The organism is Phycisphaerae bacterium (assembly GCA_019636475.1).
GTDB lineage: Bacteria > Planctomycetota > Phycisphaerae > UBA1845 > UTPLA1 > JADJRI01.
The window spans coordinates 346029-461371 of record JAHBXN010000004.1 but is presented as its reverse complement, the minus strand read 5'-3'; the positions used below and the strand labels follow the sequence as shown (position 1 = coordinate 461371).

Here is a 115343-nt window from a genome sequence, read left to right as displayed (position 1 = left end):
CAGGACAAATACTGTAAGAAATCGCACCGCTCCGGCCGGGCCGAGTCCGAGTTGCGCCTGCGACGATTTCCCAAGGTCGCCGTGCTGTCTGGCCGGATCCGCGGGGGACGGCGCCAGCATTCGAGCGCGAGGCTGTTTTCTGCGAAATGGCATGCGGATGGATCCGGGAATTTTCAACGATTTCTTTAGAATCGGCCGACATTGTAGAGCATCTTGTCGCGGGATGTACCGCCCGCCGGCAATCGATGTGAAACGGTTTGCAGGCCAATCGAGAGTGCCTCTATAATCCGCCCGGCATCGGAAAAAACGCAATCGCTTGGAGCTTTCGCCACATGGGTTCAAACGCAACGGCGCACGGCAAGGAATCGCACGATCACGGTCATGGACACGGCCGCCATCGCGTGGGTGACAAAGTTCATTTTCGAATCGCACGCCAGGACAAGCCCGGCGGCCAGCGATATTACGAGTCGTTCGCCGTGGAATACGTTCCGGGTATGAACGTCATTTCCGCATTGCAGGCGATCGCGAAAAATCCCCAGCCGATCGGAAGCGACAAGACCGTGAAGCCCGTCGTCTGGGATTGCAATTGCCTCGAGGAGGTCTGTGGCGCCTGTACGATGGTGATCAACGGCACCGTCCGGCAGGCCTGCTCGGCACTGGTCGATAAATTGGAGTGCAACAGCGGAGGCGAGATCGAGCTGGAGCCCATGAGCAAGTTTCCGGTCGTGCGTGACCTCATGGTCGATCGAAAGCGCATGTTCCGAGGCTTGCAACGGGTCAAGGCATGGATTCCTGTCGATGGATATCACGACGAAGGGCCGGGGCCGCTCCAGGGTCCTGAGGCTCAGGAGGAAGCCTATCCGCTCTCGGAGTGCATGACCTGTGGCTGCTGTATGGAAGTCTGCCCGCAGTATTCAAAAATCGAATTGGTCCAGCAGGCCGGTGAGACCGATCAGGAATTCAAACGAAGGCAATACACGGCAATGGACGCCGATTTTGTCGGCCCCGCGGTCATCTCCCAGGCGGTGCTGTTTAACACCCATCCGACCGGCCAGATCACCAAGGGCGTTCGGCTTGACGCATTGATGGGGCCCGGCGGAATCACCGACTGCGGAAACGCGCAGAATTGCGTGAAAGTGTGTCCGAAGAACATCCCGCTGACCCGGTCGATCGCCAAGGCCGGCCGCGACACATCCATCTACGCCATCAAGCGTTGGCTGTCAAAGTAGTCTTCCATCGTCCGGGGAAGTACAGAGTTGATTATGCAGAACAACGCGCGGCACGATCCTGTCAGCTACGTGTCGACTGATCCGCTTTCCCGTGATGATTCACAGGATTCGCCTGCCGGCGCCGCTGGCGTCTCCGGTGTTGCCGATGGCGAATCCGCCGATCGTTCGCCAACCCGCCTCGTGGTGATTCTCGTCCCGATTCTGATTGTCGCGCTTTACTTCGGGTATCTCTGGTTTGTAAGCGGCGTGCTGCCCGTGGTTGAGCGCTTTCCCAACGGCAAGCCGCAGACCACGGGGTATGTGAAGCGGCACGGTGTCAGGTACGAGCGAACCGGACGCTGGACGATCTATCACCCGAACGGCGGGAGAGCGGCCGAGGGCATGTACGAGCAAGGCAGAAAACTGCCGGAATCCTGGCACTACTGGGATGAATCAGGCCGGGAGATTCCTGAACCTCAGGCCACCCAGCCTTAGCGCGTGATGCGGCTCGCACGACCGTCGCGCTTTTCGTTATCGCATTTTGTTGGAAATGTGTTGCAGCCGTCCCACGGAGATGCCACCCCGATACAGCCTATCGGGTCACAACAGGTAGCGGCAGGCTCCCGTCCGCCCTTGGTAGCGGATCCGGCGGCTTGATGGTCACGCCGCCATGGCGGAGCTGCGCCTCCCCGCGCTGCACGCGCTCCGCGAACGCCAGCGACTCCTCGTACAGCGCCTGCATCATCTCGCTTTCGCTGACCGTCCGTACCTGCTCCCCTTGGACATAGATGATGCCCTTGCCCTTACCCGCAAAGACGGCCACATCAGCGCCCTCGGCCTCGCCGGGACCATTCACGACGCAGCCCATCACCGCCACCTTCACCGGGACTTTGATATCAGCCAGCTTCCGACGGACGTCCTGCACAAGCGTGATCAGATCAACCTCGATTCGTCCGCACGTCGGACACGCGATCAACTCAGGCTCGACTCGAGGACGCAGGCCCAGACAGTTGAGCATCTCCTTGGCGTCCTCGACTTCGAACACCGGATCGCTCGCGTAGCTGATGCGGACCGTGTCGCCGATGCCGTTGGCCAGCAGGGTCCCCAGCGCAGTGACACTGCGGATGCACCCGGTTTCCTTCGGCCCCGCGTGCGTGACACCCAGATGCAATGGAAAATCAAATCGGTCGCTGATCGCCGTGTAGGCTTTGATGACAATTCTCGGATCAATGCTCTTGGCGCTGATGACGACGTCCTGAAAGTCGTTCTCGTCAAAAATCCGGAGATACTCTTCCAGCTTGTCGATCATGATGCCGACGAGTTCATCCTCATAGTTCTGCTCAAGCCTGGCCTTCTCCTCCGCACGCTTGGATTTGTCCTTGCGCTCCACGATGCCGCCTTCGTTCACGCCGACGCGGATTGGAATCCCCCGTTCTCGACAGGCCCGGATCACGCGGTCAACCTGCTTGCGATCCTGGATATTGCCCGGATTCAGCCGAATCTTGTGTACCCCCGCCTCGATCGACTCCATCGCCCGCTGAAAATGGAAATGAACGTCCGCCACGATCGGCACCGGACACTGCGGCAAAATGTGCCTCAATGCCTCCGTATCCCGCGGTTCAGGGACGGCCACCCGCACGATATCGCAGCCGGCGCGAGCCAGTGCCTGAATCTGCGCGACGGTCTTGTCGATTTCGTATGTATAGGTACTCGTCATTGACTGAATCGAAACAGGCGCGTCGCCGCCGATCAAAACGGGACCGACCTTGACCTGGCGGGTTTTTCGGCGAGGGTACATGCAGTGCGTCCTCGATTCTCCCGGTGAGCCGGGCATTGAGCGTTCCGGTATTGTAGAAAGAAAACCGCAGGACGATAACCCGCCCTCACCGGCCTGAAGCGAATCGTTCCCTTGAACTTGACGGAACCGGCTGCGTATGGAAGATGCTCGGGTCGATCTTCGGTAGAGTGGAGTTTGAGACTTCGAAGCCCCAATGCCCGAAAAGCATGTCGAAATTGCTGACGCTTTCGCCCCGCCGCTGATCGGGCTGGTCACCTTGTCCCTGCTTGGCATCGGGCTGACCTCCGCATGTATTCCTCCGGATCAGCGACAAACCGTTCGTCGCGACGCGCGGACCGTCGCACCTGTCCGCGGTCTCATCGGTCGTTCCGTGCAGGGCCGGCCGATTGAATACCACGCGTTCGGCTGTGGCCGGGATGTGGTCCTCATCATGGCGACCATCCACGGAGACGAAGATGCCGGCACCCCGCTGACCCGGCATTTGATCGACCACCTCGAAGGCCAGCCCGATCTCGTCGACGGCAGGCGGATCATCATCATCACTGATATGAACCCTGATGGCCGACACCACCAGACGCGATACAACGCACGGGGCGTCGATCTGAATCGGAACTTCCCCGCGACGAATTTCAATGAGCAAGGCCATCACGGTCCACGCCCGCTCTCTGAACCGGAGAGCATCGCCCTTCATGCGCTCATTGACCGCGAGAGTCCCCGCCGCATCGTAAGCATCCACCAGCCGCTGAACTACGGCAGCGAGTGCATTGACTACGATGGCCCAGCCGAGTCCCTTGCACAGGCCATGGCGGAACATACGGATATTCCGGTCAGACGTATCGGCAGCCGGCCGGGGTCGCTCGGATCGTACGCCGGCGAGACACTCGGCATCCCGATTATCACGCTGGAACTTCCCAAGGACGCAAAAGGCGTCGCTGGACGCGAACTGTGGAACCAATACGGCCGAATGATGCTCGCGGCGATCTCCTATCCCGAAAAGCTCTGACCCAGCCTGCGTGAGGACAAGTGACCCATCTCGTTTATCCCATCGCGGTTGCCCGGAATTGCCTGCTCGGTCCGGTTCGACCCGATTGACGCTTCGTGGGCTTTTTAGGTAAATCGTGCAAAAAACGTCCGAACCGGAACCTCGCGTGAGGTAAGCCGATCAATTCATGAGAATCGGCGACTATGTGCAAATATTGGCAAGGCGGCAATCAATTCATCGTCGACGGAACGAATTCCGACGCGATTGAATGATTCGACGGTGCTGCCTGTAGGTGAGTGGAGAAACAGGACATGATTAAGAAACTTCGAAGTTTTCTCATCATCGCGGTCGCGGCGGCGGCGATTCCGGTCGCCTCCGTGGCCCGCGCGGCAGACGGCGACATCATTGCCATGTTCAATTTGAAGGGCCCATTGCCGGAACAGCCGGATTCAAGCGGACTGGCGGCCCTGCTCGGTGAGCGGGCGCCGAACACCATGTTCGATCTGCTCGAGAAGCTTCGCAAGGCTCGAATGGACAAGGCGGTCAAGGCCTTGATCTTCCATCTGGACGACGCCGCCCTTGGGTTCGCCCAGATTCAGGAGCTTCGCTCCCAGTTCGAGGCGCTGCGGGCTGCCGACAAGGATGTCTGGGTCTTCAGCGAGGGCCTGGGTAACGGCACCCTGATGCTCGCCTCCGCGGCCAGTAAGGTCGTGCTGGTCCCCGCAGGCGAAGTGGTCATTCCAGGCTTCTATGCCGAATCGCTCTACTTCAAGAACATGCTCACGAAGATTGGCGTCGAGGCTGACATTCTGCATTGCGGCGACTACAAGTCCGCCGGCGAAATGTTCTATCGAACCGGCCCGAGCAAGGAGGATGAAGCGCAGACCAACAAACTGCTCGACTCGATCTTCAGCACCTGGATTGAGGAACTCGCCAAGAGCCGCCAGATCAGCCCCGAGAAAGTCAGAGCCCTGGTTGACAAGGGCATCCTCAGCTCCGAGGAGGCGCTCGAGGCAAAGCTTGTTGACAAACTCATGTACCGTGAGGACTTCGTCGAGGCGATCAAGAGCCGCTACGGCGACGATACCAAGGTGGTCACCAACTATGGCGGCGCCAAGACGCCGGAAATCGACCTTAACAACCCCTTCGCGATCTTCAAGCTGTTCGGCGATCTCATGAAACTGCCGACGAAGTCGACCAAGCCCGCGATCGCCGTCGTCTACGTCGAAAATGCCATCACCAGCGGCAAATCGGAAGAGAGTCTCTTTGGCGGCGCATCTAACGCCGGCTCCGACACGGTTCGCAAAGCGATTGCCGAAGCTTGTGACGATGACACCGTCAAAGCACTCGTTCTTCGGGTGGACTCGCCCGGAGGCTCAGCGCTCGCCAGCGACATCATGTGTGAGGCTGCCGCGAGATTCAAAAAGACCGGTCGCCCCTTCATCGTCTCGATGGGCAATGTCGCCGCAAGCGGCGGATACTACGTGTCCACGCTCGCAGACAAGATTTTCGCCGAGCCCGCCACGATCACCGGCTCCATCGGAGTGGTTGGCGGCAAGATGGTCACAAAGGGCCTCTGGGACTGGGTCGGTGTCACCGGCCACGAATACAAGCGCGGCGCGCACAGCGACATCATGAACTCCAACCGGACCTGGGACGATCAGGAACGCGCCGTCATGATGAACATGATGAATCGAGTCTATGGCGACTTCAAGAATCGGGTTCTGGCAGGCCGCAAGGACCGCCTTAAAGGGGAAATCGAAGGTCTTGCCGGCGGCCGGGTTTACACCGGCGCTCAGGCGCTTGAACTCGGACTGGTCGATCAGCTGGGCGGCATGGTGGACGCCATTCGTTACGCTGCGGACGCAGCCGACGTGAGCGATTACGAGCTTCGTGTGTTTCCACGACCCAAGTCGTTCATGGATGTCTTCAGCGCGATCTTCGGAGGGGAAAGCAAGGACGACGAGTTCATGATGAGGACCCGGGCCGGTGGTTTGAAACTGCAGCATCAGCCGTCTGTCGCGACCATGCTGGATGCGGTCCGGGCAATTGATCCTCAGAAAGCCCAGGTCATGGAGAAGTTCATGACCCAGGTGGAGTTGCTCTCAAATGAGGGCGTCCTGCTGATCGGCCCCCACTGCAATTTGATAATTCGCTGATTGCATTGCAGGCGTCGTAAGGCACGGCCGACGCACGCCTGTGATTTACGAAACCCCACTCCACCCTCTGGCCCGGTTTCCGAGGCGCAACGTCTCGGAAATCGGGCCAACCTGTTTGCGCCATGCTCCGATCAACGCAAACGCTGATTTTCGACTAGAATTCCGGCATGGAGTTCGACCCGGCAGCACTTCCAATTCCCGATCTTGGACTGAATTGCATCGGCTGCGGCTATTCGCTTAAAGGCCTGCCATCACACCGATGCCCCGAATGCGGACGCGAAATAGATCTGGAACAGCATATACCGCGCGGAGATTTCCCCGCCGTCATTCTTGATGGCCGCGAAGTGCCGCTCTCGGCCCGGACGAATGAAATCATGCGCCGCGCCGGCATCCTGTTCATGGCGGCTCAGAATCCCGCCGAATCAATCTTCGGGATGAGCCGAACTCAGAGCATCAATGGAAAGCTTGCCGTCGAACGCAACCGCTATTTCGACGCGATACGATGGCTGAAACACTTCGCCGCGACCGGCGAAATGCCGCCCGAGCCGGACACATCAGGCTCCGATTGGAAATGCACCGCCTGCGGCGAGGAAAACCCACCGACCTTTGAAGTCTGTTGGAACTGCGACACCGTCCACAATGTCGATTTCTGATTTCGCAAATTCGCACCAAGTCGATCTCCGGGAGTTCGAATATAGTCAGGCGTGATCAATGCTCCGTTTGACCGTCTCGCACGACAAGCGTAGGCGGCCGCATGATTTCTCACGGTGCGGTCTGCCGCAGTTGCCGAAACGGCGCGCCGCCCAGCGCGCGATCCACAGGAGGTTCCATCATGTCCCAAAACGCCGGCGACACAGAGCAGCGGCGCCCGAACAGGCTGAATCACGCTACAAGCCCGTACCTGCTCCAGCATGCGCACAACCCGGTGGATTGGTACGAATGGGACCCCGAGGCGCTCGAGCGCGCCCGCGAAGAGGACAAACCGATATTCCTTTCGATCGGCTACTCCGCCTGCCATTGGTGCCACGTCATGGAGCGCGAATGCTTCGAGAACCAGCAGATCGCCGCCGTGATGAATGAGTTTTTCGTCTGCATAAAAGTGGATCGCGAAGAACGACCTGACCTCGACGAAATCTACATGATGGCCACGCAGGTCTTTACCCGTTCCGGCGGCTGGCCCATGTCGGTCTGGCTCACGCCCGACCAGCGACCGTTCTTTGCGGGGACGTACTTCCCGCCCCGGAGCAGCCACGGCCGCCCCGGATTCGAAGACGTACTGCGCTACCTTGCACGAGTCTGGCGAGAGGAACGCGACAAAGTCATCCAGCAGGCCGACGCGCTGACCGATGCGGTCAAGTCGCTCACCGTCGTCGAGCCGGGAGATGAATTGCCCCCCTACTCGCTCATTCCCTCCACAGCGGAAGTCTTTGCCCGCGCGTTCGACACAGTACAGGGCGGCATTAGCGGCGGAGGGACCAACAAATTCCCCCCATCCATGTCAATGGATCTCATGCTCCGAGCCTACCATGCATCAACCCACCAAGGCGAGCCGAAGGCCGGATTGCTCCGAATGGTTGAATTGACACTCGACAAGATGGCCCACGGCGGAATCTACGATCAGATCGGCGGCGGCATATGCCGCTATTCGACCGACGTCGACTGGCTCGTGCCCCACTTTGAAAAGATGCTCTACGATCAGGCGCTCGTCTCGGACATCTACCAGAAAGCGTACCAGCTCACCAGGAAGCCGCTATACGCGCGGATCGCCCGCGAAATACACGATTACGTCATTGCCGATCTCCAGGGGCCCGAGGGCGGTTTTTATTCCTCCCGCGATGCCGACAGCGAGGGTGTCGAAGGGAAATTCTATATCTGGACATTCGACGAGGTGCGGAGCGCGCTGGGAGAAAATGAATCCGCGCTCTTCTGCGACTACTACGACATCACACCGTCAGGCAATTGGGAAGGGCACAACATCCCAAACGTGCCGCGGCCGATCGAGGTGGTCGCAAAGGCCCACGGGTTGGAACCCTCACAGCTTGAAACACGTCTGACGGCATCCCGCAAAAAGCTCTTCGACCTGCGCGAGACGCGCGTCAAGCCCCATCTCGATGACAAGATTCTGGCATCTTGGAATGGTTTGATGATCGCCTCCATGGCGAAAGCCGCTCGAATCCTCGAAGACACGCGATATCAAGATGCGGCCGCCCGGGCCGCTGATTTCGTCCTGACAAGGATGCGCGACCCAAACGGTCGTTTGCTCCGCAACTATCGCAACGGACGAACCCACACCCTCGGCTACCTCGATGACTATGCATTCATGATCGAGGCATCCCTGAACCTCTATGAAACCACCCTCGATATCCGCTGGCTCGACGAAGCGGAGCGATTGAACCGGCATGTCATGGAACACTACCGCGACGCTGACGGCGGGGGCTTCTTCTTCACGGCCGACGACGCCGAGAAAACTTTGATTCGATCGAGGAGCGCAATCGACAACGCAGTTCCATCGGGAAGTTCCGTTCAGTTTCTGAACCTTCAGCGTCTCTCGATTCTGCTTGGCCGAAGCGACCTTGACGAAGAAGCGCGCAGGACGGCTCAAACATTCGGGCGAAAGCTCGTCAACTCGCCCTTTAGCTCCGAGCGGATGCTCAGCGGCATGGATTTTCTCCATCGCCGCCCGAAGGAAGTCGCCATCGTGGCGCCCGCGCGCGACACCGCCGCAAATCGGATGCTTGACGCGGTCTGGCGCATCTACTTGCCGAATCTGGTGGTCGCCGGCAGATTCGAAGCCGATCCGGCCGCCGCAACCGCGGGGATCCACATCCCCCTGCTGGACCGCAGAACCGCCCTGCACGGTAGACCGACGGCGTTTGTTTGCCGCGATTACATCTGCGCATCGCCAATATCCGACGAGGCAGCGCTGATCAACGAATTGGCCGGATGACGGCCGAACAACCCCTACCCGCATCAACCTGTTGCGTCGCGGCCAAAGAACGCAAATACTGTTGCAAGCGATAGCAAGGAGGAACTCGCCATGAGCATCCATGCGAATAGACCGTTTTCCACGTCGAGCAGACTGGGCCCCGTCCTGATCGCCGCGCTCCTGTTCGCCGCCTCGGCGATCATGATCGATCGCGCTCTTGCCGATGACCCGCAGGACCAGCCGAGCAGCGCTCCCGCATCCGAAACCGGTTCCAGCGCCAAGAAACCTCCCACCACGAAACCCGCATCAGGTGCCGATCCCGAACCGCGCCGCGAACCGTCGGCCACGGAAATTCTGCGCCAACTCCAGGAGGCCTCGCGTCGAGACGCAAAGGCAGTCGTCAGGCCCGGCGTCGAGGGGGAGCGCCCAAGACCGATCGACACACCTCCGGGAAATGCGATCTCCCCGCCCGAATCGAAACTGCTGCCGGACGGTACGCGACTCGTCGATCGGCCCGGAAGAATGTCCCGCGAAGGCGAGCAATGGGTCTATTCATTTGAAAGCCGCGGGCAGGGCGCGCCGGAGCGACCGATCAGACTGCTGCCGAATCGATTGCTCGAAGACATGGAAATGTACTCGGAGAATGGTACAAAGCCGGTCGTCTTTATCGTCAGCGGTGAGATAACGGAATATCGCGGAGTGAATTTCCTGCTCGTCCAGAAACTGCTGGTCCGCCCGGAAACCGGCAATTTGAAGTGAAAAGGCCGTCGCACTCCCGGTCGTTCGGCCTTGCGATCGGCATTCGCCGCTTCCCGCACCCGGGACACGCCCAAAACATCCGCCGCAGGATGCCTTACTCAGGCGGCAGCGCGCCCTGCTTGATCAGTTCCTGCTCGATCGTATCGACGATGAGCGGATAATAGACGTCCAGTGCGCAATCAAGATCGATTCGACACGGACAGTTCCCGTGCCCGTCTTCGTAGTGGCACGCCGCACAGACTTGCTCTCGAAGCACCGTGGCGTAAGGCTCAATCTGTCGCGCGTGCGTACTCCGCACAATCGTGACCAGGTCCCCGATATTCTTGAAGACCGAACACATCCGATCCTTCGGCAGACTGCATCCATGATTGCGGGTAAATCGGACGCACTTGGGACACAGCGAATTTCTCAAGCGGGACTCAATGGCAAGCAAATCGATTGTCATCGTCAATCTCCCATACAGACCGCCGCACTCATGGACCCCGGGCGTCAGCCCGGCACGCGATCAGATTTCACGCCCGACGCCATTGATTCAAATGTGTAAGAATTCGCAAACGTGCGGGGGTGTTCGCTGCACGCCTGCAAAACCTCCAGCAGCTTCTTGAGCAGGTGGCGAGCCGTGATCATGCCCACGACGTGCTCCCCGACAACCACGGGCAACGCACCGAACCGCGCCTGACAAAGAATCTCGACTGCATCCTCGAGCGGAGTCGAAGGCGTAACGGTCACCGGCGACGGCGTCATGATATCCGCCACCAGTAGCGTCATTGCTTCGTCCGAATCGCGAGCCATCGCCGCGCAGACATCCCGATCCGATATGATTCCCACCAGCCGATTCGATTGATCTGTCACGGGAATCTGAAAAACTCCGTGACCGCAGAACGACTCGATAATTCGGCGAAGCGGCTCACTCTCGTGAACGACGAACGGTTCCGGCGTCATAAATTCGGCGACGATCAAGATCCACGCTCACTTTCAATTCATGGGCTGCAAATCCTTCAAATTACGCCTTCGCGGCCGATACCGACGATCCCACCGTCCGGTCGAACATGAATGAGTAACTGCGCGCCGAACGGCGACCGACTCTCTTCTGATTTATAGCACGGGCAATGTCGGTGCCAGCGGGGATGTCAGCCCAGGTTGACTTCCTTCTGACGGCAGGTTTCCGCGGCAGAAAGCCAGCGCGGTCACACAGGGCTTCGGGGGTCCGTTGGCACAGCCGGGCCCTCGGTTCGCTTGAGGCTCAGGCTCGTTCAGAATCCAGGTCGTTCGATTCAGGCATTCAACTTGCTCAATCTCGCCGGAATTCCGGTGCGCAATGTCCCGAGGCGGTGCCGATGCCGACCCTGCCGCTCGCATGGAAACGCGAGAAAAAACGTGATTGATGTCCCCCGGGTGGTTCCTGAAGGTCGGGGCATCTCTCAGCGCATCGCGAGCTAGCCGCACGGCAAGGTCGACCCTGTACGATCAGAAACCAGCATCAGGCGCTCGCACTTGAAGAACAGTGCCCCTCCGCTCGTGGAGCCCGCGATGGCGATTCATGAATTCGGACTCATCTTGCAAACCCTTCGCGGCTATACTCCAGGCATGCCTGCGGAATTTTTCTCAGAAATGAAGAGGTATGTTGGATTTTCCGACACCGATGCCCAGCTCCTTCACGAACTGCAGGCGCCGATGCGTCCGTTTCTCGCGGAAATTGTCGACCATTTCTACGAGGTGCTGAATCGAGACCCGCGAGCGAAGTCGGTCCTGGACGCGACGGCCAGCCAGACCGCGAATCTGAGAATCTCCCTTAACGACTGGCTCAATGACCTCTTCTGCGGCCAATACGACATGGACTACTTCAACCACCGAACTGCCATCGGCCGCACCCACGTTCGTGTAAAACTGCCGCAGGTTTTCATGTTTACAGCGATGTCCGTGCTGCGACTCGATCTCACGAATCGCTTGTCGCGACTCGATTTGCCGGATCTTGCTGCCCGCATAGCCGCGGTTCATAAGCTGCTCGACCTCGAGCTGGCAATCATGAACGAAACCTACAGCAACCACCTCCTCAGCCTCATGCGCGAGGTGGAGCACCAGGCATACGAGCAGAAACTAAGCGAATCGGAGCATCTCGCCACCATCGGACAACTCGCCGCTTCATTGGCTCACGAAATCAAGAATCCCCTCGCCGGCATCAGCGGGGCGATTCAGGTTCTCGGCTCATCTCTCGACGACGGCCACCCCCACCGCGAGGTCATTCTCGAGGTGCTGAGGCAGATCGATCGACTGGATTCTGCCGTCAAAGACCTGCTGATTTATGCCCGCCCGCGGGCGCCAACCAAGTTGCCGGTCAATCTTGGCAAGCTGGTCGAGCGCGTCATGCTCCTTTTTCGGGAGGAGCCTTCATTCCGCGCCGTGAATTTGATCTGCCACGGGCTGGATTCAGACATTATCGGTGACGTTGATGAAATGCAGATCGATCAGGTCGTCTATAACTTGCTGCTCAACGCGGCCCACGCGTGCGACTCGTCGGGCGGCATCGTGGCCTGCAAATTGCAAAGAACCGCTGACAGAGCCCTGATCGTGGTTGAAGACAACGGTATCGGAATTCCAAAACCGGTATTGGCTCGCGTTTTCGAGCCTTTCTTCACCACCAAGGCCAAAGGGACCGGTCTCGGTCTGCCGATCTGCAAGCGAATTGTCGAACTCCACGGCGGGACGCTCCGGATCGAAAGCGAGGTTGGTCGAGGAACCCGAGTCACCGTCGAATTACCGAGTCGAACATGAGCAAGCCACGCATTCTGATTATCGAAGACGAGAAGCTCATCCGCTGGTCACTCCGTCAGCAGTTCCATGATGAAGGTTTCATCGTCGATGATGCCGAAACCGGGATGGCAGGACTTGAAAAACTCAATCAAGCCCAATTCGACCTGGTCATGCTGGACTACAAGCTCCCGGACATGACCGGTCTGGCCGTCCTGCGAAAGATTCGCGAGCAGGATGAGGACATCGTCGTGCTCATCATGACGGCCTACAGCAACATCGAGGATGCTGTCGAAGCGATGCGACTGGGCGCCTACGATTACGTCAGCAAGCCGTTCAAAATGGACGCGCTGATGATGACCGTCAACAAAGCACTCGAAACCACACGCCTGAAGCGGGAAGTGCGGGATTTCCGCGCCCAGATGCGGGAGAAGTTCGGATTCGACCGCATTCTCGGCAAATGTGCGCCCATGCAGGAGCTGTTTGAACTCGTTCGCGATGTGGCACGCAGCGGGGCAAGCACCATTTTTCTGCGCGGCGAAAGCGGCACCGGAAAAGACTTGATCGCCAAAGCCATCCACTACAATTCCGACCGCGCAAACCGCCCGTTCATGAACATCACCTGCACCGCCATCAGCGAAACCCTTCTCGAAAGCGAGTTGTTCGGCCACGAACGCGGCGCCTTCACGGATGCCAAATCCATGAAGAAAGGCCTGCTCGAACTCGCTGCCGGCGGGACGGTTTTCCTCGATGAAGTTGGCGACATGCCGCCGCAGCTTCAGGCCAAGCTGCTTCGATTCCTTGAGGAAAAGACCTTCCGGCGCGTCGGCGGTGTCCAGGACATTGAAGTGGATGTTCGAATCGTCGCCGCTACCAATCGCGAAATTGAAGTCCTCATCGGAGAGGGAAAGTTCCGCGAGGATCTGTTCTATCGACTGAACATCATTCCGATCTTCCTCCCGCCGCTGCGCGAGCGCGGCGAGGACATCCAGCTGATCGCCGAATACTACGTCGACCTCTTCGCCAGGGAGTTTCGCAAAGGCCACCGGGTATTGTCTCCCACCGCGATTCAGAAGCTGCGCGATTACAGTTGGCCCGGAAACGTTCGGGAACTCCGAAACGCCATGGAACGCGCGATCCTTCTGTCGAAACACGGCTCAATACAGTGTGATGACATCGTGCTCGGCAGCACCGGCAATGGCCAGCCATTGTCGTCGGCCTTCCCGATCGAAATCCCGCCAGATGGCATCGACCTTCACACCATCGAGGAACAATTTGTCCGCAAGGCGCTTTCCGAAACTGGAAACAACCAGACCAAGGCGGCAAAGCTGCTCCACCTCTCCCGCGATCAATTAAGGTATCGCATGGAGCGCTACGGCCTGCTTCCCTGATCGCGATACTGCTTCATGAGCAGCCACTGAAAATCCCGGAGCCCGGGGCTCGGAACGTGCGGCGTAACGCCATTGCGGAACCAACAACTGCGTCCTGGCGGCGACGGACCGGCCGACAAGCACGCTTCCCAACGCCCGCGAGGCCGGCGGCAGCTCCCGGAAATCAAGGCAATTCGGCTCCCCGGCCTCCGCGTACACGCGCCGCCCTTGATGACCTGGCGAACAGGGACAACACGAATTCTTCGGCCCTCGACCATGCGACCGCCATGTGTGCTGCCGCCGAATCGCTCAATGTGCCACTTTCGCGATGGCGGGCGATATTGTTATGCCTTTGAATGCGCATTCGAAGCGACGTATTAGAGCCCGCTGAGAACCGTCCGCTTCCCGACAAAAAAACAAGAATTGCGCGAACTTTCATCTCGCTTCTTGACACAATCAAGGTAGAGAGCACATGGAGCACGCCCCGACGCACCTCGAAGAGCTCTATTACCGCGAAGGGCCGCGACTGCTTCGCTTCCTGAGAAGACGTGTCGCCGATGCCCATGTCGCGGACGAGTTGTTGCAGCAGGTGTTCCTCGTGGCGACGCAGAATCCTGAACCGCTTCTCGCGGCCCGGTCGGCCTCCGCATGGCTCTATGGAATTGCGGCGAATCTGCTGCGTGCCGAACATCGCCGCCGGGCACGTTGGCCAAGTCACGGACTTGACCAGGACTGGCCTGATGTCCGGCCGATGGCGGGAGATCCCCGTCTCGAGACAATTCGCGCAGCAATCAATCGGCTTCCCGACGGACAACGCGACGTCTTGAGAATGCGGCTGACCGAGGGGCTTTCATACGCCGAAACGGCTGCGGCATTACAGCTTCCGATCGGCACAGTGCGGTCGAGGATACACCTCGCGGTCAATCGCCTGAAGTCCGAGTTGGCGGATTTGTCCGCGACACGTTGACGCCGTGATTTTCAGCGACCGGCTCCAGCAGTCCAGCCGGCCTCCGAGGGTTGACGAAATGGCATTGAATCGAGAATCGCTTGAAAGACTCGTGATTGACAACGAACTGGGGGAGTTGAACCAGGACGCATCTGCACTGCTCGATGCGTATCTCGTCGCTGACGCCGATGCCTTTACATTGGCATCCGAAATCTCCAGGACACTTGCGGAAACGCGAATCGTCATGACCGATCAGACCGCAAGCCATGAACAAGGCCTGCCGCCCCCGAAGTTCCTCGGCCGGGTTCACCCGGCGGCGGATCACGATGATTCGCCGCAGGTACCGCGGCTGACCGGGTCTGACCACTCCTGCGGACCGTCGGTCCATCAACCGCGGCAGTGGATCGGCTTTGCGGCGGCCGCAGCAATTGCAATGGCCGCAAGCTTCGGATACTGGCCGACGGTTCGTGACTTGACCGGGACCGGATCGAGCCGCACGCACCTGGTCCGGAGTACGAATCTCGACGTCGGTGGCAACGTGTTCGTCGCGCCGGAATCGAAAAAAGGGTTCTGGCACATCCGCGAATTGCCGCGGACTCCCTCCGCGTCAGGAGGCAAATCAAGCCTGAAGGTCAGGTGGACCGGACCACTCGATCCGCCACAGATTGGAGAATCACTATGAAAGCATCTCGCCTGGTGCTAATCGCGCTTTGTGTTGGGTTTATCGCGGGCTGTGTTCCCGAAAAACGAATTGTATGGACCGCTGACGGAAGGACCGGCGCGGTCGTCTCCGACCGTGGCGTCTTCCTCATCGATGCGAATGGACGCCCGTTGCCCGGCCGAGCCGGAATTCATGCCCTCCGCGCCACCTGGTGCCGCGACGGCAGTGGGCTTCTTATCGTAAGCCAGATCACGGTAAACACGTGGGAAGAGGTCTCCGCCGTACTCACCGACGCCCAGAAACAGCACGTCATCGAAACGGCACAGGTCGTAAAGCCGAGGATTCTGGCTCATGAGGGCGATTGGGATCACTTTGAAATGACGCCGAATCAGGACACTCCCGGCGGACTCCTCGCAGCGGTACTCGTCTATATCCGGGACAAGGACCCCGAGGGAATGCGGGAAAAGCTTGGTGACAAATGGAAGTCACTGACTGAAATTAAACCCAACGTCTGCCGACTCGACCTGTACAAGCGAGACGGCGATCAACTCACCTTCCGCAGAAGGCTTGTCAACTCGCTCGATGAGATTTCCTGCCCGGCGTCCTCGCCTGACGATCAATTCGTCGCATTCAACATGGATTACTGGAGTGGAGCCGAGGAGATGACCGGACGCGCATTGCAGATTGTCGGACTGGAGGCCGGAACGCCCAGACCGGTCGCGATTCAGGTCGCGTCGGGACTCGACTGGAGTCCCGACGGCCGGCATCTCGCGTACGTTCGTTCGTCTGTCAGACGCAAGGAGTCGGAAGCCGTGCTCCAACTCGGCTCCCTGGCAACAATTCGTGTTCGCAACGATCAAGGCGAACTGCTCAAGGAATGGACCGAACAAATAGACCGTGCCGGACTTCTGTACAACCCGATGGCGTGCGTCAAATGGCTGCGCGACGGACGTCTGCTCTTTGTCTCCGTTGAAATGACGCTCCCGGCCACCCAGCATGACATGCCCCGGCAATGGTCGATTTTCGCGGTGGATCCACGGGTTGCCGCAGGACTGTCCCGGGTGCTGGCGAGGGACTTCGACGCGCCCATCAACGCGGCCATCGGCTGGTTTGAAGTCAGCCCTGATGAATCCCGCGTGCTCATTCCCTGCGAGCATGGTCAGGTCGCCATCTACAACATGGCCACCGCTGAAACGCAACTCCTTCTTCCGAGTGTCAATCCCCAGGCCGACGTGAAATCCCTCCCGACATGGCGCGACAACTCGGAAGTGTGGCTCGTCGATCCGGGATCCGCGCCCGCGAATCCCGAAGTCGTCATCTGGAAAGCCGGGAAGATTCGCCCAATCAGCGAAAATTGGCCGAACGAACTGCGCGAGGGCTGGATCGGTCATTCACCGGCCGGCTCCGATGAATCCAAGGCGACCCCGGATCAGCAGAGTACCAAACCGGCGCGGCAGTAGCGGCTCGGCTCGTTCGCCATCGACCCGTCATCGCACAGTTCGACAACAAAAAAAGCCACCGGAGCTTCCTTGCCGCCGGTGGCTTTTATTACGATGGCGACTCCGGAACGCCGTCCGTGACGTCCGAAGTGCCCAAGACGCGTCATGCCGTCGCACCGGCGAAAGGAACAGAAAGCCCGGTGTGTTCGATCGGCCCATCCCGCGACCACACGGCGAGAGTGTCGCGGCTTTCGATGCCGAACCACTCCTCGCCTATGACCTCCGTCCACCAGACCGGAGGCCGAACAACGAGCGGTTCTTTAATCGAAGTATCAATCCATTACACGCGTCCGCTCCGGCTACACCATCCGTGTTCGCCGAAAGCGATTCTAAGAAGTCTGCTGTCAGAAAATTGGCGGGCGGAAGGAGATCCTCAACCGACCTCCTCCCGCGCCGCCAACCGAATCTACCCTGGTCCGCCGGTGCGATGACGCATCGCCCGTTGGTCAGGTTACTTCACCGGCCGACTGGCCGGGCTGCCGCCGCTGTTCTCGATACACCTCGCGAGCTCTCGCCTGCAACTCTTCAAATCGGCTCTCTAGCTCTGCGGTGTGCTTTTCAAACGCATCCTTCGACCAGATTTCCATGTGGTCGCGAACGCCACTCACCACAAGTTCTCGCCCAAGTCCGGCTCCCTTGATGAGCCGGTCGGGAAGCAGGATTCGACCCTGACCGTCCGGTTCGACCACTTCTCCGCGTGCGAAGAAGACCTGGTCGAATCGAACCTGGTCGTCGCCGGCGATCAGTGATCTTTCACCGCCGCCTGCCAGTTCGATGAAGCTCTTTTCCGGGTACACCCAGATCGTGTTCGTCGGGCGCCCTCGCGTGAGCACGAAATTGGTGCCGTGCTTCTCCGGGTCGATGCACCGCCGAAATTTGGCCGGCACAGCCAACCGGTTCTTGGCGTCCAACAGAACTTCGGAATATCCGAGAAAAACCATTCGTTCCGACGCCGAACACCGAGCACCACGGCTCCCCACTTCAATGTATTTCTATGGGCAGAAGCATATCTTTTGCTCCACCAAATACAAGGATATTTCGACTTGTTTTGCGCGAAAATTTTTCGATATCGGGCCACGAATCAGGAACCTTCTGTCAATACATAATTTGCAACTCCAACTTTTTTTTGGAACGGGCCATGCGCCGGCCCATTCCAAAAAAAGAAGCCGGAGCCAGCCGTACGGCTTGAGCTTGCACCTTGTGGTGATCAGGGAAAACGGCCCACCTTACGGTGCCCGTCAGGCCAGCAGGCGGTCATAGATGCGACGCCACGCCGACAGAACAGCCGGCATTGAATGTGAGCGTTTCAGCCGGTCCACGGTGCTCCGCGCTCGTTGCGGCGCCTCAGATGCCGTGTGTGCCCGCTCCGACAGGATCGACAGCGCGGCACGCGCCCATTCCGATGTGTCACCAATTCGGCACGCTCGACCGGTGCCGGCCTCGTCGATGACCGCCGCGCATGCAGGAATGTCACTGACAAGGACAGGACACCCGCAACACAGTGCCTCAAGCACGGCATTCGGAGACCCCTCGGTCATCGAAGGGAACATGAACAGATCAGCGGCATGGAACCAGGCGGCCGTGTCATGACACCATCCAGGCAATCGAATCCACCTCGAAAGACCGTGCTGTTCAATGCGCGATTCGATTCGAGGTCGATCCGCACCATCACCCAGCAACACGCCCTGCACCGGAATCTCGCGCGACACCTCGGCCACGACATCGACCCAGAAAGGCAGATTCTTCACCGGGTCCATGCGACCGGCCCATACAACCAGCGGCATGTCCTCGCGCAGCCCGTGTTGCCGGCGTAAAATCGCCGGGGTTGAACTCAGAAGCTCAAAATTCACGGCGTTCGGCACGGTCACCACCCGATCAGCCGGAAACGAGAGTTCGTCAATAAGATGTCGCGCGACGGCCGTCGAATTCGCCGCATGCAGATCCGACAGGCCGGCGGTGAGGCCCTCCAGAGTGCGATGCCAACGACGCTCAATCTCCACGGTCACCGAGGCCGTGACAATCGGCCGTGAACGATCCCACCGCCCCACCATGCGGGCCGCGAGATTCGCATGAAACAAAGAGGCATGGACCAGGTCTGGATTGAAATACCGGATTGACGCAGCAAGGCGCGCCAGACAGCTTGCATCGAATCGGCCGCGTGCATCACACGAAAATGAAGCAACGCCCGCCGAGTCGAGGTCTTCGTGCAGCGGGCCGCGCGGCGCGAGACAACCAACGATCGGATCGACGCCGACGGAATGAAACTGCTCGGCCAGACGAACCAGCCGAAGCGGCAATCCACCCCGATTCAAATCAGTTGAAAGCAGAAGGACGCGCGTGCTCGACACCACCGATTCACCGACGCCGGACCGATCAGTCCGGCGGATTCGCGTACTGGGGCTGGCCGCGGCCTACATGCCGCCGCCCCGGTCAAACGGACGACGATTCGAATTCGCGAACCGGCCGGGCCGCGAGAAGTATCACAACCATCATCAGCACGGCAACGCCCCCGCCCAGGCCCGACGCCGCGCCGAGCCGTGTCGGATCAAACGAAGCAGCCGCCGGCGCCGGAAGAGATCGATACGTCACCGCAGTTGACATGTTCACCGATGAATTCGATTTCAACTGTTCGACCTGTGCCTGGCTCTCCGCAACATCCCGCTCCAGTTGGGTAATCCGCTCCTGCTGCGTGATGATCTCCGACCGGCGGGCTTCCATCGATTTCATGGCGTCGTCATCGACGTTGAGTGCCGTCTTCATGGCAGCCATCGCCTTTTGTGCCCATTCCCGGTGAGACGCATCAGCCTTTGCGACAAGGTCCGTCAATCGCGATTCCTCAGCCTGCCAGTCGGCCTTCCTGCGTTCCATCAATTGCATCGCAACGGCCTGCCGATGCCGTTCACGGCCCTGCTCGATTCGCGGCGTGAGATTCACAAGCGTGTCCCGCAGTGCCTTCAGTTCGACATTGTTGGCCGGAACGATTTCGCTGGCCGCCACGGTCCATTCATTCCGGCGTTCGTAACAGGCGTTCGAGTGCTTGCTGAGCTGCGCCTGAATGATCCGACGCTGCGTCATCTCCGTGCCGCTCCGGCCGATGTCATCCACGCCGGCGACAGCCGCGCCCAGCGACGCCTTGGACGCAGTATGAAACTCGCGGACGAGCAGCTCCGCCTTCTTCTGATATTCTATCAGTTGATCGGCGTTCTCCATGTCCTTCCAGGCCGCGACTCTTGGCGACAGCGCGTCCCACGACCTCGAAAATTCCTCCGCCTGATCTTTCAAATCAGACAGATCGATGGCAATGCGCTCCAGCTCTTTACGAATATCCGGATCCGACTGCTTCGAAATCTGCTGCTCGACCTCCGCGCTGAATTCCGCCACGCATCGCAGCAGCGTCGTCAGCGGCACAATCGATTTCGACATGGCCTTGACGATGGCATCATGGAACCGAAGCGCCTTCGCGCCGCGTTCATCGATCGCCAGGGACAGATCGGCATCCTTCCCGATGGACTCGGCGATCTGCGCTTCGCTCGGCACGATCGGTGATGTCGGAATCCCGGACGATTGATGACGCTCCAGTGCCGCTTTCGCGACATCCAGCGCCGCCTGCGCCTCGGCAGCCGTGCGATTAAGCGATTCCTGATCCGCCCGCGCCGTCTCCAGTTGCTGTGCCGTCGAATCGGCATCAACATTCTCTCTAAGCCGTGCGAGAACCGCGACCGCCTCATCACGCTCCCGAACGCGCGCGTCCCGGCGGGCCTGAGCCTCTTCCAGCGCGGAACGACGCTGATCCGCCGTGAACTCCATGTGTTCCAGGCGCTTCTGATATGCACGGCCGATCGCCGACAGCCACGCCGACGCCGATTCCGCCTCCGACGGCGAAACCGAAGCGATCATTTCAACCTTTCCCGCTTCTCTTGAGGGTTGAATCCGAATCGCGCCGCTCGAGTACATCTGCCACAGGTCGCGTCCGACTTGCGCCGACGCTGTTTCAAAGAGCGACGGCTGTCCGACGATGCCTGCCACATGCTGCGCGGCGCTCATCGTCCCGCCGAACTCGCTCCCGTTCAGCACCAGCTCACCGCGCACGCGAACCTGATCGGACGGCGACCACATGTAATACGCGCCGGCCATCGCGCCCACCACAATCGAACAAATTGCAGCAACGACCGGACGCATCCGACGGCGGCCAACGGACGAGTCTGTTGCAGTGCGATCATGGATCGGCAGTGACGCCGCCTGCCCGGTCTCGAGCTGTGCGATCTGCGATGCGATGATTCCCGCGGCAGCCGCCGGCTCCTCCGAATTGAGCATCTCATCGATTGCAGCGCCATCCAGCGCGTCCAGGTCCGGTCCATCCAGCCGCTCAAGCCCTTCTTCGTCGTCACGGGCCTGCACGGAATGTCGGGAATCGTCGTCCCGGGTACTCACATTCGCGATCAGCCGCTCGCGCTCTTCATCAAGCTCTGCCCGGCGGCGGCGCAACAGCGTCTCCTCTTCGGCGACGGCCGACTGGCGGCGGCGCAGATCCTCGACCTGCTGATCCAGCCTGGATCGGGCCTCCTTGATTTCGAGTTCCAGCGTGGCGTTCCGCTCACTGAACGATGCTTCCGTCGATTCACGACGACGGCGAATCTCGTCCTCCAGTCGACTGAGGCGCTCATCGATGTCGCGCTCCACTTCCAGCATTCGGGACGCGCACTGCACCTCGACTTCCGCTTCCTTCCGCGCGACTTCCGCGAGCCGGTCGGCCATTTCGCTTTCGATCCGGCGACGCAGTTCGTCCATTGCTTCAAGTTCGCGATCTTCCAGCTCGCGTTCAAGCTGATCGCGATACTTGGCGGTCTCCTCCTGCAGCTCGTATTCACGATTTCGAATGCGTTCACGCTCAAGCTCGTTCGCGCGCTCGGCATCCCGTCGCAGGTTTTCAAGGGTGGCCTGCTCGACAGCCATCACAGACGAAAACTCGGCACGCTCCGCCTCGATCGCTTCCCGCTGGCGCTCCAGTTCGGCGGCACGACTATCCATCTCGCGCAGCCGCCGTTCGATCCTGGACTGCTCCTGTTCCAGCTCGGCCGCACGAGCCTCAACCGCTTCGCTGTGCGCTTCAATTTGGCTCGCCCGTTCCCGAAGCTCATGAGCCTTCGCATCGGTCTCTTCGATCAACGCTTGAAGCCGCTTCGACTCGGGCGACTCGGCGCCTTGCGATTCGAGAAATCTCTGATTCTGCGATTGAAGCTCGGCATACTCCTCTTCAAGCCGATCACGATACGCCTCGAGCTGACTGGCCTTCTCCGTCAGCATCGACTCGCGATCGGCGACATCGCGCTGATCCTCGGCGAGTTTCCGCAGTCCGGCCTCAAAGGTCTTCCGGGACTGCTCCAGTTGGCGGCGTTCCTCTTCGATCCGTTGCCGCTCCGCTTCGATCTCCGACGATTCGGCGTGGATGTCCTCGCGTCGTCCTTCGAGGCCGTCACGCTGGCGACGAAACTCCGCACGTTCAGCCTCAAACGCCTTGCGCCGCGTCTCGAATTCCGCATATTCCGACAGGAGCCGCGCCTTGCGCCGCTGGTGACGATCGGCCTTTTCAGCGAGTTTGCGGCGAATCAGCTTCGTCTCTTCAATTCGAGCCGAAAGGCGGCGACGCGCCTCTTCGGTTTCTCGGCGCTCCGATTCCAGCTTCGAACGAGCATCCTTCAAGGTGCGCTCACGGTCGGCCACCGCCACCGCAGCGCGCTCAGCTCGAATCCGCTCTTCATCCAACGAGGCGCGTTCCTTTTCCAGGCGCTCCCGCGACGCAGTCAGTTCGGCTTCACGCTCGGACAGTGCCGCCTTCTCCGCACTCAGTGCCTCGCGTTCGGCGGCGATGGCCTTGCGATTCTCCTCGAAGGCGGCCGACTCCTCCTGAAACCGGGAGCGCTCGTCCGAGAGCTTTGCGCGGTCGGTTTCAAGCTCGGCTCTGAGTGATTGCAGCGACCGATCAGCCTCGTCCAGCTCAGCCTTGCGGCGCTCAAATTCTGCGGATTCCCTTGCGAAGGCGTCGCGCTGCTGGAACAGTTCCGCCAATCCGCTTGTACGCTCGGCCTGAATTTCTTCCTGAACGCGTTCGCGCTCGATCTCAAGCTGCGCCCGTGCGGCATCGCATTCCATCTCGGTCTTGCGGGCACGATGCTCAATCTCCGCGGCCTGCATCACGCGGTCACTGATCTGACGTTCACGGTCGATGAGTTCGGATTCAATCTCGTCGAGGCGTGCACGTGTGCTTTCCATCTCGCGGCGCGCGGCATTCAATTCGCCGCGTTCCCGCTCAAGCAGGATTTCCCGTTCGCGAAGCGCTTCCTCGCGACGAACCACCTCGGCGGTTCGCATCGACACTTCGCGCTTTTCGCGTTCGAGTTCCTCGGCTCGTCGCCGGAGTTCCTCTGCCTCACGGGAACCGATGGTCACCTGCTCCGCACGGGCTTCCGTCGATCGGGCCAGCCGATCGAGTTCCATGCCTCGCGCGTTCAACGCCTCGCGTTGCGATTCAATCTCCGATTTTGCCGCGTCCAGTTCCGCCCGTGCGGCATCAATCTCGGACCGGGATCGTTCGATCTCGGCGATTTTCTCCTGAAGCTCGCCACGCAGTTTGTCCACCTGCGCCTGCCGGGACTTCAGCGCTTCGGACTCCGCACCCAGTTGCAGCGTGATTCGATTGTTCTTCTGCGCGATCTCGGCGGCTTCGTCTCGGTCGCGTTGAAGAGTGGATCGTTCGTGCTCAAGCGCCGCTTCCGCGCGCTCGATTCGCGCCTGCCACTCCTTCAGCCGCCGCTCGCGAATCTCCAGCGAAGCTGAAAGCTTCGCCAGTTCTCCGTCGCCCGCCGAGATGGCCTGCTCACGCTCGCATATCTCCGCCTCGCGCTCGACCAGCGCCGCCCGCTGCGAGTCGATCGCTGCGGTGCGCTCTTTGATCGACGCCTCCGCACGGGACAACTCCTCCTTCGCGCGATGAACGTCCGATTCGTGCCGCCTGGCCGCGTCTTCCAGCTCGGCGCGAATCGCCGTCGTTTCCTCCGTCAGTTCCTTGCGCTTGTGCGACAATTCGTCTTCAAGTTCGTAACGGCGATCCTCGAACTCCCGCTCGAGCGCCTCCCGCCGCACACGCAACTCCGCTTCGAATTCCTGGCGCTGCATTGCGATGTCGGCATCGAAGGCCGCACGCTTCATGCGAAGCTCGCCCTCAACGCCGGTCTGCTTGGACTCGAGTTCCTTGCGAAGCTCCGCGATCTTCACTTCAAATGAGGATCGCAGGGATGCCAGCTCACGTTCGACACCGGCACGCCGCGACGCAATCTCTTCCGTCAGGGCCGATCGCTTTTCGACGATCTCACGCTCCAGAGCGGACTCGCGTTCGGCCAGCGTACTCTCGGTCGAGCGGCGGTATTCGTCGAACTCCGCGCGTCGGGCGATCAGGTCGCGAGCCAGCTCGGCCTCGCGCGCCTCAAGCGACTGCTCGGTTGTTGATTTGAACTCCGCGAGTTCGGCGCGAATGCCATCCAGTTCTTCGGACCTGCGCGCCAGCAGTTGCTCCCGATGGAGCAATTCCGATTCCTTCGCCCGAAGCTCACCGTCGAACTCTTCACGGCGACGGTCGATTTCCGCTTCCGCATCCGCGATCGCTTTTCGGCGGATTTCAAGTTGCTCGATCTGCTCCTTGATCGATGCAGCCTGCTCGACAATCGAGGCTTCCCGCTTCGTGATCAGGGCGCGCGTCTGATCTAGCCCCTGCTCGCGCTCTCGAATGACCGCGAACAGCTCATCCTTGACCCGTGATGCTTCGGCCTCAAGCTCCTCCCGCCGCGTCGACAATTCGGCATCGAGTTCAGCACGCCGTTCGGCGATCGTCTGCTCGATGGATGCGCGTCTGAATTCGAGTTCGGATTCGCGTTCGAGCCGATTGCGTTCCCATTCGGCCACGCGCGATTGAAATTGCTCCTCGCGCTCGCGCTGGAGCCGCTCAAGATCGAACACTTTCGCGCGGAATTCCTCGTCGCGGCGCTTCTGCAATTCGCTCAGTTCGCTGCCACGGCGCTGCACCTCGGATTCGTGATCAACGCGCAGCTTTTGCAGTTCGGCCGTCGTCTCCGCTCGATCACGCTCAAACGTTTGCCGCGCCTGTTCCAGTTCGCGGACGCGGGCATCGTGTTCGACCTCCTGCTGACGCCGGGAATGCTCCAGTTCGGATTTCAGCGCGGCAAGTTCTGACTCGCGCACGCGCATGGCCTGCTCGGCTTCCATGCGATCCTTCGCGATTGCGGCCTCGCGCTCGCGCAGTGCGGCCTCGCGCTTGTCAAACTCGGTCCGCCGTTTGGCCGATTCTTCGTCCAGTTCGCGCAGACGATTTCGGGTTGCCTCGTCCGATTGCGATGTCAGTTGATCGAGAATTCGCTGCTTTTCATCCTCAAATTCACGCCGAGCATCCTCCAGATTCGCGCGAGCCGCCTCGGCATCCGCCCGGGTTCGACGAAGCTCAAGTTCAGCTTCCTCAAGGCGTTGCGCCTTCAGACGCTCGACCTCCGTCAACGTAGCTTCGCGAATCCGCTGCTTTTCAGCCTCAAATTCCTGTATTTCCGAAACAAGCCGGTTTCGCGAGGCCGCGAACTCCGCCTCGCGCTGGGCGGCTTCATGTTCCAGCTCGCGCATCCGAGCCGTGCGGGCTGTTTCGATCTCGTCCCGCAGCTTCTCGCCGGCGAGCGATCGTTCATTCTCAAGCGCCCGAATTTCCGCTTCGAGCCGACTTCGCGCAGCGGCTGATTCCGCTTCGCGATTCGCCGCCTCCAGTTCCACCTCGCGCATACGAGCCGATCGAGCAGACTCGATTTCCTCGAACAGCTTCTCTCGAGCGCGCGTCTTCTCGCTCTCGAACGCCGCCCGGTCCGCTTCGAACTGAGCAAGCCGTGATTCATACTCGCTCTGCCGGCGGGCTGCTTCCGATTCCAATTCGTGAAATCGCTCCGCGGTCGCTTTGCGTGCCTCGAGCTCTGCCTGTTCGCTCAGTTCCGCGCGCGCCGATTCCAATGCGGATTTTTCTGTTTCCAGAAGTGATTGCGCGGCCTCGAATTCAGCACGAGCCGCCGCCAGATCAGCCGCGGCCCGGTCGATTTCTTCCCGTTGTTCGACGAGTTTCTGCTTCTGTGTCCGGGTCGATTCGAGGAGTTCCTGCGCCTTGGCTTGAAGACGATCGCGATAGGCCTTGAGCCGCTCACGTTCCTGCGCAAGTTCTTCACTTAGTTTTTGCGCCCTCTCATCGAGTGCTCGCTGCGCCAGAGCGACCCGATCACGGATCATCGCGGAGCGCTCGTCCCCGCCCCGAATTCCGGTCGCCCCGCCGACGAGGCCTGCTGATGGACCGCGCTCACGGATTCGCCGCAATTCTTCCTGGGCCTGCCGCTGCTCGGCCGCCAGAAGGAATTGATCTCCTTCGTTTGCGGCAACATCGGTCGACGGTCCGCGGTCGTGCGATTTGGGCTTGTCGAGGGATCTTTCCATATCAAGTACGCCTTCGTCCGAATCCGTGGCCGATTGTTCCTGCGGCACCTCCCCCCGGGCCCCCTCTCGCCCCGGAGATTCTACCGTCGTAACCGCATCGGGGTCATGGCCTAATTGGGGGTTCTGATCCAACTTCGCCGCCTCCGACTGTCGCGCAGAAACAGCCGGCGGCCGGAAACGCGCGCCCGCGATCGGCATGGAACGCGAATCCATTTCGTCTTCATCTGACCCCATGAGATCCTTGAGCACGGAAAAGCCGGACCCTCGCGTCAGGTTTGCCAGGATCGCCGCTTCTTCGGTCGATTGCGAATCCACCCACTGGCGAATTCCTGCGACCATACGCGACGCATCGTTCAATCGTGAGAGGTCTTCCATAATCTCGTCGCCGGAACCGGAAACGGTCTGCGAGGTCGGCGAGATTGGTTCCGACTCTCCCGCGCCGAAGGCCAGACCGCTGCGATCCGCCGACTTCGGCCGGGAAGCCGCGAGATGAGCCGCATCCTGGGGGACGCTGTCGGCGGCGACGGACTCGCCGGATGGAATTGTGAAACGTGGACGAGGTGTCGCTTCCGCGGACGGCAGCGTTGCGCCGCCGGCGGTTTTTCGGCGAGTCTCCTGCTCCATGAAAAACAGCTCCGTGCGTGACCGACGCGATCGACGGAGAAACTTGATCGATCGCGCCGAGTTGCCGCGAATCACTGCTCACGCAAAACAGGGATTCGCCTGCTCTATTCAAGACAAACAGACCCGCGTCTGATCGTCAGTCCCTTGATGGCGTTTCGGCATCCTTATCGTTGTTGGTCGTCTGTCGCTTCGATTCCGCATCGGGCGTGTCATTCGACATCGCCTCATCGAGGACATCCACCGTCGAACAACCGGCCGACTCCGCTTCATTGTCGATCGGCGCAACCGCCGGTTCGTCGTCGCCGACCTCGTCCGCGAGCTTCAGAATCGGTCCGCTCGACGGCCGCACCCTGAGATTGGAATCCGACTGAGCACAGCCGTTCGACATGTCGCTCGATGACGCTTCATCGTTGTCCGATTCGATTGATGTCGTCTTCGCATTCCGCCTGCTGAAGGCGTCAATCTCCGCGGCCAGGGTGTCGAGCGAGCCATGACGGCTATCGACCTCGGCATCCTCTTCCGATGCCTGGTAAATTCCCGTGAATTCCGAAGCGATTCTCCGCAGGGACGCATCGATCGGATCGTTGGCCTCGCGGGCCGCCTTCAGATGCGCATGATTCAGGCCAGCCAGTTCCTGCACCTTGGTGTCGAGATCCATCCGCCGCGACTCCAGTTCGGCCTCTATTTCGGACAGCCTCACACTAAGTACTTGCTCAATGTTTCCGGCGGTTTTTTCCAATTCGCCTCGCGCCGATTCCTCGATCGCCATGCGTTGGGCACGCAATTCGGCCTCGCGAGCCTCCAGATCGGCCTGCTGACGGACCATTTCCTTTTCGATGGCGAGCCGTTTTTCTCGAGCAGCCTTGGCGAGCTGGGCGGCTTTTCGCTTGAGTTGGGTCTGCCGGGCGAGCAATCGCTGGCGTTCCAATTCCAGCTTGTGCAGCAAGGCTCGCTCCCGGGTCTCCAGGCCTTCCTGCAATTCGTCGATCGCCTCGGCCTCCCGAACGAGGTCCTGATGCAGGCGCTCGCTTTCCGAGAGCCGGTCGCGAATGACGGCCTCGTCGGCATCCAGTGCTTTCAACCTCGCGAGAAGCGGCGCGCGCTCCTTGCGGATGGCGTCTCGAGCCTTGGTGAGCGAGCGGAATCGATCTTCGAGCGACTTTTCGCGAGATTGGAGTTTTTCCTGTCGCCGGGTCAGTGTGCGTCGCTGGCGTTCCGTTTCAAATCGGAGCGTCTCGACCAGCGCTTCGCCGCGTTCAATTTCCTTGCGTTCGGACTGGGCAACACGAATCAACTCGGCAACCCGATCCTCCAGCGTTTTGAGCGATTCCTCTTCCGCGTAGGAGCGCGGGTCGTTCAAGATTCGATCCGTTTCCTTTGCATTGAAGTCGGACAGTTCTTCAAGGTCGGCAGCTCCGCTCAACAGCCGCCGGACGCTTGACTCGTTGGCCACATATTCGACGAACGCCCGCTGCGCCGGCTCGTCGTGGACTTCCAGCACGTTTCCTGAATCACTCCGGCCATCCAACGCGACGGACTTGCCGGGCGCATCATCCTCCGATTTCTTCCCGGACCTGGCCGCTTCGACGAGCGCCTTGGCCTGCATCTGAAGCAAGGCTCGCTTCTCGCGGAGTCGATGGCGCTCGCGAAGGATTTCCTCGCGATGCTTCTCCGCCCGTGCGTCGAGCGCTTTCTGTGCGTCCGCGACACGGCGACGCATTTCGGCGGTTTTTCGCTGGAGTTGTTCGGCCTTGCGAAGAATCGCTTCCGGCGTCATGCCGGTCGTCGATTCCGGCACTTCGCCGGCGACCTCGTGTACGTCGTTCGCAGCCTGCTCGTCCGCAGATTCGTCGCGACCCGGCCCACACTCGGCGCGAGCCTCCATTTCGGCCATCTCGGCCAGATCGGCGCCGGCCGTCTCAACGATCCGATTGAAATAATTGGGGCGATTCGTCTTGACCAATCCGGTCTCTCGCGAATGCGTCTGCCCCGGAAGACTTTCGAAATCCCTGTCACTCTCGCCGGGCTGTGCCGTCGATTCCGCCGGCATGTCGCCGTCGCGGGCAGCAAAGCGCGCCGCGATCAACCCGGGGGTGCCCGGCTTCGGAGCGGGTTCCGCCTCCAGGCCATCCGAGAATCGTCCGCCGGCAGCCTGCTCCAAAGTCGGCTCGCTCTCAATTTCGAAAACGAACTCGTACGATCCAGCGCCAACCGTGCAGCCGTCGGCCAGCAGCGCGGTTGCAATCGGCCTGCCGTTAACGAACGAAAGGCGATCGCCGGTAAGATCGCGTGCCAGCGGACCATGATCGCTCCAGACGATCAGGCAATGCCGCGGCATGACGCCGGGATCCTTCAATACAATATCACTACCGCCGTCGCTCCCGATCAGCAGCACGGGATCGATACTGGTTACAAGTCCAATTTCATCGTCTCCGCGCAGTGCGAAGATCGGCTGCGTCATTCCGGAGCGAGCGACCTCTTCGTCGATCTCGACGTGAAACTCAAAGGGGCCGACCTGGACCTTGTCGCCCGAGGTCAGCCTTGCCCATCGCACCAATCTTCCATTAAGCATCGCGCCGCCACGGGCTCCGAGATCACAGAGGTAGCCCGAGCCGGCGTATTTGACGATCGCCGCATGCGCATCGGCGACATCCGGTGCCTCGAGTATGACATCGCACCAATCGCCCGATCCAAGAATCGAGACGGCATGATTCAATTCGCAGGCCTGTCGAGGCCCGCCTCCACCTGAAGCAACCAGACGGAGTCCCCTGCAAAGCGCCGATGTGAATTCCTGAGTTGTGCTCACGGGCCGAATTCCTCATCCATGATGAACCGCGGGTCGAACAATCCGTGCTCGACCGTGGAGCGAACGTCCCTGCCAACGACCAGTTTGCGCATCCGCTCGGCGGAGCTACGCCGGGGCCGGACCTCGCGCCAGAATCACTTATCACAACGGCCGTTTGGCCCGATAAAGGCGAGCGCAAAACGAGAACAGGTCGATCCCGAAGCAAACAACGGCCATTTAAGCATTTATCGGACGAATGCAGCGCCCGCCAATACTCGCGAATCCGGCAAGATTTGCGCGTTCGAGACAAGTTGTTCGGGGTGTGACGGCGGCTGTTTTGACCCCGGCAGGGAGGAATGCTCAGGCTTCGACAAGATTTGATCCGTTTTGACAAGCCTTGACGACCGGCCGGTCCGAGCGTCCCGGCCGACGGCCGGTTCACCGCAATCGGGGGATTTTTTGAAATCGGACCGCTCTTCGGTGGATTTTCAAGCCGGCTTCGAGGGAGCTGGTGTGGCCGGCAGGACCTGGCGAACCGCAGGCCCCACGCCCGGCGTGCGGAACTGCTGCTCCTGATTGAGCAGGTCGAGCAGATAGTACATCGTCAGGCCGACACCGATGAAACCGCCGATGATGGCGGCCAGAACGGCGATCGACACACCTTTCTTCGCGGCCTTAACCCGATGCAACGGGTCTTCAACGGCGCAGGCCTGCAGCGCCGCCGCAAGCTCGTCCGCGTTCTGAAATCGCTGCGCCGGATCCATTGCCAGGCACTTGCGCAACAGTTGGCGTCCGCGCGCAGTGAGCCCCTTGATTTCCTCGAGCTTCGGGTCGGGCGGATTCTGATGCAGCGAGATGACTTCGCTCTTCGACTTGCCGTGGATCAGCGGCCGACCGGTCATCGCGAAAAGCATGACCAGGCCGAAACTATAGATATCACTTTGGGCGGTGGTCGCTTGCCCCTTGGCCGTTTCCGGTGCCACCCATCCCAGTGAGCCGACCGCCTTGCCGCGAAGTCGCTCGCTGACCGCTTCGTTTACGACGTCCGCCAATCCGAAGTCCATCAGCTTCAGATTACCGTGATCGTCGAACATGAGATTGCCGGGCTTGATGTCGCGGTGTATCACGCCGCGACGATGGGCCAGCGCCAGCGCTTTGGCCGGTCCGACCAGCCAGCCGAACAACTTTCGGGGTTCGATGATTCCCTCGCGGTCGACGAACTCCTTGAGGGTGCCGCCTTCCATCAACTCGAGCGAGAGAAATACATACCCGTCGTGCTCTGAGACCTCATAGATCGACACCACCGACGGATGCTGCAACTTGGCGACGGCGCGGGCCTCTTGCATGAAGAGGTCCAGATTCAATCCGCCGCCCTTTGCCTCGTCGCGCTGCCGGGAGAGTATTTTCAGGGCCACGTCCCTCCGGAGCGTGTCATCGTGGGCGCGCCAGACGACCCCCATTCCACCGTAGCCGAGCAGCGAACGCGCCCGATACCGACCGATTCGTTTGCCGGCCCAACTCATGTCGATTGCGACTGTGCCGCCGGCGGTGGGCGGCAGATCAGAGCTGCCGCGGTGCGGCCGGGTATCGGTGATGAACGGGGATCGATCGATATCGGAGAGTTGATCCGAACCCGAGCGCGCGTTCGGCGCAGCGCGAAGGTCCTCCATGGTGGCCCGCTCCGCGCGCCATTCGCGGCGACAATCCTTGCAGACGAGGCGCTTGCCGAGGAGCTTCGGCGCGATCTTGTATCCGCGCCGGCAATGCGGACACATCACCGCCACTCGCCGCTCGGGCTGCTTCTGTTGTTCAGTCTGGGTCTCGGCGTCCATCGTATGCTGTCGGATCCGGATCGTTCGTCGGCCGAAAGAGGCCAGGCCTTGATCGCGGGGCTCAGCGTCCTCGGACGATCTCCCCTTTCGATCATAGTCCCGCTCATTCGGGCCCGGCGCTTCGCACCGTTCAAGTGGAATCGGACGTGCCGGAATCGCGTCAATCGCGAATTCCGGATCACGCGTGCCGGATTAACCGTAATTCACTCGTCGTCCGATAGCCGAACGTGTCAGGTGGGTCGGCACGTCCCTGTGCAAGGCCGGGGCTTACAGTCGACCGCGCAGCTGCTTGAGAAATCCGAGCAGCACCGGACGAGGTAAGGCGGGCATTCCATACCCGGTGAGGTCTTCCGTCAACATCTCGTCGATGAGGATTGCGGCCAACCTTCGCTCGGCCCCCAGCTGGCTGGCGAGTTTTTCGGCTTTTTCGAGGTTTGCCGAACACATTGATTCGACATATGACACGATCAGTCCGGCAAGGTGCTTTTTGGATGAGCCGGTTGAGTACACGCCGCTGTCGCTGGTGGATGCTCGACCTCCCGATGGGGTTGAAGCGGCGGACTCGGTCGGCAATCCATCCGGTCGCTTGAAGGCAGGCTTGCCGGCCATATCGCGATCCCGGGCGCGTTCCTTTAGGAGCTTCATTTGCAGTGCGGCGTCCTCCTGCGCGGACCTTTGCCGCCGCAACTCCTCAGTTTCGTCCAGGGGGGCGAGTGGAATCTCGCCCAGTTCGGCCTCCGCTCGCGGGACATAGTTCCGGCCTTTGCAGTGAGGGCACACGCCCATTCGTCCCGCTTCCGACTCCGTCGCCCGGATCAGGTGGTTGCAATGTTCGCAGTGAAATTCAATTGCCACGGAAGACTCCGTCGATGGAGGAGTGCCGCCCGAATCGACGACCGGATGACCGAATCACTCGTGATGCGATCCGCGACCGGCGGTCTCGTGGGACTGCCTCGCTCTCCAGATCAATCGTACCGGTATCTCCTCGAAGGGTAAAGCTTCGCGGATTCGCCGTTCGACAAACCGGCGATACTGATCGCGCATGAGTGCGGGGTTGTTCACGAACAACACGAGGGTCGGCGGACAGACAGATACCTGGGTGGCGTAATAGATTCGCGGCTGCGCACCATGCTTGTCGGACTGCGGCTGGGACGCCATCAGCACTTCCTCGACTGCACGATTGAGTTGCCCGGTGGTCACACGCGTGGAGGCCTGCTTGAACAGGCTGCGAGCGAGTTCGATCGCGGCTTTGGTGTTTCTGGCTTCGGTCGCCGTTGTAAACGCCAGCGGCGCATGGGCCATGTGTGGAAGGGTCTTCTCGATGTAGCCTGCGTAATCCTCTGCCGACGCGCGCCCTTTGGCGAGGTCCCACTTGTTCACAACGACCACGCAGGGCTTGAATTCCTGCACAATCATGTCCGCCAACTTCTTGTCCACATCCGTGATCGGGACGGTGGAATCGACAACGAAAAGAATGACATCGGCCCGCCGGATTGATGCGGTCGCGCGGGTATATCCATAAAACTCGATGTCTGTCTTGTGCTTGCTCTTCTTCTTCACTCCCGCGGTGTCAATTGCGATGAACTCCTGGCCGTCGAATTCAAACCGGACATCGACCGAATCGCGCGTGGTTCCCGGCACTTCGCTGACAATGACCCGCTCGACTCCGGCCAGCGCATTGATGAATGAACTTTTGCCGACATTTCGCCGCCCGACGAGCGCGACGCGCATGACCGGGTTCGGCCGCTCGGTCGCGGACTGGTCACCAAGTCTCTCCAGGATTCGATCAAGGAGCCCTCGCCGATTGTGCCCATGCAGCGCCGAGACACACACCGGTTCGCCGAAACCCAGCGCGATGAACCGGCCCGCCTGCGATTCGTGCAGGGGCGCGTCCACCTTGTTGACGACGAGCTGGACCGGTCGTTTGACGTGACGCAGCATCTGGGCCACCTCGCTGTCGAGTGGCGTGATTTCGTCCATGACATCGACGACAAACAGCACGAGCGAAGCGCCGGCGATTGCGAGCTGGATCTGCCCTTCCACATGATCGGTCAGATTGTCGTGATCTTCGATGCCGTAGCCGCCGGTATCGACGAGTTCGAAGTATCGCTCCTCGTGCTCGATAATGGCGGCCACACGGTCCCTCGTAACGCCCGCGGTCGGATCGACGATGCTGATTCGCTCGCGGGCGAGCAGATTGAGAAGCGAACTCTTCCCGACGTTGGGGCGACCGACGATGGCGACCATTGGCAGTGACATGGCGGAGATTCTATCGCGCCGGGACGAACTTGGCACGCTGAGTCAGACCGACGATACTGATTGGATTGCGAAAGGTTTGTATCAGCGCATGGCAAAAGAACCCGGTCCAATGGAACGCGGCTCCGACGCGGAGGCATGGGAAGATGACGACATCGTGAGCAGTGGCGACGATGGGCCCTCCGATGCGTCGGCGACACGCGGCGACATCGACGCCGCCGTGGACGATCCCTTCGCGGACGCCGGCCCGCTCGAAGCGAGCGCTGCCGCCGAAGCGGGGCTCGATGACGACGATGTGGTTGAACGATTCCGCCCGGCGATGACGACGGACCCTCGGCGGGCCCGGATCGTGATTGCGCGGAAACTTCCCGGGCGGCGGCTGGACAAATATCTTCACGGCCGGTTTCGGCATATCTCGCGGTCAATGATCCAGCGTCAGATCAAACGCGGCGAAATCACCGTCAACGGGAAGCCCACGAAGAACAGCTATGAAATGGAAGCGGGTGATGTCATCGATATGGCATTTCCGGCGCCGGAACCCTATGAGGTGACGCCGGAGAACATCCCTCTCGATATTGTGTTCGAGGATGAATTTATCATCGCGATCAACAAGCCGGCCGGCATGATCGTTCACCCGGCGCGGCGCGAGCAGCGCGGCACGGTCGCAAACGCACTGGCGTACTACTCAAGCAGTCTGGCGAAGACGGATGATCCATTTCGGCCGGGTATCGTGCATCGACTTGATAAGAACACGACCGGGATCATGATCGTCGCGAAGACCGATGAAGCGCACTGGCGACTCTCTCTTCAGTTTGAACGACGTGAAACGGAGAAGGTGTACGTCGCGATTGTCCACGGCGCGCCCGAGTTCGACGAAGATGTGATTGACGTGCCGATCGGCCAGCATCCGACCGTTCATGATCGGTATATCGCCACGGGTTTCGCCGAGCGGATGGGCGGCAAGTTCGAGAAAAAGCTATTCAAGGAGGCCGTCACGCGCTATCGCGTGCTTGAGCGTTTTGCAGGATTCAGCCTTGTCGAGCTCTATCCAAAGACGGGACGGACTCACCAGCTACGCATCCACATGTCTCATATCAGGCATCCGATCGTCGGCGATCCGTTTTACGGCGGACGGAATATTTCACTCCGGCATGCGACGGGGAGGCCGACGGACTCCGATGAATTGCGGTGGAAGCGGCAGCTACTCCACGCCCATCGTCTGAAGGTGACCCATCCGATCACCAACAAGCCGCTGGAGGTGGTGGCGCCGCTCGCATCGGACATGCGGGAACTGCTGGAGGCCTTGCGGCAGTATGCCCGGCCATCCCAGCCGAACTTCAAAACGCGCAAGCGGTAAAGCCGTTCGCAAGGGGCATCGGCGATTTATTCGGGGTCCACGTCGGTTGGCTGTCCGACGATGGCGATGGCCGTGCGAATGTCCTTCAACCCGTTGCCCGTAATCACCGCGAGCGCGTCCTCGTGCGGAGCGATGACGCCGCTCGACACGGCGGCTTTCACACCCGCGACCGCCGCGGCAGCCGCCGGTTCGGCAAACATTCCGGCCAATCGCCCCGTCGCTTTCATTGCATCCGTAATTTCATCATCAGAAGCTCGAATGAATGAGCCGCCGGTTTCCCGAACATACTTCAGCGCCTTGCGCCAGTTGCGCGGCACCGGCACGTCGATGCTGTCGGCGATCGTCTGCCCGCGCACATCCTCCGGTAGCTTGCCATCGCCCTCGAAAGCCCGAACGATCGGATCCATTCCGGCGGCCTGGACTCCCAGCACACGTGGCACGCGTGAAATGTACCCGAGCTTGTGCATTTCGATCAGGCCTTTCGCGATGCCAGCAATGGTGCACCCGTCACCAACGCTTACCACGACCCAGTCCGGCTCGCGCCCGGCCGTTTGTTCGGCAATTTCGAGGCCGCAGGTTTTCTTTCCCTCGACCAGGTACGGATTGATTGCGCAGTTGCGGTTGTACCAGCCATGGGCGATGCACTCACGCGAGCATAGCTCATAGGCCTGTGCGTAGGTGCCTCGAACGCGGCGGACGTCCGCTCCGTAGATCATGAGTTGTGCGACCTTCGGTTCGGGCGCGCGCTGCGGCACGAAGATGGTGGATGCAATCCCCGCCATCGCCGCGTAGCCGGCACAACTGCTTGCGGCGTTGCCGGTCGATGCGCATGCGATGCGTTGGGCGTTTTGCTGTTTGGCGAGCAGGACGCCGACGCTCGACGCGCGATCTTTGAAGCTGCTCGTCGGGTTCCGACCGTCATCCTTCAGTCGCAGCCGCGACACCCCGGCCCATGCAGCAAGCCGTGGCGCCTCGACGATCGGCGTCCAACCGACGGGCCAGGAGAATGCCTCGTCGTCGAGTTCGATCGGCAGCAACTCGTGATACCGCCAGTGGTTCGGGGGGCGGTTTGCCAGCGATTCGCGGGTCATGCTCTTGGCTACTCGCGAAAGATCGAACTGAATATCAAGAATCGAAAAAGGATCCACACAAACCGGACAGGTGCCGGCGGATTTCGGCGATGGCGCAAGCTCGCCGCACTTGATGCATTTGAACGACTCTACAAAACGCATGATCACCCGCACTGACTGCGGACTTGCCGCTCGTTTCGCGGAATTCCGCCATGAAAGCTTTCCCGCCCGGAACAGGTTGCCGCACGACGCGTCCATGTTCAGCGGGGTTCGCCGTTTGAGCAGATGCCGCTATCATATTGCCGACGTTGAAAGCGACAAACACCCCTGACCGAGTTCAGCCACCCAGGAAGGAGCCATCCGTGTCCCATCCCTTATTTGAAAAGCATCACGGCACACTCGAAAACGCCCGAAAAGCCGTCCGAGAGCGAGGCTACTGGAGCGCTTATCCGGAAGTGCCGAGCGGGAAGGTTTACGGCGAAACCGCCAAAGATGACGGGCTGACGGCGTTTCAGGCACGCCTCAACAAGCCGTTTGAAATCGATCAGCCTGGCACAAACGGCCGAGTCGGTGACGAGGTGTCGCCGTTCGGATTCAAGCTGGGCATCACCTACCCGAAAGCGGATCTGGATGTGCTCCTGCCCGCCGCGCAATCGGCCATGCCGAAATGGCGAGACGCAGGCATCGAAGCCCGTGTCGGTGTGTGCCTCGAGATACTTGCACGAATCAATCGGCGCAGCTTTGAGTTCGCCAATGCCGTGATGCACACAACCGGACAAGGCTTCATGATGGCGTTTCAGGCGGGCGGACCACACGCACAGGATCGCGGCCTCGAAGCCGTCGTGTATGCGTACGACGAGATGAGCCGCACGCCCGGCCAAACAACGTGGAGAAAACAGGTCGGCAAGGAGGAGTTCGTTACGCTGAAGAAGAGTTATCGCATCATGCCGCGCGGCGTCGGCGTGGTGATCGGGTGTTCAACCTTTCCGACGTGGAACGGCTATCCAGGCATCTTCGCGAGCCTTGCGACCGGCAACGCCGTCGTCGTTAAGCCGCACCCCGGCGCAATCCTGCCGCTGGCCATTTCGGTCGATATCGCGCGATCCGTTCTGAAGGAAAACGGCTTCGACCCGAATCTGATCACACTTGCGGCCGACTCGATTGCCTCGCCCATCGCGAAGGAACTCGTGATTCGCCCGGAGATCCGGATTGTCGATTACACGGGCAGTTCGTCATTCGGCGAGTGGATCGAGAAGAACGCGACACAGGCCGTGGTTTACACCGAGAAGGCCGGCGTGAACTCAATCATCCTGGACAGCGTTTCCGATCTGAAGTCCGTCACCGGGAATATCGCATTCTCGCTCAGTCTCTACAGCGGACAAATGTGCACGACGCCGCAGAACATCTTCATCCCCAAGAACGGAATCAAGGTTGGGGCCGAGACGCGGAGTTTTGATGACGTGGCGAAGGCACTGGTCGGCGCGGTCGATTGGTTCCTGGGTGATCCAAAGCGGGCAGCCGAGGTTCTCGGCGCGATCCAGAACGAAGCGACTTTGAAGCGCATTGACCAGGCTTCGGCCGAAGGGGCGGAGGTACTCCGCAAGAGCGCGCCGGTGGTCAACGAGGCGTTTCCCGAAGCGCGGGTCCGAACGCCGGTGATCATGAAGACCGACGCGGGCCGCAAGGACCTCTACTTCCGCGAGATGTTCGGACCCATTGTTTATCTGATCGCGACGGACTCAACACAGCAGAGCATCAAGCTTGCGGCGGAGAGTGCCCGCGAGAAGGGCGCAATTACCTGCGCGATCTACTCGACGGACGCAGCCGTGCTCGCCGATGCGGACAATATGATGACCGAGGCCGGCGTGCCCGTTTCCTGCAACCTCACGGGGCAAATCTGGGTGAACCAGGCCGCAGCATTCAGTGATTTTCATGTCAGCGGCTGCAATCCGTCCGGCAACGCCACGCTCTGTGACGGCGCATTTGTCGCCAATCGCTTTCGAATCGTGCAATCGCGAGTCCCCGCGTGAGCGAGCGGAGCATTGTCCATCGCGCCTGGATGGCGACTCCCGACTGGGTCTTTCGCGCGCTGGGCGCGGGTTTGTTCATTCTCCTGCTCGGTTCGGAATTCGCGGCGTTCTACCGATTACTGACGGAAACGCCCGACGGCCTGACCGGCGCCCTGCAGAAATTCGGACCTCACTACACCTCGCCCGACGGGCGCATGCTTTATGCTCCGTGGGGACGGCTGCTCGTTCTCGTGACGTTCACACTGATCGCGGTCTCTTTTCTCATTCGAACAACACCGAAGACCCGCGCGTCCGAACCCCGGCAGATCATCATCCCGCTCATCGCGGCCTTCTGGCCGTTCGCCCCGTTTGCAGTTCAGACGACGATCGCTCGATTTGCCTCCGATGCGGCCGGGCGGTACGAGGCGTTTCTGTTTGACTACGGCGATTGGACCGCCGGTCGCTTCCTGGGCGGCGTTATCTGTATTATTGTCGGGAATGCGCTGGACGTGTGGGCCTATGCAGTGCTGTGCCGGTCGCTGAGCATTGTCGCCGAACCGCGCGAGCTGAAGATCTCGGGACCGTACCGTCTCGTACGCCACCCGGTTTATCTGGGGCAGATCATCGCGCAAGGCGGCGTTTGGCTGTTTCTTGCCAACCGGCATGTCGTCTGGTGGGCATTCTATGCCGCCTTCGTTGCGATGCAGCTCTACCGAAGCAAGGTCGAGGATGAAGTGCTCGAAGAGGCCTTCGGCGAGCCTTACCGCGCGTGGAAGAAACGAACCTTCTGGTTTTTCTGATCGATGCCGGATTGCCGAGCGGTGCCGGCCTTTGCACTGTCCTTGCGGCCCATACCCCTTTTGCGACAATAGCGATTCATGCGCATCCTGCTGGTCGAAGACAATCAGAAGATGGCCCGATTCATTCGCCAAGGGCTCGTGGAACATGGCTATGCAGTGGACGTTGCCGCATCGGGCACTGACGGCGAGGAGATGGCCTGTACCGAACCATACGACCTGATCGTTCTTGATGTGATGCTTCCGGAACAGGACGGCGTCTCGGCCTGTCGCAACATTCGGCGGCGCGGCGTGAAAGTGCCCGTGCTGATGCTCACAGCGCTCTCGACAACGGGCGACAAAGTCCAGGGGCTCGACGCCGGAGCGGATGACTACCTCACGAAGCCCTTCGAGTTCGACGAATTGATCGCGCGAATTCGAGCCATGCTCCGTCGCGGACAGGCACAGGAGTCCAGCGCGCTTAAATTCGATGACCTCGAACTTGATCTGCTGAAGAGATCGGTCACACGCGCCGGACAAAAGATCAAGCTGACGTCCAAGGAATTCGCCCTGCTTGAGTATTTCATGCGGCACCCCGAACGAGTCCTCACTCGCACCAACATCGGCGAGCACGTCTGGGACATGAACTTCGATAGCGACAGCAACGTGATCGATGTTTATGTCAGCATGCTGCGACGAAAAATCGACAAGGGCTTCACTCGAAAGCTGATCCAGACGGTTGTCGGCACCGGTTACAAGCTGAGTCTCGAAGAATCTGAGGAATGATCACCTCGCCGCGGCCGCACTAGGCGGCGGTCACACCCCGGAGCGGCCCAACGCCGCCGGAGTTATTGCATCGTGTGGCGCCACGTCCAGACACTTCGATTCAAGCTCGCCGGACTGTACCTGCTGGTATTCAGCGCAATTCTCACAACGCTGACGGCCATCATCCTGAACATCTCCCAGGGCAATCTGCGACGCGACTTTGACAGTCGTTTACAGACTGCCGCCGAGGCCATGGTGGACAAAATCGAAAAGCGGAGCGAGGAGGTTTCGTCCGAATCGACTTCCGGTATTCCGGCTGAGAATCCGCTTGAACTGATCAATCCGTTCCGATTTCCGGGTTACTATTTTCAACTACGCCGCGATAACGGGAAGATCGAATATCGCTCGCCGAATCTCGGCCGTGTTCAACTTCCCTGGAATGATGACATGGCCGCTGCCCGATTGGCGGGTTCGCCGGTATTCGTGACGCTGCGCGACGCGGATGCCGCTGCGTTGATCGGCAACCCCGGTGAGGTCCGGCTGCTCACGATCTACCGGGAATCGCAGAGGACGCCGTTCTTTCTTCAAGTCGCCGTCAATCGCCGTTCCGTGAATGAAGCGGTCGCGGATCTGCGGCGATTGTTTCTTGCCCTGGTGCCAAGCGGTCTCTTTGTCGCCGCCGTGGCATCATGGTTTCTGGCGGGCCGTTCGCTCCGGCCGCTGCACAAGGTGCGGCAAATTGCGGAAAGCCTCAGTGTGCAGGATCTCTCACAGCGCTTTGAGCAGCCCCCGGGCCGCGATGAAGTGGCCGTCATGGTCGAGACCATCAACAAGATGCTTGATCGCCTTCATGACGCATTTATGGCGCAGGAGCGCTTCATTGCCCATGCATCACACGAGTTGAAGACACCGCTTTCGGTGTTGCTGGGCGAATCGCAGGTCATCATCCAGAAAGCGAGGTCGGTGGAAGAGTACGAGCGTTTTGTCGGCAGCGTTCAGGAAGAAGTCCGCTCGCTTGCCCAAATGGTTGACAGCGTCCTGACGCTCGCTCGCGCTGAGGCAGGTCTTCCCATGTCGACGGCCGATGAAGTGTCGCTCAATGAGGTGATCATCGAGGCCGTGGAACAATGTCAGCCTCAGGCGCGCACCCACGAAGTGCGGATCGTGCCGCATCTGGCGCTGCCGGTCGGCGACGATCCGGAATCAACGATCATTGGCGACGGCGACCTGCTCCGGCTGATGTTCGCGAATCTCATTCGCAATGCAATCCGCTACACACCGAGGGGCGCGGCGATTGACATCGTGGTGAAACTGGAGCCGGGCGCGGCGCTCGTCGCGGTGCGAGACTGCGGACCGGGTATCCCGCCCGAGTATATCGACCGCATTTTTGACCGCTTTTTTCGTGTGCCTGAGAAGGACGGGGCCTTCAAGGGGGTCGGCCTCGGGCTGACCATCGTGAGAGGCATCGCACAATTGCACGGCGGGTCCGCGGTGGCCGGAAACCGCCCCGAAGGCGGATGCGAATTCACAATCCGACTTCCACTCTCAAAGAAACGAAGCCCATCCTAGGCCGCGGAAGAACCCTCCTTGTTCTTAATGAATCTTGGTTTAGAGCGCCCACAATCCCCGCATTCCTTCAAGGAGAGTCGCATCATGAGTGGACGCGCGACGGACGGCCGTGATTAATTTCATACGTTTCATTTGGAGAACCTTGTTCCGCGGGGTCATCCGCTTCGATTAATCAAGCAGCGGGCGAGTTCTCAATAAGATGCCGGATGACGGTTGGAAAAGCGAAAAGAATGTGGAAACGAACTGTCAGCCTGAGTTTCCTGGCGGCCTGCCAGGCGCCCCCGGGCCCTGAACCCAGGCGGTATCGCTGCGGTGGAAATCATCGATACGGCCGGGCGGAGGATCCGACGTTCCACTTCGTGCCGGTAACGGTTCCCGGTTGGCATTGAATTGTCGGCGAATTCGGGACGAATCGCGATTCAATCGAAAATCGGCCTACTCTACGGTCCCCGACCAGTCGGCCACTTGGTAGGTCGTCAATGTCGCCTGCCTGACACCACAGAATCCGTCGCCCGACGAGTCGATTGACATGGACAGAAATCGGCGCTCCGATGACGTTTGGAAATAGATGTCATTCACGCCATCCGCGAGTTCAATGGCCACATCGCGGACCGGTGAACCGGACTCGCCGGACGCGGCCATGAATCGCAGGCGGAGTCGGACGCGGCAGCCCATCGGCGCGTTCGCAGCCAATCGAAGACGGAATCGTCGGCCCGGGGCCAGTTCCACGGCGGCTCCGGTTGAATCCAGGCCGGCCTCGGACTCCACAGCCAGAGTTGTACGCACGGGGGTGACACGATATAGGCACAGAGGCCCCGTGCTGACTGACTGCTTCGGCGGAATCTCATTCACTCCCCTCATCCAGGCCAGCAACTGCCGGGTTCTCGAACGGAAAGTCTTGCGGTAAACGTGCTCATCGTCGATGTTCCAGTCATATGCCCCCCGTCGGGGAACCCCCACCGCGCCAGGCTCGATCGAACTGAAAATCACCGTCCCGTCCGGCAGACCCGCGGCCGATCCGGTCCGTGGCCGGGCCGCCTGCACGACCACCCATTGATTCGCAATCCCAGCCGCCAACGGGTCCATCACGTTTCTGGATGCGGTGGAGATCCCCACTTCCTGACCGGCCGGTGGCACGCTGATATAGGAGAATGGGCCGTCAGTCATCTTTGATTCGGCGGCGCCCGCCAGTTCCCCTGCCGAGATCATCGCCGCCGGCCGTCGTGCATAAGGCTGTGCAGGCGGACCCGCATACCAGATCGGGCTCACGCGGTTGGCAAGCCGATTCTCGACGACAATCAGGCGCGATCCGGCCGCGAGAGCATCGCCGGTCGCCCGTTGCAGATTCGCCACGAGGTCAGCGCGATAGAGCCGGCCGGCGATCGAATTCGGCCCGCGAAGATACAAGATAGGTGACACAACAATGGCAGCAACAACCACCCTCACAGCCCATCGCCGCCGATTATCCACCGTAAAAAAGGAGAGAAAATGCTCCAGCAGCCACGTCGCGGACGCGGAAAACACCACAATCAGAAACGGAAATGCCGGAATGTAGTATCGCGCTTGAATCCTCGGAGGATAGTAGTGCTTGAAGCTGTAGGTGCCCCATGTCAGGAATGCGTAAATCCAGAGCCCGAAAAAGAACACCGGCCAGCTTCGCCGCGGCGTGAAGGGGTAGACGATCAGCCCGGTGACAAAACAGTATTTCAGCAGCGTGGGCCAGTACTCAAGACTCAACCGATCGAAAGACGCATTCAATCGACGCCACGGATGGTAGCCGCCGTCGAGATGGAAATTCCCGATCGAATCCAGATCCTCCTCCTTCTCCGTCCAACCGAGTCGGAAGAACTCCGAATTCCCCGACAAGGCCTGGAGCGACTTGTACTCGAATCCGAAAATTGCGAAGAATCCCAGCGCAAAGCAAAGCCCGGTTGCCAGGCGGATGAACAAAGGACAGCCCGCACGGCCGTTCGTCCGCTCGACAACTCCTCCGGCCATCGGGTCGCGCCGGCCCCGCGCGGAATGGTCTTTCCGCGACCGAGACCAGTCTTTCCATTCCGTGATGAACCACGCCGCAAAATAGAACGGAAGCGCCACCAATCCGGATTCCTTCGCCATGTAGGCGACGCCGACAGCAACGCCCGCCACAAACATGAGCCCCGCCGCCGCCAGCCGGCGCCCCTGATCACGCAGTTCATAGACCCGAAGAAACGCCAGCATGGCCAGCAAAAACCCGCAGGCGATGAACAAATCCGGATAAAGCCCGGTGCTGAATACCGAAAAGAGCGGAAAGACCGCCGATGTGTACGCCGCCAGCAGGCCCGCTGACTCACCCGCCACGCGGCTCGCCAGCCGAAAAATCAGGTAAACCAGGAAAGCATGCACAAGAACGTATGACGCAGCCATCATGCTGACGTCGAAATTCGTCAGCCAGCCGACCACCGCATTCCACGCCAGCACGGTCAGTCGCGTATGACCGATCAGCGGCCATTTCGCAAGGGAGCCGGAGTCCACGACTCGGGCCGCGCCGAAGAAATACTCTTTATCGTCCGAGGCGTAGTAACCCGTAAAAAGGAACAGATCGAGCAGCACCGCAATCAAAAAGCTGGCCGACAACGCCAGGAAGCGGATGCGGCGTCGCCTTATTTGAGGTTCGATCACCACCGAATTGAAGTAGGATTCGGCCGATTCAGTCCGTTCAGCGTTGCCGTCTCCCGCGGTGTCCGTGCCGAACTGGGGCGACCGATCTTGGCTGACAACCGTGTTCATGAATCGGATTTCCCCTGCAAGACCACCAGATCCGGAGTTGCTCGGCACATTAAGGCGGCTCCGGCGAGCGCACGGGCCGCCGCAGTGCGCGGTGAATCACCCGGCTGCTTGGCCAGTGTGCCCGCCTCGCGGATGCGACGCAAGCCAAGTTAAAAATCCCGCAAATCGGGAACCTCCATTGGATGCCTCTCATTTTTGAAGGCTTGCTCAGCGTCCCGGACGAACGAACGGCGCAAAAAAGCAGAAGGCCCCTCGCGGCAGAGAGGGGCCTTTTGCACGGACCAAGCTTATGTCTCGTATGAGCTTGTTACGCAATGAGACGCGATTCGGTTCGGCGGGGTCGGGAATTTTTTTCATCCCGGCCGATTTCGATCAATCAACGGTGCCGACCGGCATCGGGCGCATCCTGAAACGACGGGAGATCATCGATTGATCAGGCATGATTGGTGCATGATCGGCAGCGAATCGAGCATCAGGGAGTTCGGATTCGTCACCAGGCGCCTTCTGCCGTTCAGGCTGAATTCACCCGGCCTGTTCGTCTTGGCGATGCAGCGATTGTCAGATCATTGGGCCGACGACCACTTCCTGAGCCGATGACCGGCGTCCCGGAGGGTTTCATCCTTCTTGCAGAAGCAGAATCGGATGAGGTGGTGTCCGAGGCTGGGCGGATTGTAAAAGCTGCTGCCCGGTACGGTGGCCACGCCGGCCTCCTTGACTAGCCGCAGGGCGAAGTCGGTATCGTCCTCGCCGGCGCGTTTGAATCGATCAATGTTCACCATCATGTAATAAGCACCCTCCGGATAAAACCCCTCAAATCCGGCATCACGGAGTGCTTCCCACATCAGGGTCCGACGGCGGCCGTACTCCTCGGCAAGTCGATCGTAGAAACCGCGGGGCATTCGCAGCGCCGCCGCACCGGCGATCTGCATCGGGTGCGGCGCGCCGACAGTCAGGAAATCATGTACTTTGCGGATCGCCGCCGTGATCTCGGCAGAAGCGATCGCCCACGCGACCCGCCACCCCGTGACGCTGTAAGTCTTGGACAACCCGCCGATTGTAATGGTTCGATCCGCCATGCCCGGCAGCGTGGCGAGGGCGATGTGCTCGCGGCCGTCATACAGGATGTGTTCGTAAATCTCATCCGTAAATGCGAGAACATCGTGTTTGATGCAAAGTTCCGCGATAAAAGCAAGATCGTCGCGTGAATAGACCTTGCCAGTGGGGTTGTTCGGCGTATTCACGATGATGCCGCGCGTACGCGGGTTGAAGGCGTCGCGAAGTTCGTCAAGGTCAAAGCGAAAGCTCCCGTCAGGCGTCGGATGAAGTGTGACATAGCGCGGAGTGGCCCCACAGAGAATCGTATCCGCGCCGTAGTTCTCATAAAACGGCGAGGTTACCACGACTTCGTCCCCGGGATTGATGGTTGCCAGCAGCGCCGCGATCATCGCTTCGGTGGTGCCGCAACAGATGGTTGTCTGGCGTGCGGGGTCAATATCCATCCCCTGAAACCACCGCACTTTTTCAGCGAGCGCATCCACCATTGCCGGCGCGCCCCAGGTTCGGGCATATTGGTTGTATCCGTCACGAATGGCCTGGCATGCAGCATCCTGAAGCTCGGCCGGGGCCGGAAAATCCGGAAATCCCTGAGCGAGGTTGACCCCGCCGTGAGAGAGGCAGACCTGCGTCATTCGCCGGATGACCGATTCCTCGAAACGGGCGGCCTTGTCAGAAATGAATCGCCGAATTCGGTTTGTCTCCGCCATTCAGGCAGTATAACCGAATTAACGGGCTGGGGTTCGGTCCGTCTGAGATGCGAGGAACGCTCGAGGACCACGGGCGAGGCGGTCTCGGGCGCTTGACCGACCTCACCCGCGCCCCCGGCGTTTTTCAGCGGCGACATGGCGCCGCGAATCGGCCCGAGAGAATGAGTCCACTCTCGTAGCTCAAGAATGCACAATTCCGAGACCAAATTCAATCCACCTACCAGCCAGGTGTGCCACACTGATTGGCACACTGGCAGAAAAAATCTCAAAATCAGGCGCTGATAAGGCCCAATCGACCGGGCTGCGGTCAGTTTTATGGTCTTTTACGAAGGCACCGGGCGCTGGAATGAGTTTCAGAAGAGGCGGTCACTGCGCCGTGTACCAGGCGCGATACAGCTTCTCGGGAACCGAGACGATGTCGTCGTAGCCAATTCCCTCGACGAGGTAGAACCCGATCGAACTGACGCCGTAGAGCATCGCGATCGTCGCTGCCAGTCCGACGACACGCCGGACGGAATTCGGTAGGGCCGGCCCGGCAGCCAGCGCCGCGTAGAATCCAGGAATCGCAGGCGTGAGGAATCGCAGGTGCGCGCCGTGCCCGGCTTGCAGAAACGTCATGGCGATCAGACCTCCGACGCCCCAGCAAGCGGGCGCGACAAAACTTCGGATTGCGCCTCGACTCAAACCGTAGGCCATCTGGACCGTTGCCACGAGGACGACGGGGACCACCATCGGCAGCTCGTAGAAGTAGAAACCAATGGGTCGAACCATTGCCCGGGCGATATGCGGATTCGACCTGAGCAGTACGTCATCCGGTTGAATCCATGAGGGCAACAGGCAGGCATATTCTCGATAAAACACGAAAAACCACGGCGCCACGAGAACGACACATGGCAGGAGGAACAGGCCGCACTCAACGAGGCGTTCTCGCAATGACCGAGCGCCGGCCGCCAGCACGAGTATGCCAATCGGCAGAGCCAGCAGTCCGGTCAGCTTTGCCAGGCCCGCGAACGCGGCGAAAACTCCGCCGGCTGCCGCCCAGCCCGCTCGACCATGACCTGAAGCGAAGGCACACGCGCCGACCGCCAGTGCACCGAATCCGCCGACCAGCGTATCCGGCCAGATCCTGCGTCCCGCGAACAGGAAGACCGGATCGGCCGCCATCGCGAGGACCGGCAGCCACAACAGGAAATCGGCCGCGCGACGACCGGGCCGCCTCCATGTCCATGACATCATCGCCACGCCCGCGACTGCCGCTGCATGCCCAAGCCATGACACCACGACGGCTGCCCGTTCGGCATCCATCCAGGCAAATGGAATGAGAAGAAACATGAGCAATGGCGGATGGTGAAATAGCGGCTTGTCGTACATCGCCGGCGGAAGCGAATCGAGTATTTCCGTTCCGCGAAGCGAATAGGCGCGAGACTCGATCCAGTTCTCAGCGAGAGACCAGTAAATCCGCTCGTCGTTCTCGAGGCGCGGAATGCCGATGCTGGGAAGATTCAACGCAGTCATCAGAATGACAATCGCCGCGCAAACGAGTTGAAACCGCGTCGCCTCGGCGGCGCCGTGGCTCATCCGCTGATCGTTCCCAACCGGGCCTGCAACCTCGCTTTGCGCTGCGCCGGCCTGTTCAACGGCCGCCGCGATCGCATTCAGATTGCTTTGTTCGGAGTTGGTTTTAATTCGCGGGATCCTCGCCGCACGGTTGAGTACTTACAATTCACAGCGCCGCTGGCAGAATAACGAGCGGCTCCCTGCCCGCCAATGTCGATTCGAAATTTGTTCGTTACAATGCCCGCATGGCGGACACACTCACATCCGGCTCGAATCGCAAACAGGCGAAAACGCCGACCGAAGCGGCGGGAAAGGAAGAGGCCGAATCCCGCCTGTCGCCGACCGGTCGCTCCCCACAGTCGCCGGATGGGGCAGAGTTCGCGTCTCAGCCGCCGACGCAGACACCGGTCATTGCGGATATAAGCGACCTGACGCCCGCAATGCGACAATACGTGGAGCAAAAGGCACAGGTCAAGGACGCCCTGCTTCTGTTTCGCATGGGCGATTTCTACGAAACCTTCTATGACGATGCGAAAACGATCGCCCGCGTCCTGAACCTCACCCTGACCGCCCGAAGCAAACACGCTGATACGCCCATTCCGCTCGCCGGCGTTCCCTATCACAGCGTCGATGCGTATGTCGCCAAACTCGTGCGCGCCGGATACAAGGTCGCCATCAGCGAACAGATCGAAGACCCGAAGACGGCCAAGGGTGTCGTCAAGCGAGCGGTGCAGCGCATCATCACACCCGGCACGCTCACGGATGAGACACTGCTCGATGAGCGGGCCCCAAACCACCTTGTTGCACTGTGCCCCGGCGGCGGAAACTGGAAATCCGGTCAGGTTGGATTGGCCATAATCGAACTTTCGAGCGGGCGGTTCGTCGCTGAAATGCTTCCGGCGGAGCGCCTTTCCGACGAACTCTCCCGCGTGCGACCCGCCGAGATTCTCGTTCCGGAATCCGCAATTGACGTCGATCAAACATCCCTCGAGGAAATTCGCGAATCGCTCGGCACGGTGATCACCGCCCGACCGGCCTATGTTTTCAGCTCGCACATGGCCGAGCAGTCGCTCCACAAGCACTTCGGCGTCAGAAGCCTGTCCGGCTTCGGATTCGATGCGTTTGATTCGTCGCTCGCGGCAGCGGCCGCATTGCTTGATTATCTCGCCGAAACCCAGCGGACGGCGCTATCGCACCTGACGAGTCTGACGCCGCGGCACTCCGATCGCTGCGTGATGATCGACTCCGTGACGCTTCGCTCGCTGGAGATCGAGCGAACGCTCCGTGACAACGCGCGCGAAGGCTCCCTGCTTCATGCCGTCGATCTGACAGTCAATGCGATGGGCGCCCGCCGCCTGCGCGAGTGGCTTTGTTTTCCACTGATTGAGCCCATTGAGATCGTCTCGAGACAGAATGCCGTCGCAGCGTTTCTGTCGCAACCGGAAAAGCTCCGCGCGGTGCGCGACGTGCTCCGCTCGATCGGCGATGTCGAACGAATTGTCGCCCGGCTGGGTATCGGCCGTGCGACGCCGCGCGATGTGGTCGTGCTGGGACGTGCCCTGATTTCATGCGATCGGCTCGCCGAGACGATTGGCCCGGGCCTGTCGCCGGTTTCGCATGATCCGTCGTCGCAATCGGGGGCTGACCTACTCTCGGACATACGCGCACGCCTGATGGGACTGACGTCCCTCGGGACTTACCTGACCGCCGCACTCAACGATGATGCCCCGCCGGTGCTTCGCGATGCCGGATTCATCGCGGACGGATTTAGTGCCGATCTCGACCGCCTGCGGCACATCGGGGCCGACGGTCAGAAGTGGCTTGCGGCCTATCAGGCCCGCGAGTCGGAGCGGACAGGCATTCCAACGTTGAAGGTCGGTTTCAATTCCGTATTCGGCTACTACATCGAGATCACCCATCAGCATCGCGACAAGATCCCACCGGAGTACGTGCGAAAGCAGACGGTGCGAAATGCGGAGCGCTACATCACCGAGGACCTCAAACGCCACGAGGACGAAGTCCTCGGAGCCGCCGATCGGGCCAAGCAGCTCGAATACACCCTCTTCGATCAGATTCGCGCGAAGGCGGCTGAATCGCTTATGGAGATTCGCGGCGCGTCCGATGCGCTGGCGATGCTCGATGTGCTGGCATCGTTCGCCGAGTTGGCGCGGACGCGGGGCTATTGCCGGCCTGAACTGGTCGCCGATGCGGAATCACCTGAAAAGACGGACGCGAGATGTTCGACGCCATCTCCGTTGCTGGTTTTTGAGGACGGTCGGCATCCTGTGCTGGATTTATCAGAGCGCGAGCGTTTCGTGCCGAACGATTGCGAACTGCGTCCGGATGGCGATCGATTCATCATCATCACCGGCCCGAACATGGCGGGTAAATCGACCTATATTCGACAAGTGGCCTTGCTGACGCTGCTGGCCCACACGGGCAGCTATGTACCGGCGCGGTCGATGCGCTGGTCGCCGGTGGATCGCATCTTCGCCCGGGTCGGCGCGAGTGATGAACTGTCGCGCGGACTTTCGACATTCATGGTTGAGATGGTCGAGACGGCCCGCATTTTGAATAATGCAACGCCGCGATCCCTGGTGATCCTGGATGAAATCGGAAGGGGAACCAGCACATACGACGGTCTCTCCATCGCCTGGGCGATCACAGAACACGTCGCACAACGAGTCCGCTGCCGAGCCCTCTTTGCCACGCACTATCACGAATTGACCGACCTGCCCGGACAAATAGAGGGCGTCGCGAATTACAACGTGGCGGTTCATGAGCAACTTCGTCCCGACGGAACAGGCCGGGACGTGGTATTCCTCCATAAAATTGTTCGGGGAGCGGCCGATCGCAGTTATGGTGTTCATGTTGCCTCGATGGCGGGCATGCCGGCGAACATCGTGAAGCGGGCGGAGTTGCTCCTCGAAGAGCTGGAGCGCGATCACCACATCGCGGGCGGCCGACGCAAGACGGGCGTTCGCAGCCGCCAGGCTGATCGAAGCCAGTTGATGCTGTTTGATAACGCCTCCACGTCTCTTCCGGCTTGGTGGCGCGAACTGGTCGACGCCATCGGCCGGGTTGATGTGAATCAGACGACGCCGCTTGAGGCGCTGCGTATCCTCCAAACGCTCAAACGCATCCAATCCAGCAGCGAAGGGACAATTGATTGAGCTGCAACGCCGGCTGCAATGGCCCGAGAATGCGCGTCGAGGTCCTGGGGCCGGAAAAAAATGCCGGGCGTTTGCAAGGGGTTTCGGGTCAAAACCCGTTTAACCTCATAGAGGAGGGCGATACGACTGCTTCACCCGAACAAGTCGAGCTGCCTCCCCTTTTGCAGATCGCCTTTGGTGGGTACAATTGGTGTCGTTCGGGATTCAGGGATCCTCACTCGGGGACCTCCAGTATTAAAGCGTGCGAGTAGGCTTCATGTCACGACTCTTGACACAATGGATGCTGGTACTGGTTTTTGCCGCGGGCGTCGCCGGCTGCACGGACCCGAAGGAGCAGTTCGGTCGAACTTGGTACATTGACGGCGCCGGCAACTGGGGCTTCGGCCTGGTTGATGTCCCGACCGGGTTGCAGGAAAAGGGCTATCAAGGCGCGGTGACCAATCATCGCTGGTCGCTCACGTTCAACCCCGCACTCGACCAGACGCTTCGTTTTATTGCAAAAGGATCGGGCCGCAACCTCGGGAAGGAAATTACCGCCTACCTGAAGAGATACCCCACCGCGGATGCGAACATCATCTCTCTATCGGCCGGCACGGGCGTCTGCGTCTGGGCCGTGGAGAATATTGAACCGCCTTACAAGGTTAACAATCTAATCCTCGTGGGATCGAGCCTGTCCAGTAAATACGACATGCGAAAGGCGCTCGCCAATATACGCGGCCATGTCTATGTTTATTACTCGCCCAACGACCCGGTTTTGAGCGGCCCCGTCCGACTGCTCGGCACCATCGACGGCACTTATGACGATTCTGCGGGCCTCGTGGGTCTGAGCGGACCCGGCTATTCGAGCGGCCGGATCAAGAACATCGGATGGAGTCGCCAGTATGTTTCGCTCGGCTGGACCGGCGGTCACGCAGATTGCGTCAACCGCCGATTTGTCGCCGGCGAGTTGGCGAAGCACATCGTCCCGACGCGCGAACGGTCCGCGCGTCCGACCGGATCGCTCGATGATTCCTCGCAGGCTTCGGCAGAATCGCATGAGTCACCGCCCGCAAAAGGGCCATCAATCGATTCAATCGCGCACGCTTCGGCTGTGCCCTGATCGGAGTATGTTCGAAACTGCGATCGGCAGCCGCCCGGCCGGCGCGCCGCGTCGGATCGGATCGAATCGGGCTTGGTTCCACGGCTCGTTCGGATTTCATGCGTCCTGCACCGCGTCGGTGACTAATTCACATAGCCTTTTCCAACGGCGGCACGCTGATTTGTCGCCTGCGTCGGCCGCACCGGTTGGCGACCCCCCATCCTTGAATTAAACTCCGTTGCCGACATCAACTGGCGATGCCCCGTCGAATGGCGACCGGTGCATCGACCGGCTGTCGGCGATTTGGAATCTGCCTACATGCGATATTGGAAGTGGATTGTGGCGACGGTCCTGATAGGCCTCGCGGTGTTTGCCTTTCAGGTCTTCGGGAAGTCCGGCCCCGAATTCGATGTGACGACGGTTGATGTGGATACCGGATCAGTCACGATGACGATCGAGACGCTCGGAAACATCGAGCCTCTGACCAGCGTCGTCGTCGGTTGCGAAACGACCGGCAAAATCATCGAAATGACGGTGGATCACGACGACCCGGTGACGAAAGACCAGATCATATGCCGTATCGATCCGGAATTGGCCAACGCGGATCACGCCAAGTCCCTGGCTGAACTGGAGCGCACCCGAAGCCTGGTCGCCGATGCGACAGTCGTGCTTGAAGAGCAGAAAGCGATTTTGCCGGTGCTCACGGCCCAGGCCAAAGCCCAGTGGGACCAAACCCTTGCAGCTCTGGATCAGGCAAAATTCGGCTGGGAACGAACGAAAAGGCTCTATGATGAGAGCAACGCCCCGGAGTATGAAATGATCGTCGCCAAGGCATCGTTCCTTCAGTCCGATGCCAACACGCGCCTGGCCGAGGCTCGATACAATCAGGCGAAGAGTAATGAGATATTCCTCGTCCGGCGCGCGGAGCAGGCACTTGAGCAGGCTCGCGCGGCAGCGGCGCTGGCGCAGGCGAATTTTGAGACCACCGAAGCCCGCGTGGAAAGGTGCATCATTCGATCTCCGATCGACGGGATCGTCCTGAAGCGATTCGAAGAAAAGGGCGCGACGGTCATCGCGGCTTTGACAACGCCGCCGCTTTTCCTGCTGGCCCCCAGCCTCGATCGCGTCCGGGTCAACGCGAAGGTGAGCGAAACGGACATCGTTCACATTGATGTGGGACAGAAGGCCAAGTTCAAGGTCGAAGGCAAACAGACCGCGGAGTTCGACGGCACGATTCTGCACAAGCGCAACCACCCCGAGAATGTCCAGGGTGTGACGACCTACACCGTCACGATGGAAGTCCAGAACGACGCGCGGCACACACTACTGCCCGGCATGTCTGTTAACGTCGTCATCGAATGCGAGGTGCGGCCCAGCACGGCGCGCGTGCCCAACTCGGCCCTGCGGTTCAAACCGCCGCTGCCGCCGCAGGATATCCGCAAGCTTCTCGATGCGGCTGTCTATCCACCGGAACCGAGGACCAGCGACGGCCAAAAAATGAATTACTGCGCGAAGGAGATTGCCTGGAAATACGACGTCGGCACGGCCGGCTGGAAGGTCGTCCCCATGTGGGTCGGCATTACTGACAACGTGTTCACCGAGATCCTCGCGGGCGGCGCGGCTGGAGATTCCTACGTAACCAAGTTCGTACAGAAGGCCTCCGGCGGTTTCGACTTCAAGGAAGCGCTGCGCCAGGCAAACCCGAGCAATCGTTCCCTGAACTAGCCTGCGGCCAACCGAAGGGCGTACGTCGCGCATCAATCGCCCGGCCGCCGCCGATGTGAAAAGGTACCCGTGTCCAAGTCCGCTTCTTCAACGACAGCCGGCGACAAGATCATCTCCACTGTCAGCGACCCATCGCTTCCGGTCATGGTGGCGCTGCGCGAGCTCCACAAGATTTATGAAAGCGGCGCGAACGCGGTTCACGCGCTTCGCGGCCTGGATGTGGACATTGTTGAGGGCGAATATGTCGCCATCATGGGGGCCAGCGGTTCCGGCAAATCAACCCTGCTCAACATCCTCGGTGCGCTGGATGTCCCGACCCGCGGCACATTCAAGATCGCCGGCCGGCTCACCAGCCGGTTGAGCAAGGATGAGCTGGCCGCGCTAAGGAATGAGTACATCGGCTTCATTTTTCAGAATTTCAACCTGCTGGCGCGCAGCACTGCGGTGGAGAATGTCGAACTGCCCATGATTTACGCCGGTGTGCCGACCCGGAAACGGCGTGACGCCGCACTGGCCGCGCTCGACAAGGTGCACCTTGCTGATCGTGCCAACCACCTGCCATCGGAGCTTTCCGGCGGGCAACAGCAGCGTGTGGCCATCGCGCGTTCGCTGGTGAACAACCCTCGCGTTCTGCTTGCCGACGAGCCGACGGGCAATCTGGACAGTCACACCAGCGCCGAGATTCTGAAAATCATGGCCAATCTGCATGAACAGGAGAAGATCACGATCATCCTTGTCACGCACGACCCCGGCGTCGCGACCGTCGCCGAACGGACGATCATTCTGAAGGATGGTCGCATCATCTACGACCGACCCACGCCCCGCCGCGGCGGTCCGAACGTGCCGGACGTTCGCGCCCTTTCGATGCAGGAGATCTAGCCGATGTTCACGCTCTGGATCGAATGCTTCAAGATGGGGCTTCGCGAACTGTGGCGTCACCGCCTGCGAAGCTTTCTCACGATGATCGGCATGATCATGGGGGTCTCGGTTGTAATCATCTGCGTATGCGTGGTGCAGGGCGTGAAAGACTCGCTCATCGGGGACATCCGCAAAGCCGGCAAGAACATGATGTTCGTCGTGAGCGAGCAGACCGGCCGGAACCGAACCACCGGCGTGCGATCAGCGAGCACGATTTCCCGCGCTGATGCAGAGGCCATCGCGCTGGAGTGTGATGCCGTCGCAATGACCACCGGCGTCGAAGGCGGAACCATGCCGATCGTCAGCGAATACGGAAACGCGGTTGTGAGCCTGACCGGCGCCAACCACGAATACACAGCCATTCGCAACTGGAGCGTTTCCGAAGGGCGCGATCTGGAGCCGTTCGACATCGTCGCACCTCGGCGGGTCTGCCTCCTCGGGCAGACGGCCCTGCGCGATTTGTTCGGCGACCGAAACCCGATCAACCGCACGGTTCGCATCGGCCAGCTCTCGTTCAAGGTTGTCGGCATACTTGAAGGCAAAGGCGTCAATCCGCTCGGCATGGATGAGGACAATGCGATTATCATTCCGCTGCCGATCGTACTGCGCGACCTGCGGAACGTGCCGGAACCGAACGCCATTCTCTGTTCCGCCCGAAGCGACGAAGAAGTCGAGATCGCCGTGCAGCAGATTACCGATCTACTGCGCCAACGACATCGCATCGCCGAAGGTGACGAGCAGGACTTCAAGGTCACGACGCTCAAGGAGAAGGAAGAACAGGCACGCCAGATCAGCGATCAGATGACGCTGCTGATGTTCTTTCTTGCCCTGGTCAGTCTGCTCGTCGGCGGCGTGGGCATCATGAACATCATGCTCGTCAGTGTCACCGAACGCACGCGCGAGATCGGGATCCGCATGGCGATCGGAGCGTCCACCAAGGCGATCAATCGCCAGTTTCTCATTGAGGCATCGGTCATCTCGACAGCCGGCGGCGCCGTCGGAATCGCACTGGGAATTGCCGGAGCGATCGGCATCTCGAATCAAATCGGAGTACATCCACTCCTTTCGCCTGCGATCGTCATCATCGCATTTGTCTTCAGTGCGGGCGTCGGTGTGATATTCGGATTGCTTCCGGCTCGTCGGGCCGCGGGGCTGAACCCGATCGAGGCGCTGCGACACGATTGATAATCTCCGGTCGAAGGAATCCGATTTGAAGAAAAGCCGCGACCTCAATGAAGAGGCCGCGGCCTGGTGGGAAGACCGCAAGTCCGCATCAACAAGGACGCGGCAGCGGTTAGTGGGCTTGATTGTTCGGAATTTCGCCGATTCGGCTGCGAAAAAAGTCGAATCGCCGAAACCCGATATCCAAATCGGTTCCGCTTCGGCGCGACTTAACTAAAGTCTCGCGATTCAACGGGCCATGTCCCGCTGTGCGTCCGAGAAAATGGAACTCGGCGAAAGGCGGACCGCCACCGCTCCTCCCCTCACTCAGTCAAGCGGCTCAGCCTTCAAGCCGCCGGCGGAACGAGCCTGCCGCTGGACCGCCCGGTCCGCGACTGAAAGCAACGACCGGACGCAGTCCTCGAGCTTTTGAATCGCGCCGGGCCGAGGGATTACGATCAAATCAACTCCTCGCGGCAATTCGTCGTACCGCGCGCGAAACGCCTCACGAAACCAACGCTTGATTCGGTTCCGCACGACCGCCCCTCCACATTTGCGGCCGATCGAGATGCCCATCCGCGTGCGACCCACGTCGTTGCACAGTGCATAGACCACGACGCTGCGATTCGCCGCCGAATGTCGCGCGGAAAATACGCGGGCAAAAGCCTTGCGCCCGCTTAATCGATGTTTCCTCCATTTGTCCAATCCTGCCGCCATGATCCGACATTGTAACGCCACGTTCCGATGACGCCGTGTGCGGAAATCATGCAATCGATCGCCCCGGGCACACTCGCACGAGCCTTCAGCGGCTGATATGATGCAACAACAGGGTTTGACCCGGGAGACTCTCTAATGAAATTCGCGACACGCGCCATTCATGCCGGTCAGGAAGCAGATCCCGCGACCGGCGCCACGATCGTTCCGATCTACCAGACGTCCACCTACACCCAGGACGGCATCGGCCAGCACAAGGGATTCGAGTATTCACGGACGGGCAATCCGACGCGTGCGGCACTCGAGACGTGCCTCGCCTCGCTGGAAGGCGCCGCGCACGGACTGGCCTTTGCCTCCGGCACCGCCGCAGCCGACTGCGTCATGAAGCTGCTGAATCCGGGCGATCATGTGATCTGCGCCGATGACGTCTACGGGGGCACCTATCGCCTCTTTGAACTGGTGCTCAAGCGTTATGGCATCAGCTATTCGTGGGTGGACATGACGCAACTGGACAATGTTCGCCGCGCAATCACGCCGCGAACCCGGATGATCTGGATCGAGACGCCAACCAACCCGCTTCTGAGTCTCGTCGATATCGCCGCGGTCGCGGATGCGGCCAAGAAAGCCGGGGCGATTGTGGTCGTCGATAACACATTCGCGAGCCCCTATTTGCAGCAGCCCCTGGAACTCGGCGCTGACATCGTGGTGCACAGCACGACGAAATACGTCGGTGGTCATTCGGACGTGGTGGGCGGCGCGGTCTGCCTGAACGACGCGAATCACTATTCAACCATCAAATACCATCAGAATGCGGTGGGTGCAGTGCCCGGCGCATTCGATTCATGGCTTGTTCTGCGCGGTGTGAAGACGCTGGCAGTCCGGATGGAAGCGCATTGTAATCATGCGATGCGCGTGGCCGAATTTCTCGCGAATCACCCGGCCGTCGAAAAAGTCATTTACCCCGGCCTTGCATCGCATCCGCAGCATGCGCTCGCACGGCGACAGATGCGCGGTTTCGGCGGAATGGTCTCTTTCGTGATCCGCGGCGGCGAAGCAGCGGCCCGGCAAATCGCCGGTAAGACCCGTCTCTTCGCACTCGCTGAAAGCCTGGGAGGCGTCGAAAGCCTGATCGGCCATCCGGCGACCATGACGCACGCCAGCATTCCGGCTGCCGAGCGCGAGGCCAGAGGAATCACCGGGGGCCTGCTGCGGCTGAGCATCGGCATCGAGGATGCGGAAGACCTGATCGATGACCTCGATCAGGCGTTCTCTCATGTGGCGGGCGCGGCACGCGTGGGTGCGTGAACTGCCTTACGCCGGCCCGACCCCTGAGCCGATGGGCCGACAGGCCGGCCGATCAACCGTGCTTAACGGTGTTTTGTTGACGCCTTGCGCGGTTTCGAAGCCAGGTCAGCCTTCACATAGTCGTGCAATAGGTGCATCTGCCGCGAAAAATCGTGCTCTGTCGAGCCCATCGGCGATTTGAAGAAGCAGGCAAGATGTGCCATGATTCCGGCACGGCCCTTTCGAGCATGATACTCGGCCAGACGAGCCAGATCGATCACGAGCGGCGCGGCGAGAATCGAATCGCACCCCTGCCAGATGAATTGCAGGATCATCTTCACGCCGAGAAAGCCGCGGAAATGAACATGATCCCACGCCGTTTTCCAATCATGCAGAGACTCGACATATTCGATCGTCGTGCGCGTCCGCGGCGATCCGCCGACGATTGATCCGATGACGCTGTCTTTCTTTCGCAGCTTGGAGGCCTTGTTGGCGGCCGAATCCAGAACCGCGCCATCGCCATTTCCCAGGATGTTGTGCCCCACCCAACTCGCGATTTCGAAATGACGATCTCGAAACATCGGTGCCAGCACCGACTTGAGCAGCGTCTCACCGGTCTTGCCGTCACTCCCGATGATTCCCACGCCGCGCGCGGCCGCCAATTCGATGATTCCGGGCACATCGCACCCCAGCGACGGCGTGAACCCGACGAACGGCATGCCTTCCTCTATCGCGGCGACGGCATAAAGGCTGCTCGCCGGCAGTGGACTCTCAACACCGGACAGCGCTTTGTTAAGGCTGGACCAGCGCGAATGCACGCGCTTCAATGGGAACGGCGGTTCAGTCGATGCGACATGCACCACGACCACCCGATCAAGCCGGTTCCGGGTGGCAAATGATCGTAAATCGGCACGCAATGAATCGATTATTGACCGAGCCGAGGACGCGCGGCTCGCACCGGCTCGCGTGGCCAGCCGGCCGATCGCCGAACCTGAGCGTACCACCCGGCCCGTGCGAATCTCCCGGTCGAAACGCCGCAAGTCAGGCCCGACGACTCGAAGCATCTTCGCCGTAAAAACGCCGCTGCGCTCAGCCAGTTCGTTCGCGGCTTCGAAGGCCGTGCGACTACTGATCTCGTGGCCGCCCAGAACAATTCGGTCCAGTGGTGCCAGATCGAGTTGATCTACCGGAGCAGATTCCGTCGCAAGACCGAGGGGAGGAGTAAGTTTCAGTCGCATCGCGGACAGACCGACCGCCACGGTTGCGGCGACATTGCCGGCGGCGCCTACGAGCCAGAGCCCCGTTTTCCCTGACGGATTTCTCAAATGAGTGCGTACCTCATTCGCGGCGATCGGTGCCTTCGTAGCGGAATTGATCGACTGAGCGGGAAAAGAGCGATGAGGGCGGGCATATGAAATCGGTCGGCTGATGCGGACAATCTTAACTGTAAGGGAAGCCTGGCACCCGCCCGCCGCGGACTTAAACGCGGAAAGGCAGTCGGCAAGTATCGAACCAGACGGAGATGGCTCTAGCCGGATGCGCGACCAGGGACTTGAACCCCGAACCCGCTGATTAAGAGTCAGCTGCTCTGCCAATTGAGCTAGTCGCGCGGTCGCGAGCGACGCCCGGGGGCAACACTCGACGAATCATCTATGTTACCGATCGAGCGATAACCGTCAAGCCGCCGCAAGAGGCAACGTACGCATTGAATTCCGCAAGCCGACGCCGGTGGGCATCTGGCGCCGTGCGAGGATCGCCGTTTCATGCGGCTATGGAGATCGCAGAACGGATTCGGCACCCAGTATTCTCGCGAGAAAACTCGCCGGGGCGAACGGACTGGTTGACAGAAGAGCGTCCGCACGGGACACTGCTTGGTCTGTCGATTTGGCCGACGCGATCGGTCTCATCGGGCGTTTAGCTCAGTTGGCTAGAGCGCGTGGTCGACATCCACGAGGTCACAGGTTCGAGTCCTGTAACGCCCATTGACACGTCAACGACACCCATGCAACTCTTGCGAAACCGCGATAAACCTCTTTCGGTTTTGGGGTTCGCGCCTATTTTGAATCGCGCAAAGTAGCAAGGATGCGGCGCCAGTGCCGCAGGAAAAGTGCCGATAGATCGGCATCTTTCGCCCATCTGATCGCGGCGCTGCGGGCTGATGGCGCTGCATTCACTTCAACTGGGCGGTGGTCCCAGGTGATCCGGAAACAGAGGAAGCGACCTGTCATTTCCTCGCGACCGACGCGGCCGGCCTCTTCGACCCGGCTCGTTTCCGGAACCGCGCGATTTAGTCTGGGCTTGCTTTGGGCGATCTCCAGGCAATGCGAGGCCGTACTTCTCCGCAGAAACGCGAAACAGGCGCTCAATACTCTCCCAATAGACGCCTCGGCCGCTCATTCGATCGCCGAACGCCGGGTCATTCAACTGGCCCGAACGCATTTCCCGAATCCTCGACTCGATTCGATCGGCCCGCTGCGGTAACGACTCGCGAATCCGATCAAGGAAAACCGGAGCAACATTCCGCGCCAAACGCAAGGACGTGTAGGCAGCGGAGGCAGCCCCCGACCGAGCCGCAGCCTCCAGGATTTGTGGAACCTGCGTGTCATTCAGGCCCGGAATGATCGGCGCGACCATAACGCCAACGGGGATTCCCGCTTCGCGCAACCTTGCCATGACCTCAAAACGCTTTGAAGGCGGCGGAGCCTGCGGTTCGATGAGTCTTGCCATTCGATCGTCCGCGAAGGCAACGCTCTGATACAGCCTTGCACCGGCTTGGCGCTGCAATTCCACCAGGAGTTCGAGATCTCGGAGGACGAGACATCCTTTCGTCACGATCGATACGGGATTTCGAAACTCGAGACAGACCTCCAGGCAGCGGCGTGTGAGTCGATAGACCGCCTCGATCGGCTGGTAGCAATCCGTGACGCCGGAGAAACAGATGGATTCGCGTGACCAGCCGCGCTTCGAAAAGGCCGCCCGGAGCAAATCCGGCGCATTTATTTTGGCGACAAGCCGCGTGTCGAAGTCGGTCCCGGCCCCCATGCCCAGATACTCATGCGTGGTCCGAGCGTAGCAGTATGCGCAGGCATGCTGGCAGCCGCGATAGGGATTGAGCGACCAGCGGAACGGGATGTCCGGGCTGTCATTTTCCGAGAGAATCGATTTGGCCGACTCCTCGTACACTTCCAGTTCCGCGGCTGGCGGAGGCTCCAGCCATTCACGCGATTCGCTCAAATAAGGATTCCGTGGATTGTTGACTCGTCGGAGCATCGGCAGCGGATCATATTCGGATTTTGTTAGGATGTCAATCATTTCGGGAATCAGGCAGTTCGGTTGCGTGCCCTCCCCGCGGTACACTATGCCTGGCGCGCGATGCAAAAAGGTCTGCGGCACCCCTCGCTCGAAACGACAGCTTATGAAGATCGCAGGCTATGACACCATCGAATATCCGATACCCATCGCCGGACGAACATTTCGACTGCTCGGTCCGCGCGATCCGTGGTCGCTGTTCACCGAGCCTGGCAACGTGAAGCGAAACCGCGCGGACGGCTACTCGCCTTATTGGTCCACACCGTGGCCCGGCGCGGTCATGCTTGCGGAGTATGTCATTGCACATCATCCGGCAGACGAGGAGCCGATCCTGGAGCTGGGTGCGGGGCTGGGACTGGCCGGGCTGGCGCTATCGGCGTTCGGCCATCGGGTGGTGATTACGGACTACGATCGCGACGCGCTGCAATTCGTTCAGGCCAGCGCGGACCTTAACGACATCGAACTATTCGAGGTTCGGCCTGTCGACTGGCGAAAGCCCCCGCCTGCGGTCTTTCGGATGATCCTCGGCGCGGACGTCTTGTACGAGAAGGATCATCAGATCGGCGTGCTGGGTTTGCTCCGGTCGTGCCTTCATCACCGGGGCGCTGCGATCCTCGCGGATCAGAACCGCGCGATCGCGGATGACGTCATTGAATCGGCGCGCGGCTTCGGATTCTCGACGGAAATCACCCCAGTGAAATGCCGCGCGATTCAACGCCCGGATGAGATTGACGGCCGTATATTGCGCGGAAGAATTTTCACCTGTCGGCGATCGGATTATTCGGGGGGATCGCGGGGGCAGCCCAGTGAGGAGTCACGACCCCCGCTTCACTGATCGACCGGCGAATCACTTTCCGTGTTGCTCCAGCGCGCCTTCGATCACTTTCGCGAGGTCGGCAAGCTGATTGGCGCCGGTAGCTCCGAAAATGATTTTTCCGTCGGCATCGATTACGTAATAGGTCGGCAGCCCGGAGACCTTGTAACTCTCTGCAATCTTGTCGCCTCGAACGACCGCATCAAAGCTGAGTTTCCTCGCCTTGAGGAACGCGAGCGGGTCTCCATTGGGATCCCAGCAGTGCACCGCGATGAACTTCACCGGCTTATCCGTGCAGGCATCTCGCACCTTCTGAACCGCAGGCATCGATTGCTTGCAGAAGTCGCACCAGGTCGCCCAGAAACTCATTACGACAACCTGCCCGCGAAGATCCGACAACTTGAGCATCCGGCCGTCGGACGTGGGTAGCTCCCAATTCGGAGCCTGGGTTCCTCGTGCGAGCAAATCGCGATTCAGACTTTGTGAGAGTTGCCGCTTGGTGAAATTCTCGGGGCAAGCGGGCCGAAAATCACAACTGCGGATCTCAGGGCGCGTATTCAAATTGGAGATAGACAGGGTACGAACACCCGTGATCATCCCGAGCGGAAAAACCCGATCAACACGCCGCGGCAAGTGGTCGTTCGCCCCGAAGTACCAGCGGGCCTCCAGCCCCATCTGCCTGTACTTTACATAAACGACGTCGCACTTCACTCCGCCGACGTCCTGCTGTCCCTCGTAGGCCTGCCCCAGGCCGCCAATCTCGTCGGCGAAAGGCGTCGGATGAAAGAACTCGAGCATGTAAAGCTGGCGGGCGGTATCGAGCAGGACATCGCCGCTTCGTGCGTCCTGGGTCATCCAATGCTTCTCACCCAGGTCCATGAAAGTGATCACGCGACCATCCGTCGCGACGTCAAGCCGCTTTTCTGGTTCCTTGCCTCCGACGGGGGTCAGCGTCACCGTCGCCCTCATGGCCGGCGTGCGAACGACTTCGTCGCCGAACACCTTCTTCAGAAAGCCGACACGCTCCTCCCGTGCCATGAACCGGCCGGAAATCCGCGGCAAACGGTCCGCGAAGCCGCCTTCGCAGGTGAACTCCGCATCGTATGTGCAGGCCTTGACCGTGCGCGTCGCGGTATCCGCCAGTTTCAGTATCTCAAGTGCCCGCTCGTCCTGAGCCAGCGCCGCCGCGCACGGCGCGCAGACGATGACCAATGACTGGAGCAAGAGGATTTCAATGTGTTTCATGCGCATTGTTGCGTGATCCACCGCTGCCTGATCAGCCGCCCTTCTGCTGCTTCTTGTACTCTTCCAACCGCGCGGTCAACTCACGCTTCATGCGCTCATCCCCGTCGTCACATTTGTCGACGGCTTTCTGCTGGGCCTTGATGGCCTCGTCAATCTTGCCGCTTTCAGCCAGCACGAGGGCGTAGGTATCCAGGACATCCGAGGATTCCTCTTTTGTGATCGTCATTGCCTTTTTCGCGGCGCTCAGTGCGAGTGACAGATCCCGAACGCCTTCGAAATCCCCGTGCTTTGAGATGACCCAGGCGAGGGTATTGAGACCATCAACATCATCCGTGCCGGAGACAAACGCCTTGCCATGCGCCGCGGCGTCGTCAGCCTTCTTGAGCTTGGTCAGGAGCACGTGATACAGCGCGATCTGGTGCTGCACGCTCGTCGGATCGAGCTTCAGATAATCCTCCATTGCAGCCCGGAAATCTTCCCATTTCTCAGCCTCGGCGCTTTCCTGAATTCGTTTGCCGATCGCTTCGAGCTTGTCCTTCCGCTCGATGTAGGCCTTGTCGCCGCAGAGTTCCGCGACCTTCGTGTCCATGCCGTCCATCGGGTGGCCGATCCATGCGATCTTGCCGTCTTTCACGACGAACGCGCAGGGGATGCCGTTTTGGCCGGCGGCCTTCATCCACGCCGCGTTGGTTTTACCCCCATCGTCGATTGCAACACGATAGCGCATCTTGGAGTCGAAGCCGCGCTTGAGAAACTTTTCGACCGTCTCGGATTTCTCGTCGCTCACGCCAATAAACGTGACACCCTTGCTCTTGAAGTGGTCCTGCATCTCCGAGATGTGCGGGATGCCCATGACGCACGGCCCGCACCACGTCGCCCAGAACTCCACAACGGTTACATCACCCGACTTCGCTTTCGTCAGGTCGTATGCTTCGCCCTTGACCCACTGCTTAATGGTTAAGACCGGCGCAGGATCTCCAACCTTGAGACCAGCGGTTGCAGCCTGGATCGGCAGGATTAGAGACATGACGACTGATGGGAACATTACTCGCTTCACTGAAGACTCCTCGAGGTGGTCGAATCGATCCGCCCCAGGTTTGAAAAAACCCGCCGCTCAACTCTGATGCCGGCGGGCGCTCTGACCCACCAAGGGTCTGGAACTGAACCCAGGTTTTATAACGTAAAATCCGGCGCGCGCGTTCCCACGAAGGCGCAATTCTTTGGGATATATGGAAGTAGGTTGCGTCGGGGCCGGGGGAAACGCCATAACCCCGACGAAGGGACCGGTTACTCCCTCAGACCCGTCTCTATCGCGGACTGGATCGCCGCGGCGTCAAACCCCGCCTTGTTCATAATGACGCGGCCATCCTTGCCGATCACAACAAACGTCGGCAGCGCCCTAACGCCGTACAAATTCGCGACGCTGTTGCCGTCCAGCAATTGACCATAAGTGCAGTGTTTTTCCTTAATAACCGCAAGAGGGTCCGCGCCGTTACCCCGCTCCATGCAATTCACACCAAAGACGGCCACCGGACGTCCTCGGTACTTCTCATGAATCTCCTGCACGGAGGGCATGGCCATTCGGCACGGGAAGCACCACGTCGCCCAGAAATCGAGCACCACCACCTTGCCGCGAAGGCTGCCGAGAGTGACGTCTTCGCCGCTGGCGCTTCGGAGCGTCCAGCCTGAAGACTTGACTGCTCCTGCATCACTCGTTGGGGTCTGCGCCGGGCGCGCGGCCGGCTGCTCCGGCTCTGTCGATCGCGAGCCGCTGCCGCCGGACGGAGGCCGGGGAGCGAATCTCGGCATCTGGAATCGGGTATTGCGAAATTCCTCCGGCTTGTCCAGTTGAAACAGTGAATCATCGACGCGCGGATTTCGAACCACGTTCCGGATCGCCAGCACCACCGTCGCATTGAACGCCTGATCATCCGACTTGGCTGCGTCCACAAGAATGGGTCGTTCGATCCGGCGAAGAATTCGATCGCTCTGGGAGATGAACAGCCTGGAGCGCCGACGTCCTGCCTCGTCGTAATGAACTTCCACCACGTCGCAGGGTTCGCCGTCGGACTCGACAACACCGCCATAGATCAAAGCGGCTGCCTGCAATTCGCTTTCGTATGCTGAATTCCCGAGATAGTTGATCGGCAGGATGGACTCGCGTTCGGGGACGCGGCCCTCCGAAGAAATCCCTTTGGCGAAAGTTCGAGCGTTGCGATCAAGCAGGCACGCATTTTGACTGTCGTCAGCGAAAGTGAATCCGGCCGGCTCCTTGAGCTTGGACGTGCGGCGTTCACCGTCGATACGGATGTGCAATCGGCCCGGTGTTTCGCCGAATCGCAGCCGAACACTTCCGGCATAGCCGGTCATCGCACCGGCGAGGCGACCTTCCCCGAACAGCTCCGCCTCGTACGCCAGCGATCGCAGGTCGGAAGCAGCGTCCTGCGCCTTCGCCAGAATCTCGTAGATCGATCGGGGAGCGGCCGGGTCAGCGAAAACCTGTGACGAGAGTGACCCGAGCATCAGGCACATTGCGACCGCGACCTGCCGGGACTTCAAGCATGTAAACATCATTCGGTAAGACCTCCAGCAATACTAAGTCAAAAACAGTTGTGAGACGGTTTGCAGGGTTTTCTGGCGATGCGTGATTCTGAATTCGCAAACAAATACCCCGCCAAATACAATATCGCCAGTCACCACCGCGATTCAGAAGCAAATTCAATCACCGGGAAAACTGGGCGGGATTACTACTTCAACGAGCCTTAACGGGCGCGCTCACTTCGCGAAGTCAAACAGTACTTTATACCACAGGTCGCGCCCGGAATTGCGGCGGCGAATTCGCAGATTTGCGGATGCATCCGCAATTCGAGCGGGACCCAACCCATTCAAAGGTCCCGCAGCCTGAACGCCGCCGATCAGGATCGGAGCCACAAAGATCCACGCCTCGTCCGCCAATCCTTCGTCAACGAATGAACCCAGTACGCGCCCACCGCCCTCCACCATCACGTTCGTGAAGCCGATTGAGTGCAGATCGGCCGCGAGGGCGCGGACATCGAGCAAATCGCCCACCGCGGCGATCTGGCGAAGCGCGCAGCCCGTCTTTTTGAGCGCGTGGACGCGGCGATCAAATGCGCGGGCGTCCCGACTCGGACGCGGCCCGATGGCGATGATCGTGGGTGTAACGGACGCCGTGATCACGACCCGCGCATTCAACGGCGTTCGCGCGTAACGATCGATAACGACGCGCGTCGCGATTCGCCTTGGCTTGACGAAGCGCGCGGTCAATTCCGGATCATCGGCGAGAATCGTTCCAATTCCGACGACGATCGCATCGACGCGGGCACGCAGTGCGTGGGCTCTGCGGCGACTCTCGAGCGACGTGATCCATTTCGAGTCGCCGGTGCGCGTGGCGATCCTCCCGTCAATGGACTGTGCCCATTTCAGAATAAAGTAGGGTCGGTGCGAATGCTGCCGCAGCAGAAACGGCGCGAGCACATCCGAGGCTTCCGACCTGCACAGGCCGGAATCGACCTGAACGCCTGCACGGCGCAGCTTCGCGAAGCCCTTTCCAGATACGAGCGGATTTGGATCCCGCACTGCGGCGACCACCCGCCCGATGCCAGCGGCAATGAGCGCATCGGCACAGGGCGGCGTCTTGCCGAAATGGCTGCACGGTTCGAGCGACACATACGCCGTCGCTCCCCGCGCGGCGGCACCGGCCTGGGCCAGCGCCCTCACCTCCGCATGAGGGCCGCCGAACTGCTGGTGCCAGCCTTCGCCGACGATTTTGCCGCGGCGCACGATGACACAGCCCACCATCGGATTGGGCTCAACGCGCCCCTGGCCGCGCAATGAGAGGCGGATGGCGCGGTGCATAAAACGGATATCGTCCTGATCGCGTTGAGCCATTGCTGATGGGGCGCTCTTCGGCACCGTCTGCGTGATTCAGTTCTGAGAGGGATTGTTCCGATCCGTGGTCTCGCCCGGAGCCTGCGGCTCGCTTCGAGGCGACAGAAACTCCGGCATTTTGAATGGCGTTCCTTTGTTGATGTTCTCGATCATCTGCGCCACGATCGGATGATACAGCGCCGCGGCCCGCGCTGCAGGATATCCGGCCGCACGAAAGTCGATCAGCGAGCCTTCCACGCGATGACAGTCCGAACAGGTCAATGGCTCCGGCCGCTTCAAAGGATGGATCTGCTTGAGCAGATTGCTTCGCTCAGGTTCGCGGATGGCGTCTCGACGACGGAGGAAGCTCTCAACAAACCGATCAGTCTGAGGATGTCCCAGAAGCAGTCCGTCGCCGGACGGCGACCTGACGGCCAGCTTGGTGCCGTATTCTCCCCGAAAGTGTTTTGGCAAGGTCTCGCGCACCGCAATCAATAGTTGGGCAAAGGCCTTGCTGCCCGGCCGAACCGCGCGCACATGATCTGCCAATTCGCCGAGCGCCGAAGGATGATTTGCCTCTTTGGCCGCCGCTGCAAGAAGATTCGCCAGTTCTCCCTGAAACGCGGGATCGGGCGATTCGACGCGTGCCGCGTGCTCCGGGGAAGTCAACAGCCCGTATGCTTGAAGGATCGCCGGCGCCCCACGCAGCTGACCCGTGTCCAGCGCATACCAGCCGACCGAAACCGGCGTCTCGCGATTGTCAAAATGACAGACGCCGCAGTGAATACTGGTCGCGTGCATGTTCAGAAACGCGCGAACTTCCTTTCGTTTGGTGTGTGGCAACGGTGCATGACAGCCCGAGCGCGTACAGTCGTTCTTCGGATCCGGTTCGAACCACACGTCGAGCCGGTGATAGTGTGACAACGGCGTTCGCGGCACCTCCGACATTTCCAGCGCCGGAAAAGCGGTTCGATCGGTACGAAGCATCGATTCGTTCAGGCGCGTCGGAAGCCCGGCAATCTGCGACGGCACCGAAGACGGCACGAGCAGGGAAACCACGAGGTATCGCACCGAGCGGTAGGTAAGCCAGCAGACGAGTAGCAGTATCGCGAGCGAATAGGCGCGAGGCAGGAGGGACAGAACCACTCTCCAGCCACGCCGAATCATCGCGGCCAGCCGCAGCATCTTCGCCCTGAGCGAGACCTTTTGTTTCTTAGGCGCCGCCATTCTGACCCTCCACGCCAAGATCACGGGCGATTTCGTCAATCATCTCGCCATGCTCCTCTTCGAGCTTGGCGATCGGTGTTTCGCCGGTGATGGTGGCAAGCGAGAGCGGGAACACCTTCGGGGCCAGAATCACGTTGTAGATGTGAAGAATGCCGACATGGATCAACGCAAGAAACGCCTCATAGGTGTGAGCAATGGTTGCAATATTGCTCGCGCGGCCGGAGAGAAATCGCGAACTGTACTGCTCGCCCCAGAGCAGCGCGCCGGTCACACCGAGCAGCATTGTTCCCCAGAAGACGCCCAGATACTCAAACTTCTCCGGCGGGCTGAAGCGGCCGAAGGTGGGTCGATCCTTTCGGAGAAACAGCAGATAGGCAAAGAGCTGGATTGTCTTCCTGACATCGTTGATCGAAATCCAGAGCGGCATGGAAACCCACGCCTCGAGATATCGACCCCGTCCCGTCGCCGGCGGGATGGATTTCGCCCTCAGCAGGAAGACAATAAAGACGTCCACCATGTGAAGCATGAATCCGCCGACCAGAAGAATGCCCGACCAATGGTGCAACTGTCGTGCAATCGACAACCCGCCGAACATGCCGATCAACGCCGACGCCCACGCCGTCTCGGCAAACTTGAGCGGAAAGCCGGTGAGCACCAGCAGCGTGAAGAGGATCGTCAGGATCCAGTGTGACACGCGGTGCCGGATCTTGAACCGTGTCAGGCGCTCTCGCCCTTCGGGGTGGTTGAGAATCGCCAGCACGAGGCCCTTTTTCTTCGTATCGTGGTGCTCTTCTCGACCCAGAACGTTATGAATGAGTTCGAGCACGACGATCATGGCGGACGGCCCGAACGTCAGCACCGTCAGCACAATGAAAATCGCGGCAATGATGAACTCAATCGACCCATGCGCCTTTGGTAGATCAAGATGCACCGCGGCATCGGCAATTCGCTGGTCGGCGCCCGGATGACAGGCCGTGCTTCGACACGTATCGCCGACGTTGACCGAACTCACCGAAGAGAGCGGGTCTCGATGGCCGAGCATGAAATGGGCGTTTTCGCCGGCCTTTACATGGCATGACAGGCAGTTCGCCGTGGTCTGATCGCCGAGGAGTGCGGCCTTTCCATGGAAGCTGCGAACAAAGCTGGTGACCGAATCCGGCAGGTTGTAGTCCTGCTGAATCTTCGGATCGCTATGGCAGACCGAGCAGACCTGTGCGGTCTCAAGTGTGTTGCGGGCCGGCTCGAACCGCGATGCGATATGTCGCAGGTAATACTGGATGTCGATCGGCACGGTCTCGGAGTGGCACACATCGCATCGATCAAACGCGCGATTGGTCAGCTCGCGAAAGCGCGGCATGACTTCGATCGGCTCACGAAACAGCGGCTCGTCGTGACAATACAAACAATTCGTCTGTCCGCGATTCAGGAGTGGACCGCCCTCAAACTCAAGCTTTCCGAGAAGTTCCGGCGTGTGGGCACTCTGCTTGAGCATCTCGCTGACGTTGGCATGACTGAACGTTCGTTCAAGTCCGGTGGAACTGCCGAGGTGACACTGCCGAGTGCAATCGACTTTGGATACGGTCTGATGCGGGACCGTGACGACCTCTGATCTTGTATGGCAATCGGTGCAAGCAAGACGCGAATGCGGGCCAAGCCGACGTGTCGTGTAATCGGGATTTGTGAAATAGATGTGAACCTGATTCGCGGCTTCGTCGAAGCGTCCCAGTCCGCGAAACTGGTGGCACATCAGGCAGTTGTCCGGATCGTCGGCGAGCACCGGGGCGGGCCAGATCGCAATCGATGAGGCTGCCCCCGCAAGTCCGATGATGATAACCAGTGCAATTCTCCGCACACCTGTCCGCAAAGGAGCGGAATTTCGCGTCATCCGCGCGGCGGGAATACCGAACTGATCTGGTACTGATTTCACGGCAGCTGGAGCAATCCTTTTCTGAGTACCGAATTCGTGCTCGTCCGCACACGATACCGCATCGCGAGCAGACCGACGAGTCGATCGCAACCTGCGTGCCCGTCCATGCCAACGCCCATCAAACGATGCCACACTGCCGGAGGCAAGCCGTTGTCATACACATTTCAACCGCATCGATCGTGAAATGGAAGCCACAAGTTTATTGGGGAACTTTCCTCATCTTGCAGAATCTTCCTCGGTTCCGGATCAATGGCGTCGCGAACGCGGCACACCTCTCAACGTATGGGCTCGCCACAATCGGAGCATGCCGGAAATTTATGGCAAAGTACTGCATGATTCTGTTGATTTTGGTCCATTATTTGCTAGCCTACCCGCTAGTGATTTGCGGCGGCATCGTGCATCGACGTCACAGGTACGGACACCTCGGCGGCACCGCGCTGAGCCACTCAACGGGCTTCGCGCCAACCGGATAGCGATGGAAGGTGTCATGTTCTTGTCACGTCCTGCCGGACGCCGAATGAAAAAGGTCCACGTCATCATTTCTTTAGGAGAGCCGCGGTATGTCCCATCAATTGGCCCGACTCACAAACAGCCGAATTGCGTTCCTAGGAGGTTTCGGACTCCTCGTCCTGAGCCTCGGCCAGACGGGCATGGAATGTCCGTTTCTTATCCAACCGCCGACCAGCCAACCAACGACCGGCAACAGCGGAATCACTGGTCAGTTCGTCGGGTCCACGCGGTGTTCCCAGTGCCATTCAAGTGTCCACTCAAACTGGAGCCAGACGCTGCATGCCGGCGCATTGGAAACGCTGGAAGCGATCGGGCAGGGTGAGAATTCTCAATGCCTGCCCTGCCACGTCGTCGGATACAAATCCGCCGACGGATTCGCCAGTCGCGCGACGACCAATGACCTTGCCGGCGTCGGCTGCGAGGCCTGCCACGGTCCGGGCCGCGCCCACGTCGAGAATGTCCAGGACGCATCCCTCCGGCCGCCCAAGAACATCTCGGCCAGCGTCTGCGGCGCTTGCCACACAGGTTCGCACCATCCCAACTTTGATGAATGGAAAGAATCAAAGCACGCACTTGTGAATGAAGAACTGGCGACGCGCTTTGAAGACGGCACGAGCCTGAACAGTTGCGGAAAGTGCCACTCCGGCGATTTCTTCTACAAGGCGATACTCAATAACGAAACCGTCGCCGATGACGCCCTGCTGGGTGTGCCCCGCTCACAGCAGACCGGCATCACCTGCGCAATCTGCCACGATCCGCACATGCGGACCGGTAATGCGCCCGATCCGGGTGATGGCCGCGACTTCCAGCTTCGTTTCCCCGAGGTCGCTTTCCCGACGCCCACCAATACTATCGACGCGACCACCAATGCAGCTCGGTTCAATATCTGCGGCCAGTGCCATCATGGCCGAGGACGCACTTGGGCGGACAATTCCCGCGGCCCGCACCACAGCGTTCAGGCAAACGTGTACACCGGCGAAATGGCCATGCCCGACTCCGATGGCATCGTGACGCCACTGGCACCCAGTCGCCTCGCGAAGCACTATGAGGCACCTGAACAGTGCGCGACGTGCCACATGTACCGCAAGGATTTCGAAGATGCGAACGCACCGGCGATTGCAGGACACAGTTTCGCCGTCAGCTTCGAAGGCTGCGTCGCGTCCGGGTGCCACACAACGGCAGAGAGTATCGAGAATCGCGCCAGCACCTACCGTGCCGAGATCCAGGCCCGGCTTGACGCCCTCGTCGATCGCATGGAGGCGGTCTATCCAAACAACGGCTGGAATTACACTTCCGAAGGCGGACCGGCTGGCGGCGGACAGAACGCAATCCCGGAGGCCGTACGAAAGGTGCGATTCATCCACGCCTACATCGTCGGCGACGGCAGCCTGGGTATTCACAACCCACCGTACGTCGAAGGTATGTTGGATGTCGCCGAAAGCCTGCTCGATGGCGAGGGACTGTAGATCTAACTTTCTGATCGGGATTCGAAAGTCGAAAAACGCCTGATCGGAAATCACGATAGGATCTGAAATTCTGTGGCGAGGCCCTGAGTCAAATGACGCGGGGCCTCGTCTTATTTTGGAATGACCTCATGCGATCCTGCCTCGAATAGGTGGTTGCCGAACCGAAACAAAATAACAGATTTTTTTCTTGAACTGCGTTCGACGGCTATTAGGATTCGTCCCATATTCAGGGTTGGCGACAGGCACCGCCCTGAATATCCGGATGGGAATGCCGGACAACGCGGTCGCAGCTATGCGGAAAGCCGCCGATTGTCCACCACGGAGGAGGAGAGGGAAATGGGACGAATCGCAGGATGCCGCGCGCTCGCGGCATTATCCGCCGTATTTCTCGCTGGTTTGTCACCTCAATTCGCAAGTGCTTCCATCATCTCGTCGGCACAGATCCGCGAAGTTTCCGTCGATGCCACGATCAACACCGAGTCCTTCGCCAACCAGAGCGATTTTGACAGCGCGTCGGATTTCCTGCCGTTCAATTCGAGCGTCCAGGCGACTCCGACTCTTCTGCCGGAAAGCGCGAGCGCGCTCGCCACTCAGGCTTCGTCCATGGATACCCTCGAAATCCACGTGGCCGGCCAGACGAGCGCGTCGATTCAGCCCGTGAATTTCGTCATCGGCGACGCCCAGTCGTCGTCAAGTTTTCAATACGTATTCACCATCGATGAAGCCGGAATCTATTCATTCGACGCCGCGGTTTTCACCCAGGGCGAAGGTCTCTACTCTTCCTCCGCTGGACTGGACTTCGTCAACAAGGACACGAACACCTACCTGGCAAGCCTCAACGTTTTCGGTACCAGCGCGCAGTCCGTCCCGGCAACCTTGTTGGAATTGGAGCCGGGGGAGTATGCCATTTACGGCTATGCACTTTCAGAGATCCTTGTCTCTGGCGAACACAATCCGAACGGCTCTTCCTCGACCGCATCGTTCGAGGCCAATCTTGTCTTCGTCGTGCCGGAGCCGGGCGCACTCACGCTGCTTGCAGCCGGCCTGATGATGACAAGCGTACGTCGCAATCGACGCCGCAACACTCGCTGATTCATCGCCTTCGGACTCAGTCCAATTAGCGCTTGACTCCTTTTCGGAGGGGAAAGAAACGCGATCGCTCAATGCGGTCGCGTTTGTTTTTACGCCATTGGACAGTACGCCCACCCATTCAGACCGCGCCGACCTAAAAGGGTGCTCACCTGCCGCGAACCCGCATCAAAGTGCTTTTCCGATCGGACGGATGGGCGTATCATCCTCTGTGACTAATTCCGCACTACAAGGGGGCGTTGGCCGGAGTAGTCGCAACGGACCGGGATGCTTGAATGAACCGATTTCCAGTCGACTTGTCGAGCGACACGCAAACGCGTCCATCGCCGGGCATGCGCCGGGCCATTGCCGAGGCGGACGTGGGAGACGAACAGAAGCGCGAAGATCCTTGCGTGAATCGCCTTCAGGAAATGGTGGCGGAACTGACAGGCAAGGAGGCGGCCCTGCTGTTGCCAACCGGAACCATGTGCAATCTGATCGCACATCTGATCCATTGTCGCCCCGGCGATGAAATCATAATCGAAGCGTCGTATCACCCTGTGAATTTTGAGGGCGGCGGGCCGGCCGTGCATAGCCGGGCGTCGCTGCGCCTCATCGATAGCGAGAGCGGCATCTACACGCCGGAACAGGTTGAGTCGGCGATACGCCCGAATGATCCACACTTTCCGCGAAGCCGGCTCGTCTGCGTCGAGAACACCTGCAATCTGCGCGGAGGCCGTGTCTGGCCGTTAACGGCGGTTCGGGCGGTTGCAGCCTGCGCGAGAAAGCACGGCTTGATGCTGCATCTGGATGGCGCGCGGTTGATGAACGCCGTGGTGGCTTCGGGCACGAGCGCACTGGCCTACTGCGAGCACTTCGATTCCTGCTGGATCGACCTGAGCAAGGGCCTCGGATGTCCGATTGGCGGCGTGTTGGCCGGCTCGAAGGCGTTCATCGAAGAGGCGTGGCGATATAAACACACGTTCGGCGGCGCGATGCGGCAGGCCGGCATTATCGCGGCCGCAGGAATTTACGCCCTCGAAAACCATGTCGAACGCCTCGCCGACGATCATGCGAAGGCGAAGCGCTTGGCCGGCGGACTTGCCGAAATTCCCGGGCTTGCGGTGAATGTGGATGCGGTCGAGTCGAATATCGTGATTGTTGATATGGCCGGCACGAAGCGCATGCGTACCGAGCTGTTCGGAAAACTCGCGGAATCTGGTGTGCGATTCAGCCCATTGGTCAATCCGAGTCAGTTTCGCGCGGTGACCCATATGGACATCCCCGAAGATGGACCGGAACGAGCCGTACAGGCCGTGCGAAACGCACTCACCTAGCGCCCCGCCCCCATCGGAACCACAATGCCGGATTGGCGTCGGAGTATCCAATGACACAAGTTCAGATCGATCCTGCAATCCAGAAGGCCACCGACGAATTCCGAGAACGGTTCAAGGCCGTTCGCGAGGAGATCGGCAAAGCCATCGTCGGCCACGAAGACATCATTCACGGCGTGCTGACCTGTCTGTTCACCGGCGGACATGCACTGCTCGAGGGAGTGCCCGGACTTGGCAAGACCTATCTCATCCGAAGCATGTCCGAGGCGCTGAGCCTCCGGTTCTCCCGCATCCAATTCACACCGGACCTTATGCCGGCCGACATCATTGGAACCAACATCATCGTGGAAAATGCCGAGACAGGACGACGCGGATTCGAGTTTCAGCATGGCCCCTTGTTCGCCCAGTTGGTGCTGGCGGACGAGGTGAACCGGGCCACGCCAAAAACGCAATCCGCACTGCTGGAAGCAATGCAGGAAAAAACCGTGACGACCAGCGGCTCTCATTACGAGCTGGAGCAGCCGTTTTTCGTCATGGCCACCCAAAATCCGATCGAACAGGAAGGCACCTATCCCCTGCCGGAGGCACAGCTTGATCGCTTCTTCTTCAAGCTGGTCGTGAAGTACTCCACGCGGGAGCAACTGAGCACGATCCTCGATCGAACGACGACCGGCCACAAGCCCGAGATCAAGGCGGTAATGAGCGCCAGCCAGATCATCGGTGCGCAGCGACTTGTGCAGCGAGTGATCGTCGCGAACCATGTGAAGGATTACGCGATACGACTCGTACTCGCCACGCATCCCCGCGGAGAGTTCGCAACAGAGCAGACCAATCGTTATGTGCGTTGGGGCAGTTCGCCTCGAGGCGCCCAGGCGCTGACACTTGCAGCCAAGGTCAATGCACTACTGGATGGACGGTTCAACGTGAGCTTCGATGACATCAGAAAGAGCGTTTTCCCCGCGTTGAGACATCGCGTGCTTCTGAATTTTGAGGCCCAGGCAGAGGGCATTGAATCCGAAGCGGTATTGCAGGAAATTGTTGATAAAACGCCCACACGCATCGATGCAGCAGCCTGAGCAGGCTCAGACGCGGATCAAATCCGCCGTTCCGAGTAGGCGCGGATCCGGATCGCGCGTGTCGGTCTCGTCGGGCAAACCTCCTGACACTTGCCGCAGCCGGTACAGCCCGTACCCGTGCAGGACGGGTCAATCACATCCACGCGGCCATCGGCGCCGATCCGTATCGCCTCATTCCCGATCGGACAGAATTCGATGCAAGCCGTGCAATCGTCGCCGCGGGAGCGGACACACACCGCGTGATCGACAATGGCAAAGCCAACGCGAATGGCGAAGCGGTCGACCAGTTGAAGCGCGCCGCTTGGGCATGCTTTCATGCAGGAAAGGTCATCGCAGATCACGCAGGCCCGCTGGTCCGGATCAATGAAGGGTGTCCCGGCCGCCGATTCGTCGGCCATGGCGCGCGGGTCATTGGCGCGAACCAGTGCGATCGCGTCGGCCGGACAATGCTCAGCGCATCGGCCACAGCGATGGCACGTATCGAGAAATTCTCGCTCCGCCAGCGCGCCAGGCGGACGCAGCAGCGGCGATAAATGGTTCACATCACCCTGATCGCCGCCGAGCAGTTCATTACGAATTTCAGGTGGGAGCCTGCCTTCGAGGTATTCTGCGGCAGGCCGCATCGCCCGAAACAGCGCTTCACGAAAGAAGGATCGCCGATCGCGCGGAGATTCTTCGCGATTATCCTCAGGCGGCATCTCGCTCACCTTCACGCACAGTTTACGCGGACATCACGTAACGCCCGCCGTTTCCGCGATTTCGCGGAGCAGGCCCGGCGGCGGTTCCATCGTCTTCTTGCAGGAAGGATAGCCGCTGCAACCAAGAAACCGGCCGGTGCGACCCATGCGTAGCAGCATCTTCTTGCCGCAGTCCGGGCAGGTGATGTCCGTCTCGATCGGCTTCGATCGCGTTTCGCCAAAAGTTTCCTCGGCGATTTTCTTCGCCTCGCCGCGCAGATTCGCGACAGCCTTGCACTTGCGATTGTTGCAACTGAAGAACGGTCCGAATCGACCATTTCGGAGGGTCATTTCCTCGCCGCAGCTAAAGCAGTTCAGACCGCTGGAGGGCATCACCTCCACGACCGGCCGACCGGTGAGCGTCCACGCAAATCCCGCAGGCGGCGCGCCCAGCGCCTTGATCTCGTCCTTGGTCAGCCGCTTGGGCCGTACCTTTGCGCCCCGAGCGGAAGTGCCGACGCCCCGGCCGGCGCTACTTTCCACAGGCGGTTCCGGAATCTTGCCTTCGGCTTCGAGCGCCTTGAGGTGATCGAGCTTCTCCATCGGCATCGCGTTGCGACATTTCGGGAAACCGGAGCAGCTCAGGAATGGCCCGCGTCGACTTTTGCGAATGACCATCGCCCGGCCGCATTTCTCACAGCGAGCGCCGGCCGCTTCGGGCTTCGGTTTCTCCACATAAACGCCTTCGGGCAACTGGCCCGTCGCCTTGCACTTCGGATAGCCGGTGCAGCCGAGGAAGGTCTTGCCGCGCGCGAACCGGACTTCCATCCTTGACCCGCACTCCGGGCAAGGCTGTGCCACGGATTCGGCACTGACCTTCCTGAGGGGCTCGCCGGATTCGCTGCACGGCATCGTGCCGCCGCAATCCGGATAGCCGCTGCAACCGAGAAACGGTCCGCGCTTGCTGCGGCGAAGCGTCATGTCCTTGCCGCACAACTCGCATTGCACATCGACTTTCACTGTCGCAACCGGCTTACCGCTCTTGTCGACATTCTGCGTGCCGGTGCATTCGGGATAGCCGGTGCATGACAGGAATCGCCCGTTCTTCCCGAGGCGATAGACCATCGGCTTGCCGCATTTGTCACAGACATAGTCGCTCGGTTCCGCCTTGACTTTGTCCATTTCGTCATGGGCGCGCGCCAGCGACTCCTTGAAGGGTTCATAGAATTCATGCAGCACGTGATGCCAGTCCACGTGCGCCTCCTCGATCTTGTCCAGTTCGTCTTCAACATGGCTGGTGAAGCGAACGTCCATCACTTTCGGAAAGTGCGCGACGAGCTTGTCCGTCACCACTTCGCCGCGCGGAGTCGGATGAAACTTCCGGTCTTCCTGCTCGACGTACCCACGATCCTGGACCGTTTGAATGATCGCGGCATACGTGCTCGGCCTGCCGATGCCTTCGGCTTCCAGCGTCTTTACAAGCGAGGCTTCGGTGAATCGAGCTGGCGGCGATGTGAATTTCTGTTCCGGCGCGATATCAAGTGGAAACACCGCCTGACCTTCCATCAGGTTTGGCAGCGTCTGGTCTTCGGCACTCTTCGGCACCCCCATGACCTTGTAAAACCCGTCGAACACCAGGATTCGGCCGGTCGCTTTGAACACGGCTTCGCCCTGTTGCGTTGCTGCGGAAACAAGCACGGACGTTGCGTCCCACTCCGCCGGCGTCATCTGACAGGCGACAAAGCGATTCCAGATGAGGGTGTATAGCTTCAGTTGCTCCGGCGAGAGATGGCCGCGCAATGAATCGGGAGTGCGTGTTACATCCGTCGGACGAATCGCCTCGTGAGCCTCCTGCGCCTTCTTCGCGCTGGCATAGAAGTTCGGCTTCCCGGGCAGATACTTGTCGCCGTACCGGCCGTTGATGAATCCGCGTGCGGCGTTGATTGACTCGGCGGACAGATTTCGCGAATCGGTTCGCATGTAGGTGATGAGTCCGACGTTGCCTTCACCGGTCTGAATATCGACGCCTTCGTACAGACCCTGCGCGATTCGCATCGTGCGGGACGCGGCAAAATGCAGTTGATTGGCGGCGGCCTGTTGTAAAGTCGCGGTTGTGAAGGGCGCGTGCGGCTTCGTGGTTGTCCGCTTCGTTTCAATTGACTTGACGTGGAACGCGGGTGACGAACCCGACGCCAGGCGGCCAACCAGCCGAATCTGGCGCAAACCAAGATGGCTGTATTCCTCCCACTCGCCTTCCTGAAGCGAGTCCACATTGAATCCGAGCGACGTGGAAAGTTCGCGAACGGTCTCAACCGCGCTCTGAAACCGCGGCTGCCCACCTTTCGACGGCTTCTCGAGCCGGCCTTCTGCCTTGAAGGACTTCCCGGATAGTTCAACCAGTTCCGATTGAAACGCGCCATGATCGGCAAGCCAGGCCAGACGATCGCGCTTCGAAGGACCGTCTCCCTTCTCGCCCGGCGTTGCGAGGAAAGCTCGCCACTGCTCGGCCAGATTCTCGACGTTCGCACGATCGGTCGCAAAGATGCCGTCGATCGACCAGAACTCCTGTGGCTCGAACGCCCGGATCTCCCGTTCTCGTTCGACGATCAGCCGGACCGCGACAGACTGCACCCGGCCGGCACTGAGCCCCTTGGCGACCTTTTTCCACAGCAACGGTGACAGCTCGTATCCGACCACTCGATCCAGAACGCGACGGGCCTGCTGGGCATCCACCTTGGCCATGTCGATTTCGTGCGGATGATCGAAGGCGGCCCTGATGGCGGACTTGGTGATCTCATTGAATACGACGCGCCGGATTTTCGATTCGGGCAAGTCGAGCGCCTGCGTCAGATGCCAGGCAATCGCCTCCCCTTCACGGTCGAGGTCGGTTGCCAGGAAGACGGTATCCGCGTCATCCGCCAACTTCCGCAACTCGTCCACGATCTTCTTATTCTTGGGGAGTATCTCGTAGCTAGGCTCAAAATTGCGCCCCGGATCGATGCCATACTGGTGCTGAGGCAGATCCCGTACATGGCCGCGGCTGGCCCGAACGACGTAATCGCGTCCGAGGTACTTGTTGATGGTTTTGGCTTTGGCAGGCGACTCGACTATGACGAGCTGACGCCCGAATTTGGGTCCGTCGTCGGCGGTTTTACGGGCTTTTCGTGGCGCGGACTTGGTGGCCTTTTTAGCCATTCTCGCTTTAACCTTTTTCTATCACTGCATTTCTGAGCTGGCACCCTTGCATGGACGCCTGTGAAATGCAACCTTGGACGATTCCTCGGTCGCATATCGACCTCTCGACTCGACTTCTCCAATCGAAAACCGCGAACTTGAATCGGAGGGACTTTGGAAACTAGCACGCGGTCTGTCGGGTGTCAATTCGAGCCGAACCTGTCACCTTTGCACTTCTCGTCGGCGAGATTCGCGGGACATTCGAGCAAATCATAGCGCGGTGAGTCAAGTGGCGGGCTGCAACTTTCGCGTGAGAACCTGAGCTATCCTCCGTTCTCATAGCGTATTACGTGTTTAGTACGCATCGGAATACCGGATTGTCCGGTCTGCGGTCCACGATCGAAAATATCCGACATAAGAGCATGGCAGGATCGGAAGTTGCGCCACGATTGGTGAATTGAGAAACGGCCGCGACGTGTCGCTGAATCGCAGGTCATGCCTCGGCGGTGCGGCGCGAGTGCCGGGTCGGTGTAACATTTGATCGACCCAAACCAGAACGTGTCAGAAACCAGCGCGCGGTCGGACACACCGCGCACGAAAGTCCGTGTCAACGTCGAAGCCGACTGATCCCGGTTGATTGACCCACATTTCCATAAAGGAGCAAAGCATGTCGTCTCGTCACGCCGTTCCCCTCGCACTAGGCCTTGCGCTCGTCACGACCTCCGTCGTGCGCGCCGATGGGCCGCCCGCACCGGCCGCCCCACCGGCGGCGGCAAACAAGCCGGCCCCCGAGAAGCCGAAGCCGGATTTTCCGCCTTTCGATGAAGTGATGAAGGAATTCACACAGATTCCAACGGCCGAAACGCCGTTCATCACCCTGTGGCACAACAAGAAGACCGATTCGCTTCGAGCCCAGATTCCTGCCGGGCTGGTCGGTCAGCAGTTCCTCGTGGCGACGAGTATGTCCGGCGGTCCCGTCGCGACCGGCTTCCAGCTCGATCATTTCCTCGCCTACTTCGAAAGAATGAACAAAGACCTGGTGCTCATGCAGGTCGATCCCCGCTATGTCGAAGGCGCCGGCAACGTGATGGCGGACGTCATCAAGCGAAGCTACGGCGGCGACATCATCATGCGGAAGATTCCGATCATCACGATGAACGGCGGCGATCCGGTCATCGATCTCGACGCCCTGTTCAAAGGCGATTTCTCGGGCATCGGCGGTTGGATGGGCGGCGGCATCAGCCCCGATCTCAGCAAATGGTCCAAGATGAAGGCCTTCCCCGAAAACGTCGAACTCTCGGTAGACCTGGCATTCATGAATCGCGACGGCGGCAAACGCATGCGATTCCACTACAGCCTGTCCAAGGTTCCCGAATCGGCCAACGGCTACCAGCCGCGCGCTTCGGATGATCGAATCGGCTACTTCCTGACGGTCCGAAAGGACTGGGCGAAGGAGCACAATGCGACGACGCTGTTCAATCGATACATCAACCGATGGCGACTCGAAAAGCGCGATCCGACGGCCGAACTCTCCGCTCCGAAGACGCCGATCGTCTGGTACATCGAAAAAACCGTGCCGCTGAAGTACCGGCGCTGGGCGAAGGAAGGCATACTCGAATGGAACAAGGCGTTCGAGAAGTGCGGTTTCCTTGATGCAATCGAAGTCATTCAACAGGAAGATTACGATCCGCGCACAAAGGACCTTGACCCCGAGGATGTGCGGTACAACTTCTTCCGCTGGATCGTCACCGGCCGCGCCTTCGCGATGGGCCCGTCGCGTGCACATCCTCTCACCGGACAGATCTTCGACGCCGACATCGTATTCGATGATTCGATGGCCCGATCCTATGTCATGAGCTATGACCGCCTGACCGGTGGTGAAGAGAAGTGGGAAGCGTTCAATCCTTACCTGGAGGACTTCTATCAGAACTTTCCGCAGTTCCAGTATCGCTCCCCCCGCCAGAATCTCCTGCCGAATGTGACCGTGCAGGACGATCCGGATACCAAATTCCTCCACGCACTCATGCGACGAATGCAGGAGCGCGGTCAACCGATGTGCGAATGTGCATCGGGCATGGCACATCAGCTTCAGTTCGCCGGTCTGGCGATGGAGGCCTCGGGTCTCGGTCGAAACAGCGATGAATTCATCGGCCAGATCATCAAGGAAGTCGTGATGCACGAAGTGGGCCATTGCCTGGGACTGCGGCACAACTTCAAGGCCAGTACATGGCTCCCAATGAAGGAGATCGCCAGCAGTTCGGTCACGGAAGCCAATGTGGGGTCCGTCATGGACTACAACCCCGCGATCATCTCTCCCCGAGGACAGCAGCAAGGCAACTTCACCACCCGCACGATCGGCCCCTACGACTATTGGGCGATCGAGTATGGCTATCGCACCGTCGGCAAGCCCTATTCCGATGAGAAAGAGATGTTGTCGAAGATTGCATCGCGCGTGGCGGAGGCCGGTCTGGACTATGCGACCGACGAAGACACGATGGGATTCCTTTCTCCGGATCCTTACTCCAATCGGTTTGACATGGGTAAGGATGTGGTCGCCTACGCCGAATCTCAGATCAAGCTCATCAACAGCCTCCTCGAGGATGTCAGCAAGTGGGCTGTGAAGGATGGCGAAAGCTACACCCGGCTACGACGAGCATTCACCTCCATCATGGGACAGAAGGCGCGGTCGGTCGGATTCGTTGCTCGGTTCCCGGGCGGCCAGGTCATCAACCGGGACCACAAGTCGGACCCGAATGCCCGCACACCTGTGACGGTTGTTCCGGCGAAGGAACAGCGTGATGCGCTGCGATTCGTCTGCGAAAACGTCTTTGCCGAGAATTCCTACGAATTCGATCCTGAATTGCTCAGTCACCTTGCACCCGGACGCTATGGCCACTGGGATTCGGACGAATACGACTTCTTCGTGGATTTCAATGTCCACGACTACGTCGCTGCCGCGCAGTTCGAAGTGCTTTCCACGATGATGAATCCGTTCACCATCGGCCGCATCCATGACAACCAGGTGAAGTTCCCCAAGGGCGACGAAGTGTACTCGCTGGCCGAGCACATTAACGGCATCACCGACTCGATCTGGTCCGAGTTGAACGATACCCGCCGCGAGGGCTCGGATGCGAAACCCTTCATCAACAGCTTCCGTCGGAATCTTCAGCGGAATCATGTCCAGCAGTTGCTCGACAACGTCCTGAGCGACCCGGGCGGCATGGTACCCGCCGACGCGAATGCCATTTCGCGACTGACCGCGGCGAAGCTTTCCAAGCAGATCGGCGAAACGCTGAAAAACGCCAAGCTCGACGTCGCGACAGAAGCGCACCTCACGGACGTCAGGACCCGTATCGACAAGGCCCTCGAAGCGAATTACAGCCTCGGCGGCGGCTACGGTGGCGGAATGGGCTTCCTGTTCTTCCGGCCGGCCGAAAAGAAGCAAGGCGAGGAATCGCCGCGCCCGATTCCGGTGCTCCCCAATCGATGAGGACCGGATTGGAACCCTGAATTCCGATTCCGAAGCGGATTCGGTCCGCGACCGGGATCGCAGCCAGATGAGTCAAGACGAAGGCCCCGATGTGACAACGCACGGGGCCTTTGTCATGCGCGGACCGTCGACTGGACGCGGGCCGCTTCACAGAACAGGCTTCCGCGGATAAAAAAATACGGAACCAATCCACGAGGTATCCAATGACTGTGCTCGAAAACAATCCAATCGCATGGAAAAGACGTTTCAATATTCTGGTGGCGTGTCTCGCGGTCCCGCTCATTTCAGCGTGCAAGCCGGAATCAGCGCCAAAGTCCGCGCCGAGGAGCACTGAAGGTGGGCCGATCGCATCGACCAATGAGCCGACGCCAATCGCCGATCAGTATTCAGACGTCGCGAATCGAATCATCGAAGCCACCCTGGCCCGAAATGACGCATACGAAAAAATGAGGCAGATCTGCGACGGAATCGGCCACCGCCTGAGTGGATCGCCACAGCTTGCACGCGCGATCGAGTGGGCGGCCGACTCCATGAAGGCGGATGGACAGGAAAACGTTCGCACCGAACCCGTGATGGTGCCGAAATGGGTGCGAGGTCGTGAAGCAGCCGTCATGATCGCACCGCGCGAATATGATCTGCACATGCTGGGCCTGGGTATGTCGGTCGGGACACCGCCGGAAGGTTTAACGGCCAGTGTGGTCAGTGTCCGCGATGAGGAAGAGTTTGAAGCGTTAGGCGAAAGTGTTCGTGGCAAGATTGTGCTGTTCAACAACCTCATGCCAGAGTATGACCCCGAGCGCGGCGCCGGATACGGAACGGCTGTTCGTTTTCGCAGTCGGGGACCGTCCATGGCATCTCGACGCGGTGCGGTCGCATGCTTCGTACGCAGCGTGACAGCCCGGAGCCTGCGCTCACCGCACACCGGTGCCACCCGATATGAAGAGGGCACGACTCCGATTCCAGCGGCCGCGATCTCCACGGAAGACGCCGACATGATCTCTCGCCTGACGGCAGCCGGTGAGGATGTCCGGGTGCTGCTCAAGATGGAGGCGCGCGACGAAGGCATGTCGCCGTCAGCCAATGTCGTCGGAGAACTGCGGGGTCGCGAATTACCCGACGAGGTGCTCGTCATCGGAGGCCATATCGACTCGTGGGATACCGGTCATGGGGCACACGACGATGCGGGCGGTTGCGTCGTCGCGATGGAGGCCATCAACGTGCTGCGCAAGCTTAACCTGCGGCCGCGGCGCACGATTCGCGTCGTGCTTTGGACTAACGAGGAGAACGGGCTGGCCGGCGGCCGACAATATGCGATCGATCACGCGAACGAATTGCCGAACCATGTCGGGGCGATCGAAATGGATTCAGGCGTCTTCACCCCGCACGGCCTGGGCGTAGACTGTTCAGATGAGTCGCGACGTGCCAAGGCTGCGGCACAGCTTCGCGACATCCTGAGCCTGCTGGCCCGGTTCGGACCAATGCGGGCCACTGAGGGCGGCGGCGGCGCTGACATCGGGCCGATGAAACCCGCGGGCGTCCTGCTCATGGGGTTTGACGTCGCCGGCGACCGCTACTTTGACTATCACCATTCACACGCAGATACGCTGGACAAGGTGGATCCGCGTGACCTCTCGGAGTGTGTCGCGGCGATGGCAACGATTTCCTATATCATCGCAGACATGCCACAGCGACTCGGCGAGTAATTCCCGATTAACCGTCGAGCGAACTCAGGCCGTAAGCGGTGTGCTGGGCGTTCGCGCGGGTTGCTTGATGGTCGATTCCTCGGACACGGTGGATTCTTCGACCAACGCACCGGTCATGCCATCTCCGTTTCCATTGGCAGCGGCATTCGCCAGATGCGAGCCGTTCGAATCGTCGGCACTCACGCTGTCGATTCCAGAACACGGCCGGACGAGGGCAATCGGATCGTCCACGGTGTCAGTCGCGAGGACGCTCATTTCCGATTCGCGCAGGGCGGCCTGGAATGCCTCGGCGTTCACAAACGCCGACGAGGGGAGGCGCTTCGCGGCTGAAGTTCGCAGCAGGGTTCTACCAAACGCCGCATCCTGTGTCAGTGAGTAAATGAGGTTATCCGCACCGACATTTGTCGGCTTCGTGACCGCTTGACCGCCAAAGTAGGCGAACGCATGGATTAGATCCGCCAACGAATCAACCGCGAGCGGCCTGTCGCCCTGCCAGATGAAAAGGTAGTCGTTGCAGCAGGACGCGATCTCCTCTGCGATGGCCCCGGACAAAGACTCCGGCGACGCCGATACGACTCTCCCGGGCAAGGACGCAGGTAGACTCGAGTCGGTGACAATCCAGGTCGGCTCGATATTGAGATACGACGCCGCCTCGATGAACGCCCGACCGCGTGCCATATCGGATTCGGACGTAACGGGGAAAATCGCCGCGACGGTCGGGGCATCCACCCGACCACTCATCCCGAGCATCGTCAGAACCTCGGCGAACCGATGGGCATAGGTGTGGTCGGTCATCATTCTGCGAATGGCGCGAACGCTGGTACGGTTTCGAAGCTCATGCGTAGTAAGCAGGTCGCGAAGGTAGTCGCGCGTCTGCCCGGCCGTTCGGGAGAGAAAGACGCAATCGTTGCCGATCAGGTGTTCTAGTGACGGGGCATAGGCACTGACGACATTTGTGCCGCACGCGAGAATCTCGAAAACACGGCGCGAGCACATCGTGGGACTGTTGCGTACCGAGTTCACATTCAAAAACACATGATAGCGCTTGTATGCGTCGAGCATCTGCTCATACGGCAGGCCGCCTCGAATGCAATCCTGGTACTCCGGCGGATAAAGATAATTCTGCCAGCCGGGGCCGTCGTAGCCGTGCATCCGGTCATAGATGTGAAGGCCGAATTCGATCGCGGGCTGGAGCACGAGGCGCGCGTCGTCCGCGCGGCCGTCATGTTTGTTGGCGTACCAGGTGCCTGCGAAACAGACATTACCCAGATCGCCACCGCGACGGGCAATGGGATTATGAATCCGTGGCTGCGCAGCAAAGGGAAGAACGCCGATTCGACGGTGACCGGCGGCCTTCGCATAGCGTTCGATGCAGTCCGAATCGGTGGTGAGTATGTAGTCGAACCAGATGGCGGACCCGATAAAGTGCTGGTAGTTGGCGGGGTCCTCCTTGTTCCAGAACACGGTCGGGATGTTCTTCGCGCGGCAATGATCAACAAGCGATTTGAGCGGTCCGTCGCGTTCGCGTCGATCCGTCGAGACCAGGTGCCGCCATTGCTCGCCAATCCCCTTCCATGCGGATTCGACAAAGAGTATCTCAGGCTGGAACTCCTCAATCTGCCGCTGCCAGTCCTGGGGAAGAATCTGTTTCCAATCCGCCTCGGGCGCGAAGCACTCGTGAGAAAACTCGTCCAGAACGCATGCGACGCGCACGTCACGCCGAGGCTGCGGCGCCATTCGGCGAGATACCTCGACGATGTCGCTGACCACATGGGGCGCGGGGGTCGATTTTTCAGCCGGACTAGGGGCCTTTGATTCCAGTGCAATCGACGGCATAGTCATCGGCGAGTGGCCCAGTCGCTTGCGCTCGGCGCGGCGCTTAAGACCGTCGAACAACAGCCCGATAAGTCGGAACGGCAGCTTGATCGTGTCCAATGAAGGGCGGAGTGCCAGAATAAAGGCATGCCCGATGCGCCAGCGCACCGATCCGAGCAGATCATGCAACTGTGCCTGGGAATGCAGGAATCGCCCCCGCTCAACGCGATGCTGCTCCTTCGCACGCTCGAGCTTCTGTCTGAAGTCCTCGGAGGACTCACGCAGCTTCTTCATCGCCGCTTTAAGCGAGGCCGCCTCGGTCCGGCGGCTGGCGGCCAGCGCTCGCAAGGACGCGGTCGAATAGTTCAATCGATCAACCTTGAGACGCAAGGCCCGGTTCTGCCGCTCGCTCCGAGCGATCTGACGGCTCAAATACCGAACCTGCTTCCCGAGGTCGTTGTTGACCGCCTCCAGCTTCTCAATTCGAAGGAACGACGAGCCATTCAGTTTGTTCTGAATCGTCCGAAGCCCGCTCTGCATTTGATGTAGCTGCCGATGCAGGCTTTCCACTGTCTGCCGCTGGCCGGCCTCAACCTGCTCGACCTGTGAGGCGATGACGTTTAACTGCTCCGCCAATTTCGGGCCGGCGCCGGAGCCTGACATCAGCGCTTCACGCTCCGCCCCGACCGGCGCAGCAGCAGTCATGCCGCCGCGCGGGATCGCCAGCGATCGGCGCGTTCGATACTCAAACGGTGTCGGCCACACCCTGGATCGATAGACGCCGTCCGCATGCACGAGGCTTGCACGCGCAGCATCATGAAGATAGCGGAATTCGACCGTTTGCTCGCCGATGGACAGATTGCAAACCAGCTCGTGCCCATTCCAGTTCGACTGACCCGAGACGGATTTTGCATTTCGCTCATCCGGATCCAGCACGAATGCCGTCACAAACGCCGGCGCGGCGCCGCGCGACCGTGAATGCACGGCGTCAGTCGGCTCGAACTCGCCATGGCGTCGTGAGACCCAGCCGATGAGCGGGTCACTCCGACCACGAATTACGCACGGCGCGCCCGCGTCCGCCTGCAATTGAAACATGCGCACCAACGGCGTCGGACCGCTGGAGTCGATCGGGGTCGCACGAATTTCGCAACTGTCGCCGAATGCCTCCACCCGCCATTCTGGAGAGAAGAGAAACTGCTGCGTGGCCGTGATCTCATCGCTCGAATTCAGCCGATCAAAGACGACCAGCACATTGGGCCGAAAGTAAAGCAGTAAGCGACGGCACTCCACATTTCGATAGAGATAGTGGACCGCGTCAACACCGACAAGATTCCTGCCTGTAAAAGTCGATGTGATGCCCGACTTCCCGATGTTCAGCCGCCGGGTATCGGTATCGGCCTGATCGACGATTACCACGTTGTGACCGAATACCGACTCGCAGTAGCGTCGATGCGGATCGGCATAATTGTAGGAATGGCGACCGGCGTCAGTCAGGATTTCGCGACCAAAAGCAAAGAGCGTGAATGAAAGGTCATCATGATGCTTGTGCGTCCGCGTGTTGAATGCGGCAGTGAAATAGCAATGAATCGAATCGCACAATGCCTCGCGGTCCCATCGCTCGCGTATGATCGCGCAGCCGTCCGTCGGAAGGATCAGATGAGTCGATGTCGGTGCTGCACCCTCGCTCCCGCCCGTCAGCGCGTAGAGCGCGTGTTCACCGTGGGAGGGATTGCGGCGCAAATACTCCACGAGTTCATCACTGCGATCGGACACCGAATCTCCGATGGGCGGCCACGTCCCGTCAGGCCGGACGGAAAACGCGATCTTTTCAGCGAGGCTCTCGATCGCGTGAGTAATTTCGTCGTGCGGCCGGCCGTGTGCGGCCAGAAAGTCTCGCGTCTGCGAGAGCATCAGGCAGACGGCGCCCTCGTAATTTGGCGAATGCTCGAAAAAAATGCCCTCCAGCGAGATGGCAGCGCGAACCTGTTCAAGCAAACGCGACCAGGCAAGTTGTCGCCAGGCCTCCGATTCGGGCCATTGCGGCACCAGAATCGCCAGTTCAAGCAGCGCGCGATCCTGTTCGATACCATGATTGTGTCGAAGCCGATAGACATGCGGTTCTGTCAGCAATGCGCCGTGGTGATACAGCGCACCCAGCAGTCGACGGGCGGCCGGTATGTCCATCGCATGGGACCGCCGCCATGATTCGGCAAATTCGAGCAGGACGAGCGTCCGCTGGGCGATGGCATGGTCGTGCCATGCCATCGGGTGTTCGCGCCCTTCGTGGATGAACGACTGAATCCATGATTCGACAATTGCCGCGGCCCGATCGAGGTAGGCGAGGCTGCCGCCCATTCTGTGGGCCTGCACAAGGTAACTGACGTGCAGCAGCGAATGATGCCACATCTGCCAGTTCCGGTCGCCAAGCGGATCCTCGTCCCAGGTGAAGGGCGAGGGCAAAGTCACTGCCGGGTGATGATGCAGGCGATATGTGTTCTGATGGAGGATGTCGTCGCAAAGTTCAATCACCGGCGACGGCGGCCGGAAAGCATGGATTACGGCGCGCGACGGCGCCTCCAGCCATTCGGAGATCTGAAGATCGCCGAGCAACCGGCTCCATGCTCCACTGACGAAAGCCATCCCGTTCCTCCGTCCCTGCGTGGCGTTAACGATCCATCCGCCGGCCCGGGTGTCGTCGAATGACGACCGACGCTGGCGGAGGCCGCCGTGGTCGATTCGCGCCGCCGGACGGGGCCTTTCCGCCATGTGATCGGATGGCTCGGACATCAATGCTTAAAATTCGGTTCGGCGGACTCTCGAATGTGCTGGACACCGCCTCCGATTCTATAACTGGGCGGCATGTCGGGCAACACTCAATGGCAGGCGCCACGGCGCCGGATGGGAGCGAGTGAATATTCCGGAAAAAGATGGGCGGCCGTTGCCATCACTTTGGACCATCGAGCACTGGCGAATCATCACCACCTGACCTATCCTGTTTTCCGCAATCCTATGACCGGCGACTCCACCAACCCATCGGACCTCATCGTGCCGACTGAGCCGCAATCGGCTTCCACGAGTCCGTCGCCACGCACCCTTGAACAACTGCTTGATGAGGTTGAGACCCATCTGTCCAGCCCTGCACCGACTGCTGACAAACCCGAAGTGGGGTCGCTCAGAAACTGGCTGGAGTCGATCTATCGCGGTGAGAACTGGCCGGCGAAGTCCCCCGACATGTCGAGTTTGTCAATCAACTGGGCCACCGCACGATTGCTGCTGCGCGACATCGCCGTGCAAGCGCGTGAGCTGGATGCGTCCGCTGCCCAATCGGCCTCCGGCGCGATGCAGACCGACCGCATTCGGATCCTCCTGCGAAGCCTGGCGATCTACTGCGCGCTCGCGGCATTGAACAGTAACAAATCCGACGCAACCGACGGCTCGTCAACAACGCAGCGTTATGAACTGTCTTCCCACGACAAACATACGGCGCTGATCCGGTTCATCGAGGGTTGGCGTTCGGCAAACGGTTCCAGATCGGTCCCCGGTTTTGTACAGATCGCACTCGAAGATCCTGAGTGTCTGACGGGCCAGATATCGCGTCGTGCGTGCTACTACGACATGCTGGATTTCATCACGTCCGGTGCGAACGCCGCGAAAACAACTTGTCCGGCATTCATCCGCCGTTTTCTTCTGCCTCCCGTCATCGTGGCTCAGAATGCATGGGTCCGATTCCTGATTCGCTTTCATCGAAGGCAGGCGACCTTGCGAGAGGGCATCTCGACCGCGCTGCGCGCGGGTTTCTCCAAAGGCGGCAATTCGCTGCGTCGCGAGTTCTGGGCGCTTCGAGGGATTGACTTCGCAGCCTATCCCGGCGACACGATCGGCGTGATCGGTCGCAACGGTTCGGGCAAGACCACGCTGCTGAAATCCCTTGCTGGCATTCTCACGCCGGATCGCGGGCGTATCGCCGTCAAAGGCAAGGTCGGATGCCTTCTGAGCTTTGGCGTGGGATTCAACTCTCAGCTCAGCGGGCGCGAGAATATATTCCTGAACGGCTCGATACTGGGTCTGTCAGAGCGGGAGATCGCTCAGCGCCTCGATCAGATCATTGCATTCAGCGAATTGGGCGAATTCATCGACGCCCCCGTGCGCACGTATTCCGCCGGAATGCGTGGAAGGCTTGGGTTCTCGATCGCGGTAAACATCGATCCCGATGTACTCATCCTCGATGAGGTTCTGACGGTGGGTGACGATTACTTTCAGAAAAAAGCCGGCTCGATTCTCGATCGCTTCCAGAAGGCAAACAAAACGGTCGTGATCGCGAGCCACAGCATGGACCTTATCCGACAGGTTGCGACGCGCGCGATCTGGATCGACGAAGGTCGCATTCGCATGAGCGGCGAAACCACACCGGTGACGCGAGCGTATGTCGCCGAATGCCGTCGGCTCCGGGAACTTTCCCGAGGCAAATCCATGGCCGCAAAGGGCAGTGACTCGAACGAATTCGACAATCCGGGCGCCAAGGACCTCGAAGACCCTGATTGATCGCCAACCTCGTTGAGGCCGGGCTGTCATGGATAGAGTAAACTTCGGTGAGCGCGGTGGATCGGATGCCTGTTCCGGCGGGTCGATTTGGAATGGTCCGACAATTGAAATCTATAGAACCCATGACAAGGCGGTACTTATGACGCGTAAAAAAATACCCCAGCGGCTTGAACGCGAGTATTTGCCGGCAAATCAGGATATTCATCGTCTCAACGCCGATACCGCGGCCGCCCGGCAGCGCCGCGGGAACAGCTCCGCGCTTCTGTGGGTCGCGCTCGCGGCGGTGGCCGCTGAGAAGGTCGAAACCCCGACGGTCCAGGCTGGAGAGCGGCAGCGAATGGCGATTTCCTATCTGCTCGCGCCGTCACGCCCGCCACCGGAATATGTCAGAACCGTGGCAGTCATGGATGTCGGTGTTGAGTGCGACGAGGAGCGCCGCGATGCGCGCGAGCGAAAGTGGCAACAGATCGCCGCGGACATGATCGAGTCCATGGTGCAAAGCGGCTCCAATGAGACCGGAGGCAATCCGGCAATCGGTGCGTTGAGAGTCGTTGACCGGCGTTCGACGCGGCCGATTCTGGCCGAGAAGGATATGCAGCTCGTCGGCATCGTGGAAGGCGATTCCGCGGCGACAGCCGGCAAATTGCTCGCCGTCGACGCGCTGATCATGAGCCGAATCAAGATCTCCATCGACTACAGGCGAACGCGAACAACAAAGGTCGACTGGGGCGGAATTCTCGGGGGCGGGCCCGCCGGGCCGCCTCGCCAGTATCGGAGCCCCTACCATCGAGGGCCGAACAATCCCTATCGCGCTCGGCCAATGCCGGTTCGAGGCGGGCCGGAATTCCCGCGCAAGACAATCGAGGAGATCTGCCGCGATTTGACCGTCCAGTGTTCATACACGCTCGTCGATGCCCGAACCGGAGAAGCCCTGGTTCGGCACACGCCGCCAGTTTTCCAGAAGCGCGACAAATCGAAACCGCAATTCATGTTTGGCAGCCGGATGGACGCAGCGGACCTCGACCCCGTTGACCATTTCATCGGCGAGTTGATTGAGCGGGCGTCGCGCGAGTTCGTCAGCATGATCGCGCCGGTTCGCGCAACTTACATCTATCCCGTGGAGATTCGCGGCAAGGATGCGGAGCCGGCCATTCGGATGATGCGGGCCGACGACTATGACGGCGCTATCCGGGTTCTCGAACGAGCCTATGAGAAGAAACAAAAGGAAACGGACTTGCTGTTCACTCTTGGCCTGATCCACGAAATGATCGGCGACCGCACACGAGCGCTTGATATCTACCGGCAGTGCGTCAGCGCGCGAAAGGTCGACGAGGACAAGCTGGAGACTTATATCGCCGCCAAGGATCGCCTCAACGCCCACATGGATCGAATCATTCCGATCCAGGATCGGCGACTGTCCGGCGGCCTCCTTAGTGCCAGCGACGACGGCGACGGCAATGACAAGGATAAGAAGAAGCGAAAGAGCAAAGACAAGGATGATGATGATGACGACTAACTTCCGCCGGCCTGAAGTCGCCTGATGCAGGCGACGATTTCACTGCATTCCTCTTCGCCGAGCGTTCTGACATCAAACAGGATCGCTCCGCGTTTCACGCGTGCCAAAATGCTTGGCTCGCCGACGCGAAGCGCCCGGGCCGTCGCATCGATACCGGCTCGCGCCGGTTTCCATCGGACGGTCATCGTTCGCAGGGGCCAGGCCGGGAGCGATCCGCCTCCGGCATAGCTTGAATCCTCTCGAACCTCCACCGAATCCCCGGGAACGACCTCCATCAGTGATCGAGCCAGATTCTCCGCGCGGTTCGTCAGCGATTCCATGCTTTCACTGAGCATCGCAAGCAACGGAATTCGGCGCCTCGCCACCGCCTGATCGTGGTACAGTTCAAGCACGGCTTCCAGCGCAGCCAGCGTCAGCTTCCCGACACGAAGCGCCCGCGCCATCGGATCACGCCGCAATCGCTCAATGAACCGGCGTCGGCCCAGCAGGATGCCGGCCTGCGGCCCCCCAAGGAGCTTGTCACCGCTGAACGCCACGATGTCCGCGCCGCAGCGAAGGCTCGCCGCGGCCGTTGGCTCTTGCGCCTCAGCCCAGATCGCGTCATCGTTCAATGCTCCGCTCCCGAGATCGTCGAACAATGGAAGCTTCCGGCGATGAGCCAGCTTCGCCAGATCGGCGATCGCCGGACATTCCGAGAAGCCCACGACGCGATAATTGCTCGTATGCACGTGCATCAGCATCGCCGTACGCTCATTGATCGCAGATTCGTAATCCCGCAGATGAGTCTTGTTGGTCGTGCCGACTTCGCGCAGTGTCACGCCGCCAGCCGACATGACATCCGGCAATCGATACGATCCGCCGATTTCGATCAGTTGCCCGCGAGAGACGACGACCTCCCGCCCATGGGCGATCGCCCGAATCGTCAGCACGGTCGCCGCCGCATTGTTATTAACGACCAGCGCCGCCTCGGCGCCCGTCAACTCGCGCAGCAGCTCCTCAACGTAACCGCCCCGCAGGCCGCGCTCTCCCGATTCGATGTCAATCTCGAGACTGCAATAGCCGGCGGCCACGCATGCAATGCGGTCAATCGCCTCTCGCGGCAGCACGCTGCGGCCAAGTCCCGTGTGAAGCGCGATGCCGGTCGCATTGATGACGCGGGAAAGCCGTCGCGCGCGACGGGTCGCAATGCGCGCCCATGCAGCCCGTATCAGGTCCGCCACCGATGTGACAGCGGCATCCTTCGCGGTAGCCGACGAGGTCAGCCTCGCGCGTAACTCAGCGACCGTTTCGCGAAGCGCGCAGGTCGCGACGGCCGGCGGCACATTCGCCCACTGCGGGTCAGCCGCGACGGCGCTCAGCAGATCGGTCATTGATGGAATGCGCGATAAACGCGAGGAGCGGTTATTTTTTTTGTCCGCTCGCGCAAGCCGTGCCGGCCTCGCCTTCGATGAATTCGACTTGCGCATCGTCTTCTTTCGTCGAGGCGTCATGTTCCACCCACCCATTCCCGTTCATCCCCGACTCGCCGCGTCAACTGCAATCGATCGAGATGTTCGAGGAGCGGCTGAACGACACGCCGTGTCAGTCCCAGCCGATCGCGGACGTCCGCCAGCTTGAACCGCTTATTCTTCGCGCTGAGTTCCCGTACAGCGTCCCGAAACCGTACAAACGCGGCGGTGGAAATAAACGCGCCGGCTCCGTACATGATCAGCCCCGGTTCGGTCTTGGCCAGGTCTTCGAGCGCCCGCGCCCGCTGCCGGGACAGCGGTGCGATCGTCCTTAGTTTGCTCCACTCCGGTGGATCGAAGCCGGCCTCCCCGATCTCCTTGACCAGTTGTGCCATAATTGCGGCATCTTCCGCGGACAGCGCGGGACGAAAATCGCGGTGCGCCGCATAAGGGCCGCGAATGGCAATGATGCCGGCTGCTTCCATCCGAGAGACAATTTCACGGCCGACGCCGGGCGACGACTTCATGCCGATCCAGCCCGTCAATCGATCCTTCGCCACGCCGGGCTCTCCCGGCCGGAGCGCATGATGTCGCCGCAGGTAGGCCTCGACGCGCCGTTCAATTTCCAGGATGACCTCGCGGTGCACGTCACGTCCGCCGATGGAAACGAGCTCGCCGGCGGCCGATAGTTGCGAAATCATCGCCGGCACGTCTGATGGCTCGACGCCGACTTCGCACGCAAGTCGCAAGGACGACCAAGCCGCGAATCCGGCGCGTCGAACGGCTTCCCGAGTGCGATCCAGCGAATCTGCCGATGCGGCTCGCTGAATCGCCGCAAGCGTGTCCCCATGCATCGGTCGCACCCGTCGACTAACCGGCCGGACAACCTCGCCGCCGCCGATCGTCGTGCGGGCCGACTCATTCCGGATGATGAACCGCTGTCCGAATGCCGCGACGACCGGAGAATGAAAGCGAAGCTGGACAAATCCGGTCCCACCCGGCGCGATCCCATCACAGCCGATCCCGACAAGTCTCGCCATGGCTTCCACCGTGCCAATTGAAACTCGCACATTTGAATGTGAGGCAACCGGCTTCTCATGCCTCGCCAACACCCGAACGCGCGCATCGACATAGCGCGTCGGGCACAAATAACCCGGCGTGGCCAACTCCATGCCGCGCTCGACCGCCGACTTCTCAGCGCCCGTCAGATTGAGCGCCGCGCGCTGTCCGCTGCCCGCCCCATCGACAACGGATCCATGCGATTGCACCTCACGCACACGACAGGTCGCTCCGGCAGGCATCAGCTCCAATACCGCCCCAGGTGCAATCTCCCCGGACAAAACAGAGCCCGTCACAACAGTCCCTCGTCCATGAATCGTGAAGACGCGATCGATGGCCAGGCGAAAAACCGCCGATTTCCGGCGCGGAGCGCTCAGCGTCGTCAAACCGCCGAGCGTCGTGCGAATCGCGTCCAATCCCTCGAGCGTACGGGCCGACGCATCAATCATCGGCCAGTCGGCAAGACAGGTCCCGCGCACCGCATCGGCGATTTGCGCTCGAATGATCCCGAGACGCTCGGCCGACACAAGGTCTTTCTTGGATAGCACGATCAACCCGCGCGGAATTGCCAGAAGCTCAAGGATCTCAATGTGCTCGCGGGTCTGCGGCATCACGCCATCATCGGCCGCAACCACCAGCATTGCGACATCGATACCGTTCGCGCCAGCCACCATCGTGCGAACAAATCGCTCGTGCCCCGGCACATCCACCACGCCGATCTCAATCGACTCGCCATGAGAGGGATCATCGATCGCAAGCCGGGCGAAGCCCAACTCGATGGTCATCCCGCGGACCTTCTCTTCGGGGAGGCGGTCCGGGTCGGTTCCGGTCAGCGCTTTCACCAGCGAAGATTTGCCATGATCGATGTGACCGGCCGTCCCCAGAATGAAAAAGCGTCCTGCCATCGCGGATTTAGAGCCCTGCTTAGCGTCTGCGCGGTCGATGTCGCATTCGGCGGCGGGTGAACGATCATGCGACTTCAGCTTCCTGGGCTGCCCGGCGCTCGTGACCCACGGCCATAAACCGAATATCCTATCGCGGACACGGCGGCTGATCGACGGCACATCGCCGGGAGTTCCGGCCGCCCGTGGGGAAGAGGATTGCAAGGAGCAGCGGTTCGAGTTTCTCACTCGCCCGAACATGCTCCTTGCATCGTCTTGCCCGGCGCTCCGGCGCGGCATGGGTCGCCCACGAATACCCGGGGTAAAAAGCAGGCAAATCAGCCGTGACGCGGATGCGTTGACAGATTGCCGTCAGGTTCACACGATGCACGCCATGAGGCAGAGCTGGCTGATTCCGCTGACGTTGTTCGGGTTTGGAGCGGCAATGGCAAGCCTCTGGCTCTATTTGCGCCTGGCAGACACCGACGCACCGCCCCTCCCCACGGTCGTAAGAATCGACGATCCCTTTGATCTGCCGACACCCACCCCGGAGCGAGTCACTCGAAAATTCGCGAATCCCGCTCAGCCGCGCCCCGATGAAACACGCTCGATCGTTGCCGGCGCTTCGGCGCGTCGCTCCTTGCCGAACCCTCAGCGGGATCAAGTCGCCCCACGAAAATCGATCCCTCGCCGCTTTCGCGACCAAATCTGCGTCGTCCTGGCGGACGCGCAAAAACGCCTGCGTCAGTTCGACGATCAGGTCGTTCAATGGAAAAGTAATATCGAGGGTACCACGGCCTGGCGCGTCGCCGCAGGATGGCATCTGCTGGAAACACCGCGGCCGCAGCGGGCCATCGAATTTTTCGACCGAGCGCTGCGCCACGAGCCACACCACCTCGCCGCCCGTCACGGTCGAGCCGCAGCGCTGATCGCATCGCGCCGACTGACTGAAGCCCGTGAGGCCTACCGCGATCTGCTGAATCAGGAACCCGGCGACGCGACCGCTCATTTCAACCTGGGTGTGATCGAAAGCCGACTTGGCAGGCTGGCCGAATCCGCCGAACATTTTCGCAAAGCGGTGGAGTTGGAGCCTCGCCATGTCCGCGCCTGGTTCAATCTCGCCAGTTTGGCCCAGCGGGACGGACGGCTTGCCGAAGCCCGCCAGGGCTGGGAAGCGTTCACGTCCTTGCAGCCTTCCGTCGCGGCCGGCTGGTTCAACCTGGGCATCGTTTACATGGATTACGGCGATCCGACACAGGCGGCGCGCTGCTTCTCGTTTGTCATCATGATCGATCCGTCTGACGTGGACGGCTACGTCAATCTGGCGGAAGCCTATCGAGCGGAAGGTGACTTTGAGACGGCACTCGGCGTTCTCCAGCAGGCGGATGAGCTCTCACCTTGCGATCCCATCGTGCTGTTCGCGAGGGCTCAGGCTCACAGATCATGTTCGGTGCTTTATCCGGATCAGGCCGAATCGCACCGCAGCGAGGCCGAACGTCTTGAACAGGAGCTTGAACTGATGAGCTCTTCTGGGCATGCCGGCGATTCGTTGGCCGCCGAGTCCGAGTCTGGCTTGTGAAATGTGAACCGGGCCGCGAATGATCGGATTCAAAATCCACAAATCTCACCCATTGGCTTGTCCGGACTTCCTTTTGATTTGAACGGGCTGGAGACGAATTCCGCGATGTACAATTTCCGGCCGTTTCTAAATTTGCCGAATACGGCGCGGGTTGAAATTACTCAGGCATGCGAGTAGGCTCTACCGAACGGAGGACGAGGCGATGGAAGTGCCTGTCGATCTGTCTCGCATCGTGATACAGGACACGAGCGACCAGCAAATCATCTTCCTTCGCGAGCATGGAGGCGAGCGGGAATTCCCTATCGTCATCGGCGACGCGGAAGCACTCGCCATCGATCGTCGTCTGAAGGGCTACAAAAAGGCCCGCCCGATGACGCATGACCTCCTGGCCGACGTGATAGAAAAACTACACGGCGAACTTGAGAAAATAGTAATCAACGACTTGAAAAACCATACGTTTTACGCAACATTGGTCATCCGCATGCAAAGCGGCCTCATCGAGGTCGATTCGCGTCCGTCCGATGCGATTGCATTGGGCGTAGCTAGCGGGACGCCGATTTTCGTGGCAGAACACGTTCTTCGAGAGGTGTGCCGTCAGGCATGATGTTCGGGGCCGCCTTTCGATTTTTCATAGATTGAGCCAGCAAGAAATGAACGCTTCACGCGATCACGATCCATCGTCGAATGGTTTCGCCGCACGACTCGACGCCGCAATGCGCGAGCGGCCAAATGCCGGAACGCGAGTCGGTTTCGCCAAAGCGCCGGGCGTGTTTGATGTCATGGGCGGCATTGGCGAGGACGCAGGTTCCCTCGTCCTCACCGCGACGACCGCCCTCTCACATCACACGGCCGTCTGGCCCATCGCCCGCGACCGCATTCACCTCACCCTACATGCCGACTGCCGCAATAACGAACCGCTCGAGCATGAGATTCCCGCTTCGGCGTTCCTCAATGCCGATGTCGAAAAAATCAAAGCGCTTTGTGCAGATGCCGAGTGGGCCGCGCCGACGCTGCTCGCCATTCATCGCATGATCGCGGATGAAATCGCACCCCCGCCGTCAGCCGGCCTCGCGATCTTCATCGAGCACGATTTCTCAGCCAATGCCGATCTCGGCCGCATGCCTTCGCAGGCCGCGTCCGCTGCCGTGGCCTATCGCGACCTCAACGCGATGGAGATCGACCCGCTGCGCCTCGCCCAGGCTGCGGCTTCCGTCGTCAGCGATTTGCTCAACCTCCACGAACTTCGCAAAACAATGACTGCGATCGTCGCACCCGCCAGACGATCGCTCCTGCAAATGACCTTCCATCCGAATGCAACGTGGGATTTGCTCGAACTGCCCCAGGGAATTGTATTCAAGGCGGTCGCCACCAGGCTCTCTCGCCCGACGACAACGAAGCGCCTCATCGAAACGCGTGTCTGCTCAGAAATGGGGCATCGCGTCATCCAATACCTCCAGAAGCTCGACGGCCAGCCCATCGACGGCCGGCCGACGCGTCTGGCGTCCATCACCCCCAGCGAATTCGTTGAAAAATTCCGGGACCGGATGCCCTCCAAAATCACCCAGCAGCAATTTATGACAAAGTTCGGCGAGGTCCGCGGTCTCACCGAAACTGGCGCGGGACCAAAGGACTATTTCAAGATTCGCTCCAGAGCCGAACACCACATCTACGAAAACCGCCGCGTGCACGACTTCTCAACCAATATTGTTCGTGCCCGGCGGAGTACGTCACCCGAAGCGCTGATCGCCGCGGGCGATCTCATGTACGCCTCACATTGGAGCCACAGTCAACGCTGCGGTATCGGAGGCGTCGAAACGGATCGTCTTGTCAATGCCGTACGCGAGTTGGGCCATGATGCCGGCCTTTTCGGCGCCAAGGTCACCGCCGGCGGTCAAGGCGGAGAAATGGTCGTCCTCATGCGCGATGATCCGGCGGCCGATGCCGCTCTCGCTGATGCGGTCGCAAAGGCGGCGCAGGCATCGGGACAGGCCGTTGCGGTGTTTGAGGCGATGCGAATCGAAACGCCGCGCTCCCAGCCGGCATCTGACGCACATCGGTCCCCCGCTGCGGTCAGCCCTACCTGATACGGCCCCAACCATTCACAAACCCGTTGCATTACCCTTCAGCTCGTTGGGCCCGGTGGGTCACCGCGCGGTTGAATCCCAACTGCTGCGCTTTCATGATGCAGCCGGAGAACCATTGCGCGAATCAGTATCGTCGCCGGGCAGGCTGAACGAAAAAAAACCCGCCGGATGGGCAACCCGCAGGTAATCCGCGACCGACATGATGATCGAGTCCGTCAGGCTCCCGGCGTTGAACGCGATTCTCTCATTATGCGTAATCGACTCATCCACATACAGATCAAATTGCAGTATCGGACGGCCGAACGGCGGAACGCAGCCTGGCGTCAATCCCGTGAGCGCCTTTAATTCGTCGGGGGTGGCAAATCGCGCCTTCTTCGCATTGAAGCGATCGCGAAGGGCCGCCGAATCAAGCTTTCGCGCGGCGCTCATGACGAAAACGAAAAAATGGTCCCCCACCTTCACGACGAGCGCCTTGCCGCCGATTTCGATGGGCTCGCCGCGCGCGCGTGCGGATTCCTCGCTGGTTCGCGTCGGACCATGATGCACTTCGCGAAAGGTGATCCGATTCTCCGTGAGAAAACGGCGTATGGACTGTAGCACGTCGGACATGGTTGCGTTCACTTTCACCCGGTCGGCTTCGCTCGATCAACGCGAATCGGACGAAGGCCCATCCGGATCCGCTGGATCGGTCCAAACGAACAGCAGGACATCCAACATCCGCGCCGTCCACCCGTCTTCATGATGTACCCCAACCTCGGCCTCGATATAATTCAGCTCGCGACCATCCCACAACCCCACATTGCGAAGCGTGTCCGCCAGTCGGCGAGCAGTCATGGGCTAAGAATTCGAAGGAGTCGGCCGGTGCGGCCCCGTTTTCGACTGTCCGGGTGCAAGTGATACCGCCAGGTGCACCAATTCCGCGATTGAACCCACACCAATTTTTCGCATGCTGTTGGCGCGATGAACGTCGACGGTCTTGGGGCTCAGCGAAAGGTGATATGCAATTTCCTTCGTGCTCTTGCCGGCCACGAGAAGATCGACCACCTCGCGTTCGCGAGCACTGAGCTTTGAAAACCGGCGCTCGGCCTCTACGACAACCTCTCGAACGCGCCGATTTTCCGCGTCACGCGCCAACGCGCGATCAATCGATTCCAGCAACTCGGCCGGACGAAACGGCTTCGTCACGAAGTCCACGACGCCCGACTTGAATGCGTTCCGCGCCATCTCGATGTCACCAGCGCCTGTAATAATGATGATCGGAATGTCAATCCGGCGGACGCGTAGTTCGTGCTGAAGCTCCAGCCCGCTCATTCCCGGGAGCTGAATGTCAAGAATAAGGCACCCAGCGGCCCCTGGCTTGAATGCATCGAGAAATTCCTGAGCGCGCTCGAATCCGACCGACGCCAGCCCGCGTGTCGCGACAATCTGGCCGAGGAGTGCGCGAATGTCGGCATCATCGTCCACGAAAAACACGGTAGGCTTTGGCGAAATGTGCTCACTCATATTGATCGAATGCTATTGCTCAGGCCTCTCGATCAGTGCCCGGAAACAAGCGCGACCCGGTGACCGTGATTGAACCCGATGTCAGCGACACGACTCGATGCGACACGACGACCAGTCGCTCCGGTGGACCAGAATCAGTCCAATTAGTCGCATGGACCCTCGCAGTCCGCGAAGAACCCGATTTGAATCCGATCGTCGCACCGGACACATCGCCTGACGCCCGCAACCCCCCTCATCATAATCTGGCCCGATCCGAATGAAAACAGGATTCCGCGACCCGATCAATTGAATTCGACCAGGCAGCCGGAGCGCGGCTCGCCATTTAGCCAAATCGAAACGCCAGGCCGCGCGATTGCGGGATCCGTCGCTTCTCAAATCACAGGAAGACGCTGAAGCAACGAACGAGAAGCAATCGTGATGTGTCAGGCTCTTGTCTCGAAATTGAGACAAACTGTCGCTGTCGCCGCCGCGACCGATGCGCCGGTCGTCGGAACAGCGCCCGGTCCACGCGCGGCCTCACTGCTCGAAGAATTGGTAGTCGATTCGGAAGCCGCCGGGTGCGGCCCCGTCGGGCTCGAACGTGAAGACAAGCAGGCCCGTGCCGGTCTGTTGCCGAATGTCGTTTCGGGCACAGGTGTAGTCAACACCAACCAGCTTGACGCTGCCGGTCGCCGTTCCCTCCGTCGGCTCCGCCTCCAAGGGATCCCCCAGCGCAGCCCCCGAGAAATTCACGCCGACAATCAACGCGCGCTCATCAATGATGTTCACCTGCGGGCTGTTGCGATTCTCCTTGATCAACCGGATGAGTTCCGCGCCGCCGACCGAAAAGGTCCGACGGCAAGGCTGAGTGAACGTCGTACTCGTTGAGTTTGCTTCGAGCCGAACCTGCCCGATATTGGTCGGAATCGTCTCTTGATTTAGCTGGTCGTAGCTGCCGAAGGTGAAAATCGCACGAAAGTTCGTGTTGTTGATGAACGCGATGCGGAGTACCCGCGGAATAATCTGTCCGCCAGGCCCCAGATCAGAAGTTGCGGACGTCAGGTTCCCGATTGCGTCGAGACCGCACGAAGTCGCGCCCACTGCAAGAAGCCCGCAACTCACCGACGCCGCGATGCATGTTCCAAACGAGCGAAAAACGCGACGCACCCGGCTTGAACGAGCATCGACCGGAGCGCCGTCGCCCAATGGCGTTTCATGTCTGACAAGGGACGAATTCGAGGAAGCATCAACTGGGCTGCGAAAATTCACCATGTCTCGAAAGACTCCGATTGAGCGAGGGGACATCCGAACGGCCGAATCGCCGCGACTCGTGACCCGGCGCGCCCGTCAACTAACTCAATCGGCACGAATCGGCAGCTCCGTCAAGTCAGCAGCGTCAAGTCAGCAGCGTAAAACCACGACGGGTTTTGCCGCAATTCCAACCCGCGCAGGAATTGCCGAATGGCCCGGCCGCTCCGCCGGTTCTCCCGCCCCACCCAGATTGTGGCGGAATGCGCCTTCTGTCTCACAGACGGCGATCGATCGCCTGGAAGAGTGATTCGGCGATCTGATTCAGGGTCTGGCCGGAACGGCCGATTCGTTCATCCTCGACGAAGAAAGTCGGCGTAACTTGCACACCGAGCGCGTCGCCGGACGTGCGATCCTCGTTCACGCGAAGGATTTCCGAATCTCCGGCGATGCAGTCGTCATAGGCATCGAGATCGATGCCAAGCGAATCCGCGATTTCGCGAGCGCGTGCATCCGACAAATCCGACTGATCCGAGAAAATCTCCTTAACATACGCGAAAAAGGCGCTTTCGCTCTCGTTCGCGATGCACTCACCCGCTTCGGCGAGCGGAATCGCGCGGGGGTGCGAGTTCAGCGGATAATGCCGGTAGACATAGCGAATTTTGCCGGTATCGACGTAATCAGAAACCAGCCGATCGAAGTGATTTCGTGCAAATGACCCGCAGGCAGGACACTGCAAATCGGCATATTCCACGACCGTGATTGTCGGCGTCGCACCGTTCGCAACGAGGATATGATCTCGCGAGGCATCGACATTCGGCTTCTGTCCCGTGCTGTTGTTGTTATTGTTATTGTTTCCCGACGGGCCACCATTGCACGACGCACTGTCCATGCCTGACACGACGAAGAATCCCAACGCCGCGAAGGTTAGCCTTGCGAACGAGCCGACCCAACGGCGTGCAATCATATTCCGGCGCGAACAAGACGTGCGAACTCGACTCATGATCCACCTTTCATGCGAGATTTACTGCGTTTCATGCGGGTATCAATGCGATCCCACGCTCCGCGAACCAGTGTTCAGACCCGCTCATTAAGTGGCCCACCGTGGTTGGCCTTGAAGTCGCGGATCGCAATATTGAACACTTTCATGCCATTTTATGCCGCCACCTGGTGCCCGCCGACGGGGATCGGATGCAAATTTATTTATGACCCATCGCTGAAAACGGCATTGCTTGGAGTCTAGATTTCCGGAAACCCGAGGTCAATGCGATCGCTCGACCGCTCCCGTACGCCCAGGCGGCAAAATGTGCCGCCCCGGCGCAACAGCACACAGAAGACACAGCACATCTGCACCGCTCCTTTCTTATTCGGAACTTGAGCCGGCTTCGCGGGGGCGACGATGAATTACAATGCGATCGGTCCGATTCTGATGCCCTACAATGGGTGTATCTGATCGCACAAAAGGGTGCTCTGATATCTGAATTTCAGGCCGTCGATGTAAGTGAGTTTCCATGCAGAAGCCGTCGCGACCAAACGAACAAAACGTCAATTTCCGGATTTCGTTGGGACGCGTGACGACCTTTACCGCGGTCGCCGCGCTGATTGTGTCCGGCTGCACGGGGATTGATCTTTTTCTCGGCCCCCTGCTGGGGCTCGGAAATCAAAATAACAACAACTCGATCAAACTGGGAATCGCCATCGCGGAGCCCAACGCGCAGGTCAATGCGTCGGCCGGCGTGCTCACCCCCATTCGATGGGCTGACATCGCGAGCATCGAAGGCACGGTTGTCCGCATCACGGCACAGCGACGTAACATCGATGACGAAGACACGGCCGATCCGATTCATCTCGTCGGGGACGGCACGACCGGATCAGGCCGCGATGCGTTGGCTGACGGCGACAACGACATCTTCCAATGGGACGTGGCCGGCGTTCGGGTGGGGACCTACGTCATCATCGCGACCATCGAATCGCCGGATGGTGAGACCCGGACGGTTCAATCGCGCGACGCTGACCGCGGCACAAACGGGACGATCGTCGTCACGACCGCGCTGCCTGTCCCGACCTTGTCGTTCACTGATCCAGGTAACGCCGACGTAACTGTGACGGCTCCGACGCCCTTCACCATCATGTGGACGGACAACGGGCCACAGAACCCCGATGCCCTTGTTTCAATCAAACTTGATCTGGATACCAATCACAATAACGGAAATGAGATCACGCTGGTCAGCGCGCAACCCCTAAGCGAGAACGGCGCAAGCGGATCGTTCGTGTTCAATTTCGTCGATGAAAACGGCGATTCCGTCCCATCAGACACATACAACCTGTTCGCGGTGATCGATGATGGCGTTAACGATCCCGTCACGGTCAATGCGGTCGGACAGTTGGTTGTCGTGAATTAGCCTTCCGGCATGAAACCAGCGGTTTTGATCTGACCGATCCGACATTTCGGCCCCACCCATCGTCAAGAATTAACCGTGACCGATCCTATAATAACGCGTTAATATAATACGGACTTGTGGAGTGGTTGGCCTCTGCGGGCGCAGGCTGTGAAACTCGTGGGGTTCTGACCACCTCAATCCGATTTAGGCTGTATGCTCGTGCCCGATGCCGCCGATCCGAAATCCTCGACGAGGCCGCCGGGCAACCGTACAGGGGTTGCAAGCTCGGCGCCGAGATCAGAAACCACGGGCGGCGACTCTCCCCTATTAATTATCAATCCAGTGAAGGCTCGCTCGCGTAGTAACGCATAGCGAAGCTGATTCCATGGAGGTTGACCTGACATGCGACATCGACGCGGTCTACCCTATCTGGTCCTGACATCGATCACGGCCGTGGCCATGCTGGCCTTGGCCATTCACCTCGACCTGCCCGGTCGTGTGTCCTATGCCGTTGAGAAGGGCCGACTTCAGGCCGACCTCGACCACCTTCAGTCGATCGACCTGAAGGAACTGGCGCCGCTGGAACAGGTCTCACACGCCTTCAGCGTGATCGCCGAAGCAGTGAAGCCCTCGGTCGTTTACGTTGAGGCCATCAGCGAGAACACCGCGGTCAACAAGCAACTCCAGGAATTGTTCGGCCGCCGCAATTTTCAGCCCGAACCCAGCACCGGTACCGGCAGCGGCGTCATTGTCGACGAAGACGGCTACATCGTCACGAACAATCACGTTGTGGCAGACGCCGACGCGGTTCGCGTGATGCTCTCGGACGGCAGGCGGTACCGCGCGGAAATCGTCGGCAAGGATCCCAAGACGGATATCGCCGTTCTGAAGATCCACGCGGATCGCGTGCATCCCGCCCGGTTCGGAGACTCGTCCGCGCTGCGGGTCGGCAACATTGTGCTTGCGATCGGCAGCCCCTTCCGGCTGGGCCACAGCGTCTCACACGGAATCGTCAGCGCGATCGGCCGATCGAATGTGGCGGTCGATATCGACTATCAAAACTGGATTCAAACCGACGCGCCCATCAACCCCGGCAATTCGGGCGGACCGCTGATCAACGCCCGCGGCGAAGTCATCGGCATTAATACGGCCATTGCGACTGAATCAGGTGGCAATCAAGGCGTCGCATTCGCGATTCCGTCGAAGGTGGTTCAGACGATCGCCGCAAAGCTGAAGACCGGCCAGAAAATCGTTCGAGGCTATCTGGGAGTTGGAATCAAATCGGTGGACCCGCAGGTCGCATCGGCATATGGACTTGATGAGTCGCACGGCGTGCTTGTGGAGCAAATAGGCTCGGGTTCCCCGGCCGCGGCCTCAGGGATGAAGCCGGAAGACATCATTCTTTCCATCAACGGCACGGATGTCATGAACACCGATGAACTGCAACACTTCATTGCAACATCCGAGCCGAATCAGTCAGTCGACATGATCATCTGGCGAAAAGGCGAACGCCGGTCCCTGAAGGTAAAGATCGGCGCGCAGCCTGAAGGCTTCTCAACGACCGGAGCACTTCGCGACTTGCTAAAGCCCGAATCCGAACCCAAGTCCGGCGACAAGAACCGTCCGGAATCCAACCGAAACGAGTCCCGCCGCCGCGGTCCGCGAAACGAGCCGATCTCGTCGGATGGCTCCGAACCGACTGCTGAATCCGGAGTGAAGTTCGATCTGATCGGCATGGAAGCGGCGACGATGTCACCCGCGCTCGCGGAACGATACAAGCTGGACGAAGACATGCTGACAGGCGCGGTCGTGACTTATGTCGACCCCACGAGCGAAGCATTTGCCGCGGGCATTCGCGCCGGCCATACGATTACTCAGGCCAACGATCGGCGAATCGACAATGTTCGGCAGCTCGAACAAGAGCTAAGCCCCGATGCCATCGCCAAGGGCGTGCGCCTCAGGGTGAAGTGGCGGACCGCGGAATTCACGGCCATCATCCAGGTCAAGTAGCTTGGGCCGGTCGGTCTCCGCAAAACCCGAGGGAATCGGAGCGCGACCGCCGCCCGACCTGCTTACTTTTTTTTACCCGCCAGTTTCTTCTTGATGATCTTGATGGCGGCATCGGCTTCACCGGATTCGGCGAATGCCAGCCAGAACACATTCTTTTTGCCGATCGTGGCCGCCGACGCGCCGCGGACATTGATTCCAGCGGCTGCCACGGCTCTCGCGATATCCGCTCCGAGACCGGCCCGATCGGGACCGTCGATCCGAATCGAGTGCATACCGGCCGCGGAGACGAGGCCGACATCTGAAGCCGCCTGCCGCTCCTTCTTCGATTTGAGCGGCGCGACAAAAATTCGGGATGTGTTCTGCGAAACCCGGCGCGCAACCAGAAACTCCAACTGCGCACCGGCGGCAGTGAGCGCTTCCAGCACGCGTGCCAGCTTTTCGGGGCGGTTCATGACGTCGCCGGCCCAGACATCCACTTTTTTCACGGTATATGACATGGCACCCTCCGAGCCGATCCTCACAGCACACCCCTTCAACTCTTGACGGCCGGTACTATACCTTCCCTTGCCCACCCCGTCACCGCGCGCCAGACGGGCCAGACGCGATATATTACGCTGAATGGAACCTCTAACGCCGGAATTGCTGCTGTCCGCGTACGCCCAATCCGTCTTTCCGATGGGGCACGGCAAGACCATTCGCTGGTACTCGCCTGATCCGCGCGCAATTCTGCCGCTTGACGGGTTTCACATACCACAGAGCCTTCGCCAGACCTATCGCAGCGCGAAATTCGAGATCCGCCTGAACTCCGCGTTCGAAGAAGTGATCCGCGCCTGCGGTCAACGTCCGGACGGGACCTGGATCACGGCACCGATCGTCGCGGCCTATTGCAGCCTGCACAGGGCCGGCTTCGCACACAGCGTTGAGGCGTGGCACGATGGCAATCTCGCGGGCGGGCTGTATGGCGTCGCACTGGGTGGCGCATTCTTCGGCGAGAGCATGTTTCATATTGTTCGGGACGCCAGCAAGGTTGCACTCGTCCGGCTCGTGGAGACATTGACGGCACGGGGATTCTCACTGCTGGATGTACAATTCAGCACGCCGCACCTGCGCCGGTTCGGAGTAGTCGAAATCGCCCGCGACGAGTATCTTCTACGACTCGCGGCTGCGCTTCAGCAGAGCTGCCGATTCGCGGAGGCCGATGCGGAATGACTGGTCAGAAAGAGGACAGCGCCCGACTCGAGCAACTCATTCGGGGCATGTATCCATGCGTGGTGATCGGCACCGTCGAGGAAGATCACGCGCTTTCGACCATCCGCGAGGCCGTGATTCGCACGCCCAGCTTCTTGAACATCTGGACAATCGTCGATGGATTGCGCGACGGATTGGTTGCGGATCAGACCCCCATTCCCGAAACAGTCCATCCCTCCGGGGCGCTCTATTACCTTCTCCGACAGGAAAACCCCGGAATCAATGTCTTTCTCGATCTCGCCGCCCACCTTCGAGATGATCGTACCATGCGGCTGCTACGTGAGGTCGTGGAACACTGCCGCAACCAGCGCGGCATGGTCATTCTGGTTGATCACAATGGCGAGTTGCCCCTTGTGATTGAATCCGTCGCTACGCGCTTTGAGATCAGCCTTCCTGATTCCGCTGAGATCGAATCGCTGCTGCGCGAGTCGCTGCGGCAAGCGAACATGCAGGATCGCATTGAAGTCGATCTCAACCGCCGTACGCTTCAACTGATTCTCAGAAATCTTCGGGGCCTCACGCGTCGCCAGATTCGGCAGATCATTCAAGAGACCGTGGTCGAGGACCGCCGCTTCGATGCCGACGACCTTGCATTGATCCTTGCGCGGAAACGACAGGCGGTGCAGGGCCGTGGGCTGCTGGAATTCATCGAAACGCCGGAAGACCTGTCCGCAATCGGTGGACTGAAGCGGCTCAAGCGCTGGCTCGAAATTCGTCGAGAGGTGTTTACGGATGAAGCATCTCGATTCGGACTTACCGCGCCACGAGGCATTCTGCTGCTTGGGGTGCAAGGCGCGGGAAAGAGCTTCTGCGCGAAGGCCATTGCAACCGCGTGGAAGCGGCCGCTGCTTCGGCTGGATGTCGGTTCGCTGTACGATCGCTTCATCGGCGAATCGGAGCGCAACCTGCGCGACGCACTGCATCAAGCCGAGATGATGTCGCCGATCATTCTGTGGATCGACGAAGTCGAGAAGGCATTTGCCTCGGCGGCCAGTCGGAGCGCGGACGGCGGCCTGTCGCAAAGGATGTTCGGCGCATTACTCACTTGGATGCAGGAACACCGCGCGCCGGTTTTCCTTGTGGCGACGGCCAATGACATCGAGGCGCTTCCGCCGGAATTGCTGCGAAAGGGACGATTCGACGAGATCTTCTTCGTGGACTTGCCTTCGCCCGACACGCGGCGGGAAATACTTGCAATCCATCTCCGCCGTCGCGGCCGGGATCCCAACCAATTCGACATGGACGCACTGATCAATGCGTCGGAAGGGTACACCGGCGCGGAGATCGAACAGGCAATCGTCTCCGCATTGCACGAGGCTTTCGCCGCGAAAAAGGAAATTGACACGGGGCGAGTCGTCACGGCATTGCAGATGTCACCGCCCCTGTCGGTCATTCAAATGGAGCGCGTCGCCGACTTGCGAGCGTGGGCATCCGCGCGGTGCCTGCCGGCCGACTAAATCGGACCTGCGACAGTCGAAACACGGTTTGCAGTCGTCACTCAATGGGCAAACGAGAGAACCGGGTAGTCGGCGCAGACCCCCTGCTGCGCCAACCACCGATTATCTTCGGTCAGGATGAGAATTGAACCGCGCCCGACGACTTACGGATCAGTTAATGACGTTTTGCAACTGGGAAATTCGACTCGAAATCTCTGCCCGGGTTGCGATCAGAATCTGCCCCAGTTCCTCGGCGGACATCGCGCCGAGATTCATTTTTGCGACCGCGGCGGGCAGTCGCCCACGCCGTCGGCCGACAACCGCTGCGCCCATGTGAGACGCTTTCTTACCCTTTACTGATGCTTTTTTTGAGGTTCCGTTGTGAACTGACATATGGCGGGCGAGGTGAGCGGGCATACGAAAACCGCGTCCACAGACATCACAAGAAAAAGACGACTTGGCCATTTACAGTGCTCCAGACTTGCATTCTCCACTCGCCGGCTGCTATTAACTCAGAGATTGGGTAGTCGTACACCAACTGCCACATCAATGAGAGCGTAGCCGGAGAATTGGCGTTTCGCAAGTAGTGCATAACCCCTACTGATCAATGCAGTCGCGGAACTGAGACACCCGGCAACTATTGTGGATTCAGTTTGACCGCGTAAATGTTCGTCGCAGCATGTCGGAATGACCGCTATTTTGTTTGCATACGGTATCAGGTACCTCGACCGTGCAACGGAATTTCCCGCACATGAACCATGATGGCATGATTGGGATTGCTAATTTCAGACCGGAGCGCCTCGGCAGAGCTCGGCAGTGACATGAACCGGAACACATCGGCAGTTCGCCGGCCGGGACGGTAAGTGCGACAATTGGCACGCGAATCGGGACGATGCGAAGCACCATCTCGGCGACGAGGGTAACCGTCAACTTAGTTATTCGAGGGGAGACCTGCCATAACGGCCGCCTTCGCCTGGTTGCGGCGCGGGACGCGGCTTAAACGGACGGGGCCAGAATTTGTATCGCGCCGGCTGCGTCGTGGGCGTTCGGGGCCGAATGTCAGCAAAGAGCGTATCGGCCTGCTTGTCATAGACTATTCGGCCATTCACGACTGTCCATTCCACCATCGTGAAAAATTCGAGCAATCTGCCGCTGCATATGATGAAATCCGCGTCTTTGCCGACTTCGATGGAACCGACCCGATCCGCAATGCCGTGAATGCGAGCGGCAGTCAGTGTGATCGATTCGATCGCCGCCTTTTCCGGCAATCCGCCACTCACGGCCAATGCCGCTTCCATTGGGATATGCTGCAAATCGCGTCCGGCCAGACCGCCGAGGCTCGCATCGACGGCGCCGGGTGTGATGGCAATCTCCACGCCGCGACTGTAGAGAATTGCGGCGTTTTCAATGGAGCCGCCCTGCGGGTGATTCAGTTGTTGGTCGCGTTCGGTCTGCCGACGCGGTGTGACGATCGCCTGAATTCCCGCGCGGCCCATTCGGTCGGGTATCGTCCAGCCTTCGACCGCGCCGCGCACCACGGCGCGAATACCGTAGGTCTCGACCAATTCGCAGATTGCATCGAGTTCGCTGCGGGAATCAGCAGAGAAGACGGCCGCTTTTTCCTTTTTGATCAGTTGAAGAAATCGGGCATTCCCGCCCGTGACCGGCGATTCATCCGGGGGTTTGGCTTCCTTGTCACCTTCGGCCTTCCGGCGTTCGAAATCATCTTTGTCGCGCAAATAGTCTCGCACTTTGTCGAGCGACTCACGTAGCGACCGCTTTTCCGCAGGCGAACGATATCGCAGCCCGACAAACAGGTCTTTGCGCAGTGTCAGGCCTTCAACGCTGCCATAAGACACTTTTGCGGCTGTGTTGCCGACAATGGCGGTCGTGATGCCACCGGCATTGGCGAGGCGCATGGACGTTGCAAAGACATTGGTCGTGTCCTCCGGCGGTTCAGAGCCGACCACATTGCGTGTATTGCTGGCAATCAGTCCGGGATACACGTGATAGCCCGTCGCATCAAGCACCTGGGCATCGTCGGGCAGTTTCGGAGAACGACTGATTGACTGAATTCGGCCGTTCTTGCAAAGAATGGTCACTCCAGTCAAGTCGGCTCCGGATACGGGATGAACCGTTCCTCCGATCACGGCCAGATAGCGGTCCTTGGGCTTGGCCGGCTTCGTGGTCGGCTGGCTCGCGGGGGCAGTGGCCGCCGAAGTCGTGGTTGGTTCGGTCGTCGGCTGTGTTGCAGGCTGGGTGGCCGGCTGTGCCGACGGTGCGGTGGCCGGCGCAGTCGCCGCCAACGAGTCAACTCCGTCATCCCACGCCGGCGTAAAACCAAGCGTCGGCGCGAGAATCGTGAGACCCAGAATGACAAGTACGAAACGCCGCATTTTAGTGTACTCTCGCGAAACTCCTACAGCCGAGGCGGTTGCTTCGAATCCTTCTTATCCAGATCGAACACGAACTCACCGTGAATCATGACACGTCGGACTTTGCTGGCCGGATCGAGAGGATCGCCGTCGAGCAGGATCAAATCCGCCCACTTGTCCTTTTCAATCGATCCATATTCCTTGTCCATCAACAGGAACCTGGCTGCGTTCAATGTCACCGCTTTGAGGGCATCCTTGCGGTCAAGGCCTGCTCGCACGAGCATTGCGAGCCGTTCGCGGATGTTGCCGTACTCTTCAACGGTATCGGAAAGCGGGAAGATTGCGACGGTCGCCCCTGCATTGATGAACCGCTGGGCAAGGTTGTAAGGATTCATGGTCAGCGGCATGTTTGGGAGAGTCGGAGTAATGGCGACCAGCGCCTTGGCATGACCCAGGAGATCATGGGCGACGACCTGATGCATGTCGCCAATCTCCCACCCGCTGACGACGAAGTGCCGTGCGAAATCGGCATCCTTCAACACATCCGCCAGATGGATGATGTCCGACGCCCTGGCAAGCTCGATCTGCGCGACGAATCCTTCCTTCTTCTTCAGCAGCGACAGCCAGGGTTCCAGTTCAGGGCGAGGCGGCGGAGCAACAGGTGCCGACGCAGTGGCAGGACGGGTGGTCGCGGGCTGTGACGACGGACCCGACGCCGGAACGGACGTCGGTTGGCTCGTGGGACGGGATTCCGCAGCAGGACGCGACGTCGCGGACTTGGATGTTGCCTCGTTTTCCTTGTCGATCACCGCCTGGGCCTGCTTGATGGTGTCGCGAAGAAGTCGCTTGTCCGTCGCTGGCCGGGTGAAACTGACGCGAATAAGGCCCTCTTCCTTAAGCCCCGCCCGCTTCTGCGGCTGCGAGGTCGTCTGCACCAATTTCTGGCCCGGCATGCCTCCGCCCGGCGGATACAGTCCCAACATCGTGTACCCCGCCTGAAGCAGCCTGGAATAGGTGTCGTCATCGGGCGGGAGGAAATCGCTCGAAACCCTGCGGTGCGACTGATTGCCGTTCCGATTCGCGGGAGGCAGGCCGATCGCTGAATGCGGACTGATCATGCCGGGCATCACCGTCAGATTCGAAACATCGATCACTCGGCTCTCGGATGGATAATCGACTTTCTTGCCGACCGCCTCGATCTTGCCGCCGGAGATGACGATCATCGCATCGCTGATCTCTTCTCCGGTGATGGTGATGACTTTCTTCGCTTTGAGCACCACATACGAATCATCAGCGAACCCCGATGCCGCTGAACCGACGAGCACGGCAATCGACAAGGCCAATGCCGGGAAGCAAGACAATCGCCGGCGGTTCACCGCGGGCGGCCGCGCGGCCGTCGCTCGATCGCCGCGATCCGCATTCGGCGCCGGATTTGCGGCGCGACCGCGCAGGCGTTCGAATCTGTGTCTGAATTGATTGGTCGCGAGGTGTCTCATCGCGTGCGCCGTCTCACTTTCGCATCGTATGCAATTCTGCCATTCACGATGGTCATTTTGCACGACTGGCGGGGATCAATCGGGCTACCCGTCCAAAGCGTGATGTCCGCGTCCTTTCCGACTTCGATGCTGCCCGTCATGGACAGAATATTCATCGCCTCGGCGGGATAACGCGTCAGTCCCTTGATCGCCGCATATTCGTCGTTCATGCCATACCAGCACGCCATCGTCGCCTGAAAGTTCAGATCCTCCTGCGGGATGACGGGAGCGTCGGTGTTGATGCCGATTTTGGGCACACCCTGTTCCCAGAATCGGGCAGCGCAGCCATGAATCGTTCGATCGCGGCCGTCGAAATGGAACTGCCGCGGCCCGACCACCGGAATCATGTTCCGTTCCTTGATGAAGCTGGCGAGCTTGAAGGAATCAAACGTTGAATGGTCGGTCATCACATCGAGTCCGAAATGATCTCGGAGCATGGTGATGGTGGTCATGTAAACCTGATAGATCTGCGTATGCACCGACACGGGGTACTTCCGCTCAAACATCCCGCGGAAATCCTCCCAGGTGATGTCGTAGGCGGGACCGTCTTTCATGCCGCCTTTTTCGTATTCCGTGCGATCCTTGTGGTACTTCAGCGCCTTCTCAAGCGTGTACCTCGTGTTCCAGTTCATGAAGGTCCGGCCGACGCCGTACCAGTATCGCTCCGGATTTCCCGCCTGTGCAATCTTCAGTGAGCCCGGCGAGCGGATAACCATCTCGTCGGTCGAGTTGCCGAATGTCTTGGTGATGGTGCCGAAACCCGACATGTTGTTGCCGGAACCGGGAATCAGCAGCACCGTCGTGACACCGCCGGACAGGGCGTTTTCGAGATTCGTATTACGAGGATCGACGACATCAAGTGTTCGCAGGCCGGGGTTGGTCAGATACACGCCATCGTTCAGATCGGCAAGCGAACCGGCAATGTGATTGTGCGCGTCAACCAAGCCCGGAAGGAGCCAACCGTCGTGCTCGATGAGTTTGAATCCCTCCGGAATCACAATTTCCGATGCCTTGCCCACGGCCTTGATCTTGCCATCTTCGATCAGCAAAACGCCGTTGTTGATGATCGTATCCCGGGCGTCAACGGTGATAATTTTCGGAGCCTTGATTGCAAGCCGCGTCGCGGCGGAATCGGGCGACGAATTCCCTCCGGATGCCGTCGCCTCCGAGGCGCGCGTTGGCGCAGCCATCGAAGCCTGAACCATCAGAAGGCAGCCCAAAGCGGTGAGAATCCGACTTCGATGATTGCGAAGGCTGTGCATACTCACCGTACCTCCTTGCCGTCCACGAACACCCGCAGCAGCCGCGTGCCCGGCTCCAGGGGCGAGCCATCGAATATGAGCACGTCTCCACGGCATCCGGGCTTCAGAAATCCGACGACGTCGTCGCACCGCATCAGGCGTGCGGGATCACCGGTCAGCGATCGAAGCGCGACCGTCGGATCCATGCCCTTGCGAATGGCATAGATCGCTCGGAGCGGAATCTGCCTCGCGGCATCTTCGGCATCGCTCTGAAACGCGACGGTCACTCCCGCGCGGGAAAGTTCAACGCCCTGCACACTTTCGCGGCGATTGATCAGTTCCGTGAGCTGAGTTTTCAGGATCACGCCGGTGCCGGCTTTGATAATCGGTTCCGTCACTTTGATCGCACCGTCCGCGTTGAGCAGGACAAACGGCACCTTGAAATCCTTCTCAAAGATGGGCAGGATCGCCTCGATCACCCGGCTCGTATCGACATCAATCACGATCGCGATGCGACTTGCGAACAAATCCCGATACGGTTCCAACGCCTCGTCCTTCTTTGGCGCCTCGGGGCCGCCTTCGGATTTTTTCGCGCGCCGGCGCGTCACCTTGATCTCAGGCACGGTCTTCTCGGTTCGGTTGCCCTCCACGTCGAATCGGAACCGCCCGGCAACATCCAGATAGCCTGTGAAATGATCGTCACGGTCGATATCCACCTCGACCATCGCCTTGCCGATGGGGATCTCCACTTCAACCTCGAGTGACAGATGCTTGTCCTTGAGGGTT

General features: G+C 60.0%; 79 protein-coding genes and 2 tRNA genes (2 of these 81 cut by a window edge). 40 read left to right on the top strand and 41 right to left on the bottom strand.

Annotated elements, in window-relative coordinates; all coding sequences use genetic code 11:
* Positions 1–153, bottom strand: the 5' portion of a protein-coding gene (locus KF841_09260; GenBank protein ID MBX3395544.1) for an exosortase/archaeosortase family protein. 1434 nt of this gene lie to the left of the window's left edge; the window shows 153 of its 1587 coding nt (coding positions 1–153); it begins with the start codon at positions 151–153; the stop codon falls past the left edge of the window.
* A gap of 179 nt (positions 154–332) precedes the next feature.
* On the opposite strand from KF841_09260, the gene sdhB reads away from it, so the two are divergent.
* Positions 333–1229 carry a succinate dehydrogenase iron-sulfur subunit gene (gene sdhB / locus KF841_09255; GenBank protein ID MBX3395543.1) on the top strand — a complete coding sequence of 299 codons (897 nt, stop codon included), beginning with the start codon at positions 333–335 and terminating at the stop codon, positions 1227–1229.
* 33 nt (positions 1230–1262) lie between these two features.
* Entirely contained in the window at positions 1263–1703 is a 441-nt protein-coding gene (locus KF841_09250) for a hypothetical protein (protein MBX3395542.1), read from the top strand.
* Positions 1704–1800: 97 nt separating this feature from the next.
* Here KF841_09250 and ispG read toward each other — a convergent pair whose 3' ends face one another.
* Positions 1801–3006, bottom strand: a complete 1206-nt coding sequence (gene ispG, locus KF841_09245) for a flavodoxin-dependent (E)-4-hydroxy-3-methylbut-2-enyl-diphosphate synthase (GenBank protein ID MBX3395541.1) — start codon at positions 3004–3006, stop codon at positions 1801–1803.
* Positions 3007–3199: 193 nt separating this feature from the next.
* Between ispG and KF841_09240 the strand changes: the two genes are divergently transcribed.
* From KF841_09240 to KF841_09220, 5 genes are all read left to right on the top strand, one after another.
* Positions 3200–4009, top strand: a complete 810-nt coding sequence (locus tag KF841_09240) for a DUF2817 domain-containing protein (GenBank protein MBX3395540.1) — start codon at positions 3200–3202, stop codon at positions 4007–4009.
* A gap of 290 nt (positions 4010–4299) precedes the next feature.
* Positions 4300–6147, top strand: a complete 1848-nt coding sequence (gene sppA / locus KF841_09235; GenBank protein MBX3395539.1) for a signal peptide peptidase SppA — start codon at positions 4300–4302, stop codon at positions 6145–6147.
* Between the two features lie 167 nt (positions 6148–6314).
* On the top strand, positions 6315–6800 hold the full coding sequence (locus KF841_09230) for a hypothetical protein (protein ID MBX3395538.1): 486 nt from the start codon (positions 6315–6317) through the stop codon (positions 6798–6800).
* 179 nt (positions 6801–6979) lie between these two features.
* Positions 6980–9094, top strand: a complete 2115-nt coding sequence (locus KF841_09225; GenBank protein MBX3395537.1) for a thioredoxin domain-containing protein — start codon at positions 6980–6982, stop codon at positions 9092–9094.
* 90 nt (positions 9095–9184) lie between these two features.
* Positions 9185–9832 carry a hypothetical protein gene (locus KF841_09220; protein ID MBX3395536.1) on the top strand — a complete coding sequence of 216 codons (648 nt, stop codon included), beginning with the start codon at positions 9185–9187 and terminating at the stop codon, positions 9830–9832.
* 94 nt (positions 9833–9926) lie between these two features.
* Here KF841_09220 and KF841_09215 read toward each other — a convergent pair whose 3' ends face one another.
* Together KF841_09215 and KF841_09210 are read right to left on the bottom strand one after the other, a co-directional pair.
* Positions 9927–10277, bottom strand: coding sequence for a hypothetical protein (locus KF841_09215; protein ID MBX3395535.1), 351 nt, complete (start codon positions 10275–10277; stop codon positions 9927–9929).
* A gap of 44 nt (positions 10278–10321) precedes the next feature.
* Complete coding sequence (locus KF841_09210) at positions 10322–10792, bottom strand: CBS domain-containing protein (protein MBX3395534.1); 471 nt, start codon at positions 10790–10792, stop codon at positions 10322–10324.
* A 651-nt stretch (positions 10793–11443) separates the two neighbouring features.
* Here KF841_09210 and KF841_09205 point away from each other — a divergent pair.
* From KF841_09205 to KF841_09185, 5 genes are all read left to right on the top strand, one after another.
* Entirely contained in the window at positions 11444–12604 is a 1161-nt protein-coding gene (locus tag KF841_09205) for a hypothetical protein (protein ID MBX3395533.1), read from the top strand.
* On the top strand, positions 12601–13971 hold the full coding sequence (locus tag KF841_09200) for a sigma-54-dependent Fis family transcriptional regulator (protein MBX3395532.1): 1371 nt from the start codon (positions 12601–12603) through the stop codon (positions 13969–13971). Before KF841_09205 ends, KF841_09200 begins: the two co-directional genes overlap by 4 nt.
* A gap of 451 nt (positions 13972–14422) precedes the next feature.
* On the top strand, positions 14423–14917 hold the full coding sequence (locus tag KF841_09195; GenBank protein ID MBX3395531.1) for a sigma-70 family RNA polymerase sigma factor: 495 nt from the start codon (positions 14423–14425) through the stop codon (positions 14915–14917).
* Positions 14918–14975: 58 nt separating this feature from the next.
* Complete coding sequence (locus tag KF841_09190; protein ID MBX3395530.1) at positions 14976–15578, top strand: hypothetical protein; 603 nt, start codon at positions 14976–14978, stop codon at positions 15576–15578.
* The gene (locus KF841_09185; GenBank protein ID MBX3395529.1) at positions 15575–17017 is read left to right on the top strand and encodes a hypothetical protein; all 1443 of its coding nucleotides are present in this window, start codon (positions 15575–15577) and stop codon (positions 17015–17017) included. Before KF841_09190 ends, KF841_09185 begins: the two co-directional genes overlap by 4 nt.
* Before the next feature lie 485 nt (positions 17018–17502).
* Here KF841_09185 and KF841_09180 read toward each other — a convergent pair whose 3' ends face one another.
* The 7 genes from KF841_09180 to der all read right to left on the bottom strand — a co-directional run bounded on the left by KF841_09180 (position 17503) and on the right by der (position 34084).
* Positions 17503–17997 (bottom strand): hypothetical protein, encoded by a 495-nt coding sequence (locus tag KF841_09180; GenBank protein ID MBX3395528.1) that lies wholly within the window; start codon positions 17995–17997, stop codon positions 17503–17505.
* 297 nt (positions 17998–18294) lie between these two features.
* On the bottom strand, positions 18295–19404 hold the full coding sequence (locus KF841_09175) for a glycosyltransferase (GenBank protein MBX3395527.1): 1110 nt from the start codon (positions 19402–19404) through the stop codon (positions 18295–18297).
* Positions 19405–19486: 82 nt separating this feature from the next.
* Entirely contained in the window at positions 19487–27208 is a 7722-nt protein-coding gene (locus tag KF841_09170; GenBank protein ID MBX3395526.1) for a hypothetical protein, read from the bottom strand.
* Positions 27209–27344: 136 nt separating this feature from the next.
* Positions 27345–30014, bottom strand: a complete 2670-nt coding sequence (locus KF841_09165) for an FHA domain-containing protein (GenBank protein MBX3395525.1) — start codon at positions 30012–30014, stop codon at positions 27345–27347.
* A 467-nt stretch (positions 30015–30481) separates the two neighbouring features.
* Complete coding sequence (locus KF841_09160; protein MBX3395524.1) at positions 30482–31825, bottom strand: serine/threonine protein kinase; 1344 nt, start codon at positions 31823–31825, stop codon at positions 30482–30484.
* A 267-nt stretch (positions 31826–32092) separates the two neighbouring features.
* Positions 32093–32680 carry a hypothetical protein gene (locus KF841_09155; GenBank protein MBX3395523.1) on the bottom strand — a complete coding sequence of 196 codons (588 nt, stop codon included), beginning with the start codon at positions 32678–32680 and terminating at the stop codon, positions 32093–32095.
* A gap of 54 nt (positions 32681–32734) precedes the next feature.
* Positions 32735–34084, bottom strand: coding sequence for a ribosome biogenesis GTPase Der (gene der / locus KF841_09150; protein MBX3395522.1), 1350 nt, complete (start codon positions 34082–34084; stop codon positions 32735–32737).
* Here der and KF841_09145 point away from each other — a divergent pair.
* Entirely contained in the window at positions 34062–35438 is a 1377-nt protein-coding gene (locus KF841_09145) for an RluA family pseudouridine synthase (protein ID MBX3395521.1), read from the top strand. The two genes, der and KF841_09145, sit on opposite strands and share 23 nt — an antisense overlap.
* Before the next feature lie 26 nt (positions 35439–35464).
* On the opposite strand, the gene thrC is transcribed toward KF841_09145, so the two are convergent.
* Entirely contained in the window at positions 35465–36670 is a 1206-nt protein-coding gene (gene thrC / locus KF841_09140; GenBank protein MBX3395520.1) for a threonine synthase, read from the bottom strand.
* A gap of 200 nt (positions 36671–36870) precedes the next feature.
* Between thrC and paaN the strand changes: the two genes are divergently transcribed.
* From paaN to KF841_09120, 4 genes are all read left to right on the top strand, one after another.
* Positions 36871–38538, top strand: coding sequence for a phenylacetic acid degradation protein PaaN (gene paaN, locus KF841_09135; GenBank protein MBX3395519.1), 1668 nt, complete (start codon positions 36871–36873; stop codon positions 38536–38538).
* Positions 38535–39317, top strand: a complete 783-nt coding sequence (locus KF841_09130; GenBank protein MBX3395518.1) for an isoprenylcysteine carboxylmethyltransferase family protein — start codon at positions 38535–38537, stop codon at positions 39315–39317. The genes paaN and KF841_09130 overlap by 4 nt, the downstream gene beginning before the upstream one ends.
* Before the next feature lie 78 nt (positions 39318–39395).
* Positions 39396–40079: a response regulator transcription factor gene (locus KF841_09125; GenBank protein MBX3395517.1), complete on the top strand. Its 684-nt coding sequence runs from the start codon at positions 39396–39398 to the stop codon at positions 40077–40079.
* Positions 40080–40151: 72 nt separating this feature from the next.
* Complete coding sequence (locus KF841_09120; protein ID MBX3395516.1) at positions 40152–41627, top strand: HAMP domain-containing protein; 1476 nt, start codon at positions 40152–40154, stop codon at positions 41625–41627.
* A gap of 435 nt (positions 41628–42062) precedes the next feature.
* Here the strand turns inward: KF841_09120 and KF841_09115 are convergent, their stop codons facing one another.
* From KF841_09115 to KF841_09105, 3 genes are all read right to left on the bottom strand, one after another.
* Positions 42063–44396 (bottom strand): glycosyltransferase family 39 protein, encoded by a 2334-nt coding sequence (locus KF841_09115; protein MBX3395515.1) that lies wholly within the window; start codon positions 44394–44396, stop codon positions 42063–42065.
* 563 nt (positions 44397–44959) lie between these two features.
* Complete coding sequence (locus tag KF841_09110) at positions 44960–46159, bottom strand: aminotransferase class I/II-fold pyridoxal phosphate-dependent enzyme (GenBank protein ID MBX3395514.1); 1200 nt, start codon at positions 46157–46159, stop codon at positions 44960–44962.
* A gap of 366 nt (positions 46160–46525) precedes the next feature.
* Positions 46526–47737, bottom strand: a complete 1212-nt coding sequence (locus KF841_09105) for a hypothetical protein (protein ID MBX3395513.1) — start codon at positions 47735–47737, stop codon at positions 46526–46528.
* A 419-nt stretch (positions 47738–48156) separates the two neighbouring features.
* On the opposite strand from KF841_09105, the gene mutS reads away from it, so the two are divergent.
* The 5 genes from mutS to KF841_09080 all read left to right on the top strand — a co-directional run bounded on the left by mutS (position 48157) and on the right by KF841_09080 (position 55795).
* On the top strand, positions 48157–50889 hold the full coding sequence (gene mutS / locus KF841_09100; protein MBX3395512.1) for a DNA mismatch repair protein MutS: 2733 nt from the start codon (positions 48157–48159) through the stop codon (positions 50887–50889).
* A 256-nt stretch (positions 50890–51145) separates the two neighbouring features.
* Positions 51146–51988: a hypothetical protein gene (locus KF841_09095; GenBank protein ID MBX3395511.1), complete on the top strand. Its 843-nt coding sequence runs from the start codon at positions 51146–51148 to the stop codon at positions 51986–51988.
* 297 nt (positions 51989–52285) lie between these two features.
* Positions 52286–53692, top strand: coding sequence for an efflux RND transporter periplasmic adaptor subunit (locus KF841_09090; GenBank protein ID MBX3395510.1), 1407 nt, complete (start codon positions 52286–52288; stop codon positions 53690–53692).
* 144 nt (positions 53693–53836) lie between these two features.
* On the top strand, positions 53837–54571 hold the full coding sequence (locus KF841_09085; GenBank protein ID MBX3395509.1) for an ABC transporter ATP-binding protein: 735 nt from the start codon (positions 53837–53839) through the stop codon (positions 54569–54571).
* Between the two features lie 3 nt (positions 54572–54574).
* Positions 54575–55795: an ABC transporter permease gene (locus KF841_09080; GenBank protein MBX3395508.1), complete on the top strand. Its 1221-nt coding sequence runs from the start codon at positions 54575–54577 to the stop codon at positions 55793–55795.
* Between the two features lie 303 nt (positions 55796–56098).
* Here KF841_09080 and rnpA read toward each other — a convergent pair whose 3' ends face one another.
* Positions 56099–56488: a ribonuclease P protein component gene (rnpA, locus tag KF841_09075; protein MBX3395507.1), complete on the bottom strand. Its 390-nt coding sequence runs from the start codon at positions 56486–56488 to the stop codon at positions 56099–56101.
* Positions 56489–56623: 135 nt separating this feature from the next.
* Between rnpA and KF841_09070 the strand changes: the two genes are divergently transcribed.
* A complete protein-coding gene (locus KF841_09070) occupies positions 56624–57790 on the top strand; it encodes a cystathionine gamma-synthase (protein ID MBX3395506.1) in 1167 nt (388 codons plus the stop codon).
* 62 nt (positions 57791–57852) lie between these two features.
* Here the strand turns inward: KF841_09070 and KF841_09065 are convergent, their stop codons facing one another.
* Both KF841_09065 and KF841_09060 read right to left on the bottom strand, forming a co-directional pair.
* Complete coding sequence (locus KF841_09065) at positions 57853–59094, bottom strand: inositol-3-phosphate synthase (GenBank protein ID MBX3395505.1); 1242 nt, start codon at positions 59092–59094, stop codon at positions 57853–57855.
* A 212-nt stretch (positions 59095–59306) separates the two neighbouring features.
* Positions 59307–59379: transfer RNA gene (locus KF841_09060), tRNA-Lys, on the bottom strand.
* 298 nt (positions 59380–59677) lie between these two features.
* On the opposite strand from KF841_09060, the gene KF841_09055 reads away from it, so the two are divergent.
* Positions 59678–59751: transfer RNA gene (locus KF841_09055), tRNA-Val, on the top strand.
* Between the two features lie 193 nt (positions 59752–59944).
* Here KF841_09055 and KF841_09050 read toward each other — a convergent pair.
* Positions 59945–61081, bottom strand: coding sequence for a PA0069 family radical SAM protein (locus KF841_09050; GenBank protein ID MBX3395504.1), 1137 nt, complete (start codon positions 61079–61081; stop codon positions 59945–59947).
* Positions 61082–61184: 103 nt separating this feature from the next.
* Between KF841_09050 and KF841_09045 the strand changes: the two genes are divergently transcribed.
* Positions 61185–61913, top strand: a complete 729-nt coding sequence (locus KF841_09045) for a hypothetical protein (protein ID MBX3395503.1) — start codon at positions 61185–61187, stop codon at positions 61911–61913.
* 12 nt (positions 61914–61925) lie between these two features.
* Here KF841_09045 and KF841_09040 read toward each other — a convergent pair whose 3' ends face one another.
* From KF841_09040 to KF841_09015, 6 genes are all read right to left on the bottom strand, one after another.
* Entirely contained in the window at positions 61926–63137 is a 1212-nt protein-coding gene (locus KF841_09040; GenBank protein ID MBX3395502.1) for a redoxin domain-containing protein, read from the bottom strand.
* Between the two features lie 31 nt (positions 63138–63168).
* Positions 63169–64194 (bottom strand): redoxin family protein, encoded by a 1026-nt coding sequence (locus tag KF841_09035; protein ID MBX3395501.1) that lies wholly within the window; start codon positions 64192–64194, stop codon positions 63169–63171.
* 230 nt (positions 64195–64424) lie between these two features.
* Positions 64425–65711, bottom strand: a complete 1287-nt coding sequence (locus KF841_09030) for a TlpA family protein disulfide reductase (GenBank protein ID MBX3395500.1) — start codon at positions 65709–65711, stop codon at positions 64425–64427.
* A 201-nt stretch (positions 65712–65912) separates the two neighbouring features.
* Positions 65913–67013 (bottom strand): bifunctional diaminohydroxyphosphoribosylaminopyrimidine deaminase/5-amino-6-(5-phosphoribosylamino)uracil reductase RibD, encoded by a 1101-nt coding sequence (ribD, locus tag KF841_09025; GenBank protein MBX3395499.1) that lies wholly within the window; start codon positions 67011–67013, stop codon positions 65913–65915.
* A 69-nt stretch (positions 67014–67082) separates the two neighbouring features.
* A complete protein-coding gene (locus tag KF841_09020) occupies positions 67083–68252 on the bottom strand; it encodes a hypothetical protein (GenBank protein MBX3395498.1) in 1170 nt (389 codons plus the stop codon).
* Positions 68239–70179 carry a cytochrome b/b6 domain-containing protein gene (locus KF841_09015; protein ID MBX3395497.1) on the bottom strand — a complete coding sequence of 647 codons (1941 nt, stop codon included), beginning with the start codon at positions 70177–70179 and terminating at the stop codon, positions 68239–68241. The genes KF841_09020 and KF841_09015 overlap by 14 nt, the downstream gene beginning before the upstream one ends.
* Before the next feature lie 560 nt (positions 70180–70739).
* Here KF841_09015 and KF841_09010 point away from each other — a divergent pair.
* The 4 genes from KF841_09010 to KF841_08995 all read left to right on the top strand — a co-directional run bounded on the left by KF841_09010 (position 70740) and on the right by KF841_08995 (position 75633).
* Complete coding sequence (locus KF841_09010; protein MBX3395496.1) at positions 70740–72155, top strand: hypothetical protein; 1416 nt, start codon at positions 70740–70742, stop codon at positions 72153–72155.
* Between the two features lie 336 nt (positions 72156–72491).
* A complete protein-coding gene (locus KF841_09005; GenBank protein MBX3395495.1) occupies positions 72492–73247 on the top strand; it encodes a PEP-CTERM sorting domain-containing protein in 756 nt (251 codons plus the stop codon).
* 272 nt (positions 73248–73519) lie between these two features.
* Complete coding sequence (locus tag KF841_09000) at positions 73520–74560, top strand: aminotransferase class I/II-fold pyridoxal phosphate-dependent enzyme (protein ID MBX3395494.1); 1041 nt, start codon at positions 73520–73522, stop codon at positions 74558–74560.
* A 50-nt stretch (positions 74561–74610) separates the two neighbouring features.
* Positions 74611–75633, top strand: a complete 1023-nt coding sequence (locus KF841_08995) for a MoxR family ATPase (GenBank protein ID MBX3395493.1) — start codon at positions 74611–74613, stop codon at positions 75631–75633.
* A gap of 17 nt (positions 75634–75650) precedes the next feature.
* On the opposite strand, the gene KF841_08990 is transcribed toward KF841_08995, so the two are convergent.
* Together KF841_08990 and topA are read right to left on the bottom strand one after the other, a co-directional pair.
* The gene (locus KF841_08990) at positions 75651–76331 is read right to left on the bottom strand and encodes a 4Fe-4S dicluster domain-containing protein (GenBank protein ID MBX3395492.1); all 681 of its coding nucleotides are present in this window, start codon (positions 76329–76331) and stop codon (positions 75651–75653) included.
* 33 nt (positions 76332–76364) lie between these two features.
* Complete coding sequence (topA, locus tag KF841_08985) at positions 76365–79505, bottom strand: type I DNA topoisomerase (GenBank protein MBX3395491.1); 3141 nt, start codon at positions 79503–79505, stop codon at positions 76365–76367.
* 646 nt (positions 79506–80151) lie between these two features.
* Here topA and KF841_08980 point away from each other — a divergent pair.
* Together KF841_08980 and KF841_08975 are read left to right on the top strand one after the other, a co-directional pair.
* Positions 80152–82974 carry a zinc-dependent metalloprotease gene (locus KF841_08980; GenBank protein MBX3395490.1) on the top strand — a complete coding sequence of 941 codons (2823 nt, stop codon included), beginning with the start codon at positions 80152–80154 and terminating at the stop codon, positions 82972–82974.
* Between the two features lie 203 nt (positions 82975–83177).
* Positions 83178–84677, top strand: coding sequence for a M20/M25/M40 family metallo-hydrolase (locus KF841_08975; protein ID MBX3395489.1), 1500 nt, complete (start codon positions 83178–83180; stop codon positions 84675–84677).
* 24 nt (positions 84678–84701) lie between these two features.
* Here the strand turns inward: KF841_08975 and KF841_08970 are convergent, their stop codons facing one another.
* Positions 84702–89132, bottom strand: a complete 4431-nt coding sequence (locus KF841_08970; GenBank protein MBX3395488.1) for a heparinase II/III family protein — start codon at positions 89130–89132, stop codon at positions 84702–84704.
* Between the two features lie 309 nt (positions 89133–89441).
* Between KF841_08970 and KF841_08965 the strand changes: the two genes are divergently transcribed.
* Positions 89442–91034, top strand: a complete 1593-nt coding sequence (locus KF841_08965; protein MBX3395487.1) for an ABC transporter ATP-binding protein — start codon at positions 89442–89444, stop codon at positions 91032–91034.
* A 139-nt stretch (positions 91035–91173) separates the two neighbouring features.
* On the top strand, positions 91174–92550 hold the full coding sequence (locus KF841_08960) for a hypothetical protein (GenBank protein ID MBX3395486.1): 1377 nt from the start codon (positions 91174–91176) through the stop codon (positions 92548–92550).
* Here the strand turns inward: KF841_08960 and selA are convergent.
* Both selA and selB read right to left on the bottom strand, forming a co-directional pair.
* Positions 92547–93920, bottom strand: coding sequence for an L-seryl-tRNA(Sec) selenium transferase (gene selA / locus KF841_08955; protein ID MBX3395485.1), 1374 nt, complete (start codon positions 93918–93920; stop codon positions 92547–92549). The two genes, KF841_08960 and selA, sit on opposite strands and share 4 nt — an antisense overlap.
* 116 nt (positions 93921–94036) lie before the next feature.
* On the bottom strand, positions 94037–95962 hold the full coding sequence (selB, locus tag KF841_08950; protein ID MBX3395484.1) for a selenocysteine-specific translation elongation factor: 1926 nt from the start codon (positions 95960–95962) through the stop codon (positions 94037–94039).
* Positions 95963–96332: 370 nt separating this feature from the next.
* On the opposite strand from selB, the gene KF841_08945 reads away from it, so the two are divergent.
* The 3 genes from KF841_08945 to KF841_08935 all read left to right on the top strand — a co-directional run bounded on the left by KF841_08945 (position 96333) and on the right by KF841_08935 (position 99601).
* Complete coding sequence (locus KF841_08945; GenBank protein ID MBX3395483.1) at positions 96333–97517, top strand: tetratricopeptide repeat protein; 1185 nt, start codon at positions 96333–96335, stop codon at positions 97515–97517.
* A gap of 202 nt (positions 97518–97719) precedes the next feature.
* A complete protein-coding gene (locus KF841_08940; GenBank protein MBX3395482.1) occupies positions 97720–98121 on the top strand; it encodes a bifunctional nuclease family protein in 402 nt (133 codons plus the stop codon).
* 46 nt (positions 98122–98167) lie between these two features.
* A complete protein-coding gene (locus KF841_08935) occupies positions 98168–99601 on the top strand; it encodes a hypothetical protein (protein MBX3395481.1) in 1434 nt (477 codons plus the stop codon).
* Positions 99602–99694: 93 nt separating this feature from the next.
* On the opposite strand, the gene KF841_08930 is transcribed toward KF841_08935, so the two are convergent.
* From KF841_08930 to KF841_08910, 5 genes are all read right to left on the bottom strand, one after another.
* Positions 99695–100210, bottom strand: a complete 516-nt coding sequence (locus KF841_08930; GenBank protein MBX3395480.1) for a hypothetical protein — start codon at positions 100208–100210, stop codon at positions 99695–99697.
* A gap of 36 nt (positions 100211–100246) precedes the next feature.
* Positions 100247–100435 carry a hypothetical protein gene (locus tag KF841_08925; GenBank protein ID MBX3395479.1) on the bottom strand — a complete coding sequence of 63 codons (189 nt, stop codon included), beginning with the start codon at positions 100433–100435 and terminating at the stop codon, positions 100247–100249.
* 3 nt (positions 100436–100438) lie between these two features.
* A complete protein-coding gene (locus tag KF841_08920; GenBank protein MBX3395478.1) occupies positions 100439–101104 on the bottom strand; it encodes a response regulator transcription factor in 666 nt (221 codons plus the stop codon).
* Positions 101105–101620: 516 nt separating this feature from the next.
* Positions 101621–102205 (bottom strand): hypothetical protein, encoded by a 585-nt coding sequence (locus KF841_08915; protein ID MBX3395477.1) that lies wholly within the window; start codon positions 102203–102205, stop codon positions 101621–101623.
* Positions 102206–102608: 403 nt separating this feature from the next.
* Positions 102609–103232, bottom strand: coding sequence for a thioredoxin domain-containing protein (locus KF841_08910; GenBank protein ID MBX3395476.1), 624 nt, complete (start codon positions 103230–103232; stop codon positions 102609–102611).
* 610 nt (positions 103233–103842) lie between these two features.
* Between KF841_08910 and KF841_08905 the strand changes: the two genes are divergently transcribed.
* The gene (locus tag KF841_08905) at positions 103843–104733 is read left to right on the top strand and encodes a hypothetical protein (GenBank protein MBX3395475.1); all 891 of its coding nucleotides are present in this window, start codon (positions 103843–103845) and stop codon (positions 104731–104733) included.
* A gap of 381 nt (positions 104734–105114) precedes the next feature.
* Complete coding sequence (locus tag KF841_08900; GenBank protein ID MBX3395474.1) at positions 105115–106722, top strand: trypsin-like peptidase domain-containing protein; 1608 nt, start codon at positions 105115–105117, stop codon at positions 106720–106722.
* Between the two features lie 62 nt (positions 106723–106784).
* Here KF841_08900 and KF841_08895 read toward each other — a convergent pair whose 3' ends face one another.
* Entirely contained in the window at positions 106785–107219 is a 435-nt protein-coding gene (locus tag KF841_08895; GenBank protein MBX3395473.1) for an ACT domain-containing protein, read from the bottom strand.
* A gap of 121 nt (positions 107220–107340) precedes the next feature.
* Between KF841_08895 and aat the strand changes: the two genes are divergently transcribed.
* Both aat and KF841_08885 read left to right on the top strand, forming a co-directional pair.
* Positions 107341–107931 (top strand): leucyl/phenylalanyl-tRNA--protein transferase, encoded by a 591-nt coding sequence (gene aat / locus KF841_08890; GenBank protein MBX3395472.1) that lies wholly within the window; start codon positions 107341–107343, stop codon positions 107929–107931.
* Positions 107928–109427, top strand: a complete 1500-nt coding sequence (locus tag KF841_08885) for an AAA family ATPase (protein MBX3395471.1) — start codon at positions 107928–107930, stop codon at positions 109425–109427. Before aat ends, KF841_08885 begins: the two co-directional genes overlap by 4 nt.
* A 150-nt stretch (positions 109428–109577) precedes the next feature.
* On the opposite strand, the gene KF841_08880 is transcribed toward KF841_08885, so the two are convergent.
* From KF841_08880 to KF841_08860, 5 genes are all read right to left on the bottom strand, one after another.
* Complete coding sequence (locus tag KF841_08880; protein MBX3395470.1) at positions 109578–109871, bottom strand: C2H2-type zinc finger protein; 294 nt, start codon at positions 109869–109871, stop codon at positions 109578–109580.
* A 470-nt stretch (positions 109872–110341) separates the two neighbouring features.
* A complete protein-coding gene (locus KF841_08875; GenBank protein MBX3395469.1) occupies positions 110342–111802 on the bottom strand; it encodes an amidohydrolase family protein in 1461 nt (486 codons plus the stop codon).
* A gap of 23 nt (positions 111803–111825) precedes the next feature.
* Positions 111826–113277 carry an amidohydrolase family protein gene (locus KF841_08870; GenBank protein MBX3395468.1) on the bottom strand — a complete coding sequence of 484 codons (1452 nt, stop codon included), beginning with the start codon at positions 113275–113277 and terminating at the stop codon, positions 111826–111828.
* A complete protein-coding gene (locus tag KF841_08865) occupies positions 113274–114578 on the bottom strand; it encodes an amidohydrolase family protein (protein MBX3395467.1) in 1305 nt (434 codons plus the stop codon). The genes KF841_08870 and KF841_08865 overlap by 4 nt, the downstream gene beginning before the upstream one ends.
* Before the next feature lie 2 nt (positions 114579–114580).
* Positions 114581–115343 carry the end of an amidohydrolase family protein gene (locus KF841_08860; GenBank protein MBX3395466.1) on the bottom strand. 2090 nt of this gene lie beyond the right edge of the window, so 763 of the gene's 2853 nt are visible here — the last part of the coding sequence; the start codon falls outside the window, past its right edge; it ends in the stop codon at positions 114581–114583.

What these genes read in the sequence shown, in the direction of transcription:
- KF841_08940 (MBX3395482.1), top strand. Translation starts at nt 97,720, where the DNA reads ATGGAAGTGCCTGTCGATCTGTCTCGCATCGTGATACAGGACACGAGC.
- KF841_08900 (MBX3395474.1), top strand. Translation starts at nt 105,115, where the DNA reads ATGCGACATCGACGCGGTCTACCCTATCTGGTCCTGACATCGATCACG.
- KF841_09180 (MBX3395528.1), bottom strand. Translation starts at nt 17,997, where the DNA reads ATGGTTTTTCTCGGATATTCCGAAGTTCTGTTGGACGCCAAGAACCGG.
- KF841_08935 (MBX3395481.1), top strand. Translation starts at nt 98,168, where the DNA reads ATGAACGCTTCACGCGATCACGATCCATCGTCGAATGGTTTCGCCGCA.
- KF841_09115 (MBX3395515.1), bottom strand. Translation starts at nt 44,396, where the DNA reads ATGAACACGGTTGTCAGCCAAGATCGGTCGCCCCAGTTCGGCACGGAC.
- KF841_09000 (MBX3395494.1), top strand. Translation starts at nt 73,520, where the DNA reads ATGAACCGATTTCCAGTCGACTTGTCGAGCGACACGCAAACGCGTCCA.
- sppA (MBX3395539.1), top strand. Translation starts at nt 4,300, where the DNA reads ATGATTAAGAAACTTCGAAGTTTTCTCATCATCGCGGTCGCGGCGGCG.
- rnpA (MBX3395507.1), bottom strand. Translation starts at nt 56,488, where the DNA reads ATGGCGGCAGGATTGGACAAATGGAGGAAACATCGATTAAGCGGGCGC.
- thrC (MBX3395520.1), bottom strand. Translation starts at nt 36,670, where the DNA reads ATGCGTTTTGTAGAGTCGTTCAAATGCATCAAGTGCGGCGAGCTTGCG.
- KF841_09185 (MBX3395529.1), top strand. Translation starts at nt 15,575, where the DNA reads ATGAAAGCATCTCGCCTGGTGCTAATCGCGCTTTGTGTTGGGTTTATC.
- KF841_09080 (MBX3395508.1), top strand. Translation starts at nt 54,575, where the DNA reads ATGTTCACGCTCTGGATCGAATGCTTCAAGATGGGGCTTCGCGAACTG.
- KF841_09205 (MBX3395533.1), top strand. Translation starts at nt 11,444, where the DNA reads ATGAAGAGGTATGTTGGATTTTCCGACACCGATGCCCAGCTCCTTCAC.
- KF841_09070 (MBX3395506.1), top strand. Translation starts at nt 56,624, where the DNA reads ATGAAATTCGCGACACGCGCCATTCATGCCGGTCAGGAAGCAGATCCC.
- KF841_09160 (MBX3395524.1), bottom strand. Translation starts at nt 31,825, where the DNA reads ATGGACGCCGAGACCCAGACTGAACAACAGAAGCAGCCCGAGCGGCGA.
- KF841_08875 (MBX3395469.1), bottom strand. Translation starts at nt 111,802, where the DNA reads ATGCGGCGTTTCGTACTTGTCATTCTGGGTCTCACGATTCTCGCGCCG.
- KF841_09040 (MBX3395502.1), bottom strand. Translation starts at nt 63,137, where the DNA reads ATGAAACACATTGAAATCCTCTTGCTCCAGTCATTGGTCATCGTCTGC.
- aat (MBX3395472.1), top strand. Translation starts at nt 107,341, where the DNA reads ATGGAACCTCTAACGCCGGAATTGCTGCTGTCCGCGTACGCCCAATCC.
- ispG (MBX3395541.1), bottom strand. Translation starts at nt 3,006, where the DNA reads ATGTACCCTCGCCGAAAAACCCGCCAGGTCAAGGTCGGTCCCGTTTTG.
- KF841_08870 (MBX3395468.1), bottom strand. Translation starts at nt 113,277, where the DNA reads ATGAGACACCTCGCGACCAATCAATTCAGACACAGATTCGAACGCCTG.
- KF841_09170 (MBX3395526.1), bottom strand. Translation starts at nt 27,208, where the DNA reads ATGGAGCAGGAGACTCGCCGAAAAACCGCCGGCGGCGCAACGCTGCCG.
- KF841_09105 (MBX3395513.1), bottom strand. Translation starts at nt 47,737, where the DNA reads ATGAGCCACGGCGCCGCCGAGGCGACGCGGTTTCAACTCGTTTGCGCG.
- KF841_09090 (MBX3395510.1), top strand. Translation starts at nt 52,286, where the DNA reads ATGCGATATTGGAAGTGGATTGTGGCGACGGTCCTGATAGGCCTCGCG.
- KF841_09005 (MBX3395495.1), top strand. Translation starts at nt 72,492, where the DNA reads ATGGGACGAATCGCAGGATGCCGCGCGCTCGCGGCATTATCCGCCGTA.
- KF841_08885 (MBX3395471.1), top strand. Translation starts at nt 107,928, where the DNA reads ATGACTGGTCAGAAAGAGGACAGCGCCCGACTCGAGCAACTCATTCGG.
- KF841_09230 (MBX3395538.1), top strand. Translation starts at nt 6,315, where the DNA reads ATGGAGTTCGACCCGGCAGCACTTCCAATTCCCGATCTTGGACTGAAT.
- KF841_08975 (MBX3395489.1), top strand. Translation starts at nt 83,178, where the DNA reads ATGACTGTGCTCGAAAACAATCCAATCGCATGGAAAAGACGTTTCAAT.
- KF841_08970 (MBX3395488.1), bottom strand. Translation starts at nt 89,132, where the DNA reads ATGGCTTTCGTCAGTGGAGCATGGAGCCGGTTGCTCGGCGATCTTCAG.
- KF841_08930 (MBX3395480.1), bottom strand. Translation starts at nt 100,210, where the DNA reads ATGTCCGACGTGCTACAGTCCATACGCCGTTTTCTCACGGAGAATCGG.
- KF841_08920 (MBX3395478.1), bottom strand. Translation starts at nt 101,104, where the DNA reads ATGAGTGAGCACATTTCGCCAAAGCCTACCGTGTTTTTCGTGGACGAT.
- KF841_09020 (MBX3395498.1), bottom strand. Translation starts at nt 68,252, where the DNA reads ATGGCGGCGCCTAAGAAACAAAAGGTCTCGCTCAGGGCGAAGATGCTG.
- KF841_09095 (MBX3395511.1), top strand. Translation starts at nt 51,146, where the DNA reads ATGTCACGACTCTTGACACAATGGATGCTGGTACTGGTTTTTGCCGCG.
- KF841_08960 (MBX3395486.1), top strand. Translation starts at nt 91,174, where the DNA reads ATGACGCGTAAAAAAATACCCCAGCGGCTTGAACGCGAGTATTTGCCG.
- KF841_09010 (MBX3395496.1), top strand. Translation starts at nt 70,740, where the DNA reads ATGTCCCATCAATTGGCCCGACTCACAAACAGCCGAATTGCGTTCCTA.
- sdhB (MBX3395543.1), top strand. Translation starts at nt 333, where the DNA reads ATGGGTTCAAACGCAACGGCGCACGGCAAGGAATCGCACGATCACGGT.
- KF841_09125 (MBX3395517.1), top strand. Translation starts at nt 39,396, where the DNA reads ATGCGCATCCTGCTGGTCGAAGACAATCAGAAGATGGCCCGATTCATT.
- KF841_09085 (MBX3395509.1), top strand. Translation starts at nt 53,837, where the DNA reads ATGGTGGCGCTGCGCGAGCTCCACAAGATTTATGAAAGCGGCGCGAAC.
- KF841_09050 (MBX3395504.1), bottom strand. Translation starts at nt 61,081, where the DNA reads ATGATTGACATCCTAACAAAATCCGAATATGATCCGCTGCCGATGCTC.
- KF841_09030 (MBX3395500.1), bottom strand. Translation starts at nt 65,711, where the DNA reads ATGATGTTTACATGCTTGAAGTCCCGGCAGGTCGCGGTCGCAATGTGC.
- KF841_09145 (MBX3395521.1), top strand. Translation starts at nt 34,062, where the DNA reads ATGGCGACCATTGGCAGTGACATGGCGGAGATTCTATCGCGCCGGGAC.
- KF841_09220 (MBX3395536.1), top strand. Translation starts at nt 9,185, where the DNA reads ATGAGCATCCATGCGAATAGACCGTTTTCCACGTCGAGCAGACTGGGC.
- der (MBX3395522.1), bottom strand. Translation starts at nt 34,084, where the DNA reads ATGTCACTGCCAATGGTCGCCATCGTCGGTCGCCCCAACGTCGGGAAG.
- KF841_09240 (MBX3395540.1), top strand. Translation starts at nt 3,200, where the DNA reads ATGCCCGAAAAGCATGTCGAAATTGCTGACGCTTTCGCCCCGCCGCTG.
- KF841_08995 (MBX3395493.1), top strand. Translation starts at nt 74,611, where the DNA reads ATGACACAAGTTCAGATCGATCCTGCAATCCAGAAGGCCACCGACGAA.
- selA (MBX3395485.1), bottom strand. Translation starts at nt 93,920, where the DNA reads ATGACCGATCTGCTGAGCGCCGTCGCGGCTGACCCGCAGTGGGCGAAT.
- KF841_08990 (MBX3395492.1), bottom strand. Translation starts at nt 76,331, where the DNA reads ATGCCGCCTGAGGATAATCGCGAAGAATCTCCGCGCGATCGGCGATCC.
- KF841_08865 (MBX3395467.1), bottom strand. Translation starts at nt 114,578, where the DNA reads ATGCACAGCCTTCGCAATCATCGAAGTCGGATTCTCACCGCTTTGGGC.
- mutS (MBX3395512.1), top strand. Translation starts at nt 48,157, where the DNA reads ATGCGACAATACGTGGAGCAAAAGGCACAGGTCAAGGACGCCCTGCTT.
- KF841_08980 (MBX3395490.1), top strand. Translation starts at nt 80,152, where the DNA reads ATGTCGTCTCGTCACGCCGTTCCCCTCGCACTAGGCCTTGCGCTCGTC.
- KF841_09200 (MBX3395532.1), top strand. Translation starts at nt 12,601, where the DNA reads ATGAGCAAGCCACGCATTCTGATTATCGAAGACGAGAAGCTCATCCGC.
- selB (MBX3395484.1), bottom strand. Translation starts at nt 95,962, where the DNA reads ATGGCAGGACGCTTTTTCATTCTGGGGACGGCCGGTCACATCGATCAT.
- KF841_08895 (MBX3395473.1), bottom strand. Translation starts at nt 107,219, where the DNA reads ATGTCATATACCGTGAAAAAAGTGGATGTCTGGGCCGGCGACGTCATG.
- KF841_08945 (MBX3395483.1), top strand. Translation starts at nt 96,333, where the DNA reads ATGAGGCAGAGCTGGCTGATTCCGCTGACGTTGTTCGGGTTTGGAGCG.
- KF841_09195 (MBX3395531.1), top strand. Translation starts at nt 14,423, where the DNA reads ATGGAGCACGCCCCGACGCACCTCGAAGAGCTCTATTACCGCGAAGGG.
- KF841_08905 (MBX3395475.1), top strand. Translation starts at nt 103,843, where the DNA reads ATGCAGAAGCCGTCGCGACCAAACGAACAAAACGTCAATTTCCGGATT.
- ribD (MBX3395499.1), bottom strand. Translation starts at nt 67,013, where the DNA reads ATGCACCGCGCCATCCGCCTCTCATTGCGCGGCCAGGGGCGCGTTGAG.
- KF841_09110 (MBX3395514.1), bottom strand. Translation starts at nt 46,159, where the DNA reads ATGGCGGAGACAAACCGAATTCGGCGATTCATTTCTGACAAGGCCGCC.
- KF841_09215 (MBX3395535.1), bottom strand. Translation starts at nt 10,277, where the DNA reads ATGACAATCGATTTGCTTGCCATTGAGTCCCGCTTGAGAAATTCGCTG.
- topA (MBX3395491.1), bottom strand. Translation starts at nt 79,505, where the DNA reads ATGGCTAAAAAGGCCACCAAGTCCGCGCCACGAAAAGCCCGTAAAACC.
- KF841_09045 (MBX3395503.1), top strand. Translation starts at nt 61,185, where the DNA reads ATGAAGATCGCAGGCTATGACACCATCGAATATCCGATACCCATCGCC.
- KF841_08925 (MBX3395479.1), bottom strand. Translation starts at nt 100,435, where the DNA reads ATGACTGCTCGCCGACTGGCGGACACGCTTCGCAATGTGGGGTTGTGG.
- KF841_09250 (MBX3395542.1), top strand. Translation starts at nt 1,263, where the DNA reads ATGCAGAACAACGCGCGGCACGATCCTGTCAGCTACGTGTCGACTGAT.
- KF841_09225 (MBX3395537.1), top strand. Translation starts at nt 6,980, where the DNA reads ATGTCCCAAAACGCCGGCGACACAGAGCAGCGGCGCCCGAACAGGCTG.
- KF841_08880 (MBX3395470.1), bottom strand. Translation starts at nt 109,871, where the DNA reads ATGGCCAAGTCGTCTTTTTCTTGTGATGTCTGTGGACGCGGTTTTCGT.
- KF841_09190 (MBX3395530.1), top strand. Translation starts at nt 14,976, where the DNA reads ATGGCATTGAATCGAGAATCGCTTGAAAGACTCGTGATTGACAACGAA.